Here is a 112,458-nt window from a genome sequence, read left to right on the forward strand (position 1 = left end):
GCGAGCGGCAGCGGCGGCACCGGCCAGACCTGCTCGCCGTCGACGCCGAGCGGCTCGCGGCTGGTCGCGAGGACCACGACGCCGGGACAGTGCTGCACGATCGCCCCGACGAGGGCGGCCGCGTGCGCCAGCACGTGCTCGCAGTTGTCGACGACGAGCAGCAGCGACCGCGGGCGCAGGTACTCCAGCACCGTCTGCTCCACCGACAGGCCCGACCGCTGGCGGATGCCGAGCGCCGCCGACACCGCGTCGCCCACCGGGCTGTCCTCGGGCAGGGCGGCGAGCTCGCACAGCCACGCCCCGTCGTCGAAGCGGGCCCGGTCGCGGCCGGCGACCTCCACCGCGAGCCGCGACTTCCCCGCTCCCCCGACGCCGGTCAGCGTGACCAGCGGGCCCTCGCGCAGCGCGGCCAGCACGCCCGCAGACTCGCGGTCGCGGCCCACGAAGCCGCTCGCGCGGCGCGGCAGGTTGCCCGGCCGCGGCGTCGCGGTGAGGGCGGGGTCGTGGACGAGGATCCGGCGGTAGAGGTCCTGCGCGGGTGCGGCCGGCTCCACGCCGAGCTCGTCGTCGAGGCGGGCCCGCAGCTCGTGGAAGGCGGCGAGCGCGTCGGCCTGGCGCCCGGTCGCGTAGCGGGCCCGCATGAGCGTCACGGCGGGCCGCTCCCAGGACGGGTGGGCGCGCACCAGTGCCTCCAGCTCGGGCACCGCCTCCGCGGACCGGCCCAGCGCCACCAGCGCGTCCGCGCGGTCTGCGGTGGCGCCGGTGCGCAGCTCGGTGAGCCGGGCGGCCTCGGGGGCGGCGAACTCCTCGTCCGCGAACTCGGCGAGCGCGTCGCCGCGCCACAGCGCCAGCGCGGCGTCGAGGTCGGCCAGCGCCCGCGTGTGGTCGCCGGTCGCGGCCGCCGCCCGGGCGCTGCGGACCCGCTGCTCGAAGTCGGCGGCGTCCAGCGTCGCCGTGTGCAGGGCCAGGCAGTAGCCGGGCGGGCGGTGCCGCAGCGGGGCGGCGTCGCCGAGGACGCCGCGCAGGCGCGAGACGTAGGCCCGCAGGGCGGTCATCGCGCCGTCGGGCGGCCCGTCCCCCCACAGGACCGAGACCAGCCGCTCGGCCGGCACGACCTCGCCGCGGGCGACGAGCAGGGCGGCGAGCAGCGTCCGCGGCTTGTGCCCGCCGACGGCGAGCGCTCCTCCCGGGCCCTCGACCGTGAGCGGTCCGAGGACCCGGAAGTGCACGTGTGCTGCGCCTGTCATCGCCGCCTCGTCCCGCACGCGGACCGCTCCCGGCGCGGCCGACCCTAGCGACGGCGCGGGGCGCTGGACAGGCTCCGCGGAGCGCGGGCCGCCGCCGCGGGGGTGGACCCGGCACGGGCTGGGTAGCGGCGTCGGGACGGAGCCCGGCGGACCGAGCCGGGCCGGCGGAGATCGGAGGAGCCATGGGCAAGCTGACGCTGGGGATCGGGCTGGGCATCGGGTACGTGCTGGGCGCGCGGGCCGGTCGGGAGAGCTACGAGCGGATCGTCTCGTCGGCGCAGGGCCTCCTGGGCCGCCCGGAGGTGCAGCAGACGCTGGACAAGGCCCGCGAGGCGGCGCCGGCTCCCCTGCAGAGCAGCATCGACAAGCTGGCGAGCTCGGCCTCGGGCGGCGGCACGTCGTCGTCCGGGACCTCGTCGTCCGGCACGTCCTCGAGCGCGCCGTCGTCGTCGGGGACGGCCTCCAGCGGGACAGCCGCCCTCGGGACGCCCGACGTCGAGACGATCGCGGAGGCCGCCTCCGGGCAGGCCGCCGCCGGGTCCGGCGCCGTGCCGGACCCGCTGGTGCCGCCGTCGCGGTCCACCGGCGGCACCACCGCCTGAGCGGTCACCGTCCGCCAGCGGGGGACGACGTCCCCTGCCGGCGGACGAGCCACCAGCCGTACCCGCCGGTCGCGACGACGGCGGTCAGCACCGCCGCGTAGGCCCACAGCGCCGGGCCGGCGACCAGCTCGTCGCGGAACCGGAGCAGCACCGCCCACTGGAAGACGCCGAACGCGGTGTAGGTGACCGCCGGGACGCGCAGCCGGCAGACGTCGGTCTCCCGGACCACCAGGGCGGCGCCGACCCCCAGGGCCACCAGCCACGCCCCCACCACCTGGGCGCTGAGGGGGGTCAGGGCCCACGGCCAGGCGCTGCCCGTGACGTGCGTCCCGTGGTGGGCGCTCAGCCCGCTGGTGAACAGGACGGCGCCGACGGCGCCGAGCACGAGGCCCTGCGCGGCGAGCACCGCCCGGACCCACCGGGGCAGGGCGCGGCGGGCGCCGAGCCGGTGGGCCGGCTGCCGCAGGAGCACGACCAGCCCGGCCACCGGGACGGCGAGGTAGACCGCCGTCCAGACCCAGGCCGCCGAGCGCGCCAGCGGGTCCGCGGCGGTGAGGTGCAGCTTGTGCGCGTGCCAGTACGTCGCGGCCAGGGTGAGGACCGTGAAGACGGTGACCGTCACGACCGCCACCCGCACGTGCGCCCAGGAGCGCTGCCGCAGCGCGGCGACCGAGAGGACGAAGCCGGCGGCGTAGGCGGCGCCGAGGAAGGCGACGGTCGGCCGGGCCTGGATGGTCCACGCCCAGGTGTGCTCGGTGTGCCCGCCGAGTCGCAGCAGCTGGTGCGCGGCCAGGGCGGTGAACAGCGCGAACGCGGCCAGCAGGCGCCGGGGGCCGGGGCCGAGTCCCGCCTCTCCGGTCTCCGCCGGCTGCTCGCGGACGTCCTCGGGCTCCTCCAGGGTGTCGATGGTGTCGGCCTCGTACAGGTGTCCTGCCATGCGAGGACGGTGGACCCCGGGCGTTGCAGGCCGTCTGCAACGCGGATGGGGCCCTCTGCAACGCCGCGAGGGCCGTGTGCGACAGGGTCTGTCACACCCGGGGCCGCGGCGGTGTCTCCATGACGACACCGCCACACACCCAGGAGGAGACATGGCGAGCAGCACCCGCGTCCCGGCGACCCGGATCACCGGCCTGTACGGGGCCCTGCTGAAGGCGGTCAGCCGCCGGATGCTCGGCCAGGTGCCCGAGGGCGCCGCGGTCATGTGGCACCACCCGGCGGTGCTCAAGGACTCGATGTCATTCGGCCGGAAGGTCGACGGGTGGAACCGGCTCGACCCGGCGCTGGCGACCTACGCGGCCATGGCGTCCGCCGCGACCATCGGCTGCGGCTTCTGCCTGGACCTCCACCACTTCCTCGGCCGCGGCCGCGGGCTCGACGAGGCCAAGGTCCGCGAGGTGCCGCGCTGGCGGGAGTCCGCCGTCTTCACGCCGTTGGAGCGCCGCGTCATGGAGTACGCCGAAGCGATGAGCGCCACGCCACCGGCGGTCACCGACGAGCTGTCGGCCGCGCTGCTCGACGAGCTCGGGGCGGCCGCGCTGGTCGAGCTGACCGCCAGGATCGGCTCTCTGAACGCGAGCGCTCGGGGCAACGTGGCCCTCGGCATCCGCTCGCAGGAGTTCGCGGCGTCGTGCGGCCTGGCGCCGCTGGCGGTGCGGTCGGCGGACGGCGTCGTCCCCGCATGACCGAGGACCCCTTCGCCGCCCACCGCAGCCTGCTGTTCACCGTCGCCTACGAGATGCTCGGCTCCGCGGCCGACGCCGACGACGTGGTGCAGGAGACCTGGCTCGGTGGGCGGAGGTGGACCGGGCGGCGGTGCGCGACCCGCGGGCCTACCTGGTGCGGATCGTCATCCGCCAGGCGCTCAACCGGCTGCGCACCGTGGCCCGCCGGCGCGAGGAGTACGTCGGCGAGTGGCTGCCCGAGCCGCTGCTGACCGGTCCCGACGTGGCCGACGACGTCGAGCTGGCGGAGAGCGTGTCGATCGCGATGCTCACGGTGCTGGAGACGCTGTCGCCGACCGAGCGGGCGGTCCTCGTGCTGCACGAGGTGTTCGACGTGCCCTACGACGAGATCGCCGAGGCGGTCGGGAAGTCGGCCGCCGCGGTGCGGCAGGTGGCGCACCGGGCGCGCGAGCACGTGGTCGCGCGGCGTCCCCGGATGGCGGTGAGCCGAGCCGAGCAGCAGAGGGTGGTGGACCGCTTCCTCGCCGCGGTGACCTCCGGCGACCTCGACGGGCTGCTCGACGTCCTGGCGCCGGACGTCGTCGTGGTGGCCGACAGCGGCGGGCTGGCGCCGGCGGCGCTGCGCCCGGTGACCGGGCAGTTGCGGGTGGCCCGGGCGCTGGCCCGCTTCGCCGAGCTGGCGCCCGGCGTGACGATCACGACGCCGCTGGTCAACGGCACGGTGGCGGCGCGGATCGACGGCGGCGGCCCCTTCGACACGGCGATCACCTTCGTCGTCGAGGACGGGCGGATCTCGCGCATGTACGCGACGCGCAACCCGCACAAGCTGCGCCGCCTCGACGAGCCCGTCGCCCTGCGCCGGTGACTGCTGGCGGATTCCGCGGAGCTCGGGCGGGGACGACGCGCTCGGTGAGATCTATCGATCCTCGATGGATAATGGGCGATGGTCGATGTACTGTCGCCGCATGAGAGCAGCCGCCGTCGCCGTCGTCGCCCTCCTCGCCGTGGCCGTCGGGATCGCCGCCGTCGTGCTCGGGGAGGCGGACGACTCCCCCGGCCTGCAGGGCCTGGGCGTCCTGCTGGCCCTGGGCGCGGTCGTGCTGGGCGTGCGGTCGGGACGCCGTGCGAGGTCGCGAGCGGAGGGGCGCCCGGTCAGACGTTGAAGCGGAACTCCACGACGTCGCCGTCGGCCATGACGTAGTCCTTGCCCTCGATGCGCACCCAGCCGCGGGACTTGGCCTCGGTCATCGAGCCCGCCTCCATCAGCTGGTCGTAGGACACGACCTCGGCCTTGATGAAGCCGCGCTGGAAGTCGGTGTGGATGACCCCGGCGGCCTGGGGCGCAGTGGCGCCGACCGGGATGGTCCAAGCGCGCGCCTCCTTCGGGCCAGCCGTCAGGTAGGTCTGCAGCCCCAGCGTGCGGAAGCCGACCTTGGCCAGCTGGTCGAGGCCCGGCTCGCTCTGCCCGATCGACTCCAGCAGCTCCGCGGCCTCCTCGGCCGGCAGCTCGGCGAGCTCGGACTCGGTCTTGGCGTCGAGCAGGATCGCCTCGGCCGGCGCCACCAGCGCCCGCAGCTCGGCGATGAGCGACTCGTTGGCCAGCTCGTCGGCGTCGACGTTGAAGACGTACAGGAACGGCTTGGTCGTCAGCAGCGTCAACTCGCGCAGCGGCGCGGGGTCCACACCGGCGCTGAACAGCGTCTGCCCCGTGTTCAGGATCTCGGCGGCGGACTGCGCGGCGGCCAGCAGCGCGGCGCGCTCCTTGTCCTTGCGCGACTCCTTCTCCAGCCGCGGGATCGCCTTCTCCAGCGTCTGCAGGTCGGCCAGGACGAGCTCGGTGTTGATCGTCTCGATGTCGTCCGACGGCGACACCTTGCCCTCGACGTGGACGACGTCGGGGTCGGTGAACACGCGGATGACCTGGCAGATCGCGTCGCTCTCGCGGATGTTGGCGAGGAACTTGTTGCCCAGCCCCTGGCCCTCGCTGGCGCCGCGCACGATGCCGGCGATGTCGACGAACGACACCGTCGCCGGCACGACCTTCTGCGAGGTGAACAGCTCGGCGAGCTTCCCCAGCCGCTCGTCGGGCACCCCGACGACGCCGACGTTCGGCTCGATCGTGGCGAAGGGGTAGTTGGCCGCCAGGACGTCGTTCTTGGTCAGCGCGTTGAACAGCGTCGACTTGCCGACGTTGGGCAGTCCGACGATCCCGATGGTGAGACTCACGAGGGTCCAGCCTACGGGGCGCGACCGGGCGGCCTCAGCGCGAGCGGTCGTGGCCGAAGAAGCCGCGCTTCTTGATCAGCGCGGCAACCTCGGCCGGCACCATCGCCTCCCAGCTCGTGTCCTCGGTCGGGATCTGCCGGAGCACGTCGCGGCTGAGGATCGGCAGGTGGTCCGGCTCGTGGTCGAGGCCGACGAAGCTGCCGCGCTGGTTCAGGTAGTCGAACAGCGGGCGCAGCTGCGGGGCGACCTCGACGGTGTCCACGGTGACCACCCGGCCCTCCTGCAGCATCGGGTACACGTAGAGCCGCAGGTCGTTCTTCAGCAACCGGCCGAAGCTCTCCAGGATCCCGCCGGGCAGCGCGGCGTGGGACTCCTCGTCGAACAGGTCGATGAGGCTCGGGACGCCCATGACCATCCCGATCCGGCCGTCGGTGCGCCAGGCCAGGTAGGCGGCCAGCCGGTGGTAGGCGACGTAGTCCGAGATGAGCACCGTCAGCCCGCACGCGGCGAGCAGGTCGGCGCGGGCGAGGAAGTCCCGCCGGTCGACGACGTCCCCGCCGGCCCGCAGGTTGGCCATCGTCAGCTCGCCGAGCAGCAGGATCTCCCGGCCGGCGACGGCGGGGTCGGCCTCGAACTGCGCGCGGGCGGCCTCCAGCATCGCGATGTTGACCACCGTGGGCGGCCGGAAGCTGCCGCGCTCGACCAGGATCGCCTTCTTGCGCAGCACCTCGCTGGGCTGCAGGACGTGCCGGTCGGGGCCGAACATCGCCGCGCCGGAGAGCCCCAGCTGGACCAGCTTGAGGGCCATGACCCGGTTGTCGACGGCGCGGAACTCGATGCCCGACAGCTCGATGAGGTCGACCTCGATGCGGCCGGTGGTCAGCCGGTCGAGCAGGCTCTCCACCAGCGTCTCGGGCTGGTGGTGCTGGAAGAACGCCGCGTGCAGCAGGTTGACGCCGACGACGCCGAGGGCCTCCTGCTGCAGCGCGGCCTCGTCGTCGAGCATCCGCACGTGCAGCACCACCTGGCTGGGCTCGTCGCGCGGGTGGGACTGGAACTTCACGCCCATCCACCCGTGGCACTCGTTGCCGCCGCGGTAGCTGCGCGCCACGACCGTGTCGGCGAAGGCGAAGAACGACGTGTCGTCGCCGCGCTGGTCGGCGAGCCGGTCGACGTTGAGCTGGAACTCGTGGTCCAGCATCGCCTGCAGGCGGCCCTTGGAGACGTAGCGGTCGGACTTGCCGTAGACGGCGTCGCTCACCGACATGTCGTAGGCCGACATCGTCTTCGCGACGGTGCCCGCCGCGCCACCGGCCCGGAAGAACCAGCGGGCGACCTCCTGGCCGGCGCCGATCTCGGCGATGGTCCCGTACCAGCGCGGGTCCAGGTTGACCTGCAACGCCTTCTGCAGGGTGTCGACGCCGGCGTCCATGACGATCCCCTCGCGGTGCGGCCCGGGTGCAGCGCGAGCGTAGCCAGACCCGGGCCCCACCACCCGGTCACGCGGGCACGGCCGTCGCGGCGCGGGCGGCCCGGCGCAGCCCGGGCGCCAGCACCAGCGACACCAGCACGGACGCCGCCGCCAGCCCGGCCATCACCGCGCCGGGGGCCGACAGGTCGGCGAGCGCGCCCGCGGCCGCCGCGAACACGCCCTGCCCCGTCATCCGCAGCGCCGACTCCACCCCGAGCACCTGCCCGCGCAGCTCCCCGGGCGTGAGCGCCACCAGCCACTCCTGCTGCGCCAGGGCCGCCGCGTAGCCGACCGTCGCCACGCCCACCAGCACGGCGGCCAGCGGGATGCCCGGCGCCAGTGCGAAGGCGAGGAACGGGACGGCGAGCAGCAGCCGCAGCGCGGTGTTGCTGCGCCGCCGGGCCGCGGGCGTGAGGAAGCGCCCGACCACCAGGTCGCCGGCCGTCATCCCGGCGGCGCCGGCCACCAGGAGCCAGCCGGCCCGCTCCCCCGCGTACGGCACGAACAGCGCCTCGCAACCGACGACGAGCCCGTTCGGCACGCACAGCGCCACCAGCAGCGTGCGGGTGTCGCGGTGCGCCAGGAGCAGCCGGTTGCCGCGCACCGTCTCCGCGAGCCCCGCCCGCCCGGACCGGCGCGGCGCCCGCTCGGCCACCCCGAGCCGCAACACCGGCAGCGCGGCCGCCGACACGAGCGCGGCCAGCACGAACACCTGCGCCGTCGTCAGCGCGGTGAGCAGCAGCCCGCCGACGGCGAAGCCGACCACCTGGAACGCCCCGACGGCGACGTTCATCGTCGAGCGCGCCAGCGGGTAGGCGGCCGCCGGGACGACGTCGGCCAGCAGGCCCCACCGCGCGCCCGACCCGACCGAGGTCACATAGGCGACGCCGACGACGAGCAGCAGCCGTACCGGCGTCGGCAGGCCGGGCGGCGCCTGCAGGGCCAGCGCCGCCGTGGACGCCGCCGCGACCAGCAGGAGCGTGCGCCGCGGCGGGCTCGCGTCGGCCGCGGACATGAGCGTCGTCGCGCCCAGCGCCTGCGCCGCGGACGGGCCGAACATGGCCACCGCGGTGAGCAGCGCCGAGCCGGTGGTCCGGTGCACGAGCACGGCCAGGGCCAGCGACGACGTCGTCGAGGCGGCGGTCGTCAGCGCACCCGCGGTCCACAGCGCGCGGAACTCCGGGGACGCGAACAGCGCCCGGTAAGTGAGCACGGGCCGACCGTCCGGCAGGGGACGCCGGGGACCCACCGTTTCGCCTACGGTCGAAAGGTGGGTGAGTTCATCGTCGACGCCGACGTCATGGCGCGCGCCCGCTTCGGCACCAGCCAGCTCACCGAGACCCTGGCCGCGCTGAAGACGCTCCGCGCGGCCGCGGTGCCGCCGTGGCACCGGCCGTGGGCCGACGCCCACGCGGCCGCATTCCGCGCGCGGCTCGCCGGCGACCCGGTCGGCGCCGCCCTGCTCGACGCCGCCTTCGGTTCCACCTGGACCGCCGACTTCCTCACCGTGCCGCCGTCGGCCCCCGACCTCACGATCGACGAGGAACTCGGCTTCCTCGAGTCCCTGGACGACGACGCCGTGCGCGCCGACCTCGAGGTGGCCACCGGCCCGCTGCCGCCCGCGCTCACCGCGACCGGCCTCGCCGCCACCGCCGCCGCGCTGCTCCGGTGGACGTGGGAACACACCGTGCGCGACGAGTGGCCGCGGCGGCTGCGGGTGCTGCGCGCCGACGTCGTCTCCCGCACCACCCGGCTCAGCGGCGGCGGCTGGTCGGCCGCGCTCGACGGCATCTCCCCCGGCGTCCGCTGGCTGGCCAACGGGCGGCTGCAGGTCAACGCCGCCCCGTACCCGCCGCGCGACGTCCGGGGCCGCGACCTGCTGTTCATCGCCGCCACCGGGCCGGGCGGCTGGGTGAGCTGGCGGCTGCCCGACACCTACGCCGTCGTCTACCCCGTCACCGGCGTCCTCGCCGGCGGGCCGGCGCCGCTGCCGGACGCGCTGGTGCGGCTGCTCGGCCGCACCCGCGCCCGGCTGCTCGCCGCGCTCGACGCCCCGCAGAGCACGTCCGCGCTCACCGCCCGGACCGGGCTGCCGCTGGGCAGCGTCGGCGGGCACCTGCGGGTGCTGCTCGACGCCGGGCTGCTGGAGCGGCGCCGGTCAGGGCAGGAAGTCCTCTACTGGCGCAGCGACGCCGGCCGCACCCTCCTGTCGGCCGCCGACGAGGGCCGATAGCGCGACAAGGGCCCTCGTCCTAGCGAGGCGCCCCCGGGCCGGGGAGGAGGCCGCGCTCGACGGCCACCATCACCGCGCGGGTGCGGTCGTCGACGCCGAGCTTGGCGAACACCCGCAGCAGGTGCGTCTTCACCGTGGCCTCGCCGATGAACAGCTCCCGGCCGATCTCGGCGTTGGTCAGCCCGCGCGCCACCCCGGCGAGCACCTCCAGCTCCCGGGCGGTCGGCGCCTCGACGGCCGGCGCCCGCATCCGCGACACCAGCCGGGCGGCCACCGGCGGCGCGAGCACCGTCTCCCCGCGGGCGGCCGCGCGGACGGCGTCGGCCAGCTGCGGCAGCGGCGCGTCCTTGAGCAGGTAGCCGGTCGCGCCCGCCGCCACCGCCCGCACGATGTCGGCGTCGGTGTCGTAGGTGGTGAGCACCAGCACGCGGACGCCGGGGTGCGTGGCGGCCAGCCGCTCGATCGCGGTCACGCCGTCCATCCGCGGCATCCGCAGGTCCATGAGCACGACGTCGGGCGACAGCGCGGCCACCTGCGCGAGCGCCTCCAGCCCGTCGCCGGCCTCCCCGACGACGTCGAGGTCGGGCTGCGCCGCCAGCCAGCCGACCAGGCCGCCGCGCACCACCGGGTGGTCGTCGGCCACCAGCACCCGGATGCTCACGCGCCCGGCACCCGCACCGTCACGCGGGTGCCCGAGCCCGGCACCGAGGCGACGTCGACCTCTCCCCCGACCTGGGCCACCCGCCCGCGCAGCCCCTCCAGGCCCGAGACCGTCACCGCCGCCGGGTCGAAGCCCACGCCGTCGTCCTCCACGTGCACCGACACCTGCCCGCCCAGCCGCGCCAGCCGCAGCACCACCGCCGAGGCCCCGGCGTGCCGGCGCACGTTCGTCAGCGCCTCCTGGGCCCCGCGCAGCAACACGACCTCCTCGTCGGTGCGCAGCGCCGCCCCGCCGTCCGGCGCCAGGTCGTCCAGGGCCGCCGTGTCCACCCGCACCTCCAGCCCGGTCTCCCGGGCGAACCGCTCCGCCAGCCGGCGCAGCGCCTCCACCAGCGTCGCCCCGTCGAGCGCCACCGGCCGGAACGCGGCCACCACCGCGCGGGCCTCGGCCAGGTTGTCGCGCGCGACCTCCTCGATCACCGCCAGCTTCTCGCGGGCGGCGTCGGGGTCGGCGGGCACCAGCGCGGCGGCGGTCTGCGACAGCACGACGATCGACGTGTAGCCCTGCGCCAGCGTGTCGTGCACCTCCTGCGCCAGCCGCTCGCGCTCGGCCAGCACCCCGCGCTCGTGCTCGGCGGCGGCCAGCTCGGAGCGGGTGGCCTCCAGCTGCGCGATCAGCGACGCCCGCTCGGCGCTCTCGTGCAGCACCCGGCTGATCCACACGCCCAGCGCCAGGCTGAACCCGATGCCGATGCCGGTCTCCAGCAGCACGTCGGCGGCGTCGCGGCCGCCCGGGTCGAGCACCGGGCCGGCCGCGCTGGCCAGCCCGAGCAGCAGCGTCCAGGTGATGCCGGTGAGGGTGCCCTGGACGGCGAACCAGACCTGCGGGTAGGCGAGGAAGAGCAGGAACAGCAGGCCCGGCGCGAGCCAGCCGAGCAGGCCCAGGGCGACGACGAGCACCAGCAGGTAGGCCACCGCCCGCCGCGGGGCGCCGGCGCCAATCGCGGGCACGCCGAGCAGCGCGTACGCGACGGCCAGCCCGCCGAGCACGGCGAGGGCCGCCCCGCGCCGGTCGTCGTCGACGGCGTCCCCGACGGCCGCGCTGAGCACCGCGAGCCCCCACACGACGGCGGAGATGAGGTGCACCCCGGTCACCGTGGCCCGCCACCCGCGCTCGGGCAGCGGCTCGCCGCCGTCGTCCTGCGGGGGGACGACGGCGGCGGCCAGGCGGCGGGGCAGGCTCACGCCGCCCGACGCCAGCGGAAGGTCCGGGCGCACACCACGGTGCCGATGATCACCCATGCGGCCAGCACCAGGGCGGTCCGCCCGTGCTCCCAGCCGCCGGCCTGCTCGGCGACGGCAGCCGAGTCGGGCAGGAACACCGACCGCATGCCCTGCACCAGCCACTTGAGCGGGAAGGCCGCGGCCACGCGGTCCATCCAGTCCGGGAGGTCCGAGCCGATGAAGAACACGCCGGAGACGAACTGCAGGACGACGGCGAAGGCGGGGATGCCGGTGCCGGCCGAGCGGGCGCTGCCGATGACCGTCGCCACCGCGAGGCCGAGGACGGTGCCGGCGAGGATGCCGAGCAGGACCACCCAGGCGAAGGTCACCCAGCGCCCGGGGTCGGTGGGCAGGGCGACGTCGAAGGCCGTGGCGGCCACGGTGAGCAGCAGCGCCAGCTGGACGGCGGTGGTGACGACGACCTGCCCCGCCTTGCCGATCGCGTAGGACAGCGCGGGGGTGCCCAGGGTCTGCAGGCGGGCGAGGTCGCCGCGCTCGCGCTCCTCGGCGACGGCGGTGCCGACCGCCTGGAAGCTGGTGAGCATCACGCCGGTGGCGGCGATGCCGGCGAGGAAGTACTCGCGGAACCCGATGCCGGGCAGCACGACCTCGTCGCCGAAGACCGACCCGAAGATCGCCAGCATGATCACCGGGTAGGCGAAGGAGAAGACCACCTGGCCGGGGTCGCGGGCGAACAGACGCAGCTCCAGGCCGACGCGGGCCAGCCCGATCGCGGCGGCCGACGGCGGCGCGGGCCGGGTGGCGGGGACGGAGCGGGTGACGGTGCGGGCGGTGGTCATCGGGTCTCCCCCTCGGCGGCGGCGACGAGCTGGAGGTAGACGTCTTCCAGGTCGGGTCGGGTGACGGTCAGTCCGGGCACGTCGCCGGTCGGCGAGGCCGCGACCAGGTCGCGCAGGACGGCGGCCGGCTCGGGCGTGGTGACCTCGCGGTACTCGCCGTGCTCCAGCCAGCGGACGGTGGCCACCCGGCGCAGCTCGGCGCCGAGGTCGGCCGGGGCGGCCACCTCGACCAGCCGGCCGGCGCTGATGACGCCGACGCGGTCGGCCAGGTGCGCGGCCTCGTCGAGGTAGTGGGTGGTCAGCAGGACGGTGGTGCCGCGGGCGCGCAGGCCCTCCACCAGCGTCCAGAACTGCCGGCGGGCGACCGGGTCCATGCCGGTGGTCGGCTCGTCGAGGAACAGCAGCTCCGGCCGGCCCTGCACGCCGAGCGCCACCTCCAGCCGGCGCCGCTGCCCGCCCGACAGCCTGTCCACCCGGGTGCGGGCGGCGTCGGTCAGGCCGACGTCGGCCAGCAGCTCGGCGGTCGGCACGGGTGCCGCGTGGTAGCGGGCGAAGTGGTCGAGGGTCTCGCGCACGGTGAGCGCGTTGCCGCTGCCGGTGCTCTGGCCGACGACGCCGAGGCGCCCGCGCCAGGCCCGGCCGCCGCGGGCGGGGTCCTCACCGAGGACGGTGACCTCGCCGCCGTCGCGCCGGCGCACGCCTTCCAGGACCTCGACGGTGGTCGTCTTGCCGGCGCCGTTGGGCCCGAGCAGGGCGAACACCTCGCCGCGCCGGACGTCGAGGTCGACGCCGTCGACCACCGTCCGGTCGCCGTACCGCTTGACCAGCCCGCGCACGCGGACCGCCGCTCCGTCGTCGAACGCCGCGGCCGCGGGGGCCGGGGCGGGGCTCGTGGCTGTCATGGCACGAGCCTGTCGCCGCGCGCCGGGCGCGGGGACGCCCGCGCGGTGGGTCCGCCGTCCACCGTCCGGTGGACGGCCCGGGTCCGCCGGAGAGGCTAGGGCCCCAGCACCGGCCGCCCGGCGAGCGCGGAGACCACCTCGACGGCGTCGTCCCACCAGCGTTCGTAGTGGTACGGGTCGGCGTTGCGCTGGGTGCGGTGCGCGGCGATCGTCGGCTCCAGCGACCGCCAGCCGGGCACCTCCTGCAGCGCGCGGAAGAAGTTGGTGGCGCTGGTGGTGGGGTCCATCCGGTCGGCGTAGCTGCCCCAGGCGCCGTTGTCCCGCTGCTGGAACAGCCCGCGGGAGTCCGGCCCGGCGGCGTCGCCGCGGTCGAGCACCCGCAGCGACGACTCCCCCATCGCCGTCATCACGCCGATCACCTGGGCGCAGGTGTCGAGCCCCAGGTCGGCGCCGGCGTTGACGATCGCGGCGGCGTTGGCCAGCTGCTCCGGCCCCCAGCCGGCCACCGGTCCGGCGGGCAGCGCGGCCGGGTCCACCCGCACCGCCGGACCCGCCGAGGCGCACTCCGCCGACGGCGGCCCCTCGCCCCCGGTCTGCCGGGTCACCAGCAGCGTCCCGAGCACCACGAGGACGGCCAGCACGACCGCGGCGACGGCGACCAGGCGGCCGCGGTCGGGCACGGGCGTTCGCTGCACACCCCGGTCAACGGACGACGGCCTGCGCGCGTCCCCGCGGGCTCACTGGACCGGCGCGTCCGGCGGCGGCAGCGAGTACCGCAGCTGCTCGTCGACGGAGGTGACGCCCTCGACGGCGAGCAGGCTCGGGCGCGCGCCGGGCGGCGCCGAGCCGGTGATCAGGCCGAGCGAGCCGAGCACCCGCTCGACCTGCATCCCGGACTCGCGCAGCGCCGAGGCGACGGCGTCCAGGTCGGACAGGTGGCCGTCGTCGACGGTCACGCTGTACCGCGCCAGCGGGGAGCCCACGCCGCGGAGGCTAGTCCTCCTCAGGCCGACCCGGCTCCCTCCTGGGGCGCGAGTACCAGCCCGCTGCCGACGTCGACCGACGGCTCGGCCAGCCGGCTCGCGGCCTGGGTGAGCGTGGCCCACAGCTCGTAGCCGCGCCGCCCGGTCGCCTCGGCCCACAGCGCCGCCAGCCCGGCCACGTGCGGGGTGGCCATGCTCGTGCCGCTGATCGTGTTGTAGCGCTGCGGCAGGGGCCAGGCCGAGTAGACGTCGACCCCGGGCCCGGCGACGTCGACCTCCCCGCCGGGCGCGGCCAGGCTGCGGGCGGAGAACCAGGCGGTGCGCAGGGCGGCGTCGACCGCGCCGACGGCCAGCACCTCCACGCTGTTGGCCGGCGCCCCGACGAAGCCGTACTCGCCGTTCTCCCGGTCGGCGTTGTTGCCGGCCGCCGCCACGATGAGCGAGCCCTGCTGCAGCGCCCGCCGGCCCGCGGCCGAGTAGGGCGGGTGTGCCTCGGCGACGTCGGCGCCCAGCGACATCGAGATGACCGCGCAGCCGTTGGCCACCGCCCAGTCGATGCCGGCCAGGATGCCGCCGTCCTCGCCGCTGCCCTCGTCGCTGAGCACCTTCCCGACGTAGATCTCCGCGCCGGACGCGACGCCGTACCGCGGCCCCTGCGGCGGGGACTGCGGCCCGCACGCGGTGCCCACGCAGTGCGTGCCGTGGCCGTGGCCGTCCTGCGCGCTGTCCACCCCGGCCACGAAGGACTCGGCGGTGATGGTGCGGCCCGCGAGGTCGGGGTGGGCGAGGTCGAGCCCGGTGTCGAGGACGGCCACCCGCACCCCCGCGCCCGAGTACGGCGACGTCGTCGCCCGGACCGCCTGCACGCCCCAGGTGGCCGCCTCGGTGTCGGCGAACGCCGGCGGCGCGGGTGCCTCCCCACCGCCCGCGCCGGCGAGCCGGCCGGCCAGGTCGGTGACGCCGTCGCGGTAGCCGCGCACGTACTCCTCCGCGGGCAGCACGTGGTGCACCAGCTCCGGCGACACCGACAGCACCGGCGGCCCGGCCGACCGCAGCGCGCCGACCTGGTCCGGCGGGGCGGCGACGACGGCGATGCCGAGCCGGGCGAACACCGTGGCCCCGGCCTCGCGCAGCGCCTGCGCGGGCACCCGGCCGGCGGGGAAGTCGCGGGAGTCGGCGACGTCGGTGATCCCGGCCGCCGACCAGTCGACCCGGGGGTCGCCGGGATCGGCGAAGACCACGACCTGCCGGCCGGTGGTGGGCGCCCCGAGGCGCCTCGCCGGGCGTTCCGGCTGGCGGTTCGGCGGACGGATGCCCGGGCGCGGTCTGATCACGGTTCCCCCTGTCGACGCGGGGCCGGCACGCCGCCGTCCCCGGTGGGCGCAGTCTGGTGGGCGGCACCGACAGCCGCCCGCCGACGACGTCCGGCGGCGCCGTCCGAAAGCCGCCAGTCAGGGGCTCCCGGCGGTGCCATGCTCGACGCGTGCCCACCTCCCTCGACGCCGAGCGCTGCTACCGCGCGGTCGCCAGCCGGGACGCCCGCTTCGACGGCTGGTTCTTCACCGCCGTGCGCACCACCGGCATCTACTGCCGTCCCTCCTGCCCGGCCCGCACGCCGGCCGCGGCCAACGTCAGCTTCTTCGGCACCGCCGCGGGCGCCCAGGCCGCCGGGTTCCGCGCCTGCCGGCGCTGCCGCCCGGATGCCGTCCCCGGCTCGCCGGAGTGGGACGTGCGCGCCGACGTCGTCGCCCGCGCCATGCGGCTGATCGCCGACGGCGAGGTGGAGCGGGCCGGCGTCCCCGGGCTGGCCGCGCGGCTGGGCTACTCCGAGCGCCAGGTGCACCGGCTGCTGGTCGGCGAGCTCGGCGTCGGCCCGCTCGCCGTCGCCCGCGCCCAGCGCGCGCAGACCGCCCGGGTACTCATCGAGACCACCGACCTGCCGATGGCCGACGTCGCGTTCGCCGCCGGGTTCGCCAGCGTGCGGCAGTTCAACGACACGGTCCGCGAGGTGTTCGCCTGCACGCCCAGCGAGCTGCGCCGCCGCCGGTCGGGCGGCGAGACCGGCGCCCCGGGCTGGCTGACGCTGCGGCTGGCCGCCCGCGCCCCGTTCGACGCCGCCGAGGTGCTGTTGTTCCTCGGCCTGCACGCCGTCCCCGGGCTCGAGGAGTGGGACGGCACGACGTTCTCCCGCGTCCTCGACCTGCCCGGCGGGCCCGGCGTCGTCCGGCTGTCCCCCGCGCCCGACGGCGGCGCCGCGGTCACCGCCCGGCTGCTGCTCACCGACCTGCGCGACCTGCGCGCCGCCGTCCCCCGCTGCCGCCGGCTGCTCGACCTCGACGCCGACCCGGCCGCCGTCGACGACGTCCTCGGCGCCGACCCCGCGCTCGCCCCGCTGGTGGCCGCCGCGCCCGGCCGCCGGGTGCCCGCGTCCCCCGACGCCCCCGAGACGGCGGTCCGCGCGGTCCTCGGCCAGCAGGTCTCGGTGGCCGGCGCCCGCACGCTCACCGCGCGGGTGGTCGCGCTGGCCGGGACGCCGCTCGCGGAGCCGGTCGGCACGCTCACCCACGCCTTCCCGCGGCCGGAGGCGCTGGCCGCGGCCGACCTGTCGACCGTCGGGCTGACCGGCGCGCGCAGCCGCACTCTCACCGGGCTGGCCGCCGCGCTCGCCGAGGGCCGCGTGACCCTCGACCCGGGCTGCGACCGCGACGCCGCCGTCCGCGACCTGCTGGCGCTGCCCGGCATCGGCCCGTGGACCGCCGCGCTCGTGGCGATGCGCGGCCTCGGCGACCCCGACGTCTGGCTGCCCGGCGACCTCGCGCTGCGCCGGTCCCTCGCCGGGCTCGGCAGCTCCGACGCCGACGCCGCGCGCCGCTGGCGGCCCTGGCGCTCCTACGCCGTGCTGCACCTGTGGGCGCTCGCCGCGCCGCACCTGTTCACCCGCCACCCGGCTCCCGCCCCCGCCGATCGGAGTGCGTCATGACCCCGTCCGCCCGCTTCGCCACCGTCGCGACCCCGCCCGGGCCGTTCACCGTCGTCGTCACCCCGGGCCCCGACGGCGGCGACGTCGTCCTGGCCGCCGGGTGGACCGGCGACGTCAGCGACCTGCTGCCCGTCGTGCACCGCGCGCTGCGGCCCACCTGGGTCGAGCGGGTGGAGCACCTGCCGGTCCTCGACGTCGTGGAGGCGCACGCGGCCGGCGACGTCGGGGCCATCGACGCCGTCCCCGTGCGGCAGCGCTCCGGGCCGTTCCTGGAGGACGCGTGGGAGGTGCTGCGCACGGTGCCCGCCGGGCAGCCCGACACCTACGCCGAGTTCGCCGCCCGCTGCGGCCGGCCCGCGGCCATCCGGGCCGCGGCCAACGCCTGCGCCCGCAACGCCGCCGCGCTGTTCGTCCCGTGCCACCGCGTCCTCGGCTCCGACGGCGGCCTCGGCGGGTTCCGCTGGGGCACCCCGGTCAAGCGCTGGCTGCTCGACCACGAGGCGGAGCACGCCCCCGTCCCCGCGTGAGCGAGGCATTGGATCCGATACGCACGTCCTGAGCCCGCGGACGTGCGTATCGGATCCAATGCCTGTCCTGCCGGGAGTTGTCGGTGGCGTCCTGCACCCTGCTGGGGTGGACGCCGCCTCCCTGCTGCTCGGCCTGCTCCTCGGCGTGCTGCTCGGGGCGGCCGTCGCCCTCGGCGTGGTCGCCCTGCTGTCCCGCCGCCGGCCGGCCGACGACGCGCTGGAGCCGGTGCACGAGTCGCTCGACCACCTGCACCGCCTGCTCGCCGGCATCGAGCGCGACCGGGCCACCGCGCACGGCGAGCTGCGCGAGCAGATGGGCACCGTCGGGCAGACCAGCGCGCTGCTGCGCCAGGAGACGGCGGCCCTCGTGACGGCGCTGCGCACGCCGCACGTGCGCGGCCGCTGGGGCGAGGTGCAGCTGCGCCGGGTGGTCGAGGTGGCCGGCCTGCTCGAGCACTGCGACTTCGTCGAGCAGCCGTCCTCCACCAACGACGAGGGCGCCGGCGTCCGCCCCGACCTGGTGGTCACCCTCGCCGACGGCCGGCAGGTCGTCGTCGACGCCAAGGTGCCCTTCACCGGCTACATCGAGGCCGTGCAGGCCACCGACCAGGCGGTCCGCGACCAGCGGGTGGCCGCCCACGCCCGGCAGCTGCGCACCCACGTCGACCAGCTGGCCGCCCGCCGCTACCCCACCGCCTTCCGCCCGGCCGCGCCGTTCACCGTGCTGTTCGTCCCCTCCGACGGCTTCCTCACCACCGCGCTGGAGGCCGAGCCCGCGCTGCTCGAGCACGGCTTCGCCCGCGACGTCGTCATCGCCACCCCGAGCACGCTGCTCGCGCTGCTGCGCACCGTCGCGCACTCGTGGCGGCAGGAGCGCCTGGCGCGCGACGCCGACCAGGTCATCGAGGTCGGCCGCCGGCTGCACGCCCGGCTCACCACGCTCTCGGGCCACCTGACCCGGCTCGGCTCGGCGCTGGGCACCGCGCTCACCCGCTACAACGAGACGGTCGGCTCCTACGAGCGCTCCGTGCTCGCCGCCGCCCGCCGCTTCGACGACCTCGGCGTGGGCGAGACCGCGGTGCCGGCCCCGCCGGAGGTGGAGGCGGTGGTCCGGCAGCTGCGCCCCGCCCCCGACGACGACGTCCTGCCCGCCGACGACGAGCCGGTCACCGACGCCGTGCCCATCGCCGACGCCGTCCCGATCACCGACGCGCTCCCCCGCCCCGACGAGGTGCCGCTGCGCCGGCTGCCCGGGCTGGGCCGCCCCTCCGGCGCCGGATGACGTCCCGGGGTCAGCCGGCCCCGGCGGTCGCGCTGGACCCCTCCGTCACATCCACCCCGCCCCTCACCGAGAGTTGCCAAATCGATCCGGCGACGTGTCGCGCGTCGACGACACGATGTGCCCCGGCGGGCGGCTCCCCGTCGCTACGGTGAGCACCGACATCGGCCCGCCCCGGGCCGGTCCGGACGGGGAGGTACGCCATGGCCTCGGCGAGTGCAGCCGACACCTGGCGGGACGGCGGAGGCCGCGGCGAGCGTCCCCACGCCGGCCCGCAGGCCCCGCGCCCGGACCTGCCGCGCCTCGACGCGACGCCCGCCCGCGCGTCGCGCATGTCGCTGCCCCCGGTGCCGCCGCCCCCGCCGCGCCGCTCCGGCGGCCCGGCCCCCGACCGCCGTCCCGGCACGCCCGGTCCCGCCGCGGGCCCGGCGCCCGGCTGGGGCTCCGGCCGTCCGGTCGCCGACTCGCGCCCGCCGGCGGCCCGCCCGCAGCAGCGCACCCCCTACCCCGGCGTGCACCCGCTGGCGGACCGGGACACCCCGGAGCCGCCGCGCCGCGGCCGCGCCGCCGAGCGCCCGCGGGAGACGCCGCGCGAGACCCCGCGGGGCTCCTCGCGGACCGCGCCGGCGCCCGCGCCCGGCCTGCGCGGCAGCCTCGCCGTCCTCGGCATCTTCGTCATCACCCTCGCCGGCGGCGCCGTCGACTCGTTCCTCGACGTCGGACTCGGCACGCTGACGCTGGTCACGCTGGTCGCGGCCTCCGCCGTCGCCACGCTGCTGGTCCGCAAGCGGGACCTGCTGACCGTCGTCGTCGCCCCGCCGCTGGTGTTCGTCGCGGTGGCCGCGGTCAACATCGGGCTGGCGCCGTCGGCCGACTTCAGCGTGCCGACGATCGCCACCGTCCTCATCCGCGGGTTCCCCACGATGGCCGTCGCCACGGGCGTCGCGATCGTCCTCGGCGTCATCCGCTGGGCCGCCCGCCGCTGACGGCCCCGAACGCACGAAGGCCCCCTCCCGGTCGGGAGGGGGCCTTCGTGCGTCGCGGGGTCAGCGCGCGGGGCGGGCGGACTCGCCGCGCTCGGGCCGCAGCTCGCGGGGCAGCGCGAACACCAGCCGCTCCTCGGCGGCCTTGACCGACGAGACGTCGGGGTAGCCGCGCTCGGCCAGCCAGTCGAGCACCTCGCCGACCAGCACCTCGGGCACCGACGCGCCGCTGGTCACGCCCACGGTGGAGACGCCCTCGAGCCAGGCCGGGTCGATCTCGGAGGCGTAGTCGACCAGGTGGGACGCGCGGGCGCCGGCCTCCAGCGCCACCTCGACCAGCCGCACCGAGTTCGACGAGTTCGTGGAGCCGACGACGACGACCAGGTCGCAGTCGGGCGCCATCTGCTTGACCGCCTGCTGCCGGTTCTGCGTGGCGTAGCAGATGTCGTCGCTGGGCGGGGACTGCAGCCCGGGGAACCGCGTCTTCAGCTGGTCGACCGTCGCCAGTGTCTCGTCGACCGACAGCGTGGTCTGCGACAGCCACACCACCCGCTCGGGGTCGCGGACCTGGACGTTCGCGACGTCCTCGGGCCCGTCGACGAGCTGGATGTGCGACGGCGCCTCGCCGGAGGTGCCCTCGACCTCCTCGTGCCCGCGGTGGCCGATGAGCAGGATGTCGTAGTCGTCGCGGGCGAACCGCCGGGCCTCCTGGTGCACCTTCGTCACCAGCGGGCAGGTCGCGTCGATGGTGCGCAGCCGCCGGGCCGCGGCCTCCTCGTGCACCGCCGGCGAGACGCCGTGGGCGCTGAACACGACGACGGAGCCCTCGGGCACCTCGTCGGTCTCGTCGACGAACACCGCGCCGCGCCGCTCGAGGGTGGCCACCACGTGCTTGTTGTGGACGATCTGCTTGCGGACGTAGACGGGCGCGCCGTGCATCTCCAGCGCCCGCTCGACGGCCACCACCGCCCGGTCGACGCCGGCGCAGTAGCCCCGGGGATCGGCCAGCAGGACCCGTCCGCGCTGATCAGCCATGTCCCCACTGTAGGTCGCGCGCGACCCACGGCCCGGCTGCCGAGGGGAGTCGTGACACGACGCACGCCGCCCGACCGGGTGTCCGCGGTCCGGGCCGTGCTGCCGACGCCGACGCGCTGCGGCAGGCTGGGCGCATGTCCCGTGAGATCCCCGAGCCGGTCCGCGCCTCCGTCGGACTGGCCGCCACCGTCCTCGACGACGTCCGCAGCCTGCCCGCCACGCTCCCGGGCCTGCCGGTGCGCCTCGTGGGCCTCGCGCTGCAGGCAGCGATGAAGCTGCAGCAGCACTGGTCGGGGCTGGTGGCCCGCGGCGACGAGGTGCTCACCGGGCTCCGTGGCGACCGCGAGCCGGGCATGGCCACCTTCGACGACGACGAGGACGAGCGGTCCGGCGAGGCCCTGGTCGCCCAGCCGATCGACGTCCTGCGCACCTCCGCCTTCGACCGCGCCCCCGACGTCGACACCACGGGCATCTCCGACGCCGAGGTGGCGGAGCTCCCCGAGGACCCGGCCGCCGACGCGGTCGTGGCCGCCGTCGAGGACACCGCGGCCGTGCTCGACGAGACCGAGACGCTGACCGAGGTCGACGTCATGGAGATCGACGTCGACACCGACGCCGCCGGCCTGGTCGACGACGAGATGGCGGGCCTCCCCCAGGACCCGCCGCCGGCCGCCGTCGTCGCCGCGGTCGAGGACGTCACCGACCAGGTGCTCGGCACCGAGGAGGCCGAGGCCGCGCTCGACGCCGCCGACTCCGCGCTCACCGCCGAGGACGCGCTGGAGAGCGCGCTGCTCGAGGCCGAGGGCAGCGACTCGCCCGCGGTGCCGGCCGTCCCGGACGACGCACCCGCCGCCAGCGACCCGGGCGGCTCCCCCGTCGGTGAGCTCGCCGGCGCGCCCGACGTGGGCAGCGACGACGCCGCGACCCCCGACGCCGCCGACTCCGGCACGCCCGACACCGAGATCGGCACCGCCGACGACGCCGACACCGGCACGGCCGCCTCCCCCGACGCCGGCGTGCTGGGCGAGGACGCGGAGTCCGACGCGGCCGCGGCCGAGGACGCCGCCACCGAGGTCGACGTCCTCACCCCCGACGGCCAGGTGACGACCGTCGAGGGCACCGTCACCGACGAGGGCGTCGTCGCCCCCGAGGACGGCGGGGAGCAGGCCGCCGACGGCCAGGGCACCGCGACGGGCGAGGCGAGCGACGTCGTCACCGGTGAGCACGCCCGCGTCGACGAGGAGCTCGGCGCCGAGGCGGGCCCGGGCGAGGACTCCGGCGCGGCCACCGACACGGTCGAGCCCGAGCCCCTGACCGACACGGCGACCGACACGGCCACCGACGAGGGCGGCACGCCCGTGGCCGCCGCCACGGGCGTGCGCACCGACGTCGGCGATGCCGACACCGCCGAGGAGGACGCGGCCATCGCCGAGGGCGCGGCCGTGGACGCCGTCGGCGGGGAGTCCGACGCCCCCACCGACGACCCGGAGGGCGGCAGCGAGCTGTCGGGCTCGCAGGCCGCCGGGGCCGCGCCCGTCGACGGCTACGACTCCTTCACCGTCGCCCAGCTGCGCGGGCGGCTGCGCGGCTACCAGCTGGCCACGGTGGGCGACCTGCTCGCCTACGAGGAGGCCACCCGCAACCGGGCGCCGTTCGTCACCATGCTGCGCAACCGGCTCGAGAAGCTCGAGCAGCAGGCGGCCGACGCCAGCCCGCTGCAGCCCCGCGGCTAGCGGGCGGCGCATCCCCTCCCGGCGGCCCGGGACCCCCGAGGGTCCCGGGCCGCCGTGTCGGTACCGCCTGGCAGGCTCGACCCCCGTGACCGCTCCGTCGACCCCCGAGGCCCCGTGGCCCGTGCGCACGGTGGCCCGCAAGGTCGCCGAGTGGATCGGCCGGCTCGGCGAGGTGTGGGTCGAGGGGCAGGTCGCCCAGCTCTCCCGCCGCGGCGCGGCCACCGTCTTCCTCACCCTGCGCGACCCGGCGGCCGACCTCTCGGTGCCGGTCACCTGCGCCCGCGACGTCGCCGACCGGCCCGGCCTGGAGCTCACCGAGGGCGCGCGGGTGGTCGTCCGCGCCCGCCCCGACTACTACATCGCCCGCGGCTCGTTCTCGCTGCGCGCCACGGAGATCCGCGCCGTCGGCCTGGGCGAGCTGCTCGCCCGGATCGAGCGGATCCGCCGGCTGCTCGCCGCCGAGGGCCTCTTCGACGCCGCCCGCAAGCGCCCGCTGCCGTTCGCGCCGGCCGTCGTCGGCCTGGTCACCGGCAAGGACTCCGCGGCCGAGCGCGACGTGCTGGTCACCGCGCGGCGGCGCTGGCCGGCCGTGCGCTTCGCCGTCCACCACAGCCTGGTGCAGGGCGTGAACGCCGCCGGCTCGGTCATCGAGGGGCTGCAGCGGCTCGACCGCGACCCGGAGGTCGAGGTCATCGTCGTCGCCCGCGGCGGCGGGTCGGTCGAGGACCTGCTGCCCTTCTCCGACGAGGGGCTGGTGCGCGCCATCGCCGCCTGCCGCACGCCGGTGGTCACCGCCGTGGGGCACGAGACCGACACGACGCTGGTCGACCACGTCGCCGACGTCCGCGCCGCCACCCCCACCGACGCCGCGCACCGCGTGGTGCCCGAGATCGGCGAGCAGCGGCGGCTGGTCGACGGGCTGCGCGCCCGCGCCCGCCACCTGGTGTCGGTGCGGATCGAGCAGCAGGAGCGGTGGCTGGAGAACGTGCGCAGCCGGCCGGTGCTGGCCGACCCGCAGCGGCTGCTGCACGGCCGGGCCGACGACGTCGCCGCGCTGCGCGACCGTGCCCGGCGCACGCTCACCCACCGGGTGGAGACCGCCGAGCGCGACCTCGAGCACGCCCGCGCCCGGGTCGCCGCCCTCTCGCCGCAGGCGACGCTGCAGCGCGGCTACGCCCTCGTGCAGCGCGCCGACGGGGCGCTGGTCCGCGACCCGGGCGAGGTGTCCGACGGCGAGGCGCTGTCGGTGCGGGTCGCGGGCGGCCGGCTGCCCGTGCGGGTCGACAGGGAGGATGGGCAGCCGTGAGCGCACCCGAGCAGCCGACCCAGGACCAGCCGACGCAGAGCTACGAGCAGGCCCGCGAGGAGCTGGCCGACGTGGTGCGCCGGCTGGAGGCCGGCGGCCTCACGCTCGAGGAGTCCCTGGGGCTGTGGGAGCGCGGCGAGCAGCTGGCCGAGCTGTGCCGGCACTGGCTCGACCGCGCCCGCGAGCGGCTGGCCGCCGCGAGCCCGGGCGAGCAGCAGGAGAGCTGAGCGGGGGCTCAGCGCACCGCGACGGGGGCGACGGAGCCCGCCACCGTCTCGAGCTCGTCGTCGTCGGCCGAGCCGGTGACGACCGTGGTCACCTCGCCGTCCTCGAGGGTGAGGACCGTCTCGCCGCGCCCGCTGGTCAGCCGCGTCCAGGTGCGCCCGCCGAGGTCGACGGTGCCGTCCTCGGTGGCGTCGTCGAGGACGGCGGTCAGCTCCTCGGCGCGCGGGTCGTCCGAGGTGACGAAGCCCGCGTACTCGTCCGACGGCGTCAGGTAGCCGATCTCCAGCGTCACCGGCGCCCCCTCGGCGGCCTCGCCGGCGTCGGTGCGGGCGCTGGTGGGCCGGTAGCCGTCGGGCAGGCCCGTGGGCGCCTCGAGCTCGTAGCCCGCGCGGGACGCGGCGAACTGCACGGAGCTGCCCGGGTCGACCGTGCGCACCGGGTCGGTGCCGCTCTGCCGGAAGGCGATCCAGCCGACGACGAGCAGGCAGATGAGCACCAGCGGCGCCAGCGACCGGATCATGTTGGCCGCGCTCATCCGGTTGGCCCGCTCGACCGCGGTCGGCGCGGGGGGCGGCTGCTCCTGCGCGGGCTGCTGCTCGGGGGCCTGCTGGCCCGACGGGCCGGAACTGGTCATGCCCCTAGGATCGCAGCACCGATCCAGAACCCCGCCGCCCCGCATCGGGGCGGCGCCGCGCGCCCGACCGGCAACGGTGCCGGTCGATGGAGGTCCCCGTGACACTGCCCGTACCCGACGGCCCCGTGGCCCAGGCCCCGCGCGTGAGCACCTTCCGCACCGACCGTCCCGCCCCCGACCGCAACCTGGCCCTCGAGCTCGTGCGCGTCACGGAGGCCGCCGCCATGGCCGCCGGTCGCTGGGTCGGCCGCGGCGACAAGAACGGCGGCGACGGCGCCGCGGTCGACGCCATGCGCGCGCTGATCGGCACCGTGAGCATGCGCGGCGTCGTCGTCATCGGCGAGGGCGAGAAGGACCAGGCGCCGATGCTCTACAACGGCGAGCAGGTGGGCGACGGCTACGGCCCCGAGTGCGACGTCGCGGTCGACCCGATCGACGGCACCACGCTGATGGCCAAGGGCATGCCCAACGCCATCGCCGTCATGGCGGTGGCCGACCGCGGCGCCATGTACGACCCCTCGGCCGTCTTCTACATGGAGAAGATCGCCGTCGGCCCGGCCGCCGCGGACGCCGTCGACATCACCGCCCCGGTCGCGGAGAACATCCGCCGGGTGGCGAAGGCCAAGCACAGCTCGGTCGCCGACGTCACCGTCTGCATCCTCGACCGCCCGCGGCACGACCAGCTGGTGCACGAGGTCCGCGAGGCCGGCGCCCGCATCCGGTTCATCTCCGACGGCGACGTCGCCGGCGCGATCGCCGCCGCCCGCGAGGGCACCGGCGTCGACATCCTCATGGGCATCGGCGGCACGCCGGAGGGCATCATCGCCGCCTGCGCGCTCAAGTGCATGGGCGGTGCGCTGCAGGGCCGGCTGTGGCCCAAGGACGACGAGGAGCGGCAGAAGGCGGTCGACGCCGGCCACGACCTCGACCGGGTGCTGCAGATCGACGACCTGGTGCGCGGCGACGTCTTCTTCGTGGCCACCGGCATCACCGACGGCGAGCTGCTGCGCGGCGTGCAGTACCGCGCCGGCGGCTGCACCACGCAGTCGCTGGTCATGCGCTCGCGCTCGGGCACCATCCGCTCGATCGACAGCCTGCACTCGCTGGAGAAGCTGCGCGCCTACTCGGCGGTCGCCTTCGACCCGCACCACGACTGACGCACACCGCACGCGAGGACGGCCCCGGGGCGATCGCCCCGGGGCCGTCCTCGTCCGTACCGGTGGCTCAGTCGAGCCGCAGCTCGCAGGTGCCGGCCTGGTACTCGACCCGGCCCGCGCAGGTGCCGCCGTACTGCTCCCAGTCGGAGCCGACCGGGGTGTCGAGCCACAGGTCGTCGCAGACGGCCAGGTCACCGGCGAAGCAGGCGTCGGCCTGCTGCTGCCAGTCGCCCTCCTCGTCGACGCCGAGGCCGGTGGGCGGCACCGGGGCCGCCGTCGGGCCGCCGCTGCCGCCGGTGCTCCCGCCGCTGCCGCCCGCGCCGAAGCGCTCCTCGCAGGTGCCGAGGCTCTCGTAGGCGTCGCGCCCGCCGCAGGTGCCGGCGTAGTCCTCCCACGCCGAGTCGATCGGGGTGTCGGCCCACAGGCTGTCGCAGGCGGTCATGTCGCCGGCGTAGCAGGCGTCGGCCTGCTGCTGGAAGTCGCCCTCGGTGTCCTCGCCGAGGCCCACCGGGGGCTGCCCCGCCGGGAGGGCCCCGCCGCCGCCCCCGCCGCCACCGCCGGGGGTGGTCGACGAGGACGAGGACGAGGACGACGAGCTCGACGAGGAGCTGGAGCTCGACGAGGAGGACGTCGTCGTCGAGGCGGTGGTCGTGGTGGTCGGGTCGGCGACCGTGGAGCCCTCGTCGTCGCGCAGCAGGAAGAACAGCAGCACGCCGAGGCCCGCGATGAGGACGACGCCGACCACGGTGAGGATGACGGCGAGGTTCTTCTTCGGCTTCGGCGCCGGCTGGCCGTAGGCGCCCTGCTGGCCGTAGGGCTGCTGGCCGTAGGGCTGCTGCCCGTACTGGCCGTACTGGGCGTTCGGGTCGTAGCCCTGCTGCCCGTACTGCTGCGCGTACTGCTGCCCGTACTGGGCGTTGGGGTCGTAGCCCTGCTGGCCGTACTGCTGCCCGTACTGGGCGTTGGGGTCGTAGCCCTGCTGCCCGTACTGCTGCCCGTACTGGGCGTTCGGGTCCTGACCCTGCTGCCCGTACTGCTGCTGCCCGTAGGCGTTCGGGTCGGGCTGGCCGAAGGGGGCCGTCTGCTCGCGCGGGTCGCCCGGCTGGCCGTACTGGCCGGCCTGGAACTGCGAGGTCGGCGGCGCCGGCTGACCGAACTGCGCGGTCGGGTCGTCGGACTGCCCCCAGCCCTGCTGCCCGGGCTGCTGGCCCGCGGGGTCGTTGCCGCCCTGCGGCGGCGTCGGCGGCTGGGACATCGGCGGACTCCTCGGTTCTGGTCGCTGGCGGGGCCAGGCTAGGTCGGGCGATCGGGACGAGCGAGCACCGCCCGGTCACGGGGAGGCGGCGGAGGACGCCACCCGCCCCACGGCTCACGCCAGCCGCGGGGCCCCCTCCGGTGACGTCCCGAACGATCCCCTGACGTGCTGGAACGGACTGGTGCGCGACTTGGGCGGGACCGCAAGCCCGGCCCCGTCCAGGGCACCGCCGCGAGCGTGCGAGCTATGGGGAGGACGGGGTCCCTCCTCAGTCCAGCTCGGTGCAGTACGGCACGGTCCAGGCCTTGACCCGGCCGCCGCAGGTGCTGCCGTACTCCTCGTAGTCCGACAGCGGCGCCGACTCCATGTAGAGGTCGTCGCAGGACTGCAGGTCGCCGTCGAAGCACTCCTGCGCGTAGGCGTCGAGCACCGGGTCGGGGCCGAGCTCGCCGGGCGGCACGGGGTCGGTCTGCTCGACCGGCCCGAGGCCGCCGACGGCGTAGGGGTCGGCGTACCAACCGGCGTCCTCGCTGACGCCGCCGAACATCGCCTGGCCGATCGCCTCGCCGGCGGCGGTGCCGGCGTCGTCGGCCGCCCCGCGCAGCAGCAGCGCGCCGACGACGGCGGCCAGCACCATGCCGATGACCAGACCCGCGACGACGACGGCGATCCCGCCGGGGCCGAGCGGGCGCGGGGCCGGCGCGGCGGGCGCCGCGGGCGCGGCCGGCACGGGGCGGCCGGCGGCCGGCTCCCAGGTGCCCCACGGCGTCCAGCCGCCGGTGGGGGCGGTGCCGTACGCGGGGTCGTGCGGAGGTGTCACGGGGGCTCCTCGGGCGGGGTGGTCCGGCGACGCTAGCCACCCCCGGGGCCGCCGTCCCGCATCCCGACCGGAGCCTCCCCACATGGAGCGGGACCGGGCCTCTCTAGGGTCACGCCAGCAGCAGCGAACCCACCGACACCACACGGGAGCCAGCGTGGCCACCGAGCAGGAATTCCGCGTCGAGCACGACTCCATGGGGGAGGTCCGCGTCCCCGCCTGGGCCAAGTGGCGGGCCCAGACCCAGCGCGCCGTCGAGAACTTCCCGATCTCCGGCACCCCCATCGAGCGCGAGCTCATCGCCGCGCTGGCCGCCATCAAGGGCGCCGCGGCGCGGGTGAACGCCGACCTCGGCGTCCTCGACCGCGGCGTCGCCGACGCGATCGCCGCCGCGGCCGCGGAGGTCGCCTCCGGCACGTGGGACGACCACTTCCCCATCGACGTCTTCCAGACCGGCTCGGGGACGTCGAGCAACATGAACACCAACGAGGTCCTGGCCACCCTCGCCACCGAGGCCTCGGGCACCCCGGTGCACCCGAACGACCACGTGAACGCCTCGCAGTCGTCCAACGACGTGTTCCCCTCGGCGATCCACGTGGCCGCGACCCGCGCGATCGTGCGCGACCTGGTGCCCGCGCTGCAGCACCTGGAGGCCTCGCTCTCGCGCAAGGCCGGGGAGTTCCGCGAGGTCGTCAAGAGCGGCCGCACCCACCTCATGGACGCCACCCCGGTCACCCTCGGCCAGGAGTTCGGCGGGTACGCCGCGGCGGTCCGCTACGGCGTCGAGCGGCTGCAGGCCTCGCTCCCCCGCATCGGCGAGCTGCCGCTGGGCGGCACCGCCGTCGGCACCGGCATCAACACCCCGCCCGGCTTCGCCGCAGCGATCATCGAGCGGCTCGCCGGCGAGCTGGACCTGCCCCTGACCGAGGCCCGCGACCACTTCGAGGCGCAGAGCTCGCGCGACGGGCTGGTGGAGGCCTCCGGCCAGCTGAAGACGATCGCCGTCGGCCTCGTGAAGATCGCCAACGACCTGCGGTGGATGGGCTCGGGCCCGCGCACCGGCCTCGGCGAGATCCAGCTGCCCGACCTGCAGCCGGGCAGCTCGATCATGCCGGGCAAGGTGAACCCGGTGATCCCCGAGGCGGTCATCCAGGTGGCCGCCCAGGTCATCGGCAACGACGCCGCCGTCACCTACGCCGGCACCACCGGCGTCTTCGAGCTCAACGTGACGCTGCCGCTCATGGCGCGCAACGTGCTCGAGTCGATCCGGCTGCTGGCCAACGTCAGCCGGATCCTGGCCGACCGCTGCGTCGACGGGATCGTCGCCAACGTCGAGCAGTGCCGCACCTACGCGGAGTCCTCGCCGTCGATCGTCACGCCGCTGAACAAGTACATCGGCTACGAGGAGGCCGCGAAGGTCGCCAAGCAGTCGCTGGCCGAGCAGAAGACGATCCGCCAGGTGGTGCTCGAGCGCGGCTACGTGGAGCAGGGCAAGCTCACCGAGGCCCAGCTCGACGAGGCCCTCGACGTCCTGTCCATGACCCACCCCTGACGGGCCGCCGGTCCGCTCCGGCGGGGTGGGCGGGAGCCCGCTCCACCCCGCCGGGGGACGGTCGCTGTCGTCGGAGTGGCCGGACGGCGATAGCGTCGGGCCACCATGACCGAGACAGCCAGCACCCCCGAGGTATCCCTCCGGCACCCGGGGGGTGAGCTCCCGCTGCGCACGGTCCCGGCCACGGAGGGCGCCTCCGGGCTCGACGTCTCCAAGCTGATGGCGACGACCGGACAGGTCGCGCTCGACGTCGGCTTCGTGAACACCGCCTCCTGCACGTCGGCGATCACCTACATCGACGGCGACGCGGGCGTCCTGCGCTACCGGGGCTACCCGATCGACCAGCTCGCCGGGAAGGCCAGCTTCCTCGAGGTCACCTACCTGCTGATCCACGGCGAGCTGCCCACCGCCGACCAGCTGGCGGCCTTCGACGACAACCTGCGCCGGCACACCCTCCTGCACGAGGACCTCAAGCAGTTCTTCCAGGGCTTCCCGCGCGACGCGCACCCGATGCCGGTGCTGTCCTCGGCGGTCAGCGCCCTGTCGACCTTCTACCAGGACTCGCTGGACCCCTTCGACCCGCGGCACGTGGAGATCTCCACCGTCCGGCTGCTGGCGAAGCTGCCCACGATCGCCGCCTACGCGTACAAGAAGTCGGTCGGGCAGCCGTTCCTCTACCCCGACAACTCCCTCGGCCTGGTCGAGAACTTCCTGCGGATGACCTTCGGCTTCCCGGCCGAGCCCTACGAGGTCGACCCCGACCTCGCCGCCGCCCTCGACATGCTGTTCGTGCTGCACGCCGACCACGAGCAGAACTGCTCGACGTCGACCGTGCGCCTGGTCGGCTCCTCCCACGCCAACCTGTTCGCCTCGGTCTCGGCCGGCATCAACGCGCTGTTCGGTCCGCTGCACGGCGGGGCCAACCAGTCGGTGCTGGAGATGCTGGAGGCCATCCAGCGCGACGGCGGCGACATCGGCCGGTTCGTGGCGCGGGTGAAGGACAAGGAGCCGGGCGTCAAGCTCATGGGCTTCGGCCACCGGGTCTACAAGAACTACGACCCGCGCGCGGCGATCGTGAAGCAGACCGCCGACACCGTCCTGGACAAGCTGGGCGGTGACAACCAGCTGCTGGACCTCGCGCGCCAGCTCGAGGAGATCGCGCTGTCCGACGACTACTTCGTGCAGCGCAAGCTCTACCCGAACGTCGACTTCTACACCGGCCTCATCTACCGGGCGATGGGCTTCCCGACGCGGATGTTCACCGTGCTGTTCGCCCTCGGCCGGCTGCCCGGCTGGATCGCCCAGTGGCGGGAGATGATCGAGGACCCGACGACGAAGATCGGCCGGCCGCGCCAGGTGTACACCGGCGAGACCGAGCGCGCCTTCGTCCCCATCGGCGAGCGCTGACGGGCGGGCGCCATGGGCAGTGATCCGGCCGAGGACGTCCTGGTCCTGCCACCCATCCCCCTGGCCACCGGCCGGGTGCTGCGCGAGGACGACCGGACGCTGGAGGTGACCGCCGTCGAGGTGGTCGTCTCCACCGCCGACGGCACCCAGCACCGGATCGCGCTGGTCCCCCGGCACGGCGCCTGGTGGGCCCCCGACCGCTGACCTCCCCGTGCGGTCCCGCGGGGACGCACCGCGCACCTCCGCGGGACCGCCCGGCACCCCGGCCGGTCCCCCGACCGGGCGGAACCGCTCCCCCCATGGGGTGAGACCCGCTCCCCCGTCCCTCCTCCGGGTCCCCCGGACGGTCGATCTGACGGCGAGCGCTCCAGCACGGAGCGCGGCCAGCCAGCCGAGACCGCCCGGGGGACCAGACCGTGCCCGCTCCACGCACGACCGCCTCCCCGCGCACCTCCGCTCCCCGCCGCGAGCTCACCCCCCGCGAGGCCGAGGCGCTGCGCGCCCTGCTCGCCGCCCGCGCCGCCGGCACCGCGACCGCCCGGCCCGCGGCCCGGACGACGTCGGCGGGCAAGAAGAAGACGGCCAGGAAGAAGGCCCGGCGGGCCCCCGCCCGCCGCCCGGCGTCCGCTCCTCCCGAGCGCGGCCCCTGGCGCACCCGGCTGCTCGTCGTCGGCCTGGCCACCCTGCTCGTGCCGGCGGTGAGCGTGCTCCTCGCCCCCGCCACCTCCGCCCCCGGCTCGGCCACCGTCGTCCCCGACCCCGCGGGCCTGGCGCTGGCCGCCCGCAGCACCCTGCTGCAGGACGCCGACGCCTACCGCCGGCTGCAGGCCGAGATCGACGGCCGCCGCGCCGAGCTGGCCACCGCCGAGGCCGCCGAGCTGGCCGCTCGCGCCGCCGTCGCCGCCGAGCAGGTCACCGTCGGCGACGTCGCGGCCGACCTCTACCGCGCGAGCGCGACCGGCCGGATGCCGGTGCTCGGCCTCGAGGCCACCACCCCCGGCACGACCTCGGGCGTCCTGCAGCTGCAGGCCCTGGCCGACCGGGCCGCCGTCGAGCGGGAGGCCGTCGTCGTCCGGGCGCAGCGGACCGAGGCCGCCGCGGAGGCCGCGGCCGCCCGAGTCGCCCGGGCGCAGGCCGCCGTCGACGCCGCCACCGCGCAGGCCCGCACGCTGCTGGCCAGCGTCAGGGAGACCGCCGACGACCTGGGCCTCGACGTCGCCGCGCAGCTCGCGGCGCTGGACACCGTCCCGTCGGCCGGCGCGCAGCAGCAGCGCAACGCCGCCGCGCTGCAGCGCTGGCAGGGGTACCTCGCCGAGCTGGCGTCGGCCGGGATCGAGCCGCCGTCGGCCGCCGAGCTGACCGACCCGGCCGCGCTGCCCGCCGGCTTCTCCCCCGCCCTCGACGCGGCCGGCCAGGCTGTGCCGGGTGTGGCCTGGGCCGTGGCGGGCAACCGCCCGGTGACCGTGCTCCCCGCCGAGACCGTGGCCGCCGTGAGCAGCGCGCTGGCGCAGGCCGGGCGGCCCTACGCCGAGGGTTCCGCCGGGCCGGACGCCTACGACTGCGGCGGGCTGACCGCGGCGTCGTGGCTGCTGGCCGGGTACGACCTGCCGGCCACCGCCGCGGGGCAGTGGGCCGCGGCGACCGTGGTCCCGGCCTCGCAGATGCAGGTCGGCGACCTGGTGGTCTCCGACGGCGGCCAGGACGTGGCGCTCTACCTGGGTTCCGGCGAGGTGCTGGGCGCCTCGGCCGCCACCTACCGGGTCGGCGTCCACCCGCTGCCCGACGACGCCCGCGCCGTGCGGGTGACCCTGCCCGCCCCGGCACAGCCGAACGCGCCGCTGCCGGCGACGGCGTCGGGCCGCGGTGCCTGCGGTGCTCTCCCGGCCCCGGCCGGGCCGGTCAGCCCCGCCTGGGGCGGCTGGGCCAACGGCCGCATCCCCGCCGAGGCGCTGTGCTCGATCGCCCGCGGTCACGCGCTGCGCTGCGACGCGGCGGCCGGGTACGCGGCCCTGGCGTCGGCCTACGAGGCGGAGTTCGGCACGCCGCTGTGCATCACCGACTCCTACCGGTCGATGGCCGCGCAGCAGGACGCCTTCCGCCGCAAGCCGGCCCTGGCCGCGGTGCCGGGCACCTCGAACCACGGCTGGGCGCTGGCGGTGGACCTGTGCGGCGGCGTGCACGTCGCGGGCACCGCGCAGTGGACCTGGATGACGCAGAACGCGGGCCGGTTCGGCTTCGTGAACCCCGACTGGGCCCGGCCCGGCGGCGAGAAGCCCGAGCCGTGGCACTGGGAGTTCGGCGACCTGCTCGACTGAGGGAGGACCAGGCATAGGAAGCTATCCGCACGTCCTGGCGCGCAGGACGTGCGGATAGCTTCCTATGCCTCGTTCAGAGCCAGCGGAGGGCGGCGAGGCCCGACCAGGGCAGGCGCACGCAGGCCTCCCCGGTGAGCCCGGCGAGCCGGTCGGCCACGCCCTCGGCGGCGCAGGCCACCGGGCGCATCGGCGTCACGACCACCTGGGGCTCGCGCAGCCGCAGGCCGGCGTCGGCGATCCGGCCGAGCAGCCGCTCGGGCGCGGCCAGCGCGGCGGTGGCCAGCATCGGGGCGCCGGGGTGCGACCACAGCGCCACCGGGCCCTCCACCCGCAGCACGCCCCCGGCGTCGGCCGCGCGGGCCGTGGCGTCGGCGCGGGTGCGGATGACGACGGCGGCGTCGGCGCGGTCGGACGGCGTCCACGCCACGGTGCGCTCACCGCGGCGGACGACGACCCGCCAGCCGACGGCCGACCGCCCGTCGTCGGTCCAGTCCAGGACGGCGACGCCGGCGCGCAGGGCGGCCCCGTCGGTCACCGGGCGTCGGGCGACCACGCGGGTCAGCGCCTCGCCGACGCCGTCCGGGGTCGGGGCGACGCCGGCGTCGGTCATGTCCTCGGCGAGGTCGCGCAGCGACAGCCGGGTGCGGCGCTCGTCCTCGGCGAGGACCAGCACCGGGCCGCGGGCCGGGTCGCTCAGCACGGCGGCGCGCAGGCCGCCGGTGGCGAGGCCGGGCAGCACCGCGGCGGCGGCGGCCCGGACGTCGTCGACGGCGACGGGGGCCGGCCGCAGCCGGGCGAGCAGCCCGGCGGAGGCGCGGGCGGGGCGCTCCGGCCTCACGCGCGGCGCCCGGCGAGCGTGGCGCGCAGCGGCGCGGACAGCGACCCGAGGGCCAGCACGCTGGCGTGCTCGGCGGCCGACAGCCGCACGGGCAGGACGTCGTCGGCCCAGCCGGTCACCCGGCGGACCCGGGCGGCGGGCGCGGGCCAGACCGCGTCGCGGGCGGCGGCCACGTGGAGCTCGGTGAGCACGTCGGCGAGGTGCACCGCGGCGACCGGGTGCAGGAGGCCGGCGGCCAGCTCGGCGCGGACGACGCCGGCGAGCTCCTCGCGGTCGTCGCCCGACAGCCAGTGCGGGAGCAGGACGACGGCCGGGTCACCCGCAGGCAGCACGCTCACCGCTTCCCCTCCCCGTCGGTGCCCACGGGTCCGCCCGGCCGGCTCGTGCGGCACGTCGGCGGGGCCCCGTGGTCTTGCGTCTCCTACATCGGCAGTCCGGCGCCGGGATGGACCGGTGGAAGCGGACTCCTCCGTGCCGTTCATCCGCGCGTCACTCGGAGAGCTCGGTGAGCCTGTCCTTGAGGGCGCGCTCGACGCGGTCGGCGTGGACGTTCATGTTGCGGACCGAGGTGCCGAGGTCGGCCGAGACCTGGGTCTTCGTCTGCCCGCCCCAGGTCGTCAGGTACCAGGTGGCCCAGCCGAGCACATTCGGCTGCGCGGCGCGCTGGCCGCGGGCGGCGGTCGGGTCGGGGGCGCAGGCCGCGGTCAACGCGTGCGACAGCAGCGTCTGGTCGGCCTCGTCCATGATCTGGTCGGGCGCCTCGTCGCTGTCGGGCACGAGCACCTCGGCCGCGCCGTCGGGACCGCCGTCGAGGGACTGCAGGTTGCGCAGCCCGTTGAGGGTGGCGACGGTCTGCGAGTTGCGGCGCAGCGTGGCGACGCTCTGCCCCATGTACTCGGCGAGCTCGCGCTCGCTGGGCCGGCGCTGGTGCTCGGCCTGGAAGGCGGCCAGCGCCTTCTGCTGCCGGTTCTCGGTGTCGGCGGCGGTGCGGCCGTGGGCGCTGCGGCCCAGGTCGTGCACCCACTTGGACAACTGGGTGGCCAGGAACGCGCCGAACGGGACGCCCTTGGTCTCGTCGTACTGGCCGACCGCCTTGAGGACCCACTCGGCGACCTGCTGGTACAGGTCGTCGGGGTCGGGAACGTGCATGCGCAGGGTGCTGGCGTTGCGCTGCAGCCGCTTGAGGCTCAGCGGCTGGTAGTGCCGGCACAGGTCCTCGAGGAAGGCCGGCGGCAGGTCGCGGGGCGCGCGGCGGCGGACGGCCGCCTCGGCGCGCAGGCCCACGGTGCCGATGTCGCGGCCGGCGCACCAGGCGCGGATCCAGTCGGCGAGCACCTGGCCCTGCCCGCACGGGCCGTCGACCCGGTACAGGCCCTCGCCCTCGTCGTGGCTGACCGTGACGCCGTCGGGCAGGTCGGCGCGGAACTCGGTGAGCGGCAGGTCGCGGTCCACGCGGAAGTGCACGCGGTCACGGGCGGTGATCGGGACGGCCGCGAAGCCCTCGGCCTCGGGGACGCCGCCGAAGACGAGCGGCGCGCGGCCGGGGGCCTCGGCGCCGGAGTCGGCGGGCCGGTCGGCGGTGGTCGGGTCGGTCGCGAGGGTGCTCACCGGGAACTCCAAGTCGATCGCGGGGAAGGCGATGGCGAGGTGCTGGAACGGCCCTCCTGCAGGGGCCCGCCCCGAGCGGAGCGAGGGGTGGGGAGCAGGAGGGTCCTTCGTTACGCGGGGACGCGCTCGGCGTGCGCCGGCAGGGCCGGGGCGAGGCCGGGGTCGCCGGCGTGCAGCAGGGCCTCGGCCGCGGCGCGCTCGGCGGGGGCGGGCTCGGCGGCGTAGACCGGCATGTGGTCGTAGAGGACCGTGAAGACGTCGCTGACGAAGGCGTAGGCGGCCTGCGCCTGCGGGGAGAAGCGCGCGATCGCCTCGCGCGGGCCCAGCTCGACGCCGACGGTCACGCGGACGACGCGCTCGTCCTTGGCCAGGCCGGTGATCGCGAAGGCGACGGCCGGGTGCGCGGCGGCCAGGGCCGACAGCTCGGCCAGGCAGCGCCGGGTGGACCCGCGCCGCGGCCGCAGCTGGACGTGGACCACCACGGTCTCGTCGGCCTGCTGGGTCTCTGCCATCACGCTCTGCTGCATCTCCATCGCCCCCTGTGTCGTGCTGGGGGGCAACTCTGTCGCAGAAGCGGACGGTGACGGGCACACAACTCGCCGTGTGCTGCGCAATGTGCGGGGCGACCTTCGTCAGGTCTTGCCCTCGCGGACGGGGAGGACGGTCCGGCGGGTCCGCGCACCGGCGAGAGTTGCCGAGACGCGGACCCGCCGTCCGTGCGAGTCGTTCAGCGCCCGCGCGCCTCCGGCGGGGCGGGCTGCGCGACGGGCTGTGCGGCCGGGGCGTCCGGGGCGCCGGCGCCGGTCGCCGGGCCGTTCGCGGGGGCCGGCGCGAAGGCGGCGAGGGCGCCCAGCGTGTCGGCGGTGACCTGGGCGGCGAGCAGGTTGGCCTCGGCGATCTGCCGGTAGACCTCCTCGCGGTGGATGGTCACCTCGCGGGGGGCCTTGAAGCCGAGCCGGACGGTGCCGCCCCGGACCTCGACGACGTGGACCTCGATGTCGTCGCCGATGCGGATGGTCTCGCCGACGCTGCGGGTGAGAGTGAGCACGGGTACCCCTCCATGGGTGTGTGTTGGCCTCCGTGGCATACCCGCCGGGGGCGGGCTCCGGAACGGCGGTGCCGCTCCCTGTTCCTATCGGCGCAGGGGACGCCGGATCGGATGACGGCTGTCGGGCAGCAGGACCTGGGCCGCCCGCCAGTTCGCCGGGTTGAGCACGACCGGTGCGCGGAGGTTCGCCGTCGCGTGGGCGACGCCCTCCGCCGGGACGGTCACCAGCGCCAGCAACGTGGCGTCGGCGGCGTCGGCGAGGTCGAGGTCGGCCAGCACCTGCCGGGGCAGGGCGGGTGCGTAGTCCGGGAAGTACCGGGCCGGGGGGATGGCCAGGAACCGCGGACCGTCGGCGTCCATCGACTGCAGCCAGAACAGCAGGCCGTCCCCGTCGGCCGTGACGAGCACGTAGTCACGGAAGTCGGGGAAGCCGGGCAGGGGGGCCACCATGCCGAGCAGCGGCATCGTGACGACCGGGGCGAGCGTCATGCGAGGAAGTCCACGAGCGTCGGCTGGATGATCTTCGCCGTCGCCGAGAGCGCCGCCTGGTAGCTCGTCTGGACCATGTTGAGCTCCATGATCGTCTTCGGCAGGTCGATGTCCTCGACGCCGGCGAGCTGGCCCTTGAGCTGCAGCTGGCGGTCGGTGTTGACCTGCGCGGCGGTCTCGATCCGGGTGGCGCGGGCGCCGACGCCGGAGATCGCGGTGAGCAGGCGGTCCATCGCGCCGTCGAGCGAGGCGATGTGCCCCGGCAGCGCGTCGGTGTCCCCGACGACGTCGTCGGCGATCGAGGCGACCAGCGCGAAGAGGTCGCCGCCGGCCGGGTCACCGAAGGCCTCGGGCCCGGTGACGTCGACGCGCACCTCCTCGTCGGCGGAGATGCGGCGCATCTGCGGCACGACCGGGACGGTGCCCGTCCCGCCCAGGCCGGCGTAGGTGCCGTCCGGGTCGTACGCCAGCGCGCCGGTGGTGACGCCGCCGAAGACCGGCTGGCCGTCGATGGTCGTGTTGGCGACCCCGATGAGGCTCTCGCGGATCGACCGCATCTCGGTGGCGATCGCGGTGCGGCTGCTCTCGCTCATCGCGCCCTCGTTGGCGGCGCGCAGGGTGAGCGTCTGCACCCGGCGGACCTGCTCGATGACGGTGCCGAGCGCGGAGTCGGTGGTCTCCAGCCGGCCCTGCGCGTCGGAGACGTTGCGCGCGTACTGGACGGTCGCGGCCTGGTCCTGCCGGATCTGCATCGCCCGGTTGACCCCGGTCGGCGAGTCCGACGGCTTGCTGACCAGCTTGCCGGAGGTGAGCTGCTGGTTGAGCCGGCCGACCTCGGCGAGGTTGCGGTTGAGGCCCTGGAGCGCCGTCTGGGCGACGGCGCGCTGCGTGATGCGCACTCAGGTCACCGCCCCACGAGGCCGGTGCGGTTGATGAGCGTGTCCAGGGCCTGGTCGATGGCGCTCACCATGCGCGCGGCGGCGCTGTAGGCGTACTGGAACGAGAGCATGTTGGTCATCTCCTCGTCGAGGTTGACCCCGGACACCGACTCCCGGGCGGCGTCGACCTGGGCCGACACCACCTGCTGGACCTCGAGGTCGCGGGTGGCCACGGAGGACTGCACCCCGAGGGCGACCACGAGCTCGCGGTAGCCGGCGTCGAGGCCGCCGGGCTGCAGGCTCAGCCGGAACATGGCGTCGGCGTTCCTCCCGTCGGCGGCGACGGCGCCGCCGACGGTGGCCGGGTCGGTGCCCGAGGCGGCGAAGCGCGCCGGGTCGGTCAGCCGCAGGGTGAGGTTCGCGGCGGTGACGGCGGTGCCGCCCGCGCCGTCGTCGAACAGCACGCCGCCGGCGGCTCCGGTGCTGTCGAAGCCGGCCGCGTGGGCGGTGTTGAACGTCGTGGCCAGGGACCGGGCGAACTCGTCGAGCCGGCCCCGGTAGGCGGGGAGGGTGGAGGTCAGGGCGGTGATCTGGCCGGCCGCGGTGCCGCCGGGGCGCAGCGTCGTGCCGCCCGGGTCGGTCTCCAGCCGCGGCGCGTCGGTGCCGACGCCGTCGGGACCGGTCGACCCGGCCAGCCGGACGCGGACCGCCTCGCCGCCGGCCACCAGCGCGGTGCCGCCGACGGTCACGTCGACGACGCCGTCGGCCCGCGGCACGGCGACCGCGCCGACGGCCTCGGACAGCTTCACGACCAGGGCGTCGCGGCGGTCGGAGAGCTCGTTGGTCGGCAACCCGGACAGGGTCGCCTGCCGGATCGCGACGTTGAGCTCGGCGATCGAGGCGGCCGAGGTGTTGACCTCGGTGACCAGCGCGGAGACGCCGTCGCGGGTCTGCTCCCACTGCTGGTCGAGCGAGGCGCGGGTGGTGCGCACGCCGTCGGCGAGCGTGTCGAGGCGCTCGAGCACCTGGCTGCGCGAGGCGAGGGTGGTCGGGCGGCCGGACAGCTCCGACAGGCTCGACCAGACGTCGGCCAGCATGCTCTGGATGCCGCTGTCGCCGGGCTCGCGGAAGGCGTCCTCGACGCCGGACAGCGCGGCGCTCTCGGCGGCCAGCTGCGCGGTCTTCGACGTCTCGAGGTGGCCGCGGGCCTCCAGCAGCGCGTCGCGGACGCGGCGCACCTGGTCGGCGTTGACGCCGCCGTCGACGGCGGTGCTCACCGAGTGCACGGCGGGGACGGCGGTGCCGCCCATCGCGACCTGGTCCACCCGCTGGCGGGAGTAGCCGGCGGTGTTGACGTTGGCGATGTTCTGACCGGTGACGTCGAGGCCGCGCTGGGCGGCCCACAGCGCCGTCGACGCGGTGTTGAGGCCAGAGAAGGTGCTCACAGGGCTCCGTCCAGGGTGACCGCGCGGGTGGCCCCGTGCTCCGAGCGACCCGTCGCGCCGTAGGTGCCGGCGGAGGGCTGCTGGCGGACCGACAGCAGCGCGTCGCCGATCGCGGACAGGCCGCCCTCGATCAGCTCGCGGTTGGCGTCGGAGAGGCTGCGCAGGTCGGTGACGAGGACCAGCAGGGCCTCGTGGTGCTTGGCCAGCAGGTCGTTCCACGGCGCCGGGGCGGCGTCGGCGAGCTGGCGCAGCGACGGGTTGACCCCGGTGCCCAAGCGCACGGCCAGCGCCTCGGTGGCGGCGGCCCGCTCCACCTCGAGGGTGCGCAGCTGGTCGAGCACGACCTCGATCTCGTGGGCGATGCGCGCCAGCCAGCGCGTCTTGCCCGACAGGATCAGGTACTGCTTCTCCTCCGCCTTGAACAGCAGCAGGTCGAGCAGCTCCTGCTCGCGCCACAGCAGCGTCGACAGGTGCTGGAAGTCCACGTCCGCCACCGCCTTCCCTCGTGTCCCGGCGGGGTCCCCGCCGTCCGCGCTCTCGCGGTCAGACCGTCGGCAGCGGGCGACAGCCCCTCAAGCCGAGTTCCCAGGATTGGCAGGAGTTGTGCGTCCTCCGCTGGGCGGTCCCTGCCGAGAGAGCGGTCGTGCCAGCTGCCCGCTCCCCGCTGCCCCCCGCCGCCACGCGGCCCGAGGGCGTTCGCCCTGAGTCCGTGCGACCGGAGTCCGAGGTCGAGGCGCTCGTGACCGAGCACCTCCCTCTGTGCTCCTTCGCGGTCAACGCGGTGGCCTCGCGCATCTCCCTCCCCGGCCACGTCAGCCGCGAGGACCTCCTCTCCTGCGCCAAGGTGGCGCTCGTCGAGGTGGCCCGCCGGTTCGACCCGTCGGCTGGCGCCACCTTCGCCACCTACGCGCTGCCCCGGCTGCAGGGCGCCGTCCTCGACGAGCTGCGCTCGGGCGACTGGGCCAGCCGCTCGGTACGGGCCGCGGCCCGCCGCAGCGACGCCGCCGCCGACGCGCTCACCATCCGCCTGGGCCGCCCGCCCACGCGGGAGGAGCTCGCCGACAGCCTCGGCGTCCGCCGCGAGGACCTCGAGGCGCTGCAGGTCGACGTGCACCGCGCCGTCATGGTGAGCATCGACGCCGAGACCGGCGGCGAGGGCAGCACCCTGGATCTGCCCGACCCCGGCGAGTCCCCCGAGCGTGCGGTGCTGCGCGGCGAGCGGGCTCGCTACCTGCAGGACGCGATCCGCGCTCTCCCCGACCGCCTCGACGAGGTCGTCGAGCGGAACTTCTTCGGCGGGGAGTCGCTCACGGACATCGCCGCCGACCTCGGCGTCACGCTCTCCCGCGTCTCGCAGATGCGCGCCCGCGCGCTGACCCTGCTGCACGCGGCGATGAGCGAGGTGTGGGAGGGGCGGGCCGTGCCCGCCGACGGCGGTGTGCGGGCCCGGAACCAGCAGCGGCAGTACGTGGACCGCGTGGCCGGCCGTTCCGTGCCCACCATCCCCACGCCTCGGTCCGCTCCGGCCCGGCCCGGTTGGCAGTCGGCGTACGGGGCCTCCCGACCCGCCTGAGTGAGGCTGCGTGAAAAAGCTGGCGCATTCGCCTCAAGTGCGAGCCCATCCCCGCCGTAACAGCATCTGCAAGCCCCGCAGCACGGATGCAGCGGATACCACCAAGGCCCGATTCCAAGGAGGAACACCGTGGGTCTCAGCGTCAACACCAACAGCGCGGCGATCAACTCGTACCGCAACCTGAGCACGACGAACACCCAGATGGCGAAGTCGCTGGAGAAGCTGTCCTCCGGCTTCCGGATCAACCGTGCGGCCGACGACGCCGCCGGTCTGGCGATCTCCGAGGGCCTGCGCTCGCAGATCGGTGGTCTGAAGGTCGCCGTCCGCAACACCCAGGACGGCATCTCGGTCGTGCAGACCGCTGAGGGTGCGCTCACCGAGACGCACTCGATCCTCCAGCGCATGCGCGACCTGTCGGTCCAGGCGGCCTCCGACGGTGGCCTGAACGACGACGCCAAGAAGAACATCCAGTCCGAGATTAGCCAGCTCAAGTCCGAGCTGAACCGGATCGCTGACACGACCCAGTTCAACGGCAAGAAGCTGCTCGACGCCAGCTACACCGGCACCTTCCAGGTGGGGGCCAACAAGGGCGAGACCATCTCGGTCGCGATCGGTACCGCCATGAGCTCCACCGGTCTGGACGTCGCCGGCGTTGACGTCAGGGGTGGTACGGCTACGGCCGCCACTGTGGTGAACGCCACCGCCGGCGGCGCCGCCAGCACCGCCACCATCGCGGCGGCCGACGTCACGGACCTGGCTGACTACAAGGCCCTCAACGGCACCATCAGCGTCGGGAGCAAGAGCTTCGACCTCGCCTCGGTCAAGTACACCGACAGCATGACCGCCACTCAGGCACAGGCGGCCCTGGTTACGGCCGCCACCGCGGCCCTGGGCACGAGCGTCTCCGTCACGGGTGGCGATGGCGCCAACCTGGTCTTCACCAGCACCACGACCCCGGGCGCCACCGCCACCGCCGACGCCGTCAACGCCGCGAGCGTGAAGTTCAGCGCTTCGACCGGCGCCGACAACGCCATCACCAAGATCGACGCGGCGATCAAGGCGGTCTCCACGACCCGTGCCGACCTCGGTGCTGTGCAGAACCGGTTCGAGCACACCATCAACAACCTCAACGTCGCCGTCGAGAACCTGTCGGCGTCGGAGAGCCGGATCCGCGACACGGACATGGCCCAGGAGATGACCAACTTCTCCCGGACCCAGATCCTGACCCAGGCCGGCACCGCCATGCTGGCCCAGGCCAACCAGTCGACGCAGGGCATCCTGCAGCTGCTGCGCTGATCCACCGGCACCACCAGCTCCACCGGTGAGGGGGGAGGCCGCCGGCCTCCCCCCTCACCGCGTCCGGTCCCCTATCCACGGAAAGAGGTCACCACGTGGCAGGCATGAGCGTCGACGGGCTCGTCTCCGGGATGGACACGACCACCCTCATCAGCCAGCTGATGCAGATCGAGGCCCAGCCCCAGACGCTCCTCAAGTCGAAGCTCAGCGCCACCCAGGCCGACGCCACCGCCTACCGGGCGGTCAACACCCGCTTCGACGCCCTGCGCACCGCCGCCGAGGCCCTCACCAACGACGCCACCTGGGACCTCACCAAGGCGACCAGCTCCTCGACCGCGGTCACCGCCACCGCCGGCGCCGGGGCGCTCCCGGGAACGCTCTCCTTCACCGTCAGCCAGACCGCCGCGGCCCATCAGGTGGTCAGCGCGGAACTGACCGGCACCACTCCCGCAGCCGTCACCGTCGGCCAGGTGACCGTCAAGGACGCCGACGGGAGCCACACGCTCGACTTGGTCGGCACCGGTTCCCTCGCAGACGCGGCCGCGGCGATCAACAAGGCCGACCTGGGACTCACCGCCGCGGTCGTCGAGGTCTCCGCCGGGAAGTACCGGCTCCAGGTGAACGCCAAGGACACCGGCGCAGCCGCGAAGTTCGAGGTGTCGACCGCGGAGGGAACCGCATTCACCGCGGCCACGGCCGGGCGCGACGCCGTCCTGACCGTCGGGAGCGACGCGACCTACACCGTCACGTCGCCCACCAACACCTTCTCCGGCGTCATGCCAGGCACGACGCTTACCGTGAGCGAGAAGACCACCTCCCCGGTCACCGTCACCATCGCCAGCGACCCCGACGCCGTGGCGGCGAAGGTCGCCTCCCTCGTCGGCGCGGCGAACGGCGTGCTCGAGGCGATCACCGCGTACACGGACAAGGACAAGAGCACGGCCGTCCTCAAGGGCGACAGCACGCTGCGGACGCTGGCCGGACGGGTCCTCGACGTCGTGGCCACCGCCGTCGGCGGCTCCCCCGCTGCGGCCGGTCTCCAGCTGACCACGACCGGCGCGTACGCGTTCGACCAAGCGAAGTTCGTGGCGAAGTTCGAGAGCGATCCCCAGTTCGTGGAGAAGGTCTTCGCCGGCACGCCGGCCGTCCCCGCGAGCGGCAGCACCCCCGCGAGCTCCGCCGTAGCGGGGATTGCCGGCCGCCTGATGGAGCTGGCCAGGTCCGCCTCCGACGCCACCACGGGCAGCCTGACGCTCCTGGCCAACAGCAACGACTCGACAGCGAAGGACATCCAGGTACGCATCGCCGACTGGGACCTGCGCCTCGGGCTGCGCAAGACCACGCTCACCCGCCAGTTCACCGCGATGGAGACCGCGTTGGGGACGCTGCAGAACCAGGCGTCCTGGCTCTCCTCCCAGATCGGCTCGCTGCCGACCTGGTCGTCCTGATCCCGACGCGCCGAGCACCCCAGGAGAGACCTCGATGAGCACCGCTTCCCTGCGCGCCCGCTACCTGGGCGACACGGTCGCCACCGCCTCCCCGCAGCAGCTGCTGGTCATGCTGTACGACCGGCTCGCGCTCGACCTCGAGCGCGCCGAGACGGCCCTGCTGGCCGGCGACCGCACGGCGGCCAACGTCCAGCTCCAGCACGCCCAGGACATCGTCGTCGAGCTCCGGGGCAGCCTGCGCGTGGACGCCTGGGAGGGCGGCCCCCGCCTCTCGGCGCTGTACGGCTGGTTGCTCACGGAGATGCTGCAGGCCAGCCTCAAGGGCGACCGCAACCGCGTCGAGTCCTGCCTGAAGGTCGTCGAGCCGCTGCGCGACGCCTGGCGCCAGGCGGCCGCGAGCCTGGCGGGCACCGCATGACCGGCGCGTCCTCCTCGGACGCGGCGCGGCGCGCCGAGTGGGCCGAGGTCCTCGAGGAGATGGAGGGCGAGGTCCTCGACGCCGAGCGCTCCATCCGCGGCAACCGCGCCGAGGAGATCGCCGCCTGGGGCCGGCGCATGGAGGACTGGACGCCGCCTACCATGCTCGGGCCGCTGCCCCTGGACCTGCGCGAGCGCGCGGCCCGGCTGCTGCAGCACCAGCTCGCCGTCGCCGAGGAGCTCGTCGAGCGGATCACCCAGTCCCAGCGCCAGCGCGACGTCGCCGCGCGGATGGCCTACCGGCCCCGCCCGGTGGCCGCCTTCGTGGACCGCGCCCTGTAGCGACACCCTCCAGCACACGACCCGGCCGGGTCCGCCTCACGGCGGGCCCGGCCGTCGTCGTCCCCGGGGCGGGAGTGCCTCCCGCGCGCGGGAGGCGACCCCGGAGGCGACACGCGGCCCGTCCGGCCCGTCCGCTCCCCGCGTCACACCCGTCACCCGCGCCACGGACGGCGGTCACGATGCAGGGGTCCGCTGCCGATGTCGCCCCTGCACGGACAGCACTGCTCTCGCCACGGATCGGCGGCCCCGCCCTCGCGCTCGCGCGCGCGCGGGCTCCCCCGACGTACCCGGAGGCACCTCGTGTCCTGCCGCCCTGCCCGCCGGCGGTCCGCCCGATGATCAGCGACGTCACCATGACCACGCTGCACTCGGCGCTGACCGGCCTGGCGCAGCGCCAGCGCGTGACCGCGGACAACATCGCGAACGTGCAGACCCCCGGCTTCCTCGCCGGCCGCACGGACTTCGAGTCCTCGCTGCGCAACGAGCTGCGCCAGGGCCGGACGCCGACCGTCTCCGGCGGCTCCATCGCCCGCTCGCTCGAGCCCACCCGCGAGGACGGCAACAACGTGAACCTCGACAGCGAGACCGTCATCGCCACCGAGACCGGCCTGCGCTACCAGTTCGCGCTGACCGCCCTCGAGGGCAAGTACAACGGCCTGCGCACGGCCCTGCGGACGGCCTGACGTGTTCGACGGCCTCGACATCTCCGGGTCCGGCCTGTCGGTCCACCGCCGCTGGCTGGACGCCGTCTCGGACAACATCGCGAACATCAACACGGTCAGCTCGACCGACGGCGAGGCCTTCCGCGAGCGCATGGTCGTCGCCCAGGCCGTCGACTACGGCTCCGGCGAGGGCGGCGTGCGCGTCGCGCGCGCCGAGTTCGGCAGCGCCGAGGGCCGGCTCGTGTACGAGCCCGACCACCCGCTGGCCGACGACGAGGGCTACGTCCGCTACCCGGACATCGACCTCGGCGAGCAGATGACCCAGATGATCATGGCCCAGCGCGGCTACCAGGCGAACATCGCGGCCCTGGAGCGGGCGACGAACGCCTACCAGGCCGCGCTCCAGCTCGGGAAGGGCTGACCAGCATGACCTCCCCCGTCGGCGGCGTCTCGCTGCCCACGTTCCCCGCCTTCGGCGCGCTCGGCGGCATCGACGCCGCGCAAGCCGCCCAGGCGGCGCAGGCCCCGCAGGCCGCGACCCAGGCCTCGGCCGACGGCTTCGCCGCCGCCCTCACCGGCGCGCTCGACGAGCTCGGCAGCCTGCAGTCGAACAAGGACGCCCTCGCCGTCCAGGCGGCCACCGGCGACCTGCGTGACGTGCACGACTACATGATCGCCGCCCAGGAGTCCTCCGTGGCCACCGAGATGGTCGTGACGATCAAGAACAAGGCCGTCGAGGCCTTCACCGAGATCATGAGGATGCCGGTCTGATGCCCGCCGCACTGGCTGGGCCGCTGGCGAAGGTGCGCAGCACCCTCGCCACGATCAGCCTGGGCCAGAAGGTCGTCATCGGCCTGCTGGTGGCCGGGCTGGCGCTCGGCGGCTTCTTCTTCTACCGCTGGATCACGACGCCGACGATGGCGCCGTTGTTCTCCAACCTGGCCTCGACCGACGCCTCGGCGATCGTCGACGAGCTCAACGCCTCCGGCGTCGCCTACGAGCTCGCCGACGGCGGCGGGACGATCATGGTCGCCAACGACGCGGTCTACGACCTGCGCCTGCAGATGAGCGGCCAGGGCCTGCCGGCCGGCTCCGACACCGGGTACGCGCTGCTCGACGAGCAGGGCATCACCACCAGCGAGTTCCAGCAGCAGGTGCAGTACCAGCGGGCCATCGAGGGCGAGCTCGCCAACACCCTCGAGGCGCTCGACGGCGTCTCGCAGGCGGTCGTGCACGTCGCGCTGCCCGAGGACGAGGTCTTCGCCTCCGACGAGGGCGAGCCCACCGCCTCGGTGCTCCTGGACCTGACGCCGGGCACCGAGCTCTCCGGCGAGCAGATCCAGTCGATCACCAACCTGGTCTCCTCGAGCATCGAGGGGATGGAGCCCGAGCAGGTCACCGTCAGCGACTCGACCGGCCAGCTCCTGTCGGCCGCCGGCCAGACCGCCTCGGCGGCCTCGGGCGACGCCCGCTCGCAGATGGAGACCGACTACGAGACCCGGCTGGCGCAGAACGCCCAGTCGATCCTCGACACCGTCCTCGGCCCCGGCAACGCGCGCGTCTCCGTGCGCGCCGACCTGGACATGTCGCAGCGCGACAGCACCGCGACCAGCTACCAGTACACCGAGGGCACGCCGCCGATCAGCGAGCAGACCTCCACCGAGCAGTACACCGGCGACGGTTCCGCGGTCGGCGGCGTCCTGGGCCCGGAGAACACCGCCGACGCCGCGAACGGCACCGGCGGCGGCAACTCCACCTACTCGACCGAGAGCACGACGGCGAACAACGCCGTCGGCCAGACCGTCGAGAACACCGTGACCGCGCCCGGCGAGGTCAACCGGCTCACCGTCGCGGTCGTCATGAACGACACCGTGGCCGGCGGCCTCAACACCGCGCAGGTGCAGAACCTCGTCAGCAACGCCGTCGGCCTCGACCAGGCCCGCGGGGACGCGATCAGCGTCGCCTCGCTGCAGTTCGACACCAGCGCCGCCGATGCCGCGGCCGCGGAGATGACGGCGGCCCGCGAGGCCGAGCAGCAGGCGCAGATGTGGTCGCTCATCAAGACCGGCGGCATCGCGCTCGGCATCGCCCTGCTGGTGCTCGTCGTCTGGCTGCGGTCCCGCCGCGGCCGCGACGACGAGGAGGACGAGGACGACGAGCCGCTCGACCTCGACGACGGCCTGATGGCCGAGCTGGAGCGGCTGCGCGTGGCCAGCTCCCGCGACGACACCGCCGTCCTGGACAACCGGGCCCTGGAGCTGGAGGCCGCCGAGCGCCAGCGCGTGCGAGGGGAGATCTCGACCATGGTCAGCGAACGACCCGACGAGGTGGCGCAGATGCTGCGCGGTTGGCTCAGTGATGTGAAGTGACCGAGCTCGCGAGGTCACTCATGGGTACCGCGACCTGCGGAGCAGGTCCGACGAGCGCCAGTGAGGAGGGGCTGTGACGCTCGCCAGTGTCGAGCCGCTGGTGGGCGCGGGCGGGACCAACCTGCCCGCCCTGCCGGCCAGGCCCCCGCGCCCGGAGCTGCCGGGCCTGCGCAAGGCCGCCGTCTTCCTCGCCCAGATGAGCAAGGAGGAGGCCGGGCTGCTGCTGTCGAAGCTGCGCCCGCGCGAGGTCGAGGCGCTCACCCGCGAGATCATGAAGCTCGGGTCGGTGGAGCCCGAGGACGTCGACGGCGTCCTCGGCGAGTTCCACCAGCTGATGAACGCCCAGCGCTTCGTCGGCCGCGGCGGCGTCGACTTCGCCCGCGAGATCCTCGCGGCGGGCCTCGGCGAGGACAAGGCCGAGGGCATCCTCGCCCGGCTCAACGTCGTCTACACCGAGGTCCCGTTCGCCTCGCTGCGCAACGCCGACGTCCGCCAGCTGGTCACCTTCCTCAAGGACGAGCACCCGCAGGTCATCGCGCTGGTGCTCGCCCACCTCTCGGCCGCGCAGTCGGCCGAGGTGCTCTCGGGCTTCTCGCCCGAGCAGCAGGCCGAGGTGGCCCACCGCATCGCCACGATGGACCGCACCTCCCCGGAGATGGTGCGCCTGGTCGAGGAGGAGCTGGGCCGGCGCATGGGCTCGCTGCTCGCCCACCAGGACATGTCCACCGTCGGCGGCGTCGAGACCCTCGTCGAGATCATCAACCGCTCGCCGCGGCCCACGGAGCGCTCGATCCTCGAGTGGCTCGACAGCTCCGACCCGGAGCTGGCCGAGCAGGTGCGCGCACAGATGTTCGTCTTCGAGGACATCACCACCATCGACGACCGGTCGATGCAGCTGGTGCTGCGCGAGGTCGAGGCCAACGACCTGGCCACCGCGCTAAAGGGCGTGCGCCCCGACGTGCGGGACAAGGTCGTGCGGAACCTCTCCGAGCGCGCCGCCGAGAACCTCGCCGAGGAGATCGAGCTGCTCGGCCCGGTCCGCGCCCGCACGGTCGAGGAGTCGCAGGGCAAGATCGTCGCGGTCATCCGCACGCTCGAGGAGCAGGGCGTCCTGACCATCTCGCGCGGTGGGGACGATGAGTTCGTCGCCTGACGGCCGCCGGGAGTCGGTGCTGCTGCGCGGGGCCTCGGCCAGCGCGGCGGCCCCCTACCGGTCGGTCGCGGGGACGACGGTCCCCCCGCGTCCCCGCCCGGCGCCCCCGCAGCCGGCCGGTCCCTCCCCCGTCGTCGCCACCGCCCCCGAGGTCGTGGTCGAGCGGCGGCAGGCGCCGCGCCGCGCCGCCGACGTCCCGGTGCCCAACGGCCGCGGCGTGCTGCGGCTCGGCGACGTCTACGCCGAGGAGCTCGCCCGGCTGCGCGCCTTCGCCCACGACGAGGGCTACAGCGCCGGGCACGCCGCCGGCGTCGCCGCGGCCGCCGACGTCATCGCGCAGGCCGAGGCCGAGGCCGCCGCGCGGCTGGCCGACGTCCAGGCCCGCTGGGAGCGCCGGATGGCCTCGGCGACGGCGGCGCTCGGTGCCGCCGTCGCCGCCCTCGACGCCGCGGCGGTGCCCACCGCCGACGACGTCCGCGACACGGTCGTCGACGGCGTGCTCACCCTCGTCGAGGAGCTGCTCGGCCGCGAGCTCTCGGCGACCACCACCGCCGGCGTCGACGCCCTGCGCCGCGCCCTCACCCTCGTGCCCGCCGACGCCCCCGCCGTGGTCCGGCTGCACCCCGACGACCTCGCCGACGTCCCGCCGCACGCGCTGGCCGCCCTGCCGCCGTCGGTCACCGTCCTCGGCGACGACGCCGTCGAGCGCGCCGGCGCGGTCGCCGAGTGCGGGCCGCGCCGGGTCGACGCCCAGTTGTCCACGGCGCTGGCCCGGGTGCGGGCGGTCCTCTCCGGCGGCGGTCCCGCGTGAGCGCCGCCGCGCTGTTCGAGCGGGCCCGCCTGGCCGCCCGCCCCCAGCTCACCGGCTCCGTCGTCGGCGCCATGGGGCTCACGCTCACCGTCGAGGGCGTCGTCGGGGCCGTCGGCGACCTGGTGGAGGTCGGCTCCGGCCTGCTCGCCGAGGTCGTCGCCGTCTCCCGCGACCGGCTGACCTGCATGCCGCTCGGCGAGATCTCCGGTGTGCACGCCGGCGCACCGGTCCGCAACACCGGCCGGCCGCTGCAGGTGCCGGTCGGGCAGGCCCTGCTCGGCCGGGTGCTCGACGGCCTGGGCCGCCCGGTCGACGGGCACGGCCCGCTCGGCGCCGGCAGCGGCGGGGGCATCGACTGGGTCGACCTCGCCAGCGAGACGCCGCACGCGCTGTCGCGCCGCCGGGTCGAGGAGCCGCTGCCGGTCGGCGTCCGCGCGCTGGACACCCTCGTGCCGGTCGGCAAGGGCCAGCGCCTGGGCATCTTCGCCGGCTCCGGCGTCGGGAAGTCCACGCTGCTCGCGCAGATCACCCGCGGCACCGAGGCCGACGTCCGGGTCATCGGGCTGATCGGCGAGCGTGGCCGCGAGGTGAAGGAGTTCCTCGAGGAGAACCTCGGCGAGGAGGGCATGGCGCGCACCGTCGTCGTCGTGGCCACCTCCGACGAGCCGCCGCTGGTGCGCCTCAAGGCCGCCTTCGTGGCCACCCGCATCGCCGAGGGCTTCCGCGACCAGGGCCGCGACGTCCTGCTGCTCATGGACTCGATCACCCGCACCGCGATGGCCCAGCGCGAGGTCGGCCTGTCGGCGGGCGAGCCCCCGGCCACCCGCGGCTACCCGCCGAGCGTGTTCGCGATGATGCCGCGGCTGCTGGAGAAGGCCGGCCCCGGCGCGACCGGGTCGATCACCGGCCTCTACACCGTGCTCGTCGAGGGCGACGACCACAACGAGCCCATCGCCGACACCGCTCGCTCGATCCTCGACGGGCACGTCGTGCTCACCCGCAGGCTCGCCACCGCCGGCCACTTCCCCGCCGTCGACGTGCTCGAGTCGATCTCCCGCGTCGCCGGGGCGGTCACCGCGCCGGCGCGGATGGCCGACGCCCGCGAGATGCGCCGCCTGATGGGCGCGCTGCGCGACGTCAAGGAGCTCGTGGAGATCGGCGCCTACCAGGCCGGCAGCGATCCGCTGGTCGACCGCGCCCGGCTGCTCTCCCCCGCCATCGACGCCTTCCTGCGCCAGGCGCTGGAGGACAGCACCTCCCCCGACGACGCCTGGGCGATGCTGCACCGGCTCGTGACCGCGGCCTGACGTGGGCAAGCGCGCGACCTTCCGCCTCGAGCCGGTCCTGCGGGTGCGCGCCGCCGCCGAGGAGGCGGCCTCCCGCGCGGCCGCCGAGGCCGACGCCGCCGCCCGCGAGGCCGCCCGCCGCGCCGAGGAACAGGCGGCCGCGCTCGCCGGCCGGGTGCCGCCCGCCTCGGCGCCCGCCCAGGTCTTCCTCGCCGCGATGGTCGCATCGGCCGCCGCGGCTGCCGATGTAGCTGCTGCACGGTCGACGGCGCAGGCCTCGGCCGAGCAGGCGGAGCTGCTGCGGCGGCGCTGGACCGCCGCCGCCCAGGAGACCCGGGCGCTGGAGAAGCTGCGCGAGCGGCACCTCCTGGCGCTGCGGGCCGCCGAGGCCGCCGCCGAGGAGCGCGCGGTCGACGACCTGGTGACGCGCCGGCACTCGGTGCGCGCCACCGACGACAGGGAGGAGGAGCCGTGGAGGGCCTGACCGCGGTGCACAGCCGCATCGCCGAGATCCAGAACCGGATCCTCACCCTGGCCTCGGCGTCCTCGACGTCGACGTCGGCCGCGCTGTCCTCGCAGTGGGCCTCGGCCGCGTCGGCCGCCGGGCTCACCGGCACCTCCGCCGCCGCGGCGACCGGGACGACGGCGACCACCGGCAGCGGCCTGGAGACGCAGGCCGTCGCCGCCGCGCAGCGCTACCTCGGCGTCCCCTACGCCTGGGGCGGCACCGACCCGTCGGTGGGCCTGGACTGCTCGGGCCTCGTGCAGCGGGTCTACGCCGACCTCGGCATCGACCTGCCGCGCACCAGCTCCCAGCAGGCGACCGCCGGCACCGCCGTCGCGAGCCTCGCCGAGGCACGGCCCGGCGACCTCGTGTTCTTCGACAACTCCTCGTCGCGGCCGGGCATCGACCACGTCGGCATCTACGTCGGCAACGGGAAGATGATCGCCGCGCCGCAGGCCGGCCAGGTCGTGCAGGTGCAGGACGTCGGCTCGCCGTCGGTCATCCGCCGGGTGCTGCCCGCGTCCGCCGCCGCCTCCCCCACCGCCCCCTCCTCGGGGGCCGGCCTCGGCGGCGTCCCGTACGCCGACCTGTTCACCGCCGCCGGCGCCCGCCACGGCGTCGACCCGGCGCTGCTGGCCGGGGTGGCGAAGGTGGAGTCCGGCTTCGACTCCTCCGCCGTCTCCCCCGCCGGCGCGACCGGCCTCATGCAGTTCATGCCGGCCACCGCCGCGGGCCTCGGCGTCACCGCGACGGACCCGGCGTCCTCGATCGACGGCGCGGCCCGCTACCTGCGCCAGCTCACCGACCGCTTCGGCTCGACCGACCTCGCGCTGGCCGCCTACAACGCCGGCCCCGGGACGGTGAGCCGGTACGGCGGCATCCCGCCCTACGCGGAGACCCAGTCCTACGTCCGCAAGGTCACCAGCGCCGCGGAGGCCTACTCATGACCGCTCCCGCCCTGAGCGCCGCCCTGCCTGCGGCGGCGCCCTCGCCCTCCGTCCCCTCCGCCGACCCGTCGTCGGGCGCGGACTTCGCCTCCGCGCTCGACAGCGCGGTCGGCGGCCGCGGCCCGGTGGCCCGCGGGCCGGTCGACCGGGGTGAGGACCGCGGCCCGGTGCGCCGCGGGCCCGTCGACCGGGGCCGGCCCGACCGCGAGCCCGCCGACGGCACGCCCGCGGAGGAGGCTCCGGCCGACGCCGCCGACGCCGCCCCCGCCGGCGACCCGGCGACGCCCGCCCCGGTGGCGGGCCTGCCCGCCGGCTGGGCGCTGGCGCTCGCGCTGGGCACCCCGGTGCCGGCGACCGTCCCCGGCGCGACCCCCGCCGGCACCCCGGCCGCCGCGCTGCCCGGCGCCGTCCCCGGTGCCGGCGTCCCCGGTGCCGGCGTCCCCGGTGCCGGCCTGCCCGGTGCCGCGGTCGCCGGCGTCGTGCCGGGAGCCGTCCCGTCCGAGGTCCCCGCCGGCCCGGTCGCCGACCTGCCGCCCGCGCCGGCACCCGCCGCGCCCGCCGCCGCGGCGCCCGCCCCGGTCGCCGCTCCCGTGCCGGCCGCCCTGGCCGCCGCGCTGCCCGCCGGCCTCGTCGTCGTGGCGGCCGACGCCGCGCCCGCCGACGCCGCGCCGTCCACCCCGCTGTCCCCGGCCCCCGGCGCGACGGCCCTCCCGGTCGCGCCGGCCGGGCAGGACGCCGGCACCGGACCGGGTGCCGGCGACCCGCAGGTCCGCCCGGGCGAGACGGCCTCCGCCGCGCCGGCCACCGCCCCGGCGGCCGCACCCGCGCCGGCGCCGGCCGTCGTCGCCCCGGTCGCGGTCGCCCGCGCCGAGGCGCCCGCCCCGCCGGTCGCCGCCCAGCTCGCTCCGACCGTCGCCACGCTGGCCGCCCGGCCCGACGGCGCGCACACCATGACGCTGGTGCTCACGCCCGAGACGCTCGGCCCGGTCGAGGTCCGGGTGACCGTGCACAACGGCACGGTCGACCTCAGCCTGCGCGGGGCCTCCGACGCCGGCCGCGCCGCGCTGCTCGACGCCCTGCCCGACCTGCGCCGCGACCTCGAGGCCTCCGGGCTCACCTGCTCGAAGGTGCAGGTCGACCGCGAGCAGGCGGGCTCGGGCCAGTCGCAGGCCCAGGCCGGCTGGCAGCAGGCGCAGCAGCAGGCGCAGGAGCGCGGGGCCCGGCAGGGCCGCGAGGCCGGCGAGGACACCGGCCGGCCCTGGCTGCGCACCGACCCCGACGGGAGCCGACCGGCTGCCGCCACCGACTCCCCCACGTCGAGCTCCCTCGACGTCCGGGCCTGAGAGGAGCCGACGATGACCGATCCCGTGGGCGGCGTGGGCTCGACCCCCGCCACGTTCACCGCGGCGACGTCCGTGGACCGCAAGGACCAGATGGGCAAGGACACGTTCCTCCAGCTGCTGGTCGCGCAGATGCGCTACCAGGACCCGAGCAACCCGACGAGCACGACCGAGTTCATGTCGCAGACGGCGACGTTCACCCAGGTCGAGAAGCTCTCGGAGATCGCGAGCCAGAACGCCTCGCTGCTGTCCCTGCAGCGCTCGCTGTCGGCCGGCGCGCTGGTCGGCCACGCGGTCAGCTGGACCGCCGAGGACGGCACCACGCAGACCGGGACGGTCTCCTCGGTCCGCTTCGGCGGCGACGAGCCCACCGCCGTCGTCGGGGACCAGGAGGTCCCCTTCGGCCGCCTCACCGAGATCTCCGTGCCGGCCGCGTCCGGTTCCTGACCCCGCTCTCCCCCCTCCCGAGAGGACCTCCCCGTGCTGCGCTCGATGTTCTCGGCCATCTCCGGCCTCCGCGCCCACCAGACCAAGCTCGACGTGACCGGCAACAACATCGCCAACGTCAACACGGTCGGCTTCAAGAGCTCCCAGACCGTCTTCGAGGACACCCTGTCCCAGGTCATCCGCAACGGCTCGGCCCCGACCGGCCAGACCGGCGGCACGAACCCGGCGCAGGTGGGCCTCGGCGTCAAGGTCGCCGGCATCACCACCAACTTCGGCCAGGGCTCGACCCAGAACACCGGCCGCTCGACCGACTTCATGATCAGTGGCGACGGCTTCTTCGTCACCCAGGCCGGCAACGAGACGCTGTTCACCCGCGCCGGGTCCTTCGACTACGACGGCGCCGGCAACCTCGTCACCCCCGACGGCGCGCTGCTGCAGGGCTGGATGGCGCAGAACGGCGCGGTCAACGCCAACGGCGCGATCGGTCCGCTGACCATCCCGTTCGGCCAGGTCATGAACCCCGAGCCGACCACCACCGGCAAGATCGGCGGCAACCTGTCGACGGCGTCGGTGCCCTACTCGGCCGGCCCGCCCGTCGTCGAGGCGACGCAGGTGCAGAGCCAGATCACCGCCTACGACTCGCTGGGCACCGCCCACCCGATCGCGCTGGTGTTCACCAAGCTCAACGCCACCGACTGGTCGGTCCAGGCCAGCGAGAACGGCACGGACATCGGCGCCGCCCAGACCCTGTCCTTCAGCCCGGCCACCGGCCTGCCCACCAGCGGCACGACGCTGCAGCTCACCTTCCCGGCCACCGACCTGAACTGGCCCGCGGCCGGCATCAGCATGGACCTCGGCGGGATGACCCAGTTCGGCGGCAAGACGGCGCTGACCCCCAGCGGCGTCGACGGCAACGCCATGGGCACGCTGCAGTCGATCTCGCTCAGCGGCGACGGCACGATCATGGGCGTCTACTCCAACAGCCTGCGCGAGCCGATCGGCAAGATCGCCATGGCCACCTTCGCCAACCCCAGCGGCCTGTCGAAGGCCGGCAACACCAGCTACCGGGTGGGCGACAACTCCGGCCAGGCCGTCATCGGCGAGGCCGGCACCGGCGGCCGCGGCTCGCTGACCGCCGGCGCGCTGGAGATGAGCAACGTGGACCTCGCCGAGGAGTTCACCGGCCTGATCGTCGCCCAGCGCGGCTTCCAGGCGAACAGCCGCGTCATCACCAGCTCCGACGAGATCCTCCAGGACCTGGTCAACCTCAAGCGCTGACGACGGGACCCGCGGCCCGGCACCCGTTCCCCGGGGTGCCGGGCCGCTCCCGTCCTGACCCGCCCCTCGGGCCGTTGTAGCGCATTCGGCCCTCCCCGACGCCCCGGCACCGGACGGCGGTCCCGAGGGCCCCCGTCGCGCTGTCGGCCCCTCCCGACGCCGGACGGCGGCGGGACACCTGTGACGTGCGGGGACGCGGTGCCGGGTCACCCTCCGGGGTGATGCGGCGGGCCGGGTTCGGCTCAAGCAGTCCCCGCGCAGGACCGATGGTCCCTGCAGCCGGCAGTCCGCACCGCCGCGGCTGCTCTCCCCTCCCCCGAACGAGCAGAAGGACCGACCCGTGATCCGTGTGACGCGCCTGAACGGGGAGCACTTCGCGCTCAACCCCGACCTCATCGAGCGGGTCGAGGGACACCCCGACACCGTGGTGTTCCTCGTCGACGGGACCAAGTACATCGTGCGCGAGGGCGTGGACGAGGTCCTCGACGAGATCCGCGAGTACCGCGCCAGCATCCTCGCCACCGCCTACGCCATGGACCGCGGCACCTACCGCACCGCGGCGACCGGGCCCTCCCCGCTCTCCCCCGCGCACCCGGCCGACGACGCCCCGCGTGCCTCCGTCGTCCCCTTCCCGGCCCGCGAGGAGCGCTGACCCATGGACCCGTCCACCCTCATCGGATTCGTCATCTCGCTGGTGGCGCTGCTGGTCTTCATGGTCATGGAGGGCGCCGACCCGACCTCCCTGCTCTTCCTGCCGGCGATCATCCTGGTCATCGTCGCCACCTTCGGCGCGGCCATGTCCGGCCAGACGATGTCCGACCTCAAGAAGATGGGCGGCTGGTTCAAGCTCGCCGCCATGCCGGGCAAGGTGCCGCCGGCCGCCGAGCAGATCCAGACCCTGGTCAGCCTCGCCGAGAAGGCCCGCAAGGAGGGCCTGCTCGCGCTGGAGGCCCAGGTGAAGGCCATCGAGGACCCGTTCCTCAAGCGCGGCCTGCAGATGGGCATCGACGGCACCGACCCCGAGGAGCTGCGCGCCGTCCTCGAGAGCGAGATCGCCGCCAAGAAGGCGGAGGACAAGGTCGCCGCCAAGTTCATGAACACCATGGGCGGCTACGCCCCGACCATCGGCATCGTCGGCTGCATCGTCGGCCTGATGAACGTCATGGGGAACCTCAGCAACCCCGAGGCCCTCGGCCCGATGATCGCCTCGGCGTTCGTCGCGACGCTGTGGGGCGTCATGGCGGCCAACTTCTGGTTCCTGCCGATGGGCGCCAAGATCCTGCGCGTCAGCGAGCTGCAGGCCGCCCAGATGGAGCTGCTCGTCGAGGGCATCGCCGAGATCCAGGCCGGCACCAGCCCGCGCGCCGTCCGGCTCAAGCTCAGCGCGCTCATCCCGCCGAGCGAGGCCGCCAAGGAGGCGGCGTGACCTCCCCCGGGACGCCGGCATGAGCGCCGGCGGTCACGGCCACGGCGGCAAGCGCCGCAAGAAGCACCCCGAGCACGAGGAGCACGAGAACCACGAGCGGTGGCTGGTGTCCTACGCGGACATGATGACGCTGCTCCTGGTGCTCTTCGTGGTCCTCTTCGCGATGAGCCAGGTGGACAAGGAGAAGTTCGCCGCGCTGGCCAGCGGCCTGTCCGAGGCGTTCGGCGCCCCGGTCACCGCGCTGAGCAGCGCGGGCACCAACTCCGACGCGCAGGTCCTCGACGCCCTCGACGCCGCCGTCGACGTGCAGATCCCGCCGGCCCCGGCCGCGGAGTCCGACGTCGACTCCGCCGCCGCGGAGGCCGCCGCGCAGGAGGCCGCCCGCGTCGCCGCGGAGGCCCGGGCCGAGTACGACGAGCTCGCCGCGGCCCGCGACGCCATCGACGCGGCGCTGGCCGCCGCCGGGCGGGCCGGCACCGCGCAGTACGAGATCGACGAGCGCGGCCTGGTCGTGCACATCGTCTCCGACCCGGTGCTGTTCGGCCCCGAGGAGGCGACGCTGCAGCCCGCCGGCCGCGAGATCCTCGACGCGATCGCGCCGACCCTGGCGGCGCTGCCCAACTCCCTCGCCGTCGAGGGCCACGCCAACTCGCTCCCGGTCACCCCGGGCGGGCCGTGGCCGTCGAACTGGGAGCTGTCGGCCTACCGCGCCACGACCGTCGTCCGGTACCTGGCCGCCGAGGGCGTGCCGCAGGGCCGGCTGTCGGGCACCGGCTACTCCGACACCCGGCCGATGGTCCCGGCGTCGGACCCGGACGCCCTGTCCCTGAACCGCCGCGTCGACATCGTCGTGCTGTCCGACGCCTCCGCCGAGGCCGCCGAGCTCCTCCCCGGCCTCGACGACGCCCCGGCACCGACCGCCCCCGCACCGATCGCCCCGGCCGCCCCGGCCGCTCCGGCCGCACAGGAAGGCACGCACGAGTGAGCACCAAGACCAAGGACAAGGCCGCCAAGGACGCGCCCGCCGAGGGCGAGGAGGCGAAGGGCGGCGGCAAGAAGAAGCTGCTCGTCGTCGCCGTCGTCCTGCTGCTGGGGCTCGGCGCCGCCGCGTACTTCTTCCTCTTCGCCGGCAGCGGCGAGGCCGAGGCCGCCGAGCCCGAGCACGGCGGGTACACCGCGCTGGAGCCCATCGCGGTGAACCTGGCCGGCGGCGGCTACCTCAAGATCGGCATCACGCTGGAGTACACCGCGGACGCGGCCGCCGGCGGGCACGGCAGCGGCGGCGTCGACGGCTCCAAGGCCCTCGACATCATCATCTCCACCTACTCGCAGGCGCAGCCGGCCGACGTCGTGGGCGCCCGCGCGGCGCTCAAGGAGTCGCTGGAGCACCAGATCATCGAGGCCTACACCGAGGAGGGCGTCCCGATGGTCATGCACGTCTACCTGACCGAGTACGTCACCCAGTGACGCGCTGACCCCACCCGTCCCGTCCCAGCGATCCCCCGGCGCACCACGCGCCACACCCTCCCCGGCTGATCGGCGGCGCCCCGCGCCGCCGGTCAGTTCGCGTTCCGGGCCCGCCGATGAGGGGACCGTGACCCGCCCCGAGAACGCGACCGTGCCCGCCGGGCACGGGCCGCAGTCGCCGGCCGTGGGCGGCCGCAGCCGGCGCGGTGCACCCCGCACCTACGACTTCCGCCGCCCGACCAAGCTCTCCCGCGAGCACGTGCGCGTGCTGCAGATCGCGCAGGAGGCGTTCGCCCGCCAGGCGACGACGGTGCTCACGACCATGCTCCGCACCGGTGCGCGCATGGAGCTCGTGGGCATCGAGCAGCACTCCTACGACGACTACGTCGCCACGCTGCCCGACCCGTCGTTCCTGACGACGTTCACCATCGAGCCGCTCGCCGGCAAGGGCCTGCTGGCCTACCCGCTCGACATCGCGATGGCCACCGTCGACCACATGCTCGGCGGGTCGGGCGCGGCGCACCAGCCCGAGCGGCCCATGACGGCGATGGAGACGACGATCATCCACTCGCTGCTCAGCAGGCTGCTGCAGGAGTTCGCGGGGTCCTTCACCCACGTCAGCGAGCTGCAGCCGGTCATCGACGGCATCGAGTACAACCCGGCCCTGGCCCAGGCCGCCGCGGGCTCCGACACCGTGATGGTGGCCCGCTACACCCTGTCGATCGGCGCCCGCGACGGCGCGGCCTCGCTGGTGCTGCCGTTCAGCTCCTTCCAGCAGGTCCTCGACGACGCGGCCTCGCCGCAGCTGTCGGAGTCCGCGCAGCGCACCCGCCAGCGCGCCGCCGAGCTGCTCTCCGCCCGCCTCGAGCTCGTGCCGGTCGACGTCAGCGTCCGGTTCTCCCCGCTCGAGGTGTCCTCGGAGGACCTGCTCTCCCTCGCCGTCGGCGACGTCCTGCTGCTGCGCCACCCGCGCGACGCGCCGCTGGAGGTCACCACCAACGACGCCGTCTTCGCCCACGCCATCGCCAGCAACCACCGCCGCCGGCTGGCCGCCGCCATCGTGCCCGCCCCGGCCGGAGGGAAGGACCCCGCATGACCGCCACGCTCGACTCCCAGGCCCAGCAGGCGTCGGAGACCATCACCGCCGTCGTCGTGGCGGCCGCCACCGCCGCGGCCGCCCTCGTCCCGGCCGGCACCGAGCTGGTGCCCGCCCCGGCGGTCACCGACCCCGACGCCGTCCCGGTGCCCCCCGCCGCCACCGCGGCCGTCAGCGCCCGGCTCTCCGGCGAGATCACCGGCGACGTCGTCCTGGTGCTGTCGGCCGAGGTGGTCGAGGCGCTGGACAACTCCCCCGTCGGCCCGATGGACGTCGCCACCGCGCTGCGCCCGGCGCTCGAGGCGGCCGCGGCCACCCTCGGCCGGGTGCGCGTGGACTCCGAGCGCACCGAGGACCCGGTCACCGCCCTGGACGGCCTGCGCGACAAGGGCATGTTCGTGGCGGTCCCGCTGGTCGCCGGCACCGAGCACGTCGCGACGCTGGCCCTGCAGGTCACGCTCCCGACCGCGCCCCGCCCGCGCCGCGGCAGCCTCGACCTGCTGCGCCACGTGGCGATGGAGGTCACGGTGGAGATCGGCCGCACCCGCATGACCGTCGGGGAGCTGCTCTCGCTGCACCCCGGCGAGGTGATCGAGCTCGACCGCGCGGCCAGCGCCCCGGCCGACCTGCTGGTCAACGGCACGCTGATCGCCCGTGGCGAGGTCGTCGTCGTCGACGAGGACTTCGGCCTGCGGATCAGCGAGATCGTCACCGACGCCGCCGCGGAGCTCGGGCAGGCCCACCCGTGACGTGGATGGTCATCCGGCTGGTGCTGTCGCTGGCGTTCGTCGGCGGCGTGCTCTGGTTCGCCGCGCGCCTGGCCAAGAAGCGCGGACTGGGCTCCTCCGGCGGCCTGGTCGAGGTCGTCGCCCACCAGCGGATGGGCCGGGCCAGCACGGTGAACGTGCTGCGCATCGGCGACCGCGTGCTGGTGGTCGGCGCGACCGAGCAGCAGGTGACGCTGCTGGCCGAGCTCGACGGCGAGGCCGTCGAGGCGACGCTGGCCGAGCGGGCCGCCGCGGCGCCCGCCGAGGGCCGGCCCGCGGTCGCGCTGCCGGCCGCCGGCGGGGCACTGTCGGGCTCGGTGCTCGACCGCGGCGCCTGGTCGGGCCTGGTCTCGCAGCTCCGCGAGCGGACGGTCCGCCGCTGATGGACCGCACCGCACCCGCGCGGGGCCCGGCACGCCGGGTCGCCGTCGTGCTGGCCGCCCTGTTCGGCTGCGCCGTCGCCGGCGTGCTGCTGGCCGGTCCCGCCGCCGCGGCGCCGACCGCGCCCACGGCTCCCACCGCCCCCGTCGTCCCCGCCGTCGACGGCGGCGTGGACATCTCCGTCGGCAACGGCAGCCCCAGCACCTCGATCACGCTGATCCTGGCGATCACCGTGCTGTCGGTGGCGCCGTCGGTGCTGCTGCTGTGCACCTCGTTCACCAAGATCGTGATCGTCCTGTCGCTGACCCGCAACGCGCTGGGCCTGCAGCAGTCGCCGCCGAACTCGGTGCTCACCGGCATCGCCCTGTTCCTCACGCTGTTCGTGATGGGCCCGGTGTTCTCCGACGTCAACGAGGTCGCGGTCCAGCCCTACATGGACGGGACGATGACCGTCTCGCAGGCCTACGACGCCGGCGTCGTCCCGCTGCGGGAGTTCCTGCTCGCCAACACCCGCGACGACGAGCTCGAGCTCATGGTCGGCCTGTCCGGCGAGGAGCAGCCCGAGGACGCCGCGTCGGTCAGCATGACCACGCTCGTGCCGGCGTTCGTCCTCTCCGAGCTCAAGAGCGCCTTCATCATCGGGATCGTCGTGTTCATCCCGTTCCTGGTGCTCGACATGCTGGTCAGCGCCTCGCTGATGGCGATGGGCATGATGATGGTGCCGCCGTCGATCGTGTCGCTGCCGTTCAAGCTGCTGCTGTTCGTCGTCGTCGACGGGTGGGCGCTGATCACCACGGCGCTGGTCGGGAGCTATTCGTGACCGACGCGGACGTCACCGAGATCGCGGTGCAGACGATGACCGTGGGCGCCAAGGTCGCCGCCCCGGTCCTGCTCACCGCGCTGCTGGTCGGGTTCCTCATCTCGCTGTTCCAGGCCGCGACCCAGATCCAGGAACCGACCCTGTCGTTCGTGCCGAAGATGATCGCGGTCTCCATCGCGCTGCTGGTCACCGGCAACTGGGTGCTCGCCGAGATGGTCAGCTTCACCGAGCACCTCTTCGACTCGCTGCCCCACCTCCTCGGCAGGACCTGAGCGCCATGGACCTCGAGGTCCCGGCGGTCACCCTCGCGGCCCTGCTGCTGGCCACCGCCCGGGCGGCCGGCTTCGTCCTGGTGGCCCCGCCGTTCAACACCCGCGCCGTCCCGGGCCCCGTCAAGGGCGCCCTGGCCCTCGCGCTGTCGGTCGCGCTGATCGACCGCGTGGCCCCCGGACTGCCCGAGCCGACCACCGGGTTCCTCGTCGTCACCGCCGTCAGCGAGGTCGCCATCGGCGCGGCCCTCGGCTTCGTCGTCCAGCTGTTCTTCACCGCCGTCCAGTTCGCCGGCGAGCTGCTCGACGTCACCGGCGGCTTCTCGCTGCAGCCGGCCTACGACCCGCTGGCGATGACCATGAACTCCACCATCGGCCGGCTGCACTACCTGCTCGCGACGACGCTGCTGTTCACCAGCGGCGGCCACCTCATGCTGGTGCGCGGCTTCGCTACCTCCTACGAGGGCCTGCCGGTGAGCGGCGGCTTCCCGTCCGACTCCATCGGCGAGGTCGTGCTGACGGCGTTCTCCGCGATGTTCCTGGCCGCGCTGCAGATCGCCGGGCCGATGGTCGCGGTGCTGCTGCTGGCCGACGTCGCGCTGGCCCTGCTGTCGCGGGCGGCGCCGGCGCTCAACATCTTCGCCTTCGGCTTCCCGGTGAAGATCCTGCTGACCCTGTCGCTGCTGGGTCTCACCTTCCCGCTGCTCCCGACGGCGCTCGACGCGCTCATCGAGCAGGCCACCCGCGCCATCGTCGGTCTCCGGAGCGGCTGATGGCCAAGGACGGCCCGGGTGGTGAGAAGACAGAGAAGCCGACTCCCAAGAAGCTCAGGGAAGCCCGCAAGGAAGGGCAGATCCCCCGCACCCAGGAGCTGGGCACCTGGGCGGGGGTGGCGGTGGCCAGCGCGCTGCTGCCGATGCTCGTGGGCAACGCGTTCGACGCCGTCGGCCGGCTGTTCGTGCAGGTCGGCGTGGTCGTCGACGACCCCGAGGCCGCGAAGGTGTCCCCCCTGCTCGGCCAGGCGCTGTCGGCCTTCCTGACGACGGTGCTGCCGGTCGCGATCGCGCTGATGCTGGTCGGCGTGCTGTCCTCGGCCGCGCAGGGAGGGGTGACGGTGTCGGCCAAGGGCATGAAGCCGACGCTCAAGAAGCTCAACCCCTTCCCCGGCATCAAGCGGATGTTCGGCACGCAGGGCCTGTGGGAGGCGGCCAAGGCCGTCATCAAGACCGTCGCGCTGGCCACCGTCGTGGTGGTCACCAGCGACCGGGCACAGGCGCTGGTGTCGGCGTCGGGGGCGCTGCCGCTGTCGGCGGTCGCCGCCACCGTGGCCGACTGCGCGGTGCTGATGTTCCGCGTCGTCGCCGTCACCGGGTTCGTCATCGCCGTCGCCGACTACGTCGTCGTCCGGGTGAAGACCATGAACAAGCTCAAGATGAGCAAGTACGAGATCCAGCAGGAGCACAAGAACTCCGAGGGCGACCCGCACGTCAAGGCGCAGCGGAAGTCGGTGGCGCTGGCCATGTCGCGCAACCGGATGATGGCCGAGGTCGCCGAGGCCGACGTCCTGCTGGTCAACCCCACCCACGTGGCCGTGGCGCTCAAGTACGACCCGGAGAAGGGCGCCCCGCGGGTGGTGGCCAAGGGCGCCGACGAGATCGCCGCGACGCTGCGCGAGCGGGCCGCCGAGGCGCGCGTGCCGATGGTGCAGGACATCCCGCTGGCCCGGGCGCTGCACGCCTCCTGCGACCTCGGCCAGGAGGTGCCGCCGCAGCTGTTCACCGCGGTCGCGCGGGTGCTGGCCTTCGTCATGCAGCTGGGCTCGCGCGGCGTGCGCGGCGGGTTCCACCGGCCGGGCTTCGAGGCGCCCGACGTCGAGGGACTCCCGAGGGCCGGCCGCCGGAGGGCACCGATCGCGAGCTGACCCCCGCCTCTCCCCAGGCATTGGATCCTCTCCGCACGTTCTCGACTGCAGGACGTGGGCAGAGGATCCAATGCCTCGGCGTGCCCGCGGGTGGGACGGCTGTGACTGGTGCGCCGTCCGCGGTCGGCCGCGCTCCCCCGGCTGCCGATGGGGAGTCCGTGCGAGGGATGACCAAGGCCGCGGTGCCGATCGGCGTCGTGGCGATCGTCCTCATGCTGGTCGTGCCGCTGCCCGCGGCGGTGCTCGACCTGCTGCTGGGCTTCAACATCACCGCGGCGCTGCTGATCCTGCTCGTCTCGATGCAGATCAAGCGCCCGCTCGACTTCGCCGTCTTCCCGTCGCTGATCCTCATCGCGACGCTGTTCCGCCTGGCGCTCAACGTCTCCTCGACGCGGCTGGTGCTCAGCGACGGCTACGCCGGCAAGGTCATCGAGGCCTTCGGGCACTTCGTGATCGGCGGCTCGCTCGTCGTCGGCCTGGTGATCTTCGTGATCCTCACGATCATCCAGTTCGTCGTCATCACCAACGGTGCCGGCCGCGTCGCCGAGGTCGGCGCGCGGTTCACCCTCGACGCGATGCCCGGCAAGCAGATGGCCATCGACGCCGACCTCAACGCCGGGCTCATCAACGAGGCGCAGGCCCGCAAGCGGCGCACCGAGGTGACCAGCGAGGCCGACTTCTACGGCTCGATGGACGGTGCCTCGAAGTTCGTCAAGGGCGACGCGATCGCGGCCATCATCATCACGCTGATCAACCTGATCGGCGGCTTCGCGATCGGGATCATGCAGAACGGCATGGCCGTGGGCGAGGCCGTCTCCACCTACTCGCTGCTGACCGTCGGCGACGGCCTGGTCTCCCAGATCCCCGCCCTGCTGCTGTCCACCGCGACCGGCATCATCGTCACCCGCTCGGCCTCCGACGGGGACATGGGCAGCGACCTGCTCGGCCAGCTCGGCCGGTTCAAGCAGCCGGTGCGCATCGCCGGCGGCGCGGCGCTGGCCCTGTGCCTCATCCCGGGCCTGCCCAAGCTCCCGTTCCTGCTCATCGGCGGCCTGTTCCTCCTCATGGCCGCCCGCATGCAGGAGGCCCCGGTCGAGGACGAGCTCGCCACGGTCACCCCGGCCGACGACGAGCCGAAGCCCGACTCCCCCGAGGCGATCGCGGAGCGCATGCGGGTCGACCCGCTCGAGCTCGAGGTGGCGTTCGACCTCGTCGACCTGGTCGACACCGCCCGCGGCGGCGACCTGCTCGACCGCGTCAAGGCGCTGCGCCGGAAGGTCGCGATGGAGACCGGCCTGGTCATCCCGCTCGTGCGCACCCGCGACAACCTCGACCTGCCGGCGTCGCAGTACGTCATCTGGCTCAACGGCGTCCCCGCGGCCAAGGGCACCTCGCCCGCCGGCACGGTGCTGGCGATCGGCGACGCGCTCGACGGCCTGCCCGGCCGCCCCACCCGCGAGCCGGTGTTCGGCCTGCCCGCCAAGTGGGTGCCCGCCGAGCTGCAGCGGCAGGCGGAGATGGCCGGCGCCACCGTCGTCGACCGCTCCTCGGTCATCACCACCCACCTGGCCGAGGTGGTGCGCCAGCACTCCGCCGACCTGCTCGGCCGCGAGGACGTCCGGGTGCTCGTGGAGATGGTCCGCCGCACCCACCCGGTCGTCGTCGAGGAGCTCACCCCGGCGCTGCTCACCCTCGGCGAGGTGCAGCGGGTGCTGCACGCGCTGCTCACCGAGAACGTCTCCATCCGCGACCTGGTGCGCATCTTCGAGGCGCTGTCGCTGCGGGCGAAGACGTCGACCGACCTCGACGGCCTCGTCGAGGCAGTGCGCTCCGCGCTCGGCCCGGCGATCAGCCACCCCTACGTCACCCCCGACGAGCGGCTGCACGTGCTCACCCTCGAGCCCGCGTTCGAGCAGCGACTGCTCGAGGCGGTCCGGCACAGCGACGGCGGCCAGGTGCTGGCCCTCGACGCCGGCTCCGTCGACGCGCTGGTCACCGGGTGCACCGGGCTCCTGGAGCAGGCCGAGAGCCTCGGCCTCGCGCCGGTCCTCGTGTGCTCGCCCCAGGTCCGTGCCGCCCTGTCCCGCCTGGTCCGCCAGGTCCTGCCCCGGCTGCCGGTGATCTCCTACACGGAGGTCTCCCGGACGGCCCAGATCGAGTCCCTGGGAGTGGTGAGCGGTGCCGTTGCCATCCGTTGAGGCGGCGACCCCCGAGGCCGCGGTCGCCGCGGCGCGCGAGCGCTACGGCAACGCCGTCCGGATCGTCGGCGTCCGCCGCATCCGGTCCGGCGGGGTCCTGGGCTTCTTCGCCACCGAGCGCTTCGTCGCCGAGGTGGAGGACGTCGAGCCGCCGCGCCGCACACCCGCGTCGCGGTCGGAGTCGGCCCGCCGGATCGAGGCCGCGCTGAGCCGCGACCCCGGCCCGCTCGCCGACACCGGCGCCTTCCTGCGCGCCACCGAGATGCACCGGTCCCGCCCCGCGGCGGCCCGGCCCACCGCGCGCCCGGCCGCCGTGCCCGACCCCGTGGACGAGGTCGCCGGCCTGCTCGGCGCGGCGACCGGCGGTCCCGACGTCGACCTGTACTCCCGGTCCTCGGTCGGCGCCGCCCGGCGTCCCGCGGCCCGGCCGGCTGCCCGCACCGCTCCCCGCACCGCCGCCGCTCCTGCCGCTGCGCGCCCCTCCTCGGGCACCGCCGCGTTCCAGGCGGCACCCGCCGCCGCCCCGGCCGCCGCCCGGCGCCCGGCCCGCACCGCGGTGCGCCCGCCGGCGACGCCGGCCGAGCCTGCCGGCCCGTCGCTGTTCACCGCCGCGCTCGCCCAGGTGGTCGCCGGTGACCGCGAGGTCCGCGAGGCCGTCGACGACGCCGTGGCCGCCACCGCCGCCGCGTCCGCCGCCGAGGCGCTGCGCGCGCTGCACGCCACCGCCGCCGCGCTCGCCGCCGAGCCCGACCCGGTGGTCGAGCCGGAGCCGGCCCCCGCCCCGGCCTCGGTGCTGCGCACGCCGGCGTCCGCGCCCGCCCCGGCGCCGGCGATGCCGCTGGCCGCCGCCCTCGCCGCCGCGATGGCCGCCCCGCGTGCCGCCGCCCCCGCACCTGCCGCTGCTCCCGCGCCGGTCGCTGCGCCCGCTCGGGCTGCCGCGCCGGTCGCCCCGGAGACCGCTCCCGCGCCGGCCCCAGTCGCCCCGGTCGTCGAGGAGCCGGTCGCGGTCGCGGTCGAGGAGCCCGTGGCCGAGGCCCCCGCCCCGGTCGTCGAGGAGCCCGCGGTCCCGGCCGTCGAGGTCGTCGCCGAGGTCGAGGCCGAGGTCGAGGCCGTGGCCGAGGCCGTGGCCGCCCCGGCCGTCGAGGAGCCCGCGGTCGAGGACGCCGCCGTCGAGCGGTCCGTCGCCGACCTGGACATGTGGGCCGACCCCGCGCCCGCCCGAACCGCCGTCGCGACCCCGGTCGCCCCGGTCGCCGCCACCCCGGTCGCTGAGCCCGCCGTCGCGGAGGTCGCCGTCGCGGAGGTCGAGGAGCCGACCGTCGCGGACGCGTCCGACGACGAGTCCCTCGTCGCCGAGCTGCTCGGTGACCGCCCGGCCGACGAGCTCCCGGTCGCGGGGGTCCTGCTCGAGGAGGCCGCCGTCGAGCAGGCCCCCGTCGAGGAGCTCCCCGTCGAGCAGCCCGCGGCCGAGGTGGCCGCGCTCGAGGTCGCCCCGGCCGACGACTACGCCACCGACGTCCTCCCCGCCGTCGTCGCCCTGCCCATCGAGGTGCCGGCGCCGCAGCCCGTGGCGACCTGGTCCGACGCGGACCTCACCGGCCCGGTCACCGGCCGTGAGGAGGCCATCGCCGAGGTGCTGCGCGCCGCGCTGGCGCACGACACCCCCGACGACGCGCTCACCGACATCCTGCGCGGTGTGCTCGCCAGCGCCTCCACCCAGGGCGGCGTGCACCGCGGCCGCCCGCCGGTGCCGGCCACCGCCCAGCGGATGGACCGCGAGCCGGCGTGGGTCGAGGCCTCGGCCGAGAGCGACGAGTGGGAGGTCGAGGCGGTCGTGCAGCCCGCGATCGAGGCCGCCACGGAGGTGCTCGCGCTGGCCGCGACCGCCAGCGACCCGGCGCCCCTTCCGCTGGACTCCACCGCCGTCCTGCCCCCGCTGTCCCTGCTGCCGCCGCCCACCCCGGGCGCGGAGCTCGCTGTGCCGCGCCTGCTCGGCCGCCCGCCGGTCCCGCCGGCGCGCCGCGGTCTGCCGCCGGTGCCCGGCCAGGCGGTCGCCCGCGTCGCGGCACCGAGCCGTCCCGCCGGGCTGGCCACGGTCACGCGGCTGCCCGTCGACACGCGCGCCGGCCGGGTGCTCGTCCCGTCGGTGCGCGAGCGCGGCACCGCCGGTCGCGAGCTGGTCGACCCGCGGATGGTCGAGGCCGCCGGGATCGTCGCGCGGCTGCGCGGCCTCGGCGTCCCCGAGGACCTGCTCGCCGGCACCTTCGCCGCCGACGTCGCCGCGGGCGGCACCTACGCGGCGCTGACCCGGGCGCTGCGGGGCCTGCCGGCCGCGCCGTCGGCCCCCGCGGGCGCCGGCGAGGTACTGCTGGTGGTCGGCCCCGGCGTGGAGACGCTCGCCGCGGCCCGGTCGCTGTCGGTCTCGATGCGCCTGGACCCCGACCGCCTGCAGTGGGCCACCCGCGGCGACCTCGCCGCGCTGGCGCCCGAGAGCAGCCGGATCACCTCCGTGGACACCGCGCTCGAGCGCAAGCAGGACGCCGCCCGGGCCGGGACGCCGACCGTCGTCGCGGTGGACGCCCCGATGCGGGCCGCCGGGCGCACCTGGCTCGAGCAGGTCATGGCGATCTTCTCGCCGGCCGCCGTCTGGGCCGTCGTCGACGCGACCCGCAAGCCGGAGGACGTCGGCCCGTGGCTCGACGGTCTCCCCCACGTCGACGCGCTCGTCGTGCAGGACACCGACCTGACCGCCGACCCCGCCGCCGTGCTGGGCCGCACCACCGCGCCGGTCGCGCTGCTCGACGGCGTCCGCGCCACCGCGCACCGCTGGGCGTCGCTGCTGTGCGAGCGGCTGGAGAGCGCTGAGGCATGAGCCCGCTGCGCTGGGACGTGCTCGCGGTGGGGCTCGTGCTGGCCCTGCCGGTGCTCGCGATGGGGGTGCGCGGCGACTTCTCGACCGACGAGGTCGCCGTCCGGCTGCCCTGGTGCCTGCTTGCCGGGTGGGGTGCGGTGGCGCTGCTGCGCTGGGCGGCGACGCCGCCCCGCCCGGCACCCGCCCGCCGCCGCGCGGGGTCCCCCGACCCCGAGGACGCCCCCACCCCCTGACCACTCGGCTCCCGTGATCGCCGGGGTTCCTCGCGCGTTGCCGGTGCTGCGGAACCGGCGATGCACGAGGAACGCCGGCGATGCTCTGTCCACAGCGCACCGGGACGTCCACCGTCGCCGGGCGGACCACGTGGCGAGGACGATCCGGCGGGACGGTCGGGACATGACGCCCGACCACCCTCCGCCACCCGTACTGCGTCGCAGCCTCGTCGCCCACGGGTGGAGCGACGACGAGCTCGCGCGGGCCTGTCGGTCCGGCACGTTGTCCCGCGTCCGCCGCGGCGCCTACGTCGACGGCCCGGTCCCGTCCGACGCCGCCGTCCGCCACCGCCAGCTGGTCCAGGCCACCGTCGCGGGGCTGCGGCGCCCGGCCGTCGTCAGCCACGAGTCCGCCGCCGTCCTGCACGGGATGACCACCTGGGGCCTGCGGCTCGGGCGGGTGCACGTGACCCGCCGGCCACCCGCCTCGAGCGACGCCAGCCGCACGCTCCGCTGCCACGTCGCCTCGCTGTCCGACGACGAGACGGTCCTCGTGGACGGCCTCGCGGTCACCGACGTCACCCGGACGGCGCTGGACCTCGCCCGGTCGGTACCGCTGGAGGTCGCGGTGGTGGTCCTCGACACGGCGCTGGCTCAGCGGCTCGTGCAGCGCGAGGACCTCGACGCCGGCCTCGCTCGGCTGGCCGGCACCCGCGGGAGCAGGCGGGCGGCGCGCGCGGTGGCCCTGGCCGACGGACGGAGCGAGAGCGTCGGCGAGAGCCGGAGCCGGGTGCTGCTGCACCGGCTGGGCCTGGCGCCCAGCGGCCTGCAGCACCCCGTGCACACCGCCGACGGCGTCCTGGTCGGCCGGGCCGACTTCGTGTCGGAGACCGAGAGGTTGCTCGGGGAGTTCGACGGGCGGGTGAAGTACGGCCGGTTGCTGCGGCCCGGGCAGGACCCGGGCGATGCGGTCTTCGAGGAGAAGCGCCGCGAGGACGCCATGCGCGCGGAGGGCTGGGGCATGGTCCGCTGGACCTGGGACGAGATCGACGGCGCGATGGCCACCCGGGTCGGCCGGGCGCTGCGCCTGCGCCTGCGCCGGGGCAACTGACCGCACTGCCGGGGTTCCTCGTGCACTGTCGGTCCTGCAGCACCGGCAGTGCACGAGGAACGCCCGCACTGCGGCGGGCAGCCCCAGCGTCAGAGCGGGAGGTCCTCCAGCATCTCGGTGACCAGGGCGGCGATCGCCGAGCGCTCCGAGCGGGTCAGCGTCACGTGCGCGAACAGCGGGTGTCCCTTGAGCTGCTCGACCACCGCGGCGATGCCGTCGTGCCGGCCGACCCGCAGGTTGTCCCGCTGCGCCACGTCGTGGGTGAGCACCACCCGCGAGCCCGAGCCCAGCCGCGACAGCACGGTCAGCAGCACGCCGCGCTCCAGCGACTGCGCCTCGTCGACGATCACGAACGAGTCGTGCAGCGACCGCCCGCGGATGTGCGTCAGCGGCAGCACCTCGATGAGGTCGCGGGCGGCGATCTCCTCGAGGACCTCCTTCGACACCAGCGCGCCGAGCGTGTCGTAGACGGCCTGTGCCCAGGGCGACATCTTCTCGCCCTCGCCGCCCGGCAGGTACCCGAGCTCCTGGCCGCCGACGGCGTAGAGCGGCCGGAAGATCACGACCTTCTTGTGCGCCCGCCGCTCCATCACCGACTCCAGGCCCGCGCACAGCGCCAGCGCCGACTTGCCGGTGCCCGCGCGCCCGCCGAGGGAGACGATCCCGACGTCGGGGTCGAGCAGCAGGTCCAGCGCCACCCGCTGCTCGGCCGAGCGCCCGTGCAGCCCGAACGCCTCGCGGTCGCCGCGCACCAGCCGCACCTGCTTGTCCGGCGTCACCCGGCCCAGCGCGGACCCGCGCGAGCTCAGCAGCACCAGCCCGGTGTGCGCCGGCAGGTCCGCCGCGGCGGGCACGAACGCCTCGCCGGTGTCGTACAGCGCGGTCAGCTCGGCGTCGTCCAGCGACAGCTCGGCCATCCCGGTCCAGCCGGCGTCGACGGCGTCCAGCGCGCGGTACTCGTCGGTGTCCAGGCCGACGGCGGCCGCCTTCACGCGCAGCGGCACGTCCTTGGTGATCAGGCAGACGTCGCGGCCCTCGGCGCGCAGGTTCAGCGCGACGACCATGATCCGGCTGTCGTTGCTGTCGTTCCGGAAGCCCGCCGGGAGCACCGAGGCGTCGCTGTGGTTGAGCTCCACGTGCAGCGTGCCGCCGGCCTCGCCCACCGGGACCGGCGCGTCGAGCCGGCCGTGGGTGACCCGCAGGTCGTCGAGCATCCGCAGCGCCTGCCGGGCGAACCAGCCCAGCTCGGGGTGGTGCCGCTTGTCCTCGAGCTCCCCGATGACGACCAGCGGCAGCACCACGTCGGCGTCGCCGAAGCGCAGCAGCGCGCGCGGGTCGGACAGCAGGACCGAGGTGTCGAGGACGTACGTGCGGCGCAGAGTCACGAGTCGTCTCCCCTGGGGCGCACGGCGCGCCCCGGCTCCGAGGTGGCCGGGACCCGGCACAGGGGCCGGGTCGCGGCCCCCTGGTCGACGAGATCGTCAGCACCAACCGGGCCTCCCGCGGACGGCGGGGCGGGCCCGTCGTCCACTGCGGACGCTAGAGCCGGGAGGTGACAGGAGCATGACGAGCAGGCGGCGTGTCCTCCCTCGGGGGGACCCACGCGTCCCGGACGTCACACGCGGGACTCAGCTCGACTCCCGCCGGAACCGCCGCACGCCGAACCACCAGCCGAGCGCCGCCATCGCCACGGTCAGCCCCAGGCCCCACCACGCCGTCGCGCTGGTGTAGGCCCCGTCGAACAGCGACCGCACCCCGTCGACGACGTGCTTGAGCGGGTTGACGTCGCTGACCGCCTGCAGCCATCCCGGCGCCAGGCTCATCGGCAGCAGGATCCCCGAGAGCAGGAGCACCGGCAGCACGACGGCGTTGAGCAGCGGAGCGAACGCGTCCTCGCTCTTGAGCGTCAGGGCCAGCGCGTAGGACACCGCCGAGAACGCCGCCCCGAGCAGCGCGATGACGACGAGCGCGAGCACCACCCCCAGCACCGGCGCCCGCAGCCCGAGCGGCAGCGACACCAGGACCAGCACCGTCCCCTGCACCAGCAGGACGACGACGTCGCGCAGCACCCGGCCGAGCAGCAGGGCCGTGCGGCTGGCCGGCGTGACCCGCTGGCTCTCCACGACGCCGGCGCGCCACTCGGCGATCAGGCCGAAGCCGACGAACAGCGCCCCGAAGATGCCCAGCTGCACGAGGATCCCGGGCACGAACACCTGGTAGGCGTTGCCCGACCCGAGCTGGCCCGACAGCGGCTCGAGCAGCGGCCCGAACAGCAGGATGTAGAGCACCGGCTGGGTCAGCCCGATGACGACCCACGCGGGGTTGCGCAGCGACAGCCGCATGGCGCGGGCGAAGACCGTCCAGGTGTCGCGGCCGATGCTGGTGGTGGCGACCGGCAGGGTCATCGCAGTGCTCCCTCCGGCCGGCGGACGACGGCGGGGGCCGCGCCCAGCTCGCGCAGCGACCGGCCGGTCAGGCCGAGGAAGACGTCGTCGAGGCTGGGCCGGCGGCTCTCGACCCCGGCGACGCCGATGCCGGCCGCGTCCAGCTCGCGGACCAGCCCGACCAGCGCGCCGCCGCCGTTCGGGACGCGGCCCACCACGCGGTCGCCGTCCACCTGCGGCGGCTCGGCGCCCGGGAGGCCGGCCACCAGCCGCGCGATCTCCCCCACCTCGTCGGCCCGGGCCGCGGTGACGGTCAGGACGTCGCCGCCGACGCCGGACTTCAGCGCGTCCGGCGTCCCCTCGGCGACGATCGCGCCGGAGTCGATGACCAGGATCCGGTCGCACAGGGCGTCGGCCTCGTCGAGGTAGTGGGTGGTGAGGAAGACCGTCGTCCCCCGCTCGTCGCGCAGGCCCCGGACGTGCTGCCACAGGTTGGCCCGGGCCTGCGGGTCCAGGCCGGTGGTGGGCTCGTCGAGGAAGACCAGCCCGGGCTCGTGCACCAGGCCCATCGCGATGTCGAGGCGGCGGCGCTGGCCCCCGGACATCGCCTTGGGCTTGCGCTCCCACAGCCCCTCGAGGTCGAGCTCCGCGAACAGCCGGCGGCCGCGGGCGGCGGCGTCGGCGGTGCTCATCCCGTACAGCCGCCCGTGGTCGACGACCTCCTCACCCGCCAGCGCCTCGGGCTGGGTGGACCCGCTCTGCGAGACGTAGCCGATGCGGCGGCGCACCCCGACGGGGTCGGCCAGCAGGTCGCAGCCGGCCACCGTCGCGGTGCCCGCGGTGGGCTCCAGCAGGGTGGTGAGCATGCGCAGGGTGGTCGTCTTGCCGGCCCCGTTGGGACCCAGGAAGCCGACGATCTCGCCGGCCTCGACGTCGAGGTCCACCCCGGTGACGGCGTGGACCTCCTGCTTGTTCCTCCGGAAGGTGCGGGCGAGCCCGCGTGCCTCGATCACGCGGGCAGTGTTCAACTTTGACTATCGGGCGGTCAACCCGTTTCCGGCGCGTCGCCGAGCACCGCCGGGGGCCAGACCCCGTCGACCGGGAGGTCGGGGCCCGGCGCGTCGCCGGCGAACCGGTAGTGCCCGGCGTCGATCCGCTCGCAGACCTCCTCCACCCACCGGCGCTCCCCCTCGAGCCAGTGCCCGGTGACGGCGAACAGCTCGGCCGTGGTCGCCGGTGCCAGCCGGTCCACGGCCACGCTCCGGCGGCGCGCCGCGGCGCCGGACACCGCGGCCTCCAGCCGCAGCGACCGGGCGCGCAGCGCCTCGCGCACCTCCGCGCGCGGCAGCACGGTCACGAAGCACAGCCCGGCCAGCAGGCGCGCGGCGTCGCCCGGCTCGGGCTCGCGCAGCGACAGGTCCAGCAGCCGGCGGAACTCGACCTCGCCGTCGGGGGTGAGCCGGTAGGACACCGGGTCACCGGGGAGCTCCTCGACCAGGCCGTGGCTGGCCAGCGTCCGCAGGCCCGAGTAGATCGACCCCGGCTTCACGTGCGCCCAGTCCTCGACCTGCCAGCTCAGCAGCTCGCGCCGCAGGAGGTAGCCGTGCACCGGCTGGAACACCCGCACCGCCCCGAGCAGCAGCAGCCGCGTGGTCGACATGCGCCCACTGTGCCGGGGAGGGGGCCGCGGCGGGACGGCCACCCACCCGGAGGTGGTCAGTACGGCCGGTGGTCCCGGGCGTCCGGCGGGCGGGGCAGCGGCCGCGACGCCGGCAGCTCCCAGGTCGGCGGCGGGCCGCCCTCGTACGGCACGTCCCAGCGGTCGTCCTCGGGCTGCGGCGCCCGGGGAGGGCGACGGCGGGGGCGCAGCGCCACCAGCGCCCACAGCACCGGCACGAGCAGCACCGGCCACTGCACCGACAGGTCGCCGATCCACAGCAGGCCGGCGAGCAGCAGCCCGAACAGCCAGCCGGCGGTCCACAGCCCCAGTGCGCGGGCCTCCCGGGGATCGCGGCGCGGCACGGCTCAGGCGGCCGACAGCTCGGCGGCGACGACGGCGGGGGTCAGCGGCTCGTCGAGCAGGCGCACGAAGCGGTCGGCGACGTCCTGCTCCTCCGGCCGGGCGGCCAGCCAGCGGTGCAGCAGGTCGTAGCCCTCGACGTAGGTGGTGATGTAGGCGCGCCACAGCGGGTGGGTCAGGAACCGCAGCTGCTGGCGGGCCCGGTCGGGGCTGACCAGCGACCACCGCTGGATGTAGGCGGCGACCTCGTCGGCGTCGGCCCCGCGGTCGTGCAGCAGGACGGCGGCGTCCTGGCGCACCCGGTTCAGCGGCGCGCTGGCGGCGGCGATCCGCTCGGCCAGGTGCCCGTCGAAGCGCAGCCCGAGGTCGCCGAGCACCTCCGACGACCAGGTCCCCCACCCGTCGCCGACGGCGGCGTCGACGCCGAGGTCGGCCAGCCCCTCGGCCATCAGGCACTCCGGGGTGTTGACCAGGAACACCGTGTGCTCGAGGTGCCCGGCGCGCTCGACCAGCCCGCGCTCCTTGCGGCAGTGCTCGGTGTGGTGGCCGGGGTAGGACTCGTGCGCCACCAGGTGCACCAGCTGGCTGAGCCGGTGCGGCAGGTCGGCGTTGATCGCCACCCGCGAGCGGTAGTCGCCCTCGTAGTAGTTGAAGCCCGACCACGGCTTGTCCGTGACCACCTCGTAGCGCACCGTCTCGGCCTCGGGCAGCCCGTAGCGGCCGCGCACCCGGTCGCGCAGCGCGCTGGACAGGGCGTGCACCGCCGCGTCGAGCCGCTGCGGCGGGCACTCCTCGCGACGGCGGTGCGCGGCGTACCGCTCGGCCAGCGTGCCGTCGCCCGGCAGCAGGGTCTCGAGCTCGGCGTGTGCCGCGGCGTAGGCGGCCGGGTCGCCGAGGGTCAGGTCGACCTGGAAGTAGCTGCGCACCTCGTCGAGGAAGCCGACCGGCTCGCCGCTCATCTTCCGGGCGGAGCACTCCAGCCCGGTGAGCTGGCCGCGCAGGAACGCGGCGCGGTCCTCCGGCAGCCCGGCGGCGTCGAGCTCGCGCAGCAGCCCCCGGGCCTGGTCGCGCAGCCCCTGCGGCGTGGGCGCCGGCTCGCTCTCCACCTCCGCGCGGATCCGCTTCTCACCGGTGTAGGCGTCGACGAAGCCGGCCTCCAGCCGGTCGAACCGCAGCCCCAGGCGCACGTACTCGAGAGGGACGTCGACCGTGCCGGGTGCCATGCGCCCGAGTCTGTCACCCACCGAAGCGGCGGTGCCGCGCCGCGTAGGCCCGCAGCGCGCGCAGGAGGTCCACCCGGCGGAAGTCGGGCCAGTAGACGTCGGTGAAGTAGAACTCCGAGTGCGCCGTCTGCCAGAGCAGGAACCCCGACAGGCGCTGCTCGCCGCTGGTGCGGATGACCAGGTCCGGGTCGGGCTGCCCACGCGTGTAGAGGTGCTCGGCGATGTGCTCGACGTCGAGCACATCGACCAGCTCGTCCAGCGACGTCCCCCGGCTCGCGTGCTCGGCCAGCAGCGAGCGGACGGCGTCGGCGATCTCCCGCCGTCCGCCGTACCCGACGGCGAGGTTCACGTGCGCACCCGGGCGGCCGCGCGTCGTCTCCTCGGCCTCCTTGAGGACGGCGACGGTCTCCGCCGGCAGCAGGCCCAGCGCGCCGACCGGGCGCAGCTGCCACCGGCGGTCGGGCGCGGACAGGTCCTGGGCGACGCCCTCGATGATCCGCAGCAGCGGCGTCAGCTCCGGCTCCGGCCGCGACAGGTTGTCGGTGGAGAGCAGGAACAGCGTGACCACCTCGACGCCGGCCTCGTCGCACCAGCCGAGGAACGAGGCGATCCGGTCGGCGCCGCGGCGGTGCCCGGCGTTCGGGTCGAGGAGCCCGGTGGCCTTCGCCCAGCGGCGGTTGCCGTCGATGATCGCGCCCACGTGGCGGGGGACGTCGGCACCCACCAGCTGCCGGGCCAGGCGACGCTCGTACATCTGCGTCAGGACGTCGCGGACCCACTGACGCGCCCCCACGGCGCACACAGTAGGCCCCCGGGACGCCGCCGTTCCGCAGGCCCGTCCGGCCTGCGGAGTTGCCGGGGACGTCACAGCCGCGTCCCGGTGCGTGCCGACCTACGCCTCCGTAACCTCGGTGTCGTGACCGCTCCCGAGGACCGCCAGCCAGTCCGGGTGCGGGCCGACGACGGGGCCGAGATCGAGGCGCCCCGCGGCCCCGCCGTCGCCGCCGTCCTCGAGGAGGGGCAGCGGGTCGAGGACACCTGGACCGCCGCCGACTTCGACGACGACGACTGGGACCACCCCGACACCCGGCCGCGGATGCGCGGCTGGCTGCACCTGTTCGCGTTCTTCGGCGCGATCGTCGCCGGCGCGGTGCTCATCCCGCTGGCGTCCGTCCTCGGCGCCCGCTCGGGGTTCTCCGTCGCCGTCTACTGCCTGACGATCTGCGGACTGTTCGGCATCAGCGCGCTCTACCACCGCCGCCGCTGGTCACCGCGCGGCTGGAAGATCATGAAGCGGCTCGACCACTCGATGATCTTCCTGTTCATCGCGGGCACCTACACGCCGTTCGCCCTGCTCGCCGTCGACCAGCCGCTGGGCTGGTGGGTGCTGGCCGGCGTCTGGGCCGGCGCGCTGGCCGGCGTCTGCCTCAAGCTCACCTGGCCGACGGCGCCGCGCTGGGTCGGCGTGCCGCTCTACATCGGCCTGGGCTGGGTCGCCGTCTTCATCCTCACCGACATCCTGCACATCGCCGGGGTCACGTCGCTGGTGCTGCTGGCGGTCGGCGGCGTGCTCTACACCGTCGGCGGCATCGCCTACGCGATCAAGAAGCCGAACCCCTGGCCGGGCACCTTCGGCTACCACGAGGTCTTCCACGCGATGACCATCGTGGCGGCGATCTGCCACTACATCGCCGTGTACTTCGCGATGTACAACTCTCCGTTCGTCTGAGGTCCTCCGGACCTCACCGCGGCCAGGTGCCGTTCCCCTGGGGCGTGGAGCCCTCCCCGACCGGTGTCGGGGGACCCTGCGGGCCTCCGCTCCGCCGGTCCGCGGCTGCGCCGCGGTTCCCTCCGCACGTTCCGTCCCGTCACGCCTCGGGGAGCCTCCGGCCCCCGCTCGGCGCGACGGTCAGCTGAACGGAGGGCGGTCGTCCCAGCGGGTGGAGGCGCGGCCGGCGGTGCGCCAGGCGCGGGCGACGACGTCGCGGTCCTCCTCGCCCACCAGGTTGCCCATCACCCGCAGTGCCACCGTCATCAGCGACCGCGAGCGCATCCCGACCGGGCCCGCCGTCGGCAGGAAGCGGGGCACCGTCAGCAGGCCGGCCAGCCGCCGGGCGATCGAGAACGCCTCCCCGTAGTGGCGGCGCAGCGTCGCCGGCCAGGCGCGGGACCAGTCGTCCTCGCCGAACAGGTCGACGACGGCCCGCCCGGTCTCCAGCCCGTAGTCGATGCCCTCGCCGTTGAGCGGGTTGACGCACCCGGCGGCGTCGCCGACCAGCGCCCAGTTCCGCCCGGCGACCCCGGAGACGGCGCCGCCCATCGGCAGCAGCGCCGACGCGACGTCACGCACCGGCCCGTCGAGCTGCCACTCCTCGCGCCGCGACTCCGCGTAGAACTCCAGCAGCGCCTTGAGCTGCACGCCGGCCGGGCGCCGCGCCGTCGCCAGGGTGCCGACGCCGAGGTTCACCTCACCGGCCGCCGCCCCCAGCGGGAAGACCCAGCCGTAGCCCGACAGCAGCTCGCCCTCCTCGCCGCGCAGCTCGAGGTGCGAGGAGATCCACTCGTCGTCGCTGCGGCCCGAGCGGACGTAGCTGCGCGCGGCGACGCCGTAGGCGGTGTCGCGGTGCCACTCGCGGCCCAGCACCCGGCCCAGCGGCGAGCGCACGCCGTCGGCGACGACCAGCCGGCGGCAGGCGACGCTCACCCGGCTGTCGTCGGCGAGCTCGAACACCACCGCGGCGACCCGGTCGCCGTCGCGCTCGACGTCGACCGCCCGCGCGCCGTCGAACGCCGTCGCACCCGAGCCGACCGCCACCTCGCGGATACGCGCGTCGAGCTCGGTGCGTGGCACGGCGCTTCCGTGGTCGGGGAACTGCCCGCCGGGCCAGGGCAACTCCCAGGTGCGGCCGAACCCGGCGGCGCGCAGGCCCCGGTTGCGGGCGTGCCCGCGCACCCAGTCGCCGAGGCCGAGGTGGTCCAGCTCGGCGACCGCGCGCGGGGTCAGCCCGTCGCCGCAGGTCTTGTCGCGGGGGAAGACGGCGGCGTCGGCCAGCACGACGTCGTGCCCGGCGCGGGCCGCCCAGGCCGCCGCGGCCGACCCCGCGGGGCCGGCGCCCACCACGAGGACGTCGGTCGCGGACGGGACGGCGGCAGCTGCTGGCACGCCCCCAGTGTCCCTGGTGACGGACGGTCGGCCGCCCTGCAGGGACCCGCCCCGAGCTCGCGAGGGGTGGGGGGCAGGGTGGTCCTTCGTCAGCCGAACAGCGGGAACCGGTCCGCCGCCGTCCCCAGCTCCGCCCGGTCGGCGTCGGTCAGCGGCTCGCGGCCGGTGCCGCGGCGGGCCGCCGTCGCGTCATCCCAGCCGGCGGGCAGCGGGCCGCCGTGGAGCCCCTCGAGCACGCGGCGCACCTCGGCCAGGGCCGCGGGTCCCGGACCCGGGCGGTCCAGGTGCGCCACCAGGTCGAGGTGGTGGACGGCGGCCTCGACCGCGAGCGTCGAGCACAGGTCAGCGGCGGTCAGCACCCAGCCCTGGGTGCCCACCCGTTCGCCGGCGTCGACCCGGCCCGCGGCCACGCCCACCGCAGCCGCCGTCCCGGCGTACAGCGGCGCCAGGTTCGCCAGGCCCCCGGCCGTGCTCGCCCGCACGCGGGTGCGCCAGGCGGTGCCGTCGTCCTCGTCCGGCGTCGGCTGCCAGGACCGCCAGTACGCGACGGCGTCGGACGTGACCGGGCCGCCCGCCGGGGTGGCCAGGGCGACCAGGCCCCGGCGGGCGTCGTCGAGCAGGTGCTGGGTGAGGTCGAGGACCGTCCACCCGGCGCAGCCGCTGGGCCGGTCCCCCTCCCCGGCCATCAGGCCGGTGACCAGGCCGGAGAGGTCGGCGTAGGTGGTCCGCAGCAGGTCCGCGCTCACCCCGGCAGCCTGGCAGGGATCACGGCTGGGGGCCGCGCGCCCGCACCTCCTCGACCGAGGCCATGGCGTCCCGCAGCTCGGTGAGCCAGGCGTCGGCGTTGCGGCCGACCAGCCGCACCGCCCACACGAGCGCCTCGGAGCGGGACCGGGCGACGCCGGCGTCGACGAGCGTGTCGAGCACGAGGCGCTCGGGCTGGCGCAGCCGGGTCATCACCGGCACCGAGGCGTTGGTGAACACCTCGCGGACGTCGCCGCACGAGGCGCCCCAGGCCACCGAGCGGCCGTACCGCTCCTGGGCGGCGTCGGCGACGGCCATGCGCTGCTCGCGGGTGTCCTCGCGGAAGCGGGCGATCCGCCCGGCGCGGGCGGCGGCCGGGTCGCCCTCGCCGGCGTCGGGCTCGGCCAGCGGGCCGACGACGGTGATCTCGTCCCGGTCGACGGCGATCTCGACCGGCCCGGTGAACCAGCCGTCGGGGAGCCGGCCGGCGAACCAGCCGGCCACCTCGGCGCGGTCGACCGGGGATGCGGTGTCCGTTCCCCGCCCGCGGCCGCCGGGGCCGCGACCGCGGAACCCGGGGGCGCCCATGCGGGCGAAGGGAGAGTCGGCGAAGCGGTGGTGTCCGTACACGACGGCCTCCAGGTGAGTCGTGATTACACGCTTACACGGTAGGCGCGACGCCGAGGCGGCACCACGGCCGGCGCTACGCCCGGAGCGGACGCCGTGCCGCCGCTCACTAACCGTCACCGGCTGGCGACGGGCACGTCATGTGCTCATCCGTGTCGCCCGGAGAGGGCCGTTTCCTGTCAACAGTGCACATGCACGGGCCCTGCGGATCGACATCCGCGGGCAAGGCGAGCCATTCCGCCGGCGGGCGTGTCTGCGGATCCTTCCCGTCGTCCGCACCACCCATCCCCCTGACCCCGGGAGACCCACCATGAGCACCACCCGTACCCGCGCCGCCCTGGTCCTCGCCGCCGCCGCGGCGTTCACCGGCGTCGCCCTGCCGTCGGCGTCGGCGGCGGGCTGCAGCACCGCCTGGGGCTCGCTGCCCGAGTCCGCCGTCGAGGACGGCGGGGGCACGCTCGACGACGTCCGCGCCGGCCGGCACGCCTGCTACGACCGGCTGGTCCTCGACCTCGACGGCGTCGACGCGTCCGAGGTGTCCTACGACGTGCGCTACGTGCGCGAGGTGCGGAAGGACGGCTCCGGCGAGCTGGTGCCGCTGCGCGGCGGGGCCGACCTGCAGGTGCTCGTGCACACCCCGGCCTACACGGGCGGCGGCACGGCCACCTACGACCCGGCGAACGACGCCGAGGCCGTGGGCGTGGGCGGGTACTCCACCTTCCGCCAGGTCGCGTGGGCGAACTCGTTCGAGGGCGAGAGCACCCTGGGCCTGGGCGTCCGCGCCCGGCTGCCGTTCCGGGTGATGGTCCTCGACGGCCCCGGCGACGGGTCCCGCCTCGTCGTCGACGTGGCGCACACCTGGTGAGACGCGCGAGGGGCGGGCCGGCACCGCCGACCCGCCCCTCGCTCTCCCCCGGCCCGCCGGCGTCAGCCCGCCGGCGGGTCCGTCCGTCCGTCGTCGCGCTTCGGGCCCTCGATCGCGCGCGGCGCGCGGCGCAGCGTGTCGAGCAGGTCCTGGCCCGGCTGCCGCGGCTCGACCAGGTCGGCCGGGGTGTCGGGGACGACGACCTGCGGCGCGTCCGGCTCGTCGAAGCTGGCCGGCAGCCGCTTGAGGTGCTTGCTCATCGACTTGACCAGCAGGAACGCCGCGAGCAGCAGGATCAGCGTGAGAAGGGCGCCCAGCGGGCCGGACTTGCCGACGTCCTCGGGCTGCTGGACGGCCAGCACCAGGTCGAGCGCGGTCACGGGACCGGCACCTCGCTGCGGATGCCGGCGAACAGGTCGTCCTCGGGCAGCGGGGAGTCGACCAGCGACCGGGCCAGCTCGTAGTCCTCGGTGGGCCAGATCCGCTGCTGCACGTCCATCGGGCAGGCGAACCAGCGGCCGTTCGGGTCGATCTGCGTCGCGTGCGCGATGAGGGCGGCGTCGCGGACCGGGAAGTACTCGGCGCACGGCACCCGGGTGGTGACCCGGTGCGACATGTCGCGCTCGGGGTCCCAGGTGGCCAGCCACTCGGCGTAGGGCGAGTCGGCGCCGGCCTCGAGCATGGCCTCGTGCAGCGCCCGCACGCGGGTCAGCGTGAAGCCCATGTGGTAGTAGAGCTTGCTCGGCTGCCAGGGCTCGCCCAGGCCGGGGTAGCGGTCGGGGTCGCCGGCCGCCTCGAACGCCACCACCGAGACGTCGTGCGTCTTGATGTGGTCGGGGTGCGGGTAGCCGCCGCGCTCGTCGTAGGTGATCACCACGTGCGGGCGGAACCGCCGGATCAGCTCGACCAGCGGGGCGGCCGCCTCGTCGGTGGGCACCAGCGCGAAGCAGCCCTCGGGCAGCGGCGGCAGCGGGTCGCCCTCGGGCAGGCCCGAGTCGACGAAGCCCAGGAACTCCTGCTGGACGCCGAGGATCTCCCGGGCGCGCGCCATCTCCTCGACGCGCAGCTGCGGGAGGCGCTCCCAGATCTCCGGCCGGTCGAGCGCCGGGTTGAGCACGGAACCGCGCTCTCCGCCGGTCAGCGTCGCCACCATCACCTGGACGCCCTCGGCGACGTACTTGGCCATGGTCGCCGCGCCCTTGCTCGACTCGTCGTCGGGGTGGGCGTGCACGGCGAGCAGGCGCAACGGGTCCGCTTCGGTCACCCGGCCAGTGTCCCCCGAGGAGGGCGGCCGCCGCCGTGACGCCCCCCATCCGGACGGGTGGATGTGCTGCCCGTCACGCTCGATTCCGGTACGGTCCCGTCTCCCGGCGGGTCCGCGGGTCCGTGCAGGGGCCCTCCGGCCGGTGTTAGCTTGGCCGGATCGACGTCGACCGCCCCCGTCCGGGAGGCGGCCCCCGAGAGCTGCAGGAGTACCCCGCGTGACCACCCCCACTGAGAACGAGCAGGGCATCTGGCTGACCCAGGAGGCCCACGACCGGCTGAAGGCCGAGCTCGACCAGTTGGTGGCCGGGCGGCCGGCCATGGCCGCCGAGATCAACGCCCGCCGCGAGGAGGGCGACCTCAAGGAGAACGGCGGCTACCACGCCGCCAAGGAGGAGCAGGGCAAGCAGGAGGGCCGGATCCGCCAGCTCACCGACCTGCTCCGCAAGGCCCGCGTCGGCGAGCCCCCGACGACTGCGACCACCGCCGAGCTCGGCACCGTCATCACCATCCGGTTCCAGGGCGACGACGACACCGAGAAGTTCCTGCTCGGCTCGCGCGAGATCGCCGGCACCACCGACCTCGCCGTCTACTCCCCGGAGTCGGCGATGGGCTCGGCGATCCTCGGCTCGAAGCCGGGCACCACGGTCACCTACCAGGCGCCCAACGGCCGCGACATCACCGTCGAGGTCGTCGCCGTCGAGCCGTTCGTCCCCTGACCGGGGTCCGCGTCGTGGCCCGCTCCCGGCGGGCGGAGAACACCGGCTTCGTCTGCGTGCACTGCGCCGCCGACGTCCCCGCTAACACCGACGGGCACTACCGGAACCACTGCCCGGTGTGCCTGTGGTCGCTGCACGTCGACGACCTCCCCGGCGACCGGGCCAGCGAGTGCCGGCAGCCGATGGAGCCGATCGGGCTGGTGGAGAAGTCGGGCAAGGGCTGGCAGGTGGTGCACCGTTGCACGGCGTGCGGCCACCGCCAGCCCAACCGGCTCGTCCGCGACGGCGACGCCCCCGACGACCTCGACCTGGTGCTCTCCCTCCCCTGGCTGTGACCCGTCATTGACGGCGTTCCTCGTGCGTTGCCGGTCCTGCAGGACCCGCGGTGCGCGAGGAACGCCGTCACTGCGTCCATTCACCTCAGCGCGTCGCCCCCCACCGCAGCGCCACCTCCCCCACGGTGGGCGCTGAGGGAGGAAGCGCCACGATCAGGTCACCTGATCCCGGCGGAGCCGTCAGGCCGGAGCGAGGCCTCGGCGGCGCAGGAGCGGGCCCGGGTCGGCGTCGCGGCCGCGGACCGCGCGGAAGGCCTCCAGCGGGTCCACCGACCCGCCCACCGCCAGGAGCCGCTCGCGGAAGACGTCGCCGTTCTCCCGCCGCAGCCCGCCGTGCTCGCGGAACCACTCCACCGTGTCGGCGTCGAGGACCTCCGACCAGATGTAGGAGTAGTAGCCCGCCGCGTAGCCGCCGGCGAACACGTGCTGGAAGTACGTCGTGCGGTAGCGCGGCGGCACGAGGTCCGAGGCGACGCCGGCCTCCTCCAGTGCCCGTCGCTCGAACTCCGCCGGGTCGCCGATCTCGGTCTCCGGCGTGATCCGGTGCCACGCCTGGTCGAGCAGTGTCGCGGCCAGGTACTCCAGCGTCGCGAAGCCCTCGCCCCACAGCCGGGCGGCCTCGATCGCCGCCACGACGTCGGCCGGCAGCGGCTCGCCCGTCTCGACGTGCCGGGCGTAGTGCGCCAGCACCTCGGGCCAGGTCGCCCACATCTCGTTGACCTGGCTCGGGAACTCCACGAAGTCGCGCGGCACCGCGGTGCCGGCGAAGCGCGGGTAGGTGACCGCCGAGCTCAGCCCGTGCAACGCGTGGCCGAACTCGTGGAACAGCGTGTCCACCTCGTCGAGGGTGAGCAGCGTGGGCCGGCCCTCCGGCGCGGGCGCCACGTTGAGGTTGTTCACCACCACCGGCCGCGTGCCGAGCAGCCGCGACTGGGTGACGAACGAGCTCATCCACGCCCCGCCGCGCTTGCCCTCGCGGGCCAGGAAGTCGCCGAGGTAGAGCCCGACCTCCGCGCCGTCGGGGCCGGTGACCTCCCAGACCCGGACGTCGGGGTGGTAGCCGGCGAGGTCGGGGCGCGCCGTGAAGCGGAAGCCGTAGAGCAGCTCGGCGGCGCGGAAGACGCCGTCGACGAGCACCCGGTCGAGCTCGAACCACGGCCGCAGGGCCGCCCGGTCGACCGAGTAGCGCTCGGCCCGGACCCGCTCGCTGTAGAACGCCCAGTCCCACGCGGCGAGGTCGGTCACGCCGTCGCGGGCGGCCACCTCGGCGAGCACCTCGGCCTCGGCGCGGGCGTTGGCCGTCGACGGGCCGACCATCGAGGAGAGCATCGCGTCGACGGCGGCGGTGCTGCCCGCGGTCTGGTCGGCGAGGACCAGGTCGGCGTGGGTGGCGAAGCCGAGCAGGCGCGCCCGCTCGGCCCGGACCCGGGCGATGCGCGCGGCCACCGGCCCGTTGTCGTGCTCCCCCGCCGACGCGCGGCCCGCCGACGCCTCGAACACCCGCCGGCGCAGCTCCCGGTCCCGCAGCTTCGCGAGCACCGGCTGGCCGGTGGGCAGCAGCAGCGGCAGCAGGTACCCCTCGAGGCCACGGTCGGCGGCGGCGCGGGCGGCCGAGGCGACCTCCTCGCCGGACAGGCCGTCGAGCTCGGCGGCGTCGGCGACGCGGACCGCGGCGGCCTCGGTGGCCAGCTGCAGGTTCTGCCCGAACTGCGTGGACAGCTCCGACAGCTCGCGGTTGAGCTCCGACAGCCGGGCGCGGCAGGCGTCGTCCAGGCGGGCGCCGGCGAGCACGCGGTCGAGGTGGTGCCGCTCGACCAGCCGGACCGCCTCGGCGTCGAGGCCCGCGGCGTGCCGCGCCTCGTGGACCGCGTCGATCCGGGCGAACAGCACCGGGTCCAGCCGCAGCGCGTCGGCGTGCGCGGCCTCCAGCGGCGCCAGTTCGCGCTCGATCTCCCGTAGCCGCGGGGTCGACAGCGACGAGGCGAGGTTGCCGAACACCGCCTCGGCCCGGCGCAGCAGCGCACCCGAACGCTCCAGGGCGACGACCGTGTTCTCGAAGGTGGGCGGCTCCGCCGAGCCGGTGATCGCCGCCAGCTCGGCGCGCTGCCCGGCCATCCCGGCGAGGATCGCCTCGCGGCAGTGCTCGAGCGTGACGTCGGCGAACGGCGGCAGCCGGTACGGCAGCGGCGACTCGGCGGACAGCGGGTTGTCGGCGGACAGGGCGGCGGACAGGGCGGCGGCAGGCTCGGCGCTCATCGGCGTCCATCCTGCGCCGACCCGGACCGTCGGACACCAGTGGCCCGGAACCGGTCCGGTTCCGGGCCACCCGGGTACGACGTCCGCCGGCACGGTCCGGCCCCCCTCGTCCCGGCGACGGCGACGTCCGCCGCCGGGACGGGTGGGACTACCGCGAGGCGGTGCGCTCGTAGAGGCGGACCGACAGCGGCACGAAGACCGCGAGGATGACCGCCGTCCAGATGAGCGTGTAGAGCACCGGGTTCTGCAGCGCCCACGCGTCGGGCACCGGGTAGTCGGCCGGCATGTTGCCGAACAGCTCGCGGGCGGCGAGCGTCACCGACGAGACCGGGTTCCACTCCGCGAACGTGCGCAGCACCGACGGGAAGGTCTCCAGCGGCACGAAGGTGTTCGCGATGAACGTCAGCGGGAAGATCACGATGAAGCTGGCGTTGTTGACCACCTCGGGCGTGCGGACCAGCAGCCCGACCACCGCCATCAGCCACGAGATCGCGTAGGCGAAGGCGAGCAGGACGAGGAAGCCGCCCACCGCCTCGACGAACGAGGAGTTGATCCGCCAGCCGACCACCAGGCCGGTCAGCGCCATCACCGCGATCGAGATGACGTTCAGCCCCGCGTCGGCGACCGTGCGCCCGACGAGTACCGCCGCCCGGGACATCGGCAGCGACCGGAACCGGTCGATGAGCCCCTTCTGCAGGTCCTCGGCGATGCTCGCGCCGGTGACCGTGGAGCCGAAGACGACGGTCTGGGCGAAGATGCCCGGCAGCAGGAACTCCGCGTAGCTCACGCCCTGCGGCAGGCCGCCGATCGCGCCGCCGAACACGTAGCGGAACAGCACCACGAACATGATCGGCGACAAGGTGGCGAACACGATCAGGTCGGGGACCCGCTTGACCTTGATCAGGTTGCGCTTGGTGATGACGACGCTGTCGGACAGCGTCGCGGACAGCGAGCTCATCGCACGTCTCCCGTCGGGACCGGCTGGGCGGGGGTCTGGTCGGCGCCGGCGGTCTCCCCGCCGTCCTCGGCGCGGTCCTCCGCGGCCCTGTCCTCGGCGGCATGACCGGTGAGGGCGAGGAACACGTCGTCGAGGTCGGGGCGGCGCAGCCCGACGTCGAAGATGTCGGCGGTGTGCCCGTCGAGGCGGGCCAGCGCCTCGGCCAGCACCTCGGCTCCCCCGCTGACCGGGATGCTCAGCCGGCGGGCCTGCTCGTCGACGTGCGGCTCGTCGACCGCCAGCGGCCGCAGCCGCTCCACCATCTGCGGCAGCGCCCCGGCGTCGGTGACCGCGAACTCCAGCCGCTGGCCGCCGACCTGCGCCTTGAGCTCGTCGGCGGTGCCGCGGGCGATCACCCGGCCGCGGTCGATGACGACCATCCCGTCGGCCAGGCGGTCGGCCTCCTCCAGGTACTGGGTGGTCAGCAGGATCGTCGTCCCGCCGCCGGCGAGGTCGGCGATGAACTCCCACATCCCGAGCCGGCTGCGCGGGTCGAGCCCCGTGGTGGGCTCGTCGAGGAAGAGCACCCGGGGACGGGCGATGAGCGAGGCGGCGATGTCGAGCCGCCGGCGCATGCCGCCGGAGTACGTCTTCGCCGGGCGGCCCGCCGCGTCGGAGAGGTCGAAGCGCTCGAGCAGCTCCTGCGCCCGGGCGCGCGACTCCCGTCTCCCGAGCCGGTACAGCCGGCCCACCATCTCCAGGTTCTCGAACCCGGTGAGGTACTCGTCGACGGCGGCGTACTGGCCGGTCAGCCCGATGACCGACCGCACCCGCGCCGGGTCGCGCACGACGTCGACCCCGGCCACCTCGGCCCGCCCGCCGTCGGGTCGGAGCAGCGTGGTGAGGATGCGGACGACCGTGGTCTTGCCCGCACCGTTGGGCCCCAGGAGGCCGAGGACGCTGCCCTCCGGGACGGTGAGGTCCACCCCGGCGAGGGCGGTGTTGGACCCGAAGCGCTTCTGCAGTCCCTCGACGAGGATCGCGTCGCTCATGCGGGCCACGCTAGGTGTGAGGACCGACACTTCCGGAGCCCTGTTCGCGGGCGGCGTAGCTGAGGCACGTCCTGTCGACCGCGGGCGCACCGCGAACTCATCGCGACGCCGGGGATCAGTCCTCCGTGGGGGCGAACCCGGCCTGCTCCAGGGCCGTGACGACGGCGCCCGCGTGGTCGGGGCCGCGGGTCTCGAGCACCACGAACACCTCCACCTGGCCGAGGTCGAGCCGGGTCGCCGTCCGCTCGTGCTCGACCTCCAGCACGTTGGCGCCCACGCCGGCGAGCACCGACAGCACCGCGGCGAGCGAGCCGGGCCGGTCGGGCACGCGCAGCGTCAGCCGCAGGTAGCGCCCGGCGGCGGCCATGCCGTGCTGCACCACCTTGAGCAGCAGCACCGGGTCGATGTTGCCGCCGGAGACCACCGCGACCACCGGCGGCGGGAACGCCGCCGGGTCGGCCAGCACCGCGGCCACCGCCGCCACCCCGGCCGGCTCGACGACGAGCTTGGCCCGCTCCAGGCAGAACAGCAGGGCGCGGGAGAGGTCCTCCTCGCTGACCGTGCGCACCTCGTCGACGAGGTCCCGCACGTGCGCGAACGTCGTCTCGCCCGGCGACCCGACCGCGATCCCGTCGGCCATCGTCGCCATCCCCGACAGCGCGACCGGCCGCCCCGCGGCCAGCGACCCGGGGAACGCGGCGGCCGCGGCCGCCTGCACCGCCACCACCCGCACGCCCGGCTTCCGCTCCTTCACCGCCGCGGCGACCCCGGACACCAGCCCGCCGCCGCCGGTGCACACGACGACGGTGGCGACGTCGGGGCACTGGTCGAGCACCTCGAGGCCCACGGTGCCCTGCCCGGCGATGACGTCGGGGTGCTCGAAGGGGTGGATGAACACCGCCCCGGTCTCCTCGGCGTGGGCGACGGCGGCCTCCAGCGCGGCGGTGAGGTCGGCGCCGTGCAGCCGCGCGTCGGCCCCGTAGGACCGGGTGGCGGCCACCTTGGGCAGCGGCGCGGTCTCGGGCATGAAGACGGTGGCGCGCACGCCGAGCATCCGCGCCGCCAGCGCCACGCCCTGCGCGTGGTTGCCCGCGCTGGCCGCGACGACGCCGCGCGCCCGCTCCTCCGCCGTCAGCCGGGACAGCCGCACGTAGGCGCCGCGGAACTTGAACGAGCCGGTGTGCTGCAGGTTCTCGCACTTGAGGTGCACCGGGCCGCCGACCTGCTCGGCCAGCGCCCGCGAGTGCTCGAGCGGCGTCCGGCGCGCCACCCCCTCGAGGAGGGCGGCCGCGGCCGCGACGTCGTCGCCACTGGTCAGCCGCACCACGGCAGGCATCCTCCCAGGCCGGATGCCGGCATCCGGGCATCCCCGCATCGCCGCAGGTCGTCGTACCGTGGCTGAGGTGACGGACGTCGCGACAGCGCACACCCCACCCGCACCCACGACACTCGGCGCGCTCCGCGACAGCGGGGCCGCCTTCCGGCCGGTCAAGGCCGAGATCCGCGCCAACCTGCTCGCCCGCCTCGGCGCCGGCGAGCCCACCCTCCCCGGCATCGTCGGCTTCGAGGACACCGTCGTCCCCGAGGTCGAGCGCGCCCTCATCGCCGGCCACGACCTCGTCCTGCTCGGCGAGCGCGGCCAGGGCAAGACCCGCCTCATCCGCACGCTCGTCGGCCTGCTCGACGAGTGGACGCCCGTGCTGGCAGGCAGCGAGCTCAACGAGCACCCGCTGGCCCCGATCAGCGTGTGGGCGCACCGCCAGATCGCCGAGCACGGCGACGACACCCCGGTCACCTGGCTGCACCGCAGCGAGCGGTTCGGCGAGAAGCTGGCCACGCCCGACACCAGCGTCGGCGACCTGATCGGCGACGTCGACCCGATCAAGGTGGCAGAGGGCCGCACCCTGGGCGACCCGGAGACGGTGCACTACGGCCTGGTGCCGCGCACCAACCGCGGCATCTTCAGCGTCAACGAGCTGCCCGACCTCGCCGAGCGCATCCAGGTCGCGCTGCTCAACGTGCTCGAGGAGCGCGACATCCAGATCCGCGGCTACCGCGTGCGGCTGCCGCTGGACCTGCTGCTCGTGGCCAGCGCCAACCCCGAGGACTACACCAACCGCGGGCGGATCATCACCCCGCTCAAGGACCGCTTCGGCGCCGAGGTGCGCACCCACTACCCGATCGAGCTCGCCGACGAGATCCGGCTGCTGCACCAGGAGGCGCAGACCAGCGGGCTGGGCGCGCCGACCGGCCACGACGGCTTCGACGCCCCCGTCGTCCCGCAGCACCTCGTGGAGATCGTCGCCCGCTTCACCCGGCTGGTGCGCGAGTCCAGCCACGTCGACCAGCGCTCCGGCGTCAGCGCCCGGTTCGCCATCGCGGGCCTGGAGACCGTCGCCGCCTCCGCCGTCCGGCGGGCCGCGATCGCCGGGGAGACCCGGCCGGTGGCGCGGGTGGTCGACCTGCCGGGGATCGTCCCGGCCAGCCGCGGCAAGGTCGAGTTCGCCGACGCGGGCTCCGACCCCGACGACGACCGCGAGCTCGAGGTGCTCGAGCACCTGCTCCGGCAGGCCACCGCGCAGACGTTCCGCGCCCGCTGTGGCGGGCTGGACCTGACCGGCCTGCAGGAGCACTTCACCGGCGGGGAGACCGTCGAGTCCGGCGAGCTGGTGCCCGGCGCGGCGCTGCTCGGCCAGCTCGGCACCATCCCGCGCCTGGCCGAGCTGCTCGGGCGCCTGGGCGTGCCGGAGGGCGAGGAGTCGGCCGAGCAGGCCGCGGCCGCCGTCGAGTTCGCGCTCGAGGGCCTCTACCTCACCCGCCGGCTGGCCAAGGACACCGACGGCACCCGCACGGTCTACGGGGCCTGACGTGCCACGCCGGCCCGGCAGGGGCCACCGGTACGGACGCTGGCGGGGCGGGCCCGACCCGCTGGCCCCGCCCTACGACCTGGGCAGCGCCGTCGACGAGATCGGCGACTCCGTCCTCGGCGGCAGCGGCGTGCGCGAGGCGCTGCGCGAGCTGCTGCGCCGCGGGATGGACGGCCGGCGCGGGCTCGACGAGCTGCGCCGCTCGGTGCGCGACCGGCTGCGCCAGGCCCGCAGCGCCGGGCGCATGGACGGCACGCTGCAGGAGGTCCGTGAGCTGCTCGACCGCGCGCTGGACGCCGAGCGGCGCGAGCTGTTCCCCGACCCCGACGACGGCGCGCGGCTGGCCGAGGCCGAGCTCGACGCGCTGCCGGAGGACACCGCGGGCGCCGTGCGGGCGCTCAAGGACTACCCGTTCCGCTCGGGCGAGGCCCGGCAGGCCTACGAGCAGATCCAGGACCTGCTGCGGCGCGAGGTGCTCGACAGCTCCTTCGCCAACATGAAGCAGGCGCTGGAGAACGCGACCGAGCAGGACGTGCAGGCGGTGCGCGACATGGTCGCCGACCTGTCGCGGCTGGTCGACGCGCACAACCGCGGCGAGGACACCGACGAGCAGTTCCGCGAGTTCATGGAGCAGCACGGGCAGTTCTTCCCGGACGACCCGCAGTCGGTGGACGAGCTGATCGACTCCCTCGCCCGCCGGGCCGCCGCGCAGGAGCGGATGATGGCCGGCCTCTCCCCCGAGCAGCGCGCCGAGCTGGCCGACCTCATGGCCCAGACGATGTCCGACATGGGCCTGGCCAGCGAGATGGCCCACCTGCAGGACGCGCTGCGCCAGGCGCGGCCCGACCTGCCGTGGGGCCAGCGCGGCCAGGTGCCCGACGGCGAGCAGGCCCTCGGCCTCGGCGACGCCACCAGCGCCGTCGCCGAGCTCGCCGACCTGGAGGCGCTGTCCAACCAGCTCTCCCAGGGCTACGCCGGCGCCTCGCTGGCCGACGTCGACGAGGAGCTGCTGGAGCAGGCGCTGGGCCGGGAGGCCGTCGACGACCTCGCGGCGCTGCGGCAGATGGAGCGCGAGCTCGAGCGGCAGGGCCACCTCGTCCGGCGGGACGGCAAGCTGGAGCTCTCCCCCAAGGCGGTCCGCCGGCTGGGCGCCACCGCCCTGCGGCGGGTGTTCGCGAAGCTCGACGCCACCGGGCGGGGCGAGCACGACGTCGCCGACGCCGGGGCCGCGGGCGAGCTCACCGGCGGCTCGCGGGAGTGGCGGTTCGGCGACGAGCAGCCGCTCGACGTCGTCCGCACGGTCCGCAACGCCGTCCTGCGCACGGCCGGGGAGCCGCGCGGCGAGCGGCGGGTGCGCATCGCCGTCGAGGACTTCGAGGTGGTGGAGACCGAGCGGCGCACCGGGGCCGCGGTCGCCCTGCTGGTCGACCTCTCCTACTCGATGGCGCTGCGCGGCACGTGGGGCGCGGCCAAGTCGACGGCGATGGCCCTGCACTCGCTGGTCACCACCCGGTTCCCGCAGGACGCCATCCAGATCATCGGCTTCTCCTCCACCGCGCAGGTGCTGCGGCCGGAGACGCTCGCGGAGCTGAGCGTGGACACGCTGCAGGGCACCAACCTGCAGCACGGGCTGATGCTGGCCCGCCGCTTCCTGGCCCAGCACCGCGACGCCGAGCCGGTGGTCCTGGTGGTCACCGACGGCGAGCCGACGGCGCACCTGGAGGAGGACGGGACGCCGTACTTCTGCTGGCCGCCGATGCCCGAGACGATCGCCAAGACCGTCGCCGAGGTGGAGCGGGTGGCCCGCTCGGGCGCGACGCTCAACGTGTTCGCGCTCGACCCGGAGCCCGGGCTGGTGCACTTCGTCCACGACATCACCGCCCGTGCGGGCGGCCGGGTGTTCACCCCGGACAGCGACCGGCTCGGCGAGTACGTCGTCGCAGACTATCTGCGCTCCCGGAGGGGGCGGCGGAGCCGTTGAGGCCTGCTCCCGGGTCCCGGCCCGAGCTCGCGAGGGCTGGGGAGGAGCAGGTCCTTCCGCTGCGCACGCGGAGGGGACGCCGGGCGCGGTGACCGTGACGGTCGGGCAGGTCGGCCCCGACGTCGTCCTGCCGCTGCGCAGCGCGGTGCTGCGGGACGGCGGGCCGGCCGGCCTGCCCGGCGACGACGACCCGGCCACCGTGCACCTCGCCGCCCGCACCGCCGACGGGCGGGTGGCCGGCGTGGTGCGCCTCTCCCCCGCCCCGTGCCCGTGGCGGCCCGACGCCCGCGCGCCGTGGCAGCTGCGGGCCATGGCCACCGACCCGGCCGTCCGCGGCACCGGCGCCGGGCGGGCGCTGGTCGAGGCGGGGCTGGCGCTGGTGGGCGAGCGTGGCGGGGACCTGGTGTGGTGCAACGCCCGGACCGGCGCGGCCGGCTTCTACGAGCGGCTGGGGTTCGCCGTGGTCACCGGGGGGTTCGACGTGCCGCCGGTCGGGCCGCACGTCGGCATGCTCACCGCGGTACCGGGTGCGACCCGCTCGAGCTGATGCCCGGGATCCGCCCCGCCCGGAACGCGTCGACGAACAGCCGGTGGTCGTCCTGCGTCTGCCGGGCGTAGGAGTGCGCGAAGGCCACCATGTCGTCGAGGAACTCCTCGCGCCGCCCGCCGACGAGCGCGACGACGGCGTCCTCGGTCTGGAAGTCGACCAGCGTGTGGTCGCTGTCGGCGTCGCCGACGCAGTGCATCTTCGCCGTCGCCCGGCCGAGCTGGACCAGCACCGGCGCGATCTCCTCGGGCTCGGTGAGGTCGTCCCAGTCGAGGTCGTTCTCGTACGGCGAGAGCTCCTGCACGACGAACCCGACGCCGCCGATCTCGGTGTGCCCGAGGAACTGCGAGGCGTTGGACTGCAGCGCCCGCTGGCTGACCGCCGTCCGGTGCCCGTGGTGCTCGAAGTGGGCGGCGACGGCCGGGTCGCGCACGATGCGGCTCGGCGCGGCCACGTTGCCCTGCTTGATCGACAGGACGACGTCGTTCTCCAGCGCCTGGTCGTAGCCCTCGAGCAGCACGTTGTAGGCGGGCAGGCCGGCGCTGCCGATCCCGAACCCGCCGGTGCCGATGACGTCCTTCACGTCGTAGGCGACGTCGCGGCGGCGCACCGGCGGGTGCACGGTCCCCCGCCAGCGCTCCAGCGCCGCGAGCACCCGGTCGCGCTCGGCGTCGTCGAGCCGGCGGGCCCGGCCGCCGTCGGCGAACCGGCGCTGGTAGTCCTCGACGACGGTCATCCGGTCCAGCAGCGAGGCGCGGGTGCGCGTCGTCGTCTCGAGGATCGCCTGGCGCACCGCGCCCTCGGTGTCGGCGGCGGTGAGGGCGAAGGAGCGGTCGTCGTCGGAGCGGGTGAACGCCTCGACCTGGTCGAGGTAGGCGGTCAGGTAGGTGCGCAGCAGGTCGGAGATGACGTCGTCGCCGAGCGCCTTGCGCCAGGCCAGCAGCGCGAAGCTCGCGACGAACCGCCGCAGGTCCCAGCTGACGTGCCCGACGTAGGCCTCGTCGAAGTCGTTGACGTCGAAGACGATGCGGCCCGCACCGTCCATGTAGGTGCCGAAGTTCTCCGCGTGCAGGTCGCCCTGGATCCACACCCGGCTGGTGCGCTCGTCGGCCCACCGGTCGTCGAGGACGTCCATGTCGGCGTAGAACAGACAGGCACTCCCCCGGTAGAAGGCGAACGGGTCGGCCGCCATCTTGCGGAACTTCGTGCGGAACGCGTCGGCGTCGGCGGCCATCAGCTCGGAGAAGGCGTCGACCAGCACGTCGACGATGAGCTGCGACCGGTCACCGGGGGTTCCGCCGTCGGACACCCGTCGGGGGGATTCGGACACGGGGGGCACCGTAGAGGCTGGATAGCCTGCAGGACAGGTGGTTGCGGGGCGCGACGATCGGGGTGGCGGTGACGCGAGCGGGAACGGCACGACGGCTGGTGGCCGGTGCCGCCTACGGCGGCGGGGGCCTCGGCCTCGCCGGCGCCGGCCTGCTCGCCGTGCTGCGCCTGGAGGCCCGCGCCGCGCGGCGGCGCGTGGAGTCCCGCACCTCCAAGCAGGAGCCCCCGACCGGCGACGGCGTCTACGGCCGCGGGCGCGGGCGGGTCAAGCCGCTCGTGTTCGTCGTGCTCGGCGACTCCAGCGCCGTCGGCCTCGGTGTCGAGCGGGCCGGGGAGACGCCCGGCGTGCTGCTCGCCGCGGCGCTGGCCGAGCTGGCCGAGCGCCCGGTGCGGCTGGTGCGGGTCGCGGTCTCCGGCTCGGAGTCCTACGAGCTCGACCCGCAGGTCGAGCGGGCGCTGGCGGTACGGCCCGACCTCGCGCTGATCATGATCGGCGCCAACGACGTCACCTCCCGTACCCGGCCGTCGGTGTCGGTGCGCCACCTCGCCGACGCGGTGCGGCGGCTGCGGGAGGCCGGCGCGCAGGTCGTCGTCGGCACCTGCCCCGACCTCGGCACCATCCGGCCGATCGGCCAGCCGCTGCGGCTGCTCGCGCGGCGCTGGAGCCGGCAGCTGGCCGCCGCGCAGACCATCGCCGTCGTGGAGGCCGGCGGGCGGACCGTGTCCCTCGGGTCCGTGCTCGGCCCCTCCTTCGCCCAGGACCGGTCGCTGTTCAGCGTCGACGAGTTCCACCCCAGCGCCGCCGGCTACGCCTCGGCCGCCGCCGTGCTGCTGCCGGCGCTGGCCGACGCGGTCGGCGTCTGGCCGGAGCGGGCCGACCGGCGGCGGCTGCGCCGGGGCACCGTCCGCCCGGTGGCGCGCGCCGCGGCGCGCGCGGCCGGGCGCACCGGCACCGAGGTCCGCGCGACCGAGGTGCGCGGCTCCGGCACCGGCCCGCTGGGCACCTGGGCGCGGCTGCTGCGCCGCCGGCCCTCCGACCTGCCCGTCCCCGCGGAGGTCGGCGAGGCGGACCAGCTGCCCGTCGGCTGACCGCCACGTGACGCGGAACACAGCGGCGGACTGTTCCGGCCGCACCCGCGACCGGCGGCCTACCCGGGGGTAGTTTCCGGGGTGACCCGACACCCGGCACGCACCGGCCGGGAGCCCGCCTCACCGTGGAGGACCCCATGCCCGAAGCCGTCATCGTCGCGACCGCCCGCTCGCCCATCGGCCGCGCGTTCAAGGGGTCGCTCAAGGACTTCCGGCCCGACGACCTCACCGCCACCATCGTCCGGGCGGCGCTGGACAAGGTGCCGGCGCTCGACCCCACCGACATCGACGACCTGATCCTGGGCTGCGGTCTCCCCGGTGGGGAGCAGGGCCACAACATGGGCCGCGTCGTCAGCGTCCTCCTCGGCATGGACCACCTGCCGGGCACGACGATCACCCGCTACTGCTCGTCGTCGCTGCAGACCACCCGCATGGCGATGCACGCCATCAAGGCCGGCGAGGGCGACGTGTTCATCTCCGCCGGCGTGGAGATGGTGTCGCGCTTCGTGAAGGGCAACAGCGACTCGCTGCCCGACACCCACAACCCGGTCTTCGCCGACGCACAGGCCCGGGTGGCCAAGACCGCCGAGAGCGGCGCCGACTCCTGGACCGACCCGCGCGAGAACGGCGAGGTCCCCGACATCTACGTCGCGATGGGGCAGACCGCCGAGAACCTGGCGCTGCTCAAGGACGTCTCCCGCCAGGAGATGGACGAGTTCGCCGTCCGCAGCCAGAACCTGGCCGAGAAGGCCATCGCCGAGGGCTTCTGGGAGCGGGAGATCACGCCGGTCACGACGCCCGACGGCACCGTCGTCAGCAAGGACGACGGCCCGCGCGCCGGCACCACCCTCGAGGGCATCTCCGGCCTCAAGCCGGTCTTCCGCCCCGACGGCCGGGTGACCGCCGGCAACGCCTGCCCGCTCAACGACGGCGCGGCCGCCGTGGTGGTCATGAGCGACACCAAGGCCCGCGACCTCGGCCTGACCCCGCTGGCCCGGGTGGTCTCCACCGCCGTCACCGGCCTGTCGCCGGAGATCATGGGCTACGGCCCGGTCGACGCCTCGAAGCTCGCGCTGCAGCGGGCCGGCATGACCATCGACGACATCGACCTGGTCGAGATCAACGAGGCCTTCGCCGCGCAGGTCATCCCCAGCTACCGCGACCTGGGCATCGACATCGACAAGCTCAACGTGCACGGCGGCGCCATCGCCGTGGGCCACCCCTTCGGCATGACCGGCGCCCGCATCACCGGCACGCTCCTCAACGGCCTGCAGACGAAGGACGGGACCTTCGGCCTGGAGACCATGTGCGTCGGCGGCGGCATGGGCATGGCGATGGTGCTCGAGCGCCTCTCCTGACGTGCGTCGGGGCCGGTCCGCCGACCGGCCCCGGAACACGGCAGTGGCCCGGTCCCCTCGCGGGGACCGGGCCACTGCCGTGTGTGGGGCGCCCCGCCGCCGGGGCGGCGGGGCCGGTGCTCAGTTGTCCTGGAAGTAGGACAGCAGGCGCAGGATCTCCAGGTACAGCCAGACGACCGTGACGAGCAGGCCGAAGGCGACGTACCAGGCGAACTTGGCCGGGGCACCGCGGCGGATGGCCTGGTCGGCCATGTCGAAGTCGAGCAGCAGCGTGAAGGCCGCCACACCGATCACGACGAGGCTGAACACGATGGCCAGCGGGCCACCGTCACGCAGGCCCAGACCGCCGGGGACGAAGAACGACACCACCAGGTTGACCAGCACGAGGGCGAGGACACCGAACAGCGCGCCCACGACCCAGCGGGTCAGCTTGGGGGTGACCCGGATGGCGCCGGTCTTGTAGACCACCAGCATGCCGGCGAAGACGCCGAAGGTGCCGATGACCGCCTGGACGACGATGCCCGGGTAGATGGTGTTGAAGGCCTCGCTGATCGCGCCGAGCGCGACACCGTAGAGCGCGCCGTAGGCCAGCGTGGCCGCCGGGTTGGCGATCTGCTTGAAGCTGATCACCAGGCCCAGGACGAAGGCCACGAGGACCGCGGGCAGCGCCAGACCCCAGGCCGCCTGGCCGGGCAGGGCCCAGACGACGGCGGCGGCCAGGACGGTGACCAGGAAGGACAGGCCCGTCTTCTGGACGACGTCGTCCATCGTCATGTAACGGGTGGCCGGGCCGGCGGGGGCCGGGGCACCGTACTGCTGGCCGTACTGCTGGTCGTAGCCCTGCGGGGCGCCGTACGGCTGGCCGTAGGGCTGGGGCTGACCGTAGCCGGGAGCGGCGTAGCCCTGCTGGCCGTACGGCTGCCCGTACTGCTGGCCGTAGCTGGGAGCGCCGTACCCCTGCTGTCCGCTGCCGTTGGCGGCGTTGGCGAAGCCCCGGCCGAAGACCGGGTTGGAGCTGGGCATCGTCATCTCCTCGAGGTGACTGGTCGGTCGGTGGGCTGCACCCTCGCATCCCACTCGGTTCCTACAACGTCGCACGTGGCCTGGACGTTCCGCGCGCGACACGGTCACCCGTGCGGTGGAGACGGCCCCGGAGACGGCCGTGGCGCCGCCCCCGGAGGGGACGGCGCCACGGGTCGTGGAGCTGGGTCAGACGGCGTCGCCGTGGCTGTGCTCGTGGTCGTGCGCGAGCCCGCCGCCGCCGGTCTCCAGGCCGGCCGGCTGGCGGAAGTCGCGGTCGGCCGGGTCACCCTGGAAGGTGCCGCCCGGGACCGGCTGCCCCGTCACACCGTTCACCCGCGAGGTGTCGTAGGCCAGGGTCAGCACCGCGTAGGCGATGGCGTCGGAGTTGGTGTCCAGCGCCTCGCGGTTGACGTTCGCCAGCGTGTCCCCGACCTGGTGGTAGTTCGGGTCGTAGGCCACGCCCGCCTGGCCGCCGTAGTCGGCGGCCTGCTCCGGCGTCTTGACGCCCTCGGCGCCGGTGAACAGGCCACCGGAGGGGATGCCGGCGAGGATGAACGCCTGGTAGTCGCTGCGGCCGCTGAACTCGGTGGCCTCGTAGGGCAGCTGCCGCCGCTCGAAGTAGTCCTCGAGCACGTACTCGATCTGGTCGGAGCCCTCGGGGACCGTGACCGGCGCGGTGAACGCCGACTGGTCGCCGTCGTAGATGAACCGGGCGAAGTTCGGCGAGCCGACCATGTCGAAGTTCAGGTACAGGCCGATGTCGGCGACCTGCTGCTCCGACAGCTGCGAGACGTAGTGGTTGGAGCCGAGCAGGCCGTACTCCTCGGCGCCCCACCAGGCGAAGCGCACGGTGTTCTGCGGCTTGGTCTTGGCGATGTTCTGCGCGACCTCGAGGATCGCCGCGCTGCCGGAGCCGTTGTCGTTGATGCCCGGGCCCGCCGCGACGGAGTCCAGGTGCGCACCGGCCATGACGACGTTGTCGCTGGTGCGGCCGCGCAGCTCCGCGATGACGTTCTCGGTCTCGCGGACCTCGCTGACCGTCTGGATGTCGAACGCGACGACGGTCGGCGCCGAGGCGAACTCGACGCCCGTGGCGTAGCTGACGCCCACGACGGGGACGGCGTCCTCGATGGGGGCGCCGAGCGTCGGCTGCAGCAGGATGTCGCGGCCGGGCTGGCCCTCGTTGAAGATCACGACGCCGGCGGCCCCGGCGGCGACGGCATTCTGCACCTTGATGCCGAAGGCGCAGGTGCCGCGCTGGACCAGCGCGATGTTGCCCGGGGTGAAGCCCGCGAAGTCGGCGGACTCGCAGCCACTGGTGTTGCCGTTGGACGCACCGACCGGCGGGATGGTGACGTCGACGGCTTGGATCGTCCCGGAGAGCTCACCGCTGCCGGAGTAGGTGGCCACCGCGTAGTCGGTGCCCTCGACATACGTCGTCGCGGTGGGCGAGACCCGGCCGAAGGAGCTCGGCGCGGTCTGCTCGAAGAACGGGAACTCGAACGGCTGCCGGGTCACGGTGTAGCCCGACGCCTCGAGCTGGCCGGTCACGTAGTCGGCGGAGGCCGTGTACCCGGGGCTGCCCGAGACGCGGGTGCCGCCGTTGGCGGTGGCGATGTCCTGGAGGGCCTGCAGGTGCTGGGTGACGCCGTCGACCGTGACGCACTCGGTCAGCTTGGCGACGGTGTTGTTGTTGCGGTTCTCGCAGGCGTTGCCGCCGGCCGTGGCGGGCAGGGCGGCGACGACGCTGCCCGCGAGAGCGAGCACACCGGCGCTGCCGATCACGGCGGCGCGTGACCGGCGGGACGGGTGGGACTGGGTCATGGACGTCTGGTTCCCCTCGAGACGGCGGAGTGAGCTCCGTTGCTCACGGGGAGTCACCCTGCCAAATCGGTCACGGGGGACGTCAAGCCCTGTATTTCCTGCGGCTCATGGTGTATCGGCCCGCAGATGCTGCGGTGCCCCCGGTGGGACTCGAACCCACACTGCGACCCTTTTAAGGGGCCTGCCTCTGCCGATTGGGCCACGGGGGCGTGCGGGCGACCGGCGCCCGCGGGCGCCGTCAGCCGGCCTGCATCCGCTCGGCTCCCGGCCGGCCGGGGACCAGCCCGGCGGCGGTGACGAACTCGCGGCGCGGGTCCTGCAGCTGCCCCAGGGCGATGACCTCGCGGCGGAACACCGAGGCCAGCGTCCAGTCGGCGACGACCCTGGCCTTGCGGTTGAACGTCGGCACCCGGCTCACGTGGTACGCGCGGTGCATGAACCACGCGGGCCACCCCTTGAGCTTGACCCCGTAGACCTGCGCCACGCCCTCGTGCAGCCCGAGGCTGGCCACCGACCCGGCGTAGGCGTGCCGGTAGGGCCGCGGCTCCTCGCCGCGCAGCACGGCGACGACGTTGTCGGCCAGCCGCTTGGCCTGGCGGACCGCGTGCTGGGCGTTGGGCGCGGTGGTGGCGCCGGGCGTGTCCTTCGTCAGGTCCGGGACGGCGGCGAGGTCGCCGGCGGCCCAGGCGTCCTCCAGGCCGCTGACCTGCAGCGTGGACTCGCAGCGCACCCGGCCCCGCTCGTCGAGGGGCAGGTCGGTCTCGGCGAGCAGCGGGTTGGGCCTGGTGCCCGCCGTCCAGACCAGGGTGTCGCTGGCGAAGGAGTCGCCATCGCTGAGCCGGACGACGCCGTCGGCGACCTCCTCGAGGCGGGTGTTGAGCCGCACGTCCATGCCGCGGGCGGTGAGCTGCCGGACCGTCCAGGCGGCCATGTCCAGGTCGACCTCGGGCAGGATCCGGCCGGTCGCCTCGACCAGCACCCACCGCATGTCGCTCGGCGACAGTCGTGGGTAGTGGTGCTCGACGGCGTAGCGGGCCATGTCCTCGAGCTCGGCGAACGCCTCGATGCCGGCGTAGCCGCCGCCGACGAAGGTGAACGTCAGCGCCCGGGTGCGGACGGCGGGGTCGTCGGTGGAGGCGGCGGCGTCGAGCCGGGCCAGCACGTGGTTGCGCAGGTAGATGGCCTCGCCGACGGTCTTGAAGCCGATGCCGTGCTCGGCCAGGCCCGGGATGGGCAGCGTGCGCGCCACCGAGCCCGCGGCCATGACCAGCACGTCGTAGGACAGCTCGTACGGCGCCCCCTCCACCGGCGCGATCCGGGCCCGCCGGTCGGCGTGCGACAGCGACACCACCGCGCCGGTGACCACCCGGCAGCGGGGCAGCGTGCGCCGCAGCGGCACGACGACGTGCCGGGGCTCCACCGAGCCGGCCGCGGCCTCGGGCAGGAACGGCTGGTAGGTCATGTGCGGCTGCGGGTCGACGACGACCACCTCGGCGCCGCCGCGGGAGAGCCGCTTCTGCAGCCGCAGGGCGGTGTAGAGGCCGACGTAGCCGCCGCCGACCACCAGCACCACCGGACGGGACCCAGCACCCGGACGAGTCGCCATGGGGCCAGCCTAGGGGCGCGGGGGCCCGCTCTCGCCCTCGTGCGCGCCCCCGGTCCCGGCCAGCTCGGTGGCCCGGGCGAGGACGGCGTCGAGCATCGGCTCGGTGAGCCGGCCGGTGAAGGTGTTCTGCTGGCTGACGTGGTAGCTGCCCAGCAGGGTCAGCTCGCCGCGCGGCCCGGAGACGGTGACCTCGACGCCGTGCCCGAACGCCGGCCGCGGGCGCGGCAGGACGTAGCCGGCGCCGGCCAGGACCGGCCACAGCGCCGTCCAGCCGAACCCGCCCAGGACGACGGCGACCCGCAGGTCCGGCAGCAGCGCCAGCTCGCGGGCCAGCCACGGCGAGCAGGTGTCGCGCTCGGCCGGCGTCGGGGCGTTGTCCGGGGGCGCGCAGCGGACGGCGGCGGCCACCCGCACGCCGGTGAGCTCCAGGCCGTCCCCCACGTGGGTCGACGTCGGCTGGCTGGCCAGGCCGGCCCGCCACAGCGCGGCGAAGATCCAGTCGCCGCTGCGGTCGCCGGTGAACACGCGGCCGGTGCGGTTGCCGCCGTGCGCGGCGGGTGCCAGCCCGACGACGGCGATGCGGGCGTCGGCGGGGCCCAGGCCCGGCACCGGGCGGCCCCAGTAGTCCTCGTCGCGGAAGGACGCCCGCTTGACCCGGGCCACCTCCTCGCGCCAGGCGACCAGCCGCAGGCAGGCCCGGCAGCCGGAGACGCGGGCGTCGAGGACGGCGAGGTCGCGCGCGCCGCGGGCGGAGCGGGCGACGCCGGCGGGTGGGCGGGTGACCGGGAACCCCTGGGCGTCGGCTGCCACGGCCCCAGTGGACCACCCGGGCGGGGACGGGCGGCCGCCGGGGAAGCAGGGCATGATCACCGCATGGCCCGCAAGGAGAAGGCGCCGCTGACCTGGAAGCTGCTCGGCTCGGGGCTCGCCGTCCCGGCCGGCATCGCCGCCCGCAAGCTCACCGACGCCGCCTGGTACGCCGCCCGCGGCACCAACCCGCCGAAGAACCCGGCGGCGCCCGGGGTGAGCTGGCCCGACGCGCTGGCCTGGGCGGCGTTCTCCGGGGTCGTCGTGGCCGCCGGCCGGCTGGTCGCCGCGCGCGGCGCAGCGGCCGCCTACCAGTCGCTGACCGGCAAGCTGCCCCCCGGGCTCAACGAGGGGCCCTGACCCGGCGCCGTCAGCCCCGGGCGAGCCGGAGGGCGATGCCGTCGAGGATGTCGTGCTCGCTGACGACGACCTCGTCGAGCGCGAACGCGTCCATGACCACCCGCAGCACCAGCGCGCCGGCGCCGATGACGTCGACCCGGCCCGGGTGCATGACCGGCTCGGCGGCCCGCCGCTCGCGGCTGGCGGTGAGCAGGCCGGCGGTGACCGACCGGACGGCGGCCACCGGGATGCGCGAACCGTGGATGGCCGCGGCGTCGTAGGCCGGCAGCCGCAGCGCGAGCGCCGCGACCGTGGTCACCGAGCCGGCCAGGCCGACGAGGGTGGCCGCCTCGCCCACCGGCACCGCGGCGGCCACCTCGGCCAGCGCGGCGCGGATGTCGGCCTCGGAGCGGCCGATCTCGTCGGCGGTGGGCGGGTCGCCGTGCAGGTGCCGCTCGGTGAGCCGCACGCAGCCGATGTCCACCGACCGCGCGGCGCGCACCCCGCCGGCGTCGCCGAGGACGAACTCGGTGGAGCCGCCGCCGATGTCGACGACGAGGTACGGCGGGCGGGGCGGCGGGCCGCCGTGCGCGGCGGCCGCGGCGTCGAGCGAGGCGGTGGCGCCCAGGAAGGACAGCCGGGCCTCCTCGTCGCCGGGGACGACGTCGGGCGGCAGGCCGAGGGTGTCGCGGACCATCGCCTCGAAGTCGGCGCGGTTGGCCGCGTCGCGGGTCGCGCTGGTGGCCACCATGCGCACCGCCGTCGCGCCGAGGTCGCGGGACTGGGCGGCGTACTCGGCGAGCACGACGCGGGTGCGCTCGATCGCCTCGGAGGCCAGCCGCCCGGTGGCGTCGACGCCCTGGCCGAGCCGGACGACCTCCATGCGGCGCAGCAGGTCGGTGTGCGCGCCCTCGGGGGGCACGTCGGCCACCAGCAGCCGGATGGAGTTGGTCCCGCAGTCGACGGCGGCCACGCGGGTCACGGGCGGTCCTCCTCGGGGAGCGCGCAGGGCCCCTGGGCCCACCACTCCCCCATCCCGGCGACGGCGCGGTCGCCGATCGGGTTGACGCCGGGCCCGGCCGCGAGGGCGTGGCCGGCCAGGGCGTGCAGGCACTTGACCCGGTCGGGCATGCCGCCGGCGGTGGCGCGGGTGGGCAGCTCGCCGAGGGCGTCGCGCTCGGCGAGGTAGGCCTCGTGCGCGGCGCGGTAGGCAGCCGCGAGGTCCTGGTCGGTGCCGAGCTCCTCCTGCCACTCGCGCATCCGGCCCGCCGACTCCAGCCGGCTCGCCGCCGCCGACGCCCGCGGGCAGGTCAGGTAGTACAGCGTCGGGAACGGGGTGCCGTCGTCCAGCCGCGGGGAGGTCTGTACGACGTCGGGCTGCCCGCAGGGGCACCGGTGCGCCACGGCGCGGACGGCGCGCGGCGGGCGGCCGAGCTGCCGGCCGACGGTCTCGTGCTCCTCCGCCGTCATCGGCTCGCGCACGGGTCGTCCCGGGAAGGGACCGGACCGGCCCTGCTGCAGGGGCCCGGGCCGAGCCTGCGAGGGCCGGGGGGCAGCGGGGTCCTTCATCCGTCGGCTTCCGTGACGGAGCCGAGCAGCTGCTCGTACCAGGGCCGCGCGGCGGCGGACGTGTCGGGCAGCGTGCCGGCGTCGCCCTCGGCCACCGCGCCGTCGACGACGACCACCAGCCGGTCGCCGGGCAGCACGTAGGACAGCCGCTCGCGGGCCTGCTGCGCCGTCCAGTCGGGGTCGGACTGCCGGTCCAGCTGCCCCTCGAGCTCGGCGATGCGCTCGTCGAGGTCGGTGCTCTCCGCGGCGAGCCGGGCGAGCTCGGCCCGCCCGTCCAGCCACTGGCGCACCGGACCGGCCAGGGTGAGCGCCAGCAGCAGGAGCACGCCGACCAGCACGACACCGCGCCCGGTGACCAGCGGCCGCCGGGTCGAGGCGGTGCGGGCCGCCGGGCGCGGGGTGCGCCGGCCCTGGCGGCGGGCGTCGGGACGGCTGCCCGCGCCCGACCGCGTCCCGGCCGGGACCGGCCGGGACGCGGCGTGCGAGAGCGGGCGGCCGGTCGAGCGCCGCCTCCCCGTACCGGCGCTCACCCGGTCAGGAGGTCCGCAGGCGCGGGAAGGCCGCCGCGCCGGCGTAGCGCGCGGCGTCGTCGAGCTCCTCCTCGATGCGCAGCAACTGGTTGTACTTGGCCACCCGCTCGCTGCGGGCCGGGGCACCGGTCTTGATCTGCCCGCAGTCGGTGGCGACGGCGAGGTCGGCGATCGTGGTGTCCTCGGTCTCGCCCGAGCGGTGGCTCATCATGCTGCGGTAGCCGCTGCGGTGCGCCAGGTTCACGGCGTCGAGCGTCTCGGTCAGCGTGCCGATCTGGTTGACCTTCACCAGCAGCGCGTTGGCGGCGCCGCGGGAGATGCCGTCGGCCAGGCGCGCGGGGTTGGTGACGAACAGGTCGTCGCCGACGATCTGCACGCGGTCGCCGAGGGCCTGGGTCATGGCGACCCAGCCGTCCCAGTCCTCCTCCGAGAGCGGGTCCTCGATGGAGACGATCGGGTAGGCGTCGACGAGCTCGCGGTAGTAGTCGACGAGGAACTCGGCCGACCGGGTCTGGCCCTCGAAGTCGTAGCCACCCTCGCCGTGGAACTCGGTGGCGGCGACGTCGAGCGCGAACCCGATGTCGGTGCCCAGCGAGTAGCCGGCCTTCTCGACGGCCTCGGCGATGAGGTCGAGCGCGGCGCGGTTGGTGGGCAGGTCGGGGGCGAAGCCGCCCTCGTCGCCGAGGCCGGTGGACAGGCCGCGGCCCTTCAGCACCGACTTGAGCGCGTGGTAGCACTCGGCACCGGTGGACAGCGCCTCGGCGAAGGTGGCCGCGCCGATCGGCGCGATCATGAACTCCTGGACGTCGACGTTGCTGTCGGCGTGGGCGCCGCCGTTGAGGATGTTCATCATCGGCACCGGCAGCAGGTGCGCCGAGGGCCCGCCCACGTAGCGGAACAGCGGCAGGCCGGTGGAGTCGGCGGCGGCGCGGGCGACGGCGAGGCTGACCCCGAGGATCGCGTTGGCGCCCAGGCGGGACTTGTCCGGCGTGCCGTCGAGGTCGATCAGCCGCTGGTCGACCAGGCGCTGCTCGGTGGCCTCGTAGCCGACGAGCTCGGGGCCGATGACGTCGAGGACGCCGTCGACGGCCTTGGTGACGCCCTTGCCGCCGTAGCGCTCTCCACCGTCGCGCAGCTCCACCGCCTCGAAGGCGCCGGTGGAGGCCCCGCTCGGGACCGCCGCGCGGGCGATCGTCCCGTCGTCGAGGGCGACCTCGACCTCCACGGTGGGGTTACCGCGCGAGTCCAGGATCTCCCGCGCGCCTACGGCATCGATGCTCGGCACGGGGAGCAGCCTAGCGAGAGCCGGGGCGCCGCCGTCCGCGGCGCGGTGGCGTCGGACTCCCGTCACCGCGTGGTCACGGAGCGGTCACGGAGCGGCTCCGCCGGAACCGGTTCGGCGCTAATCTCGGGGCGTCGGGCGCCTCCCCGCGCCCACTCGTCGGAGGACCCGATGACCGAGCGCCGGCAGGACCCGACCCCCGTCGACACGGACCCCGGGGCGGGTGCGTCCGTCCTCGGCTTCCCGGCGGAGCCGCCCGGGGACGACGACGCCGGCGACCTGGAGCCGGTCCCGGACGGCGCCGAGGTGTCCGGTGTCGCGGCGCGCCCGGGGCTGGCCTACGTGCGGCACCCCGACGTCGTCGGCGGGGTGCTCCTGCTGCTGGCGGGAGTCGCCGGGGCGGCGAGCGCCTGGCTGCCCTGGGAGCAGGGCGGCGGGACGACCGGCCTGGACCTCGTGGTGCGCGCGGTCGGCGCGGCCCGGGAGGGGGCGGCCGAGCTCGGGCGCACCGGCCTGTGGCAGCCGGCGGCGGTGGCGGCCGGGAGCGCCGTGCTCGTCGTCCTCGGGCTCCTGCTGCTCCGTCCGGCGCGGGGCCACCGGGTGTCGGGGGTGCTGGCGCTGGCGGTCGCGCTGGGCGTGGCCGCCGCGGTCGCCGGCCGGCTGGTCGACGCGGGCTGGGCCGCCGCCTCCCTCGGGTCCGGCGTCTGGTGCGCCGCCGCGGTCGCCGGCCTCGGCGTGCTCGGCGCGCTCAAGGCCATGCTCACCGCGCCGCGGATCACGACCGTGCCCGACGCACCGCTCGCCGTCGGCTGACCGGCCCGCCCTCCCTCACCCTCCGTCCCCGCCGGCCCGGCCGCTTCACCCACAGAAGATCGTGCACGACCCGTTGGGGTGAGGAGCGTCCCCGGACCGGGGTCGGCCGGGCCCCAGGCCCCGCACACTCGGCCGGCGCCCGCCCGTCCGCGGTGGCGCGAGGAGGGGGACCCGCGTGACCGCCAGCCCGACGCTCGAGCGGCTCGACGGCGCCGACGTCCGGGCCGGCGAGCCACAGGTGCACGTCGTCGCACTGGACGCGGTGACCGCTCCGACCACGGCCCTCCCCCGCGAGCCCTACGTCACCGTGCTCGTGCCGGCGCACGACGAGGCCGACCAGATCGCCGCCACCCTCGCGGGCCTGCGGCGCCAGACGCTGCCGCCGGCGCGGGTGGTCGTCGTCGCGGACAACTGCTCCGACGAGACGGTCGCCATCGCCCGGGCGGCCGGCGCCGAGGTGTTCGAGACCGTCGGCAACACCGACAAGAAGGCCGGCGCGCTCAACCAGGCGTGGGCGCTGCGCTTCCGCCGGGTGGCCGAGGGCGAGCGGCGCGGCACCGAGCGCCGGGCGGCCGACCGCCGCACCGGGACCGGCGTCACCGCCGGTCCCGAGCGCCGCACGGGCGGCCGCCGCACCGCGGCCGACCGGCGCGACGGCGCCGCCGACCGGCGCGGCGCGACCACCGGCCGGCCCGACGCCGCCGACGACGACCTCGTGCTCGTCCAGGACGCCGACTCCTCGCTGGACGAGGGCTTCCTCGAGGGCGCCGCGCACCACGTCCTGCGGGACGACCGGATGGGCGCGGTGGGCGGCACGTTCCGCGGCGATCCCGGCGGCGGCCTGGTCGGGCACCTGCAGCGCAACGAGTACGCCCGCTACGCCCGCGACGTGCGCCGCCTGCAGGGCAAGTGCCTCGTGGTCACGGGCACGGCCGCGATGTTCCGGGCGGCCACGCTGCGGCGGATCTCCGAGGCGCGCCTGGACGGCCGGGTGCCGCGCGGCGACGGCCGCGGCGGCATCTACGACACCACCGTCCTCACCGAGGACAACGAGCTGACCTTCGCGATCCTGCACCTGGGCTACCAGGTGCTCAGCCCGAAGGAGTGCACGCTCACCACCGAGGTCATGCCGACCTGGCGGGCGCTGTGGAACCAGCGGCTGCGGTGGAAGCGCGGCGCCATCGAGAACTGCGTGCAGTACGGCGTCACCCGCATCACGTGGCGCTACTGGGGCCGCCAGCTGCTCACCCTCGCCGGCGTCCTCATCACGTTCCTGTACCTCGGGTCGCTCGCGGTGTCCCTGATCGGGTCCGGGCACGTCCAGGTGCAGCCGTTCTGGCTCGCGGTGACCGGCGTCTTCGTCCTCGAGCGGGTCATCACCGTCCGCGACCGCGGGTGGAGGCACATGCTCGCCGCGGCCACGATGTACGAGCTCCTCTACGACGTCTTCCTGCAGTTCGTGCACGCCCGCGCCTACCTCGACGCGGCGCTCCGTCGTGAGAGGAGGTGGTAGAGGTGTACGACAACCCCGCGGCTCCCCTGGCGGCCGGCGGCACCGGATCGGTGCTCGCCTACACCGGCTTCGGCAGCATCTGGCTGGCTCTCGCGGCCTTCGCGCTCATCGCGGTCGGCACGGCGCTCCTGCGCATCGTGCCGCGCAAGCAGGGCTGATCCCCGGGCCCGGTGACGACGTCGTCACCGGGCCCGCGCTCACTCCCCGGCCCGCTCGCGGCGGCGGGCCTCGGCGTCGAGCTCGCCGGCGTAGCGGCGGACCGCCTCGCGCAGGGCGTCCTCGGCGTCCCAGCCGCGCTGCTCCGCGGCGGTGACGACGGCCAGCAGCCGCTCCCCCAGCTCCTCCGGCGACGCCGACCCGAGGTCGGCCGCGTCCGGCACCGGGAACCCGGCCCGCCCGGCGCGGCGGACCAGCGCGGCGCCCCACGCGGCCGCCGGCTGCGAGCGGGAGACGCCCTCGGTCGGGGAGCGCCGCTGCTTCTCCGCCTTCTTGATCTCCTCCCAGCCGGCCTCCACGCCGGCCACGTCGCGCGGGCCTGCGTCGCCGAAGACGTGCGGGTGGCGGCGCACCAGCTTGTCCACGAGCTCACCGGCGACGTCGTCGACGTCGAAGCGGCGGTCCGCCCCGGCCTCGGCGGCCACGCGGGCGTGGAAGACGACCTGCAGCAGCACGTCGCCGAGCTCCTCGCGCATGGCCGCCGGGTCGTCGTCGACGATCGCGTCGTAGGCCTCGTGCGCCTCCTCGAGCAGGTAGCCGCGCAGCGAGGAGTGCGTCTGCTCGGCGTCCCAGGGGCAGCCGCCGGGCGAGCGCAGCCGGTCCATGACGGCGACGACGTCGAGCAGCCGGGCGCCGGGCGGCTCGGGCGCTCCGTCGACGACGGGCCGGCCGGCCACCTCCCCCGGCGCGGCGAGGCAGGCGACGTCGGCGTCGAGGGCGGCGGCGTCCGTGGCGTCGGTGACGTCCCACCCGGCGGCGCGCAGCACCTCGGCGGTGGCGGCGGCGCCGGGCAGCGCGGCCACCCGGCGTCCGGCGAGCGCGGCCCAGCCGGCCGGGCCGAGCAGCCCGGGCAGCCGCGGGCTGACCGTGACGACGACGGCCGGGGGCACGGGGTCAGCCCTCACCGGTGGCGGGCGCCGGAGCGCCGGCCTCGGTGCCGGCCTCGGTGCCGGCCTCGTCCAGCAGCTGGACGACGCCGCCGTCGGCCTCCTGCACGACGTCGTCCTCGAGGGTGCCGTAGCGGGGGTTGACGGTCACCGACAGCTCGTCCTGCACCTCGCCGACGACGGCGGCGCCGGCCTCCTCCACCCCGTTGGCGGCCTGGCTCTCGATGTCGGGCCGGGCCTCCTCGAAGGTGGGCGTCGTGCGGGTGGCGACGAAGACGACGACCACGCCGTCGACGCCGGGGACCGTGGTGGTGAAGCCGGTGCCCGGCGCGGCCGCGGTGATGCCCTGCGCGAGCGGGCCGCTGACCTCCGACACCGGCGTGCTCTCCACCTGCGGGAGCGAGTTCTGCCCGGGGAAGCGGGCCGCGACCGCCGGGTAGGAGGCGGGCGCGGCGGTCAGCTCGGCGACGGCGGCGTCGGCGGCGGCCTGGTCGGGGACGACGAAGTAGCCGACCTCGGCCTGCTCCAGACCGGCCCGCGCCTCCTCGTAGCGGGCGCGCAGCGCCGCCTCCGACAGCGCGTCGCCCTCGCCGGTGGCCTGCCCGAGCTCGCGGCGCAGCAACTGCTGACGGGCGCTCTCCCGGACGTCCTCGCGCGAGTAGCCCTGCCCGGCGGCCTGGGCGTAGAGCGACTCCTCGTCCTGGCCGCCGAGCGCCTGGGTGATGAACGCGCCGAGCTCGGTGTCGGTGACCTCGACGTCGTACTGCTCGGCGGCCGCGGCGTAGACCCGCTCGCGGACGAGCAGCGTGAGCACCTGGCGGGTGTAGTCGGCGCCCCCTCCCCCGGCCGCCTCGGCGATCGCCGGGTCGGCCAGGCGGTCGTCGACGGCCGACCGCAGCTCGGCGACGGTCACCTGCTCGTCGCCGACGTAGGCGGCCACGGACGGCGAGGTCCGGCAGCCGGCCACGGGGACGGCGACGGCCACGAGCCCCAGGACGAGGGCGGCGGGACGGCGGATGCGCACGCCCGCAGGCTGCCACATGCGCTGTGACGGCCGTCGCAGGACGCGGCGCCCCTCCCTCAGCTGGCCGCGGCCACCGGCTGCTCGATCACCGCGCGCAGCAGCGAGTGCAGGTGCTCGAGCAGGGCGACGTCGCGCAGCGGCGTCCGCCGGTCGGGACCGACGGGCACCTTCAGCGAGATCGTCTCGACGGCCGACTTGTACGTGGCGCCGTCGGCGAGCCGGGCCAGCCGCATCTGCTGCGACTCGCGCAGCGGCACCGGCGACACCCGGATGACGCGGCCCTGCAGCGACACCTCGGTGATCCCGAGCGCCCGCACCGCGGCGCGGAAGCGGGCCACCGCCAGCAGGTTGAGCACCGGCGCCGGCGGGGTGCCGTAGCGGTCGGTGAGCTCGTCGAGGACGGCCTGCGCCTGGTCGTCGTCCTGCACGCTCGCGACCTTGCGGTAGGCCTCCATGCGCAGCCGCTCGCCAGGCACGTAGTCGTGCGGCAGGTGGGCGTCGACGGGCAGGTCCACGCGCACCTCGACCGGCTCGACGGGCGCGGCCTCGCCGGTGACCTGGGCGCGGTAGTCGGCCACCGCCTCGCCGACCAGCCGGACGTAGAGGTCGAAGCCGACGCCGGCGATGTGCCCGGACTGCTCGCCGCCGAGCAGGTTGCCCGAGCCGCGGATCTCGAGGTCCTTCATCGCGACCGCCATGCCGGCGCCGAGGTCGGTGTTGTGCGCGATGGTGGTCAGCCGGTCGACCGAGGTCTCGGTCAGCGGCCGCGACGGGTCGTAGGTGAAGTAGGCGTAGGCGCGCTCGCGGCCACGCCCGACGCGGCCGCGGATCTGGTGCAGCTGGGAGAGGCCGAAGGTGTCGGCGCGGTCGACGATCAGGGTGTTCGCGTTCGGGATGTCCAGCCCCGACTCGACGATCGTCGTCGCCACTAGGACGTCGTACTCCTTCTCCCAGAAGCCGACCATGATCCGCTCGAGCTCGTGCTCCTTCATCTGGCCGTGGCCGACGGCGACGCGGGCCTCGGGCACCAGGTTCCGGATCTTTGCGGCGGCCTTGTCGATCGACTGCACGCGGTTGTGGATGACGAAGACCTGGCCGTCGCGCAGCAGCTCCCGGCGGATCGCCGCGGCCATCTGCTTGTCGTCCCACGCGCCCACGTAGGTGAGGACGGGGTGCCGCTCCTCGGGCGGGGTGAGGATCGTCGACATCTCGCGGATGCCGGTCAGGCTCATCTCCAGCGTGCGCGGGATCGGGGTGGCCGACATCGACAGGACGTCGACCGCCGTCCGCATCGTCTTCAGGTACTCCTTGTGCTCGACGCCGAAGCGCTGCTCCTCGTCGACGATGACCAGCCCGAGGTCCTTGAACCGGGTGGTCGGCTGCAGCAGCCGGTGGGTGCCCACGAGGACGTCGACCTCGCCGGCGGCGAGCTGGCGCAGGGTCTCGGTGCTCTCGGCCTCGGACTGGAACCGGGACAGCACCCTCACCGTCACCGGGAACTGCGCCATGCGCTCGGAGAACGTCTTGAAGTGCTGGTTGGCCAGCAGCGTCGTCGGCACGAGGACGGCGACCTGCTTGCCGTCCTGCACCGCCTTGAACGCGGCGCGGACGGCGATCTCGGTCTTCCCGTAGCCGACGTCGCCGCAGATGATCCGGTCCATCGGCACGGGGTTCTGCATGTCCGACTTGACCTCGTCGATGGCGGCGAGCTGGTCGGGCGTCTCCTGGAACGGGAAGGCGTCCTCGAGCTCGCGCTGCCAGACGGTGTCCGGGCCGAAGGCGTGGCCCTTGGTGGCCATGCGGGCGGAGTAGAGGCGGATGAGCTCGGCGGCGATCTGCTTGACCGCCCGGCGGGCCTGGCCCTTGGTCTTCTGCCAGTCGGCGCCGCCGAGCTTGGACAGCGCCGGCTGCTCCCCGCCGACGTAGCGGGTGAGCTGGTCCAGGGAGTCGGTGGGCACGAACAGGCGGTCCGGCGGCTGGTTCCGCTTGCCCGGGGCGTACTCGACGATGAGGTAGTCGCGCTGCCCGCCGTGCACGGTGCGGCTGACCATCTCGATGTAGCGGCCGATGCCGTGGTGCTCGTGGACGACGAGGTCGCCGGGCTGCAGCTGCACCAGGTCGACGGCGTTGCGGCGGCGCGCGGGCATCTTCTGCGCGTCGCGCATCGTGGTGCCGCGCTGGCCGGTGAGGTCGTGCTCGGTGACCAGCGCGAGCTTCACGCCGGGGAAGGCGAACCCGGACTCGAGGTTGC

The 112,458-nt window shown here is 75.3% G+C and carries 115 protein-coding genes and 1 tRNA gene (2 of these 116 cut by a window edge); 62 read left to right on the top strand and 54 right to left on the bottom strand.

Translation table 11 applies throughout. From position 1 onward, the window contains the following. Positions 1-1,247, bottom strand: the 5' portion of a protein-coding gene (locus tag WA616_RS20470; RefSeq protein WP_336032749.1) for a BTAD domain-containing putative transcriptional regulator. It extends 1,621 nt beyond the left edge of the window; only the first 1,247 of its 2,868 coding nucleotides appear in the window; the start codon lies at positions 1,245-1,247; its stop codon lies beyond the left edge, outside the window. Positions 1,248-1,429: 182 nt separating this feature from the next. Between WA616_RS20470 and WA616_RS20475 the strand changes: the two genes are divergently transcribed. Beyond that, positions 1,430-1,849 (top strand): hypothetical protein, encoded by a 420-nt coding sequence (locus WA616_RS20475; protein WP_336032750.1) that lies wholly within the window; start codon positions 1,430-1,432, stop codon positions 1,847-1,849. 4 nt (positions 1,850-1,853) lie between these two features. Here the strand turns inward: WA616_RS20475 and WA616_RS20480 are convergent, their stop codons facing one another. Beyond that, the gene (locus tag WA616_RS20480) at positions 1,854-2,786 is read right to left on the bottom strand and encodes a hypothetical protein (protein ID WP_336032752.1); all 933 of its coding nucleotides are present in this window, start codon (positions 2,784-2,786) and stop codon (positions 1,854-1,856) included. A 151-nt stretch (positions 2,787-2,937) separates the two neighbouring features. On the opposite strand from WA616_RS20480, the gene WA616_RS20485 reads away from it, so the two are divergent. The 3 genes from WA616_RS20485 to WA616_RS20495 all read left to right on the top strand — a co-directional run bounded on the left by WA616_RS20485 (position 2,938) and on the right by WA616_RS20495 (position 4,694). Next, complete coding sequence (locus WA616_RS20485) at positions 2,938-3,531, top strand: carboxymuconolactone decarboxylase family protein (protein WP_336032754.1); 594 nt, start codon at positions 2,938-2,940, stop codon at positions 3,529-3,531. Positions 3,532-3,646: 115 nt separating this feature from the next. Further along, complete coding sequence (locus tag WA616_RS20490) at positions 3,647-4,396, top strand: sigma-70 family RNA polymerase sigma factor (RefSeq protein ID WP_336032755.1); 750 nt, start codon at positions 3,647-3,649, stop codon at positions 4,394-4,396. A 100-nt stretch (positions 4,397-4,496) separates the two neighbouring features. Beyond that, on the top strand, positions 4,497-4,694 hold the full coding sequence (locus WA616_RS20495; protein WP_336032757.1) for a hypothetical protein: 198 nt from the start codon (positions 4,497-4,499) through the stop codon (positions 4,692-4,694). Here WA616_RS20495 and ychF read toward each other — a convergent pair. From ychF to WA616_RS20510, 3 genes are all read right to left on the bottom strand, one after another. Further along, positions 4,684-5,757, bottom strand: coding sequence for a redox-regulated ATPase YchF (gene ychF, locus WA616_RS20500; protein WP_336032759.1), 1,074 nt, complete (start codon positions 5,755-5,757; stop codon positions 4,684-4,686). The genes WA616_RS20495 and ychF overlap by 11 nt on opposite strands. Before the next feature lie 34 nt (positions 5,758-5,791). After that, positions 5,792-7,189 carry a TonB-dependent receptor gene (locus tag WA616_RS20505; protein ID WP_336032760.1) on the bottom strand — a complete coding sequence of 466 codons (1,398 nt, stop codon included), beginning with the start codon at positions 7,187-7,189 and terminating at the stop codon, positions 5,792-5,794. 67 nt (positions 7,190-7,256) lie between these two features. Next, complete coding sequence (locus WA616_RS20510; protein ID WP_336032762.1) at positions 7,257-8,441, bottom strand: MFS transporter; 1,185 nt, start codon at positions 8,439-8,441, stop codon at positions 7,257-7,259. Positions 8,442-8,498: 57 nt separating this feature from the next. Here WA616_RS20510 and WA616_RS20515 point away from each other — a divergent pair, with 57 nt between their 5' ends. Further along, positions 8,499-9,461 (top strand): ArsR/SmtB family transcription factor, encoded by a 963-nt coding sequence (locus WA616_RS20515; protein WP_336032763.1) that lies wholly within the window; start codon positions 8,499-8,501, stop codon positions 9,459-9,461. A gap of 19 nt (positions 9,462-9,480) precedes the next feature. On the opposite strand, the gene WA616_RS20520 is transcribed toward WA616_RS20515, so the two are convergent. The 7 genes from WA616_RS20520 to WA616_RS20550 all read right to left on the bottom strand — a co-directional run bounded on the left by WA616_RS20520 (position 9,481) and on the right by WA616_RS20550 (position 15,424). Further along, positions 9,481-10,122 (bottom strand): response regulator transcription factor, encoded by a 642-nt coding sequence (locus tag WA616_RS20520; protein WP_336032765.1) that lies wholly within the window; start codon positions 10,120-10,122, stop codon positions 9,481-9,483. Next, on the bottom strand, positions 10,119-11,366 hold the full coding sequence (locus WA616_RS20525) for a sensor histidine kinase (protein WP_336032766.1): 1,248 nt from the start codon (positions 11,364-11,366) through the stop codon (positions 10,119-10,121). Before WA616_RS20525 ends, WA616_RS20520 begins: the two co-directional genes overlap by 4 nt. Further along, positions 11,363-12,205 carry an ABC transporter permease gene (locus tag WA616_RS20530; RefSeq protein ID WP_336032768.1) on the bottom strand — a complete coding sequence of 281 codons (843 nt, stop codon included), beginning with the start codon at positions 12,203-12,205 and terminating at the stop codon, positions 11,363-11,365. The genes WA616_RS20525 and WA616_RS20530 overlap by 4 nt, the downstream gene beginning before the upstream one ends. After that, positions 12,202-13,107 (bottom strand): ABC transporter ATP-binding protein, encoded by a 906-nt coding sequence (locus WA616_RS20535; RefSeq protein ID WP_336032769.1) that lies wholly within the window; start codon positions 13,105-13,107, stop codon positions 12,202-12,204. The genes WA616_RS20530 and WA616_RS20535 overlap by 4 nt, the downstream gene beginning before the upstream one ends. Positions 13,108-13,202: 95 nt before the next feature. Next, positions 13,203-13,787, bottom strand: coding sequence for a hypothetical protein (locus WA616_RS20540; RefSeq protein ID WP_336032771.1), 585 nt, complete (start codon positions 13,785-13,787; stop codon positions 13,203-13,205). A 57-nt stretch (positions 13,788-13,844) separates the two neighbouring features. Further along, complete coding sequence (locus tag WA616_RS20545; protein ID WP_336032773.1) at positions 13,845-14,090, bottom strand: hypothetical protein; 246 nt, start codon at positions 14,088-14,090, stop codon at positions 13,845-13,847. A 20-nt stretch (positions 14,091-14,110) separates the two neighbouring features. Then, complete coding sequence (locus tag WA616_RS20550) at positions 14,111-15,424, bottom strand: S8 family serine peptidase (protein WP_336032775.1); 1,314 nt, start codon at positions 15,422-15,424, stop codon at positions 14,111-14,113. 149 nt (positions 15,425-15,573) lie between these two features. Between WA616_RS20550 and WA616_RS20555 the strand changes: the two genes are divergently transcribed. From WA616_RS20555 to WA616_RS20570, 4 genes are all read left to right on the top strand, one after another. Then, the gene (locus WA616_RS20555; protein WP_336032777.1) at positions 15,574-17,070 is read left to right on the top strand and encodes an AlkA N-terminal domain-containing protein; all 1,497 of its coding nucleotides are present in this window, start codon (positions 15,574-15,576) and stop codon (positions 17,068-17,070) included. Next, positions 17,067-17,597 (top strand): methylated-DNA--[protein]-cysteine S-methyltransferase, encoded by a 531-nt coding sequence (locus tag WA616_RS20560; RefSeq protein ID WP_336032779.1) that lies wholly within the window; start codon positions 17,067-17,069, stop codon positions 17,595-17,597. Before WA616_RS20555 ends, WA616_RS20560 begins: the two co-directional genes overlap by 4 nt. A 106-nt stretch (positions 17,598-17,703) precedes the next feature. After that, a complete protein-coding gene (locus WA616_RS20565; protein WP_336032781.1) occupies positions 17,704-18,879 on the top strand; it encodes a DNA recombination protein RmuC in 1,176 nt (391 codons plus the stop codon). A 200-nt stretch (positions 18,880-19,079) separates the two neighbouring features. Next, positions 19,080-19,862, top strand: coding sequence for a DUF6542 domain-containing protein (locus tag WA616_RS20570; protein ID WP_336032782.1), 783 nt, complete (start codon positions 19,080-19,082; stop codon positions 19,860-19,862). Positions 19,863-19,922: 60 nt separating this feature from the next. On the opposite strand, the gene WA616_RS20575 is transcribed toward WA616_RS20570, so the two are convergent. Beyond that, positions 19,923-20,894 carry a 4-hydroxy-3-methylbut-2-enyl diphosphate reductase gene (locus WA616_RS20575; protein WP_336032783.1) on the bottom strand — a complete coding sequence of 324 codons (972 nt, stop codon included), beginning with the start codon at positions 20,892-20,894 and terminating at the stop codon, positions 19,923-19,925. Between the two features lie 134 nt (positions 20,895-21,028). Here WA616_RS20575 and WA616_RS20580 point away from each other — a divergent pair, with 134 nt between their 5' ends. The 3 genes from WA616_RS20580 to WA616_RS20590 all read left to right on the top strand — a co-directional run bounded on the left by WA616_RS20580 (position 21,029) and on the right by WA616_RS20590 (position 24,160). Then, a complete protein-coding gene (locus WA616_RS20580) occupies positions 21,029-22,627 on the top strand; it encodes a hypothetical protein (RefSeq protein ID WP_336032785.1) in 1,599 nt (532 codons plus the stop codon). Positions 22,628-22,712: 85 nt separating this feature from the next. Beyond that, positions 22,713-23,933, top strand: a complete 1,221-nt coding sequence (gene xseA / locus WA616_RS20585; RefSeq protein WP_336032786.1) for an exodeoxyribonuclease VII large subunit — start codon at positions 22,713-22,715, stop codon at positions 23,931-23,933. Further along, on the top strand, positions 23,930-24,160 hold the full coding sequence (locus WA616_RS20590) for an exodeoxyribonuclease VII small subunit (RefSeq protein WP_336032787.1): 231 nt from the start codon (positions 23,930-23,932) through the stop codon (positions 24,158-24,160). The genes xseA and WA616_RS20590 overlap by 4 nt, the downstream gene beginning before the upstream one ends. A gap of 8 nt (positions 24,161-24,168) precedes the next feature. On the opposite strand, the gene WA616_RS20595 is transcribed toward WA616_RS20590, so the two are convergent. Beyond that, the gene (locus WA616_RS20595; RefSeq protein WP_336032788.1) at positions 24,169-24,792 is read right to left on the bottom strand and encodes a DUF4245 domain-containing protein; all 624 of its coding nucleotides are present in this window, start codon (positions 24,790-24,792) and stop codon (positions 24,169-24,171) included. 98 nt (positions 24,793-24,890) lie between these two features. On the opposite strand from WA616_RS20595, the gene glpX reads away from it, so the two are divergent. Further along, entirely contained in the window at positions 24,891-25,949 is a 1,059-nt protein-coding gene (glpX, locus tag WA616_RS20600; protein ID WP_217651111.1) for a class II fructose-bisphosphatase, read from the top strand. A 67-nt stretch (positions 25,950-26,016) separates the two neighbouring features. On the opposite strand, the gene WA616_RS20605 is transcribed toward glpX, so the two are convergent. Beyond that, positions 26,017-27,204: a hypothetical protein gene (locus WA616_RS20605; protein ID WP_336032790.1), complete on the bottom strand. Its 1,188-nt coding sequence runs from the start codon at positions 27,202-27,204 to the stop codon at positions 26,017-26,019. 268 nt (positions 27,205-27,472) lie between these two features. Then, entirely contained in the window at positions 27,473-28,024 is a 552-nt protein-coding gene (locus WA616_RS20610; RefSeq protein WP_336032792.1) for a hypothetical protein, read from the bottom strand. A 154-nt stretch (positions 28,025-28,178) separates the two neighbouring features. Here WA616_RS20610 and WA616_RS20615 point away from each other — a divergent pair, with 154 nt between their 5' ends. The 4 genes from WA616_RS20615 to WA616_RS20630 all read left to right on the top strand — a co-directional run bounded on the left by WA616_RS20615 (position 28,179) and on the right by WA616_RS20630 (position 33,295). Then, a complete protein-coding gene (locus tag WA616_RS20615) occupies positions 28,179-29,573 on the top strand; it encodes a class II fumarate hydratase (protein WP_073418672.1) in 1,395 nt (464 codons plus the stop codon). 105 nt (positions 29,574-29,678) lie between these two features. After that, positions 29,679-30,980: a citrate synthase gene (locus WA616_RS20620; RefSeq protein WP_073418671.1), complete on the top strand. Its 1,302-nt coding sequence runs from the start codon at positions 29,679-29,681 to the stop codon at positions 30,978-30,980. Between the two features lie 12 nt (positions 30,981-30,992). Beyond that, positions 30,993-31,184, top strand: coding sequence for a hypothetical protein (locus WA616_RS20625; RefSeq protein WP_336032794.1), 192 nt, complete (start codon positions 30,993-30,995; stop codon positions 31,182-31,184). Between the two features lie 212 nt (positions 31,185-31,396). Then, a complete protein-coding gene (locus WA616_RS20630) occupies positions 31,397-33,295 on the top strand; it encodes an NlpC/P60 family protein (protein WP_336032795.1) in 1,899 nt (632 codons plus the stop codon). A 73-nt stretch (positions 33,296-33,368) separates the two neighbouring features. On the opposite strand, the gene WA616_RS20635 is transcribed toward WA616_RS20630, so the two are convergent. The 9 genes from WA616_RS20635 to WA616_RS20675 form a co-directional block, all read right to left on the bottom strand. Next, positions 33,369-34,133 carry a hypothetical protein gene (locus WA616_RS20635; protein ID WP_336032797.1) on the bottom strand — a complete coding sequence of 255 codons (765 nt, stop codon included), beginning with the start codon at positions 34,131-34,133 and terminating at the stop codon, positions 33,369-33,371. After that, positions 34,130-34,471 carry a hypothetical protein gene (locus WA616_RS20640; RefSeq protein WP_073418668.1) on the bottom strand — a complete coding sequence of 114 codons (342 nt, stop codon included), beginning with the start codon at positions 34,469-34,471 and terminating at the stop codon, positions 34,130-34,132. Before WA616_RS20640 ends, WA616_RS20635 begins: the two co-directional genes overlap by 4 nt. Positions 34,472-34,622: 151 nt before the next feature. Continuing rightward, a complete protein-coding gene (locus tag WA616_RS20645) occupies positions 34,623-35,741 on the bottom strand; it encodes a sigma-70 family RNA polymerase sigma factor (protein ID WP_336032799.1) in 1,119 nt (372 codons plus the stop codon). A 110-nt stretch (positions 35,742-35,851) separates the two neighbouring features. Next, positions 35,852-36,253, bottom strand: coding sequence for a hypothetical protein (locus tag WA616_RS20650; protein ID WP_245794268.1), 402 nt, complete (start codon positions 36,251-36,253; stop codon positions 35,852-35,854). A 215-nt stretch (positions 36,254-36,468) separates the two neighbouring features. Then, positions 36,469-36,789 carry a carbon storage regulator CsrA gene (gene csrA / locus WA616_RS20655; protein ID WP_336032800.1) on the bottom strand — a complete coding sequence of 107 codons (321 nt, stop codon included), beginning with the start codon at positions 36,787-36,789 and terminating at the stop codon, positions 36,469-36,471. 84 nt (positions 36,790-36,873) lie between these two features. Continuing rightward, entirely contained in the window at positions 36,874-37,278 is a 405-nt protein-coding gene (gene fliW, locus WA616_RS20660; protein ID WP_336032801.1) for a flagellar assembly protein FliW, read from the bottom strand. Further along, positions 37,275-38,177: a flagellar hook-associated protein FlgL gene (flgL, locus tag WA616_RS20665; RefSeq protein ID WP_336032802.1), complete on the bottom strand. Its 903-nt coding sequence runs from the start codon at positions 38,175-38,177 to the stop codon at positions 37,275-37,277. The genes fliW and flgL overlap by 4 nt, the downstream gene beginning before the upstream one ends. 5 nt (positions 38,178-38,182) lie before the next feature. After that, positions 38,183-39,601, bottom strand: a complete 1,419-nt coding sequence (gene flgK, locus WA616_RS20670) for a flagellar hook-associated protein FlgK (RefSeq protein ID WP_336032803.1) — start codon at positions 39,599-39,601, stop codon at positions 38,183-38,185. After that, complete coding sequence (locus tag WA616_RS20675; protein ID WP_336032804.1) at positions 39,598-40,095, bottom strand: flagellar protein FlgN; 498 nt, start codon at positions 40,093-40,095, stop codon at positions 39,598-39,600. The genes flgK and WA616_RS20675 overlap by 4 nt, the downstream gene beginning before the upstream one ends. Positions 40,096-40,310: 215 nt before the next feature. Between WA616_RS20675 and WA616_RS20680 the strand changes: the two genes are divergently transcribed. From WA616_RS20680 to WA616_RS20835, 32 genes are all read left to right on the top strand, one after another. Beyond that, positions 40,311-41,174: a sigma-70 family RNA polymerase sigma factor gene (locus WA616_RS20680; RefSeq protein WP_336032805.1), complete on the top strand. Its 864-nt coding sequence runs from the start codon at positions 40,311-40,313 to the stop codon at positions 41,172-41,174. 129 nt (positions 41,175-41,303) lie between these two features. Next, the gene (locus WA616_RS20685; protein WP_336032806.1) at positions 41,304-42,470 is read left to right on the top strand and encodes a flagellin N-terminal helical domain-containing protein; all 1,167 of its coding nucleotides are present in this window, start codon (positions 41,304-41,306) and stop codon (positions 42,468-42,470) included. Positions 42,471-42,574: 104 nt separating this feature from the next. Beyond that, positions 42,575-43,918, top strand: a complete 1,344-nt coding sequence (gene fliD / locus WA616_RS20690) for a flagellar filament capping protein FliD (protein WP_336032807.1) — start codon at positions 42,575-42,577, stop codon at positions 43,916-43,918. Positions 43,919-43,952: 34 nt separating this feature from the next. Further along, on the top strand, positions 43,953-44,336 hold the full coding sequence (gene fliS, locus WA616_RS20695; RefSeq protein WP_336032808.1) for a flagellar export chaperone FliS: 384 nt from the start codon (positions 43,953-43,955) through the stop codon (positions 44,334-44,336). Further along, on the top strand, positions 44,333-44,677 hold the full coding sequence (locus WA616_RS20700) for a hypothetical protein (protein WP_336032809.1): 345 nt from the start codon (positions 44,333-44,335) through the stop codon (positions 44,675-44,677). Before fliS ends, WA616_RS20700 begins: the two co-directional genes overlap by 4 nt. A 353-nt stretch (positions 44,678-45,030) precedes the next feature. After that, positions 45,031-45,360 (top strand): flagellar basal body rod protein FlgB, encoded by a 330-nt coding sequence (gene flgB / locus WA616_RS20705; RefSeq protein ID WP_336032810.1) that lies wholly within the window; start codon positions 45,031-45,033, stop codon positions 45,358-45,360. A gap of 1 nt (position 45,361) precedes the next feature. Next, positions 45,362-45,760, top strand: a complete 399-nt coding sequence (gene flgC / locus WA616_RS20710; RefSeq protein WP_073418652.1) for a flagellar basal body rod protein FlgC — start codon at positions 45,362-45,364, stop codon at positions 45,758-45,760. Positions 45,761-45,765: 5 nt separating this feature from the next. Continuing rightward, positions 45,766-46,110, top strand: a complete 345-nt coding sequence (gene fliE / locus WA616_RS20715; RefSeq protein ID WP_336032812.1) for a flagellar hook-basal body complex protein FliE — start codon at positions 45,766-45,768, stop codon at positions 46,108-46,110. Then, positions 46,110-47,708 carry a flagellar basal-body MS-ring/collar protein FliF gene (gene fliF / locus WA616_RS20720; RefSeq protein WP_336032814.1) on the top strand — a complete coding sequence of 533 codons (1,599 nt, stop codon included), beginning with the start codon at positions 46,110-46,112 and terminating at the stop codon, positions 47,706-47,708. The genes fliE and fliF overlap by 1 nt, the downstream gene beginning before the upstream one ends. Before the next feature lie 73 nt (positions 47,709-47,781). Further along, on the top strand, positions 47,782-48,861 hold the full coding sequence (gene fliG / locus WA616_RS20725) for a flagellar motor switch protein FliG (protein WP_073418650.1): 1,080 nt from the start codon (positions 47,782-47,784) through the stop codon (positions 48,859-48,861). Then, the gene (locus tag WA616_RS20730) at positions 48,845-49,672 is read left to right on the top strand and encodes a FliH/SctL family protein (protein WP_336032816.1); all 828 of its coding nucleotides are present in this window, start codon (positions 48,845-48,847) and stop codon (positions 49,670-49,672) included. The genes fliG and WA616_RS20730 overlap by 17 nt, the downstream gene beginning before the upstream one ends. Further along, positions 49,669-50,979 (top strand): FliI/YscN family ATPase, encoded by a 1,311-nt coding sequence (locus WA616_RS20735; RefSeq protein WP_073418649.1) that lies wholly within the window; start codon positions 49,669-49,671, stop codon positions 50,977-50,979. The genes WA616_RS20730 and WA616_RS20735 overlap by 4 nt, the downstream gene beginning before the upstream one ends. Before the next feature lies 1 nt (position 50,980). Continuing rightward, positions 50,981-51,442, top strand: a complete 462-nt coding sequence (locus WA616_RS20740; protein ID WP_336032819.1) for a flagellar export protein FliJ — start codon at positions 50,981-50,983, stop codon at positions 51,440-51,442. Continuing rightward, entirely contained in the window at positions 51,430-52,410 is a 981-nt protein-coding gene (locus WA616_RS20745; RefSeq protein WP_336032821.1) for an NlpC/P60 family protein, read from the top strand. The genes WA616_RS20740 and WA616_RS20745 overlap by 13 nt, the downstream gene beginning before the upstream one ends. Then, positions 52,407-53,753, top strand: a complete 1,347-nt coding sequence (locus WA616_RS20750; RefSeq protein ID WP_336032823.1) for a flagellar hook-length control protein FliK — start codon at positions 52,407-52,409, stop codon at positions 53,751-53,753. The genes WA616_RS20745 and WA616_RS20750 overlap by 4 nt, the downstream gene beginning before the upstream one ends. 12 nt (positions 53,754-53,765) lie before the next feature. Then, the gene (locus WA616_RS20755; protein ID WP_336032824.1) at positions 53,766-54,197 is read left to right on the top strand and encodes a flagellar hook capping FlgD N-terminal domain-containing protein; all 432 of its coding nucleotides are present in this window, start codon (positions 53,766-53,768) and stop codon (positions 54,195-54,197) included. A gap of 33 nt (positions 54,198-54,230) precedes the next feature. Next, complete coding sequence (locus tag WA616_RS20760; RefSeq protein WP_336032825.1) at positions 54,231-55,475, top strand: flagellar hook protein FlgE; 1,245 nt, start codon at positions 54,231-54,233, stop codon at positions 55,473-55,475. Between the two features lie 340 nt (positions 55,476-55,815). Then, positions 55,816-56,127 (top strand): flagellar FlbD family protein, encoded by a 312-nt coding sequence (locus WA616_RS20765; RefSeq protein WP_336032827.1) that lies wholly within the window; start codon positions 55,816-55,818, stop codon positions 56,125-56,127. A 3-nt stretch (positions 56,128-56,130) separates the two neighbouring features. After that, the gene (locus WA616_RS20770; protein WP_336032828.1) at positions 56,131-56,901 is read left to right on the top strand and encodes a motility protein A; all 771 of its coding nucleotides are present in this window, start codon (positions 56,131-56,133) and stop codon (positions 56,899-56,901) included. A 19-nt stretch (positions 56,902-56,920) separates the two neighbouring features. Further along, positions 56,921-57,886 (top strand): flagellar motor protein MotB, encoded by a 966-nt coding sequence (locus WA616_RS20775; protein WP_336032829.1) that lies wholly within the window; start codon positions 56,921-56,923, stop codon positions 57,884-57,886. Beyond that, positions 57,883-58,368, top strand: coding sequence for a flagellar basal body-associated FliL family protein (locus tag WA616_RS20780; protein ID WP_336032831.1), 486 nt, complete (start codon positions 57,883-57,885; stop codon positions 58,366-58,368). The genes WA616_RS20775 and WA616_RS20780 overlap by 4 nt, the downstream gene beginning before the upstream one ends. A gap of 127 nt (positions 58,369-58,495) precedes the next feature. Beyond that, the gene (locus tag WA616_RS20785) at positions 58,496-59,464 is read left to right on the top strand and encodes a flagellar motor switch protein FliM (RefSeq protein WP_336032832.1); all 969 of its coding nucleotides are present in this window, start codon (positions 58,496-58,498) and stop codon (positions 59,462-59,464) included. Then, positions 59,461-60,213, top strand: a complete 753-nt coding sequence (gene fliN / locus WA616_RS20790) for a flagellar motor switch protein FliN (protein ID WP_073418639.1) — start codon at positions 59,461-59,463, stop codon at positions 60,211-60,213. Before WA616_RS20785 ends, fliN begins: the two co-directional genes overlap by 4 nt. Positions 60,214-60,218: 5 nt before the next feature. Then, positions 60,219-60,614: a FliO/MopB family protein gene (locus WA616_RS20795; RefSeq protein ID WP_245794377.1), complete on the top strand. Its 396-nt coding sequence runs from the start codon at positions 60,219-60,221 to the stop codon at positions 60,612-60,614. Then, positions 60,614-61,432: a flagellar type III secretion system pore protein FliP gene (fliP, locus tag WA616_RS20800; RefSeq protein WP_336032833.1), complete on the top strand. Its 819-nt coding sequence runs from the start codon at positions 60,614-60,616 to the stop codon at positions 61,430-61,432. Before WA616_RS20795 ends, fliP begins: the two co-directional genes overlap by 1 nt. Beyond that, the gene (fliQ, locus tag WA616_RS20805; RefSeq protein ID WP_073418636.1) at positions 61,429-61,704 is read left to right on the top strand and encodes a flagellar biosynthesis protein FliQ; all 276 of its coding nucleotides are present in this window, start codon (positions 61,429-61,431) and stop codon (positions 61,702-61,704) included. The genes fliP and fliQ overlap by 4 nt, the downstream gene beginning before the upstream one ends. A gap of 5 nt (positions 61,705-61,709) precedes the next feature. After that, on the top strand, positions 61,710-62,474 hold the full coding sequence (fliR, locus tag WA616_RS20810) for a flagellar biosynthetic protein FliR (RefSeq protein WP_073418635.1): 765 nt from the start codon (positions 61,710-61,712) through the stop codon (positions 62,472-62,474). Then, positions 62,474-63,622: an EscU/YscU/HrcU family type III secretion system export apparatus switch protein gene (locus WA616_RS20815; RefSeq protein ID WP_336032836.1), complete on the top strand. Its 1,149-nt coding sequence runs from the start codon at positions 62,474-62,476 to the stop codon at positions 63,620-63,622. Before fliR ends, WA616_RS20815 begins: the two co-directional genes overlap by 1 nt. A gap of 167 nt (positions 63,623-63,789) precedes the next feature. Continuing rightward, a complete protein-coding gene (flhA, locus tag WA616_RS20820; RefSeq protein WP_336032838.1) occupies positions 63,790-65,820 on the top strand; it encodes a flagellar biosynthesis protein FlhA in 2,031 nt (676 codons plus the stop codon). Continuing rightward, positions 65,801-68,692: a hypothetical protein gene (locus WA616_RS20825; protein ID WP_336032840.1), complete on the top strand. Its 2,892-nt coding sequence runs from the start codon at positions 65,801-65,803 to the stop codon at positions 68,690-68,692. The genes flhA and WA616_RS20825 overlap by 20 nt, the downstream gene beginning before the upstream one ends. Beyond that, positions 68,689-68,925 (top strand): hypothetical protein, encoded by a 237-nt coding sequence (locus tag WA616_RS20830; RefSeq protein WP_336032841.1) that lies wholly within the window; start codon positions 68,689-68,691, stop codon positions 68,923-68,925. Before WA616_RS20825 ends, WA616_RS20830 begins: the two co-directional genes overlap by 4 nt. Before the next feature lie 163 nt (positions 68,926-69,088). After that, the gene (locus WA616_RS20835; RefSeq protein WP_336032842.1) at positions 69,089-70,015 is read left to right on the top strand and encodes a type IV toxin-antitoxin system AbiEi family antitoxin domain-containing protein; all 927 of its coding nucleotides are present in this window, start codon (positions 69,089-69,091) and stop codon (positions 70,013-70,015) included. A gap of 89 nt (positions 70,016-70,104) precedes the next feature. Here WA616_RS20835 and WA616_RS20840 read toward each other — a convergent pair whose 3' ends face one another. The 7 genes from WA616_RS20840 to WA616_RS20870 all read right to left on the bottom strand — a co-directional run bounded on the left by WA616_RS20840 (position 70,105) and on the right by WA616_RS20870 (position 76,435). Next, positions 70,105-71,400 carry a PhoH family protein gene (locus tag WA616_RS20840; protein WP_217651107.1) on the bottom strand — a complete coding sequence of 432 codons (1,296 nt, stop codon included), beginning with the start codon at positions 71,398-71,400 and terminating at the stop codon, positions 70,105-70,107. Between the two features lie 243 nt (positions 71,401-71,643). Further along, positions 71,644-72,420, bottom strand: coding sequence for an ABC transporter permease (locus WA616_RS20845; protein WP_336032843.1), 777 nt, complete (start codon positions 72,418-72,420; stop codon positions 71,644-71,646). Continuing rightward, complete coding sequence (locus WA616_RS20850; protein WP_336032844.1) at positions 72,417-73,412, bottom strand: ATP-binding cassette domain-containing protein; 996 nt, start codon at positions 73,410-73,412, stop codon at positions 72,417-72,419. Before WA616_RS20850 ends, WA616_RS20845 begins: the two co-directional genes overlap by 4 nt. 32 nt (positions 73,413-73,444) lie before the next feature. Next, complete coding sequence (locus tag WA616_RS20855) at positions 73,445-74,059, bottom strand: PadR family transcriptional regulator (protein ID WP_336032845.1); 615 nt, start codon at positions 74,057-74,059, stop codon at positions 73,445-73,447. 56 nt (positions 74,060-74,115) lie between these two features. Next, entirely contained in the window at positions 74,116-74,421 is a 306-nt protein-coding gene (locus WA616_RS20860; RefSeq protein ID WP_336032846.1) for a hypothetical protein, read from the bottom strand. 3 nt (positions 74,422-74,424) lie between these two features. Further along, positions 74,425-75,642, bottom strand: coding sequence for a DUF885 domain-containing protein (locus tag WA616_RS20865; protein WP_336032847.1), 1,218 nt, complete (start codon positions 75,640-75,642; stop codon positions 74,425-74,427). 13 nt (positions 75,643-75,655) lie between these two features. Beyond that, positions 75,656-76,435, bottom strand: a complete 780-nt coding sequence (locus WA616_RS20870) for an isoprenyl transferase (RefSeq protein ID WP_336032848.1) — start codon at positions 76,433-76,435, stop codon at positions 75,656-75,658. Between the two features lie 123 nt (positions 76,436-76,558). Here WA616_RS20870 and trhA point away from each other — a divergent pair, with 123 nt between their 5' ends. Beyond that, positions 76,559-77,371 carry a PAQR family membrane homeostasis protein TrhA gene (gene trhA, locus WA616_RS20875; protein ID WP_175562781.1) on the top strand — a complete coding sequence of 271 codons (813 nt, stop codon included), beginning with the start codon at positions 76,559-76,561 and terminating at the stop codon, positions 77,369-77,371. Between the two features lie 180 nt (positions 77,372-77,551). On the opposite strand, the gene WA616_RS20880 is transcribed toward trhA, so the two are convergent. The 3 genes from WA616_RS20880 to WA616_RS20890 form a co-directional block, all read right to left on the bottom strand. After that, a complete protein-coding gene (locus WA616_RS20880) occupies positions 77,552-78,805 on the bottom strand; it encodes a geranylgeranyl reductase family protein (protein WP_336032849.1) in 1,254 nt (417 codons plus the stop codon). Between the two features lie 89 nt (positions 78,806-78,894). Continuing rightward, complete coding sequence (locus WA616_RS20885) at positions 78,895-79,551, bottom strand: maleylpyruvate isomerase N-terminal domain-containing protein (protein ID WP_336032850.1); 657 nt, start codon at positions 79,549-79,551, stop codon at positions 78,895-78,897. A 19-nt stretch (positions 79,552-79,570) separates the two neighbouring features. Beyond that, complete coding sequence (locus WA616_RS20890; RefSeq protein ID WP_336032851.1) at positions 79,571-80,179, bottom strand: hypothetical protein; 609 nt, start codon at positions 80,177-80,179, stop codon at positions 79,571-79,573. A gap of 307 nt (positions 80,180-80,486) precedes the next feature. On the opposite strand from WA616_RS20890, the gene WA616_RS20895 reads away from it, so the two are divergent. Then, positions 80,487-81,041 (top strand): AMIN-like domain-containing (lipo)protein, encoded by a 555-nt coding sequence (locus WA616_RS20895; protein ID WP_336032852.1) that lies wholly within the window; start codon positions 80,487-80,489, stop codon positions 81,039-81,041. Positions 81,042-81,103: 62 nt separating this feature from the next. On the opposite strand, the gene WA616_RS20900 is transcribed toward WA616_RS20895, so the two are convergent. Both WA616_RS20900 and mca read right to left on the bottom strand, forming a co-directional pair. Further along, positions 81,104-81,421, bottom strand: coding sequence for a hypothetical protein (locus tag WA616_RS20900; protein WP_073418625.1), 318 nt, complete (start codon positions 81,419-81,421; stop codon positions 81,104-81,106). After that, a complete protein-coding gene (gene mca, locus WA616_RS20905; RefSeq protein ID WP_073418624.1) occupies positions 81,418-82,305 on the bottom strand; it encodes a mycothiol conjugate amidase Mca in 888 nt (295 codons plus the stop codon). Before mca ends, WA616_RS20900 begins: the two co-directional genes overlap by 4 nt. Before the next feature lie 217 nt (positions 82,306-82,522). Here mca and greA point away from each other — a divergent pair, with 217 nt between their 5' ends. After that, the gene (gene greA / locus WA616_RS20910) at positions 82,523-83,023 is read left to right on the top strand and encodes a transcription elongation factor GreA (RefSeq protein ID WP_073418623.1); all 501 of its coding nucleotides are present in this window, start codon (positions 82,523-82,525) and stop codon (positions 83,021-83,023) included. Between the two features lie 14 nt (positions 83,024-83,037). Next, positions 83,038-83,358, top strand: coding sequence for an RNHCP domain-containing protein (locus WA616_RS20915; RefSeq protein WP_336032853.1), 321 nt, complete (start codon positions 83,038-83,040; stop codon positions 83,356-83,358). Between the two features lie 180 nt (positions 83,359-83,538). On the opposite strand, the gene WA616_RS20920 is transcribed toward WA616_RS20915, so the two are convergent. From WA616_RS20920 to ilvA, 4 genes are all read right to left on the bottom strand, one after another. Then, positions 83,539-85,614 carry a M3 family metallopeptidase gene (locus WA616_RS20920; RefSeq protein ID WP_336032854.1) on the bottom strand — a complete coding sequence of 692 codons (2,076 nt, stop codon included), beginning with the start codon at positions 85,612-85,614 and terminating at the stop codon, positions 83,539-83,541. Between the two features lie 148 nt (positions 85,615-85,762). Further along, positions 85,763-86,572 (bottom strand): ABC transporter permease, encoded by an 810-nt coding sequence (locus WA616_RS20925; protein ID WP_336032855.1) that lies wholly within the window; start codon positions 86,570-86,572, stop codon positions 85,763-85,765. Further along, positions 86,569-87,603, bottom strand: coding sequence for an ATP-binding cassette domain-containing protein (locus WA616_RS20930; protein ID WP_336032856.1), 1,035 nt, complete (start codon positions 87,601-87,603; stop codon positions 86,569-86,571). The genes WA616_RS20925 and WA616_RS20930 overlap by 4 nt, the downstream gene beginning before the upstream one ends. A 115-nt stretch (positions 87,604-87,718) precedes the next feature. Then, the gene (gene ilvA / locus WA616_RS20935) at positions 87,719-88,930 is read right to left on the bottom strand and encodes a threonine ammonia-lyase (RefSeq protein WP_336032857.1); all 1,212 of its coding nucleotides are present in this window, start codon (positions 88,928-88,930) and stop codon (positions 87,719-87,721) included. 76 nt (positions 88,931-89,006) lie between these two features. On the opposite strand from ilvA, the gene WA616_RS20940 reads away from it, so the two are divergent. The 3 genes from WA616_RS20940 to WA616_RS20950 all read left to right on the top strand — a co-directional run bounded on the left by WA616_RS20940 (position 89,007) and on the right by WA616_RS20950 (position 92,998). After that, positions 89,007-90,470, top strand: a complete 1,464-nt coding sequence (locus WA616_RS20940) for a sigma 54-interacting transcriptional regulator (RefSeq protein ID WP_336032858.1) — start codon at positions 89,007-89,009, stop codon at positions 90,468-90,470. A 1-nt stretch (position 90,471) separates the two neighbouring features. Continuing rightward, a complete protein-coding gene (locus WA616_RS20945; RefSeq protein ID WP_336032859.1) occupies positions 90,472-92,451 on the top strand; it encodes a VWA domain-containing protein in 1,980 nt (659 codons plus the stop codon). Positions 92,452-92,539: 88 nt separating this feature from the next. Then, complete coding sequence (locus tag WA616_RS20950) at positions 92,540-92,998, top strand: GNAT family N-acetyltransferase (RefSeq protein ID WP_336032860.1); 459 nt, start codon at positions 92,540-92,542, stop codon at positions 92,996-92,998. Here the strand turns inward: WA616_RS20950 and WA616_RS20955 are convergent. Further along, a complete protein-coding gene (locus WA616_RS20955; RefSeq protein WP_336032861.1) occupies positions 92,964-94,328 on the bottom strand; it encodes a DUF2252 domain-containing protein in 1,365 nt (454 codons plus the stop codon). The two genes, WA616_RS20950 and WA616_RS20955, sit on opposite strands and share 35 nt — an antisense overlap. A 68-nt stretch (positions 94,329-94,396) precedes the next feature. Here WA616_RS20955 and WA616_RS20960 point away from each other — a divergent pair, with 68 nt between their 5' ends. Then, entirely contained in the window at positions 94,397-95,416 is a 1,020-nt protein-coding gene (locus tag WA616_RS20960) for an SGNH/GDSL hydrolase family protein (RefSeq protein WP_336032862.1), read from the top strand. A gap of 137 nt (positions 95,417-95,553) precedes the next feature. Then, positions 95,554-96,774, top strand: coding sequence for an acetyl-CoA C-acetyltransferase (locus WA616_RS20965; protein ID WP_073418613.1), 1,221 nt, complete (start codon positions 95,554-95,556; stop codon positions 96,772-96,774). A gap of 120 nt (positions 96,775-96,894) precedes the next feature. On the opposite strand, the gene WA616_RS20970 is transcribed toward WA616_RS20965, so the two are convergent. From WA616_RS20970 to WA616_RS20990, 5 genes are all read right to left on the bottom strand, one after another. Next, positions 96,895-97,797 carry a Bax inhibitor-1/YccA family protein gene (locus tag WA616_RS20970; protein WP_336032863.1) on the bottom strand — a complete coding sequence of 301 codons (903 nt, stop codon included), beginning with the start codon at positions 97,795-97,797 and terminating at the stop codon, positions 96,895-96,897. 186 nt (positions 97,798-97,983) lie between these two features. Further along, positions 97,984-99,621, bottom strand: a complete 1,638-nt coding sequence (locus WA616_RS20975) for a M28 family metallopeptidase (RefSeq protein WP_336032864.1) — start codon at positions 99,619-99,621, stop codon at positions 97,984-97,986. 135 nt (positions 99,622-99,756) lie between these two features. Then, positions 99,757-99,830 (bottom strand) — tRNA-Leu (locus WA616_RS20980). A 29-nt stretch (positions 99,831-99,859) separates the two neighbouring features. Further along, positions 99,860-101,227: an NAD(P)/FAD-dependent oxidoreductase gene (locus WA616_RS20985; protein WP_336032865.1), complete on the bottom strand. Its 1,368-nt coding sequence runs from the start codon at positions 101,225-101,227 to the stop codon at positions 99,860-99,862. Between the two features lie 9 nt (positions 101,228-101,236). Continuing rightward, complete coding sequence (locus WA616_RS20990; RefSeq protein WP_336032866.1) at positions 101,237-102,037, bottom strand: uracil-DNA glycosylase; 801 nt, start codon at positions 102,035-102,037, stop codon at positions 101,237-101,239. 63 nt (positions 102,038-102,100) lie between these two features. Between WA616_RS20990 and WA616_RS20995 the strand changes: the two genes are divergently transcribed. After that, a complete protein-coding gene (locus tag WA616_RS20995) occupies positions 102,101-102,394 on the top strand; it encodes a DUF4235 domain-containing protein (RefSeq protein ID WP_073418609.1) in 294 nt (97 codons plus the stop codon). Between the two features lie 10 nt (positions 102,395-102,404). On the opposite strand, the gene WA616_RS21000 is transcribed toward WA616_RS20995, so the two are convergent. From WA616_RS21000 to eno, 4 genes are all read right to left on the bottom strand, one after another. Then, positions 102,405-103,355: a Ppx/GppA phosphatase family protein gene (locus tag WA616_RS21000; RefSeq protein ID WP_336032867.1), complete on the bottom strand. Its 951-nt coding sequence runs from the start codon at positions 103,353-103,355 to the stop codon at positions 102,405-102,407. Continuing rightward, positions 103,352-103,855 (bottom strand): DUF501 domain-containing protein, encoded by a 504-nt coding sequence (locus WA616_RS21005; protein WP_336032868.1) that lies wholly within the window; start codon positions 103,853-103,855, stop codon positions 103,352-103,354. Before WA616_RS21005 ends, WA616_RS21000 begins: the two co-directional genes overlap by 4 nt. A gap of 83 nt (positions 103,856-103,938) precedes the next feature. Then, positions 103,939-104,472 (bottom strand): FtsB family cell division protein, encoded by a 534-nt coding sequence (locus tag WA616_RS21010; protein WP_336032869.1) that lies wholly within the window; start codon positions 104,470-104,472, stop codon positions 103,939-103,941. Positions 104,473-104,476: 4 nt separating this feature from the next. Continuing rightward, on the bottom strand, positions 104,477-105,757 hold the full coding sequence (eno, locus tag WA616_RS21015; protein WP_073418607.1) for a phosphopyruvate hydratase: 1,281 nt from the start codon (positions 105,755-105,757) through the stop codon (positions 104,477-104,479). A 168-nt stretch (positions 105,758-105,925) separates the two neighbouring features. Here eno and WA616_RS21020 point away from each other — a divergent pair, with 168 nt between their 5' ends. The 3 genes from WA616_RS21020 to WA616_RS21030 all read left to right on the top strand — a co-directional run bounded on the left by WA616_RS21020 (position 105,926) and on the right by WA616_RS21030 (position 108,238). Next, positions 105,926-106,567, top strand: a complete 642-nt coding sequence (locus WA616_RS21020) for a hypothetical protein (RefSeq protein ID WP_336032870.1) — start codon at positions 105,926-105,928, stop codon at positions 106,565-106,567. Positions 106,568-106,742: 175 nt separating this feature from the next. Beyond that, complete coding sequence (locus WA616_RS21025; RefSeq protein ID WP_336032871.1) at positions 106,743-108,080, top strand: glycosyltransferase family 2 protein; 1,338 nt, start codon at positions 106,743-106,745, stop codon at positions 108,078-108,080. Positions 108,081-108,082: 2 nt separating this feature from the next. Then, positions 108,083-108,238: a hypothetical protein gene (locus WA616_RS21030; protein WP_175562777.1), complete on the top strand. Its 156-nt coding sequence runs from the start codon at positions 108,083-108,085 to the stop codon at positions 108,236-108,238. Positions 108,239-108,277: 39 nt separating this feature from the next. Here WA616_RS21030 and WA616_RS21035 read toward each other — a convergent pair whose 3' ends face one another. The 3 genes in view from WA616_RS21035 to mfd are tightly spaced (at most 56 nt apart) and all read right to left on the bottom strand, a layout consistent with a single transcriptional unit that may run on beyond the window. Next, the gene (locus tag WA616_RS21035) at positions 108,278-109,186 is read right to left on the bottom strand and encodes a MazG family protein (protein WP_336032872.1); all 909 of its coding nucleotides are present in this window, start codon (positions 109,184-109,186) and stop codon (positions 108,278-108,280) included. Between the two features lie 4 nt (positions 109,187-109,190). Continuing rightward, positions 109,191-110,207: a SurA N-terminal domain-containing protein gene (locus tag WA616_RS21040; RefSeq protein WP_336032873.1), complete on the bottom strand. Its 1,017-nt coding sequence runs from the start codon at positions 110,205-110,207 to the stop codon at positions 109,191-109,193. A gap of 56 nt (positions 110,208-110,263) precedes the next feature. After that, positions 110,264-112,458: the 3' portion of a transcription-repair coupling factor gene (gene mfd, locus WA616_RS21045; RefSeq protein WP_336032875.1), read on the bottom strand. Its footprint extends 1,345 nt past the window's final position; only the last 2,195 of its 3,540 coding nucleotides appear in the window; its start codon lies off the right edge, out of view — the gene reads right to left on this strand; the stop codon is at positions 110,264-110,266.

It is taken from the genome of Geodermatophilus sp. FMUSA9-8 (genome assembly GCF_037034165.1).
Lineage (GTDB): Bacteria > Actinomycetota > Actinomycetes > Mycobacteriales > Geodermatophilaceae > Geodermatophilus > Geodermatophilus nigrescens.

Coding starts and splice junctions, on each gene's coding strand:
- WA616_RS20965 (WP_073418613.1), top strand. CDS start 95,554: ATGCCCGAAGCCGTCATCGTCGCGACCGCCCGCTCGCCCATCGGCCGC.
- WA616_RS20560 (WP_336032779.1), top strand. CDS start 17,067: ATGACCCCGTCCGCCCGCTTCGCCACCGTCGCGACCCCGCCCGGGCCG.
- WA616_RS20835 (WP_336032842.1), top strand. CDS start 69,089: ATGACGCCCGACCACCCTCCGCCACCCGTACTGCGTCGCAGCCTCGTC.
- WA616_RS20985 (WP_336032865.1), bottom strand. CDS start 101,227: ATGGCGACTCGTCCGGGTGCTGGGTCCCGTCCGGTGGTGCTGGTGGTC.
- WA616_RS20995 (WP_073418609.1), top strand. CDS start 102,101: ATGGCCCGCAAGGAGAAGGCGCCGCTGACCTGGAAGCTGCTCGGCTCG.
- WA616_RS20865 (WP_336032847.1), bottom strand. CDS start 75,642: ATGGCACCCGGCACGGTCGACGTCCCTCTCGAGTACGTGCGCCTGGGG.
- WA616_RS20925 (WP_336032855.1), bottom strand. CDS start 86,572: ATGAGCTCGCTGTCCGCGACGCTGTCCGACAGCGTCGTCATCACCAAG.
- WA616_RS20575 (WP_336032783.1), bottom strand. CDS start 20,894: ATGGCTGATCAGCGCGGACGGGTCCTGCTGGCCGATCCCCGGGGCTAC.
- fliD (WP_336032807.1), top strand. CDS start 42,575: ATGAGCGTCGACGGGCTCGTCTCCGGGATGGACACGACCACCCTCATC.
- flhA (WP_336032838.1), top strand. CDS start 63,790: ATGACCAAGGCCGCGGTGCCGATCGGCGTCGTGGCGATCGTCCTCATG.
- WA616_RS20970 (WP_336032863.1), bottom strand. CDS start 97,797: ATGCCCAGCTCCAACCCGGTCTTCGGCCGGGGCTTCGCCAACGCCGCC.
- WA616_RS20505 (WP_336032760.1), bottom strand. CDS start 7,189: ATGGACGCCGGCGTCGACACCCTGCAGAAGGCGTTGCAGGTCAACCTG.
- WA616_RS20535 (WP_336032769.1), bottom strand. CDS start 13,107: ATGACAGCCACGAGCCCCGCCCCGGCCCCCGCGGCCGCGGCGTTCGAC.
- WA616_RS20475 (WP_336032750.1), top strand. CDS start 1,430: ATGGGCAAGCTGACGCTGGGGATCGGGCTGGGCATCGGGTACGTGCTG.
- WA616_RS20845 (WP_336032843.1), bottom strand. CDS start 72,420: ATGACCCTGCCGGTCGCCACCACCAGCATCGGCCGCGACACCTGGACG.
- WA616_RS20730 (WP_336032816.1), top strand. CDS start 48,845: ATGAGTTCGTCGCCTGACGGCCGCCGGGAGTCGGTGCTGCTGCGCGGG.
- WA616_RS20480 (WP_336032752.1), bottom strand. CDS start 2,786: ATGGCAGGACACCTGTACGAGGCCGACACCATCGACACCCTGGAGGAG.
- WA616_RS20570 (WP_336032782.1), top strand. CDS start 19,080: ATGGCCTCGGCGAGTGCAGCCGACACCTGGCGGGACGGCGGAGGCCGC.
- WA616_RS20770 (WP_336032828.1), top strand. CDS start 56,131: ATGGACCCGTCCACCCTCATCGGATTCGTCATCTCGCTGGTGGCGCTG.
- WA616_RS20920 (WP_336032854.1), bottom strand. CDS start 85,614: ATGAGCGCCGAGCCTGCCGCCGCCCTGTCCGCCGCCCTGTCCGCCGAC.
- WA616_RS20580 (WP_336032785.1), top strand. CDS start 21,029: ATGTCCCGTGAGATCCCCGAGCCGGTCCGCGCCTCCGTCGGACTGGCC.
- WA616_RS20625 (WP_336032794.1), top strand. CDS start 30,993: ATGGGCAGTGATCCGGCCGAGGACGTCCTGGTCCTGCCACCCATCCCC.
- flgB (WP_336032810.1), top strand. CDS start 45,031: ATGACCACGCTGCACTCGGCGCTGACCGGCCTGGCGCAGCGCCAGCGC.
- fliP (WP_336032833.1), top strand. CDS start 60,614: ATGGACCGCACCGCACCCGCGCGGGGCCCGGCACGCCGGGTCGCCGTC.
- fliE (WP_336032812.1), top strand. CDS start 45,766: ATGACCTCCCCCGTCGGCGGCGTCTCGCTGCCCACGTTCCCCGCCTTC.
- WA616_RS20795 (WP_245794377.1), top strand. CDS start 60,219: ATGGTCATCCGGCTGGTGCTGTCGCTGGCGTTCGTCGGCGGCGTGCTC.
- WA616_RS20830 (WP_336032841.1), top strand. CDS start 68,689: ATGAGCCCGCTGCGCTGGGACGTGCTCGCGGTGGGGCTCGTGCTGGCC.
- WA616_RS20485 (WP_336032754.1), top strand. CDS start 2,938: ATGGCGAGCAGCACCCGCGTCCCGGCGACCCGGATCACCGGCCTGTAC.
- WA616_RS20975 (WP_336032864.1), bottom strand. CDS start 99,621: ATGACCCAGTCCCACCCGTCCCGCCGGTCACGCGCCGCCGTGATCGGC.
- WA616_RS20930 (WP_336032856.1), bottom strand. CDS start 87,603: ATGAGCGACGCGATCCTCGTCGAGGGACTGCAGAAGCGCTTCGGGTCC.
- WA616_RS20620 (WP_073418671.1), top strand. CDS start 29,679: ATGACCGAGACAGCCAGCACCCCCGAGGTATCCCTCCGGCACCCGGGG.
- WA616_RS20595 (WP_336032788.1), bottom strand. CDS start 24,792: ATGACCAGTTCCGGCCCGTCGGGCCAGCAGGCCCCCGAGCAGCAGCCC.
- WA616_RS21020 (WP_336032870.1), top strand. CDS start 105,926: ATGACCGAGCGCCGGCAGGACCCGACCCCCGTCGACACGGACCCCGGG.
- WA616_RS20855 (WP_336032845.1), bottom strand. CDS start 74,059: ATGTCGACCACGCGGCTGCTGCTGCTCGGGGCGGTGCGGGTGTTCCAG.
- WA616_RS20530 (WP_336032768.1), bottom strand. CDS start 12,205: ATGACCACCGCCCGCACCGTCACCCGCTCCGTCCCCGCCACCCGGCCC.
- fliR (WP_073418635.1), top strand. CDS start 61,710: ATGGACCTCGAGGTCCCGGCGGTCACCCTCGCGGCCCTGCTGCTGGCC.
- fliS (WP_336032808.1), top strand. CDS start 43,953: ATGAGCACCGCTTCCCTGCGCGCCCGCTACCTGGGCGACACGGTCGCC.
- WA616_RS20700 (WP_336032809.1), top strand. CDS start 44,333: ATGACCGGCGCGTCCTCCTCGGACGCGGCGCGGCGCGCCGAGTGGGCC.
- WA616_RS20605 (WP_336032790.1), bottom strand. CDS start 27,204: ATGTCCCAGCCGCCGACGCCGCCGCAGGGCGGCAACGACCCCGCGGGC.
- WA616_RS20815 (WP_336032836.1), top strand. CDS start 62,474: ATGGCCAAGGACGGCCCGGGTGGTGAGAAGACAGAGAAGCCGACTCCC.
- WA616_RS20750 (WP_336032823.1), top strand. CDS start 52,407: ATGACCGCTCCCGCCCTGAGCGCCGCCCTGCCTGCGGCGGCGCCCTCG.
- fliW (WP_336032801.1), bottom strand. CDS start 37,278: ATGACGCTCGCCCCGGTCGTCACGATGCCGCTGCTCGGCATGGTGGCC.
- fliN (WP_073418639.1), top strand. CDS start 59,461: ATGACCGCCACGCTCGACTCCCAGGCCCAGCAGGCGTCGGAGACCATC.
- WA616_RS20650 (WP_245794268.1), bottom strand. CDS start 36,253: ATGGCAGAGACCCAGCAGGCCGACGAGACCGTGGTGGTCCACGTCCAG.
- fliF (WP_336032814.1), top strand. CDS start 46,110: ATGCCCGCCGCACTGGCTGGGCCGCTGGCGAAGGTGCGCAGCACCCTC.
- WA616_RS20755 (WP_336032824.1), top strand. CDS start 53,766: ATGACCGATCCCGTGGGCGGCGTGGGCTCGACCCCCGCCACGTTCACC.
- WA616_RS20775 (WP_336032829.1), top strand. CDS start 56,921: ATGAGCGCCGGCGGTCACGGCCACGGCGGCAAGCGCCGCAAGAAGCAC.
- WA616_RS20495 (WP_336032757.1), top strand. CDS start 4,497: ATGAGAGCAGCCGCCGTCGCCGTCGTCGCCCTCCTCGCCGTGGCCGTC.
- WA616_RS20895 (WP_336032852.1), top strand. CDS start 80,487: ATGAGCACCACCCGTACCCGCGCCGCCCTGGTCCTCGCCGCCGCCGCG.